The sequence below is a fragment of the Flagellimonas sp. 389 genome (genome assembly GCF_018449435.1).
In the GTDB taxonomy this organism is placed as follows: Bacteria; Bacteroidota; Bacteroidia; order Flavobacteriales; family Flavobacteriaceae; genus Flagellimonas.
On sequence record NZ_JAHCMU010000004.1, the window covers coordinates 1 to 115343 of the forward strand.

General features: G+C 38.2%; 115 protein-coding genes and 2 tRNA genes (1 of these 117 running past the window's edge). 76 read left to right on the forward strand and 41 right to left on the reverse strand.

Annotation, left to right across the window (positions count from 1 at the left end; all coding sequences use genetic code 11):
• Window positions 1-274 precede the first annotated feature (274 nt).
• The gene (locus tag KIM67_RS04485) at window positions 275-2008 is read left to right on the forward strand and encodes a T9SS type A sorting domain-containing protein (protein ID WP_213830171.1); all 1734 of its coding nucleotides are present in this window, start codon (window positions 275-277) and stop codon (window positions 2006-2008) included.
• Between the two features lie 62 nt (window positions 2009-2070).
• Here KIM67_RS04485 and KIM67_RS04490 read toward each other — a convergent pair whose 3' ends face one another.
• From KIM67_RS04490 to KIM67_RS04500, 3 genes are all read right to left on the reverse strand, one after another.
• Complete coding sequence (locus KIM67_RS04490; RefSeq protein WP_213830172.1) at window positions 2071-3537, reverse strand: glutamate synthase subunit beta; 1467 nt, start codon at window positions 3535-3537, stop codon at window positions 2071-2073.
• A gap of 8 nt (window positions 3538-3545) precedes the next feature.
• Window positions 3546-8051 carry a glutamate synthase large subunit gene (gene gltB / locus KIM67_RS04495; protein ID WP_213830173.1) on the reverse strand — a complete coding sequence of 1502 codons (4506 nt, stop codon included), beginning with the start codon at window positions 8049-8051 and terminating at the stop codon, window positions 3546-3548.
• Between the two features lie 323 nt (window positions 8052-8374).
• The gene (locus KIM67_RS04500; RefSeq protein WP_213830174.1) at window positions 8375-9517 is read right to left on the reverse strand and encodes an acyl-CoA dehydrogenase family protein; all 1143 of its coding nucleotides are present in this window, start codon (window positions 9515-9517) and stop codon (window positions 8375-8377) included.
• 247 nt (window positions 9518-9764) lie between these two features.
• Between KIM67_RS04500 and nhaD the strand changes: the two genes are divergently transcribed.
• The 7 genes from nhaD to KIM67_RS04535 all read left to right on the forward strand — a co-directional run bounded on the left by nhaD (window position 9765) and on the right by KIM67_RS04535 (window position 15153).
• Complete coding sequence (nhaD, locus tag KIM67_RS04505) at window positions 9765-11153, forward strand: sodium:proton antiporter NhaD (RefSeq protein ID WP_213830175.1); 1389 nt, start codon at window positions 9765-9767, stop codon at window positions 11151-11153.
• 57 nt (window positions 11154-11210) lie between these two features.
• A complete protein-coding gene (locus KIM67_RS04510; RefSeq protein WP_213830176.1) occupies window positions 11211-11903 on the forward strand; it encodes a MotA/TolQ/ExbB proton channel family protein in 693 nt (230 codons plus the stop codon).
• Between the two features lie 9 nt (window positions 11904-11912).
• Complete coding sequence (locus tag KIM67_RS04515; RefSeq protein ID WP_112377411.1) at window positions 11913-12299, forward strand: biopolymer transporter ExbD; 387 nt, start codon at window positions 11913-11915, stop codon at window positions 12297-12299.
• Entirely contained in the window at window positions 12299-13177 is an 879-nt protein-coding gene (locus KIM67_RS04520; RefSeq protein WP_213830177.1) for an energy transducer TonB, read from the forward strand. Before KIM67_RS04515 ends, KIM67_RS04520 begins: the two co-directional genes overlap by 1 nt.
• Before the next feature lie 4 nt (window positions 13178-13181).
• The gene (locus tag KIM67_RS04525) at window positions 13182-14393 is read left to right on the forward strand and encodes a folylpolyglutamate synthase/dihydrofolate synthase family protein (RefSeq protein WP_213830178.1); all 1212 of its coding nucleotides are present in this window, start codon (window positions 13182-13184) and stop codon (window positions 14391-14393) included.
• Window positions 14394-14468: 75 nt separating this feature from the next.
• A tRNA-Val gene (locus KIM67_RS04530) sits at window positions 14469-14543 on the forward strand.
• A gap of 70 nt (window positions 14544-14613) precedes the next feature.
• Complete coding sequence (locus KIM67_RS04535; RefSeq protein WP_213830179.1) at window positions 14614-15153, forward strand: DinB family protein; 540 nt, start codon at window positions 14614-14616, stop codon at window positions 15151-15153.
• Window positions 15154-15247: 94 nt separating this feature from the next.
• On the opposite strand, the gene KIM67_RS04540 is transcribed toward KIM67_RS04535, so the two are convergent.
• Genes KIM67_RS04540 through modA form a run of 4 tightly spaced genes read right to left on the reverse strand, consistent with a single transcriptional unit; the run spans window position 15248 to window position 17961 of the window.
• The gene (locus KIM67_RS04540) at window positions 15248-16126 is read right to left on the reverse strand and encodes an ABC transporter ATP-binding protein (protein WP_213830180.1); all 879 of its coding nucleotides are present in this window, start codon (window positions 16124-16126) and stop codon (window positions 15248-15250) included.
• Window positions 16123-16794 (reverse strand): molybdate ABC transporter permease subunit, encoded by a 672-nt coding sequence (gene modB / locus KIM67_RS04545; protein ID WP_213830353.1) that lies wholly within the window; start codon window positions 16792-16794, stop codon window positions 16123-16125. Before modB ends, KIM67_RS04540 begins: the two co-directional genes overlap by 4 nt.
• A complete protein-coding gene (locus tag KIM67_RS04550; protein WP_213830181.1) occupies window positions 16794-17195 on the reverse strand; it encodes a molybdopterin-binding protein in 402 nt (133 codons plus the stop codon). The genes modB and KIM67_RS04550 overlap by 1 nt, the downstream gene beginning before the upstream one ends.
• Window positions 17188-17961, reverse strand: a complete 774-nt coding sequence (gene modA / locus KIM67_RS04555; protein WP_250149156.1) for a molybdate ABC transporter substrate-binding protein — start codon at window positions 17959-17961, stop codon at window positions 17188-17190. Before modA ends, KIM67_RS04550 begins: the two co-directional genes overlap by 8 nt.
• A 374-nt stretch (window positions 17962-18335) precedes the next feature.
• Between modA and KIM67_RS04560 the strand changes: the two genes are divergently transcribed.
• The 5 genes from KIM67_RS04560 (at window position 18336) to KIM67_RS04580 (ending at window position 24168) form a co-directional block, all read left to right on the forward strand.
• On the forward strand, window positions 18336-21356 hold the full coding sequence (locus KIM67_RS04560; protein WP_213830182.1) for a TonB-dependent receptor: 3021 nt from the start codon (window positions 18336-18338) through the stop codon (window positions 21354-21356).
• A gap of 11 nt (window positions 21357-21367) precedes the next feature.
• On the forward strand, window positions 21368-22783 hold the full coding sequence (locus KIM67_RS04565; protein ID WP_213830183.1) for a RagB/SusD family nutrient uptake outer membrane protein: 1416 nt from the start codon (window positions 21368-21370) through the stop codon (window positions 22781-22783).
• A 78-nt stretch (window positions 22784-22861) separates the two neighbouring features.
• A complete protein-coding gene (locus tag KIM67_RS04570) occupies window positions 22862-23572 on the forward strand; it encodes a hypothetical protein (protein ID WP_213830184.1) in 711 nt (236 codons plus the stop codon).
• A gap of 78 nt (window positions 23573-23650) precedes the next feature.
• Window positions 23651-24061, forward strand: a complete 411-nt coding sequence (locus KIM67_RS04575) for a 6-carboxytetrahydropterin synthase (RefSeq protein WP_213830185.1) — start codon at window positions 23651-23653, stop codon at window positions 24059-24061.
• A gap of 32 nt (window positions 24062-24093) precedes the next feature.
• Window positions 24094-24168: transfer RNA gene (locus KIM67_RS04580), tRNA-Val, on the forward strand.
• Window positions 24169-24179: 11 nt separating this feature from the next.
• Here KIM67_RS04580 and KIM67_RS04585 read toward each other — a convergent pair.
• The 3 genes from KIM67_RS04585 to gldJ form a co-directional block, all read right to left on the reverse strand.
• Window positions 24180-24551 (reverse strand): thiol-disulfide oxidoreductase DCC family protein, encoded by a 372-nt coding sequence (locus KIM67_RS04585; protein WP_213830186.1) that lies wholly within the window; start codon window positions 24549-24551, stop codon window positions 24180-24182.
• A 79-nt stretch (window positions 24552-24630) separates the two neighbouring features.
• A complete protein-coding gene (murF, locus tag KIM67_RS04590) occupies window positions 24631-25905 on the reverse strand; it encodes a UDP-N-acetylmuramoyl-tripeptide--D-alanyl-D-alanine ligase (protein ID WP_213830187.1) in 1275 nt (424 codons plus the stop codon).
• 63 nt (window positions 25906-25968) lie between these two features.
• On the reverse strand, window positions 25969-27624 hold the full coding sequence (gene gldJ / locus KIM67_RS04595; RefSeq protein WP_213830188.1) for a gliding motility lipoprotein GldJ: 1656 nt from the start codon (window positions 27622-27624) through the stop codon (window positions 25969-25971).
• Between the two features lie 403 nt (window positions 27625-28027).
• On the opposite strand from gldJ, the gene porV reads away from it, so the two are divergent.
• From porV to KIM67_RS04640, 9 genes are all read left to right on the forward strand, one after another.
• Window positions 28028-29173 (forward strand): type IX secretion system outer membrane channel protein PorV, encoded by a 1146-nt coding sequence (gene porV, locus KIM67_RS04600; protein ID WP_213830189.1) that lies wholly within the window; start codon window positions 28028-28030, stop codon window positions 29171-29173.
• A gap of 76 nt (window positions 29174-29249) precedes the next feature.
• Window positions 29250-29741 (forward strand): cytidine deaminase, encoded by a 492-nt coding sequence (gene cdd, locus KIM67_RS04605; RefSeq protein ID WP_213830190.1) that lies wholly within the window; start codon window positions 29250-29252, stop codon window positions 29739-29741.
• An 81-nt stretch (window positions 29742-29822) separates the two neighbouring features.
• Window positions 29823-30821: a pyruvate dehydrogenase (acetyl-transferring) E1 component subunit alpha gene (gene pdhA / locus KIM67_RS04610; RefSeq protein ID WP_213830191.1), complete on the forward strand. Its 999-nt coding sequence runs from the start codon at window positions 29823-29825 to the stop codon at window positions 30819-30821.
• 4 nt (window positions 30822-30825) lie between these two features.
• Complete coding sequence (locus KIM67_RS04615; protein ID WP_213830192.1) at window positions 30826-32475, forward strand: pyruvate dehydrogenase complex dihydrolipoamide acetyltransferase; 1650 nt, start codon at window positions 30826-30828, stop codon at window positions 32473-32475.
• A gap of 120 nt (window positions 32476-32595) precedes the next feature.
• Window positions 32596-33636: a M20/M25/M40 family metallo-hydrolase gene (locus KIM67_RS04620; protein ID WP_213830193.1), complete on the forward strand. Its 1041-nt coding sequence runs from the start codon at window positions 32596-32598 to the stop codon at window positions 33634-33636.
• A 48-nt stretch (window positions 33637-33684) separates the two neighbouring features.
• Window positions 33685-34362 (forward strand): SDR family oxidoreductase, encoded by a 678-nt coding sequence (locus tag KIM67_RS04625; protein WP_213830194.1) that lies wholly within the window; start codon window positions 33685-33687, stop codon window positions 34360-34362.
• Window positions 34363-34383: 21 nt separating this feature from the next.
• Complete coding sequence (locus KIM67_RS04630) at window positions 34384-34989, forward strand: SprT-like domain-containing protein (protein WP_213830195.1); 606 nt, start codon at window positions 34384-34386, stop codon at window positions 34987-34989.
• A 5-nt stretch (window positions 34990-34994) separates the two neighbouring features.
• Window positions 34995-36074, forward strand: coding sequence for a mannose-1-phosphate guanylyltransferase (locus KIM67_RS04635; RefSeq protein ID WP_213830196.1), 1080 nt, complete (start codon window positions 34995-34997; stop codon window positions 36072-36074).
• A gap of 3 nt (window positions 36075-36077) precedes the next feature.
• Window positions 36078-37529, forward strand: a complete 1452-nt coding sequence (locus KIM67_RS04640; protein WP_213830197.1) for a DUF389 domain-containing protein — start codon at window positions 36078-36080, stop codon at window positions 37527-37529.
• 50 nt (window positions 37530-37579) lie between these two features.
• On the opposite strand, the gene KIM67_RS04645 is transcribed toward KIM67_RS04640, so the two are convergent.
• Complete coding sequence (locus tag KIM67_RS04645) at window positions 37580-38347, reverse strand: ABC transporter ATP-binding protein (protein WP_213830198.1); 768 nt, start codon at window positions 38345-38347, stop codon at window positions 37580-37582.
• Window positions 38347-39084 (reverse strand): ABC transporter permease, encoded by a 738-nt coding sequence (locus tag KIM67_RS04650; protein ID WP_213830199.1) that lies wholly within the window; start codon window positions 39082-39084, stop codon window positions 38347-38349. Before KIM67_RS04650 ends, KIM67_RS04645 begins: the two co-directional genes overlap by 1 nt.
• Window positions 39085-39203: 119 nt before the next feature.
• Between KIM67_RS04650 and pafA the strand changes: the two genes are divergently transcribed.
• Window positions 39204-40877: an alkaline phosphatase PafA gene (pafA, locus tag KIM67_RS04655; RefSeq protein ID WP_213830200.1), complete on the forward strand. Its 1674-nt coding sequence runs from the start codon at window positions 39204-39206 to the stop codon at window positions 40875-40877.
• A 438-nt stretch (window positions 40878-41315) separates the two neighbouring features.
• Here pafA and KIM67_RS04660 read toward each other — a convergent pair whose 3' ends face one another.
• The 4 genes from KIM67_RS04660 to gcvP all read right to left on the reverse strand — a co-directional run bounded on the left by KIM67_RS04660 (window position 41316) and on the right by gcvP (window position 46818).
• Window positions 41316-42161 carry a glycosyltransferase family 2 protein gene (locus tag KIM67_RS04660; protein WP_213830201.1) on the reverse strand — a complete coding sequence of 282 codons (846 nt, stop codon included), beginning with the start codon at window positions 42159-42161 and terminating at the stop codon, window positions 41316-41318.
• Window positions 42162-42226: 65 nt separating this feature from the next.
• Window positions 42227-42748: a methyltransferase gene (locus KIM67_RS04665; protein ID WP_213830202.1), complete on the reverse strand. Its 522-nt coding sequence runs from the start codon at window positions 42746-42748 to the stop codon at window positions 42227-42229.
• A complete protein-coding gene (locus tag KIM67_RS04670) occupies window positions 42749-43807 on the reverse strand; it encodes a 3-oxoacyl-ACP synthase III family protein (protein ID WP_213830203.1) in 1059 nt (352 codons plus the stop codon).
• A 161-nt stretch (window positions 43808-43968) separates the two neighbouring features.
• Window positions 43969-46818: an aminomethyl-transferring glycine dehydrogenase gene (gene gcvP, locus KIM67_RS04675; protein ID WP_213830204.1), complete on the reverse strand. Its 2850-nt coding sequence runs from the start codon at window positions 46816-46818 to the stop codon at window positions 43969-43971.
• A 125-nt stretch (window positions 46819-46943) separates the two neighbouring features.
• On the opposite strand from gcvP, the gene KIM67_RS04680 reads away from it, so the two are divergent.
• On the forward strand, window positions 46944-47768 hold the full coding sequence (locus KIM67_RS04680) for a hypothetical protein (protein ID WP_213830205.1): 825 nt from the start codon (window positions 46944-46946) through the stop codon (window positions 47766-47768).
• Here KIM67_RS04680 and KIM67_RS04685 read toward each other — a convergent pair.
• From KIM67_RS04685 to KIM67_RS04725, 9 genes are all read right to left on the reverse strand, one after another.
• The gene (locus tag KIM67_RS04685) at window positions 47765-47995 is read right to left on the reverse strand and encodes a hypothetical protein (RefSeq protein ID WP_213830206.1); all 231 of its coding nucleotides are present in this window, start codon (window positions 47993-47995) and stop codon (window positions 47765-47767) included. The two genes, KIM67_RS04680 and KIM67_RS04685, sit on opposite strands and share 4 nt — an antisense overlap.
• Before the next feature lie 2 nt (window positions 47996-47997).
• Window positions 47998-48552, reverse strand: a complete 555-nt coding sequence (locus KIM67_RS04690) for a sigma-70 family RNA polymerase sigma factor (RefSeq protein ID WP_163417976.1) — start codon at window positions 48550-48552, stop codon at window positions 47998-48000.
• 179 nt (window positions 48553-48731) lie between these two features.
• The gene (locus tag KIM67_RS04695) at window positions 48732-49619 is read right to left on the reverse strand and encodes a cyclopropane-fatty-acyl-phospholipid synthase family protein (protein ID WP_213830207.1); all 888 of its coding nucleotides are present in this window, start codon (window positions 49617-49619) and stop codon (window positions 48732-48734) included.
• Window positions 49620-49629: 10 nt separating this feature from the next.
• Window positions 49630-50070, reverse strand: a complete 441-nt coding sequence (locus KIM67_RS04700; RefSeq protein WP_213830208.1) for a hypothetical protein — start codon at window positions 50068-50070, stop codon at window positions 49630-49632.
• A gap of 52 nt (window positions 50071-50122) precedes the next feature.
• The gene (locus KIM67_RS04705; protein ID WP_213830209.1) at window positions 50123-50626 is read right to left on the reverse strand and encodes a GbsR/MarR family transcriptional regulator; all 504 of its coding nucleotides are present in this window, start codon (window positions 50624-50626) and stop codon (window positions 50123-50125) included.
• A gap of 54 nt (window positions 50627-50680) precedes the next feature.
• Window positions 50681-52711 (reverse strand): M3 family metallopeptidase, encoded by a 2031-nt coding sequence (locus KIM67_RS04710; protein ID WP_213830210.1) that lies wholly within the window; start codon window positions 52709-52711, stop codon window positions 50681-50683.
• Window positions 52712-52863: 152 nt separating this feature from the next.
• Window positions 52864-53355 carry a 5-(carboxyamino)imidazole ribonucleotide mutase gene (gene purE / locus KIM67_RS04715; protein ID WP_213830211.1) on the reverse strand — a complete coding sequence of 164 codons (492 nt, stop codon included), beginning with the start codon at window positions 53353-53355 and terminating at the stop codon, window positions 52864-52866.
• Window position 53356: 1 nt separating this feature from the next.
• A complete protein-coding gene (locus KIM67_RS04720) occupies window positions 53357-54751 on the reverse strand; it encodes a hypothetical protein (protein WP_213830212.1) in 1395 nt (464 codons plus the stop codon).
• 9 nt (window positions 54752-54760) lie between these two features.
• Window positions 54761-55915 (reverse strand): 5-(carboxyamino)imidazole ribonucleotide synthase, encoded by a 1155-nt coding sequence (locus tag KIM67_RS04725; RefSeq protein WP_213830213.1) that lies wholly within the window; start codon window positions 55913-55915, stop codon window positions 54761-54763.
• Window positions 55916-56031: 116 nt separating this feature from the next.
• Between KIM67_RS04725 and KIM67_RS04730 the strand changes: the two genes are divergently transcribed.
• The 8 genes from KIM67_RS04730 (at window position 56032) to KIM67_RS04765 (ending at window position 64941) form a co-directional block, all read left to right on the forward strand.
• Window positions 56032-57138 carry an adenylate kinase gene (locus KIM67_RS04730; protein WP_213830214.1) on the forward strand — a complete coding sequence of 369 codons (1107 nt, stop codon included), beginning with the start codon at window positions 56032-56034 and terminating at the stop codon, window positions 57136-57138.
• 84 nt (window positions 57139-57222) lie between these two features.
• Window positions 57223-58224, forward strand: a complete 1002-nt coding sequence (obgE, locus tag KIM67_RS04735; protein WP_213830215.1) for a GTPase ObgE — start codon at window positions 57223-57225, stop codon at window positions 58222-58224.
• Window positions 58225-58419: 195 nt separating this feature from the next.
• The gene (locus KIM67_RS04740; RefSeq protein ID WP_213830216.1) at window positions 58420-58962 is read left to right on the forward strand and encodes a DUF4136 domain-containing protein; all 543 of its coding nucleotides are present in this window, start codon (window positions 58420-58422) and stop codon (window positions 58960-58962) included.
• A gap of 160 nt (window positions 58963-59122) precedes the next feature.
• Window positions 59123-61432 (forward strand): S9 family peptidase, encoded by a 2310-nt coding sequence (locus tag KIM67_RS04745; protein WP_213830217.1) that lies wholly within the window; start codon window positions 59123-59125, stop codon window positions 61430-61432.
• Window positions 61433-61809: 377 nt separating this feature from the next.
• Window positions 61810-62031, forward strand: coding sequence for a hypothetical protein (locus tag KIM67_RS04750; RefSeq protein ID WP_213830218.1), 222 nt, complete (start codon window positions 61810-61812; stop codon window positions 62029-62031).
• A 161-nt stretch (window positions 62032-62192) separates the two neighbouring features.
• Window positions 62193-63164, forward strand: coding sequence for a sensor histidine kinase (locus KIM67_RS04755; RefSeq protein WP_250149157.1), 972 nt, complete (start codon window positions 62193-62195; stop codon window positions 63162-63164).
• Complete coding sequence (locus tag KIM67_RS04760; protein WP_213830220.1) at window positions 63161-63886, forward strand: LytTR family DNA-binding domain-containing protein; 726 nt, start codon at window positions 63161-63163, stop codon at window positions 63884-63886. Before KIM67_RS04755 ends, KIM67_RS04760 begins: the two co-directional genes overlap by 4 nt.
• 35 nt (window positions 63887-63921) lie before the next feature.
• Entirely contained in the window at window positions 63922-64941 is a 1020-nt protein-coding gene (locus KIM67_RS04765; protein WP_213830221.1) for a hypothetical protein, read from the forward strand.
• Window positions 64942-64961: 20 nt separating this feature from the next.
• Here KIM67_RS04765 and KIM67_RS04770 read toward each other — a convergent pair whose 3' ends face one another.
• From KIM67_RS04770 to KIM67_RS04790, 5 genes are all read right to left on the reverse strand, one after another.
• A complete protein-coding gene (locus KIM67_RS04770) occupies window positions 64962-65747 on the reverse strand; it encodes an SDR family oxidoreductase (protein ID WP_213830222.1) in 786 nt (261 codons plus the stop codon).
• A 1-nt stretch (window position 65748) separates the two neighbouring features.
• Entirely contained in the window at window positions 65749-66060 is a 312-nt protein-coding gene (locus tag KIM67_RS04775; protein WP_213830223.1) for a cupin domain-containing protein, read from the reverse strand.
• Window positions 66061-66130: 70 nt separating this feature from the next.
• Complete coding sequence (locus KIM67_RS04780) at window positions 66131-68197, reverse strand: OmpA family protein (RefSeq protein ID WP_213830224.1); 2067 nt, start codon at window positions 68195-68197, stop codon at window positions 66131-66133.
• Between the two features lie 3 nt (window positions 68198-68200).
• Entirely contained in the window at window positions 68201-69136 is a 936-nt protein-coding gene (locus tag KIM67_RS04785; RefSeq protein ID WP_213830225.1) for a type IX secretion system membrane protein PorP/SprF, read from the reverse strand.
• Between the two features lie 8 nt (window positions 69137-69144).
• Window positions 69145-72012, reverse strand: coding sequence for a gliding motility-associated C-terminal domain-containing protein (locus KIM67_RS04790; protein WP_213830226.1), 2868 nt, complete (start codon window positions 72010-72012; stop codon window positions 69145-69147).
• Window positions 72013-72409: 397 nt separating this feature from the next.
• Here KIM67_RS04790 and murC point away from each other — a divergent pair, with 397 nt between their 5' ends.
• A complete protein-coding gene (murC, locus tag KIM67_RS04795) occupies window positions 72410-73765 on the forward strand; it encodes a UDP-N-acetylmuramate--L-alanine ligase (RefSeq protein WP_213830227.1) in 1356 nt (451 codons plus the stop codon).
• 65 nt (window positions 73766-73830) lie between these two features.
• On the opposite strand, the gene KIM67_RS04800 is transcribed toward murC, so the two are convergent.
• The 6 genes from KIM67_RS04800 to KIM67_RS04825 all read right to left on the reverse strand — a co-directional run bounded on the left by KIM67_RS04800 (window position 73831) and on the right by KIM67_RS04825 (window position 77917).
• On the reverse strand, window positions 73831-74904 hold the full coding sequence (locus tag KIM67_RS04800) for a toxin-antitoxin system YwqK family antitoxin (protein ID WP_213830228.1): 1074 nt from the start codon (window positions 74902-74904) through the stop codon (window positions 73831-73833).
• 126 nt (window positions 74905-75030) lie between these two features.
• On the reverse strand, window positions 75031-75435 hold the full coding sequence (locus KIM67_RS04805) for a hypothetical protein (protein WP_213830229.1): 405 nt from the start codon (window positions 75433-75435) through the stop codon (window positions 75031-75033).
• 3 nt (window positions 75436-75438) lie between these two features.
• Entirely contained in the window at window positions 75439-75792 is a 354-nt protein-coding gene (locus KIM67_RS04810) for a hypothetical protein (protein ID WP_213830230.1), read from the reverse strand.
• A 344-nt stretch (window positions 75793-76136) separates the two neighbouring features.
• Window positions 76137-76343: a hypothetical protein gene (locus KIM67_RS04815; protein WP_213830231.1), complete on the reverse strand. Its 207-nt coding sequence runs from the start codon at window positions 76341-76343 to the stop codon at window positions 76137-76139.
• Between the two features lie 5 nt (window positions 76344-76348).
• Window positions 76349-77170 carry a bifunctional 2-polyprenyl-6-hydroxyphenol methylase/3-demethylubiquinol 3-O-methyltransferase UbiG gene (locus KIM67_RS04820; RefSeq protein WP_213830232.1) on the reverse strand — a complete coding sequence of 274 codons (822 nt, stop codon included), beginning with the start codon at window positions 77168-77170 and terminating at the stop codon, window positions 76349-76351.
• A 297-nt stretch (window positions 77171-77467) separates the two neighbouring features.
• On the reverse strand, window positions 77468-77917 hold the full coding sequence (locus tag KIM67_RS04825) for a DUF1569 domain-containing protein (protein ID WP_213830233.1): 450 nt from the start codon (window positions 77915-77917) through the stop codon (window positions 77468-77470).
• A 135-nt stretch (window positions 77918-78052) separates the two neighbouring features.
• On the opposite strand from KIM67_RS04825, the gene radC reads away from it, so the two are divergent.
• Genes radC through KIM67_RS04855 form a run of 6 tightly spaced genes read left to right on the forward strand, consistent with a single transcriptional unit; the run spans window position 78053 to window position 83662 of the window.
• Complete coding sequence (gene radC, locus KIM67_RS04830; RefSeq protein ID WP_163418002.1) at window positions 78053-78751, forward strand: DNA repair protein RadC; 699 nt, start codon at window positions 78053-78055, stop codon at window positions 78749-78751.
• 13 nt (window positions 78752-78764) lie between these two features.
• The gene (locus tag KIM67_RS04835) at window positions 78765-80060 is read left to right on the forward strand and encodes a polysaccharide deacetylase family protein (RefSeq protein ID WP_213830234.1); all 1296 of its coding nucleotides are present in this window, start codon (window positions 78765-78767) and stop codon (window positions 80058-80060) included.
• A complete protein-coding gene (locus KIM67_RS04840) occupies window positions 80053-80742 on the forward strand; it encodes a YjjG family noncanonical pyrimidine nucleotidase (RefSeq protein WP_213830235.1) in 690 nt (229 codons plus the stop codon). Before KIM67_RS04835 ends, KIM67_RS04840 begins: the two co-directional genes overlap by 8 nt.
• Before the next feature lie 52 nt (window positions 80743-80794).
• On the forward strand, window positions 80795-81346 hold the full coding sequence (locus tag KIM67_RS04845; protein WP_213830236.1) for a hypothetical protein: 552 nt from the start codon (window positions 80795-80797) through the stop codon (window positions 81344-81346).
• Window positions 81343-82809 (forward strand): DUF5723 family protein, encoded by a 1467-nt coding sequence (locus KIM67_RS04850; protein WP_213830237.1) that lies wholly within the window; start codon window positions 81343-81345, stop codon window positions 82807-82809. Before KIM67_RS04845 ends, KIM67_RS04850 begins: the two co-directional genes overlap by 4 nt.
• A 13-nt stretch (window positions 82810-82822) precedes the next feature.
• Window positions 82823-83662 carry a hypothetical protein gene (locus KIM67_RS04855; RefSeq protein WP_213830238.1) on the forward strand — a complete coding sequence of 280 codons (840 nt, stop codon included), beginning with the start codon at window positions 82823-82825 and terminating at the stop codon, window positions 83660-83662.
• Here KIM67_RS04855 and KIM67_RS04860 read toward each other — a convergent pair.
• Entirely contained in the window at window positions 83659-84936 is a 1278-nt protein-coding gene (locus KIM67_RS04860; RefSeq protein ID WP_213830239.1) for a replication-associated recombination protein A, read from the reverse strand. The two genes, KIM67_RS04855 and KIM67_RS04860, sit on opposite strands and share 4 nt — an antisense overlap.
• 283 nt (window positions 84937-85219) lie before the next feature.
• Here KIM67_RS04860 and KIM67_RS04865 point away from each other — a divergent pair, with 283 nt between their 5' ends.
• The gene (locus KIM67_RS04865) at window positions 85220-85798 is read left to right on the forward strand and encodes a rhomboid family intramembrane serine protease (RefSeq protein ID WP_313788424.1); all 579 of its coding nucleotides are present in this window, start codon (window positions 85220-85222) and stop codon (window positions 85796-85798) included.
• Between the two features lie 3 nt (window positions 85799-85801).
• On the opposite strand, the gene rlmB is transcribed toward KIM67_RS04865, so the two are convergent.
• Window positions 85802-86539 (reverse strand): 23S rRNA (guanosine(2251)-2'-O)-methyltransferase RlmB, encoded by a 738-nt coding sequence (gene rlmB, locus KIM67_RS04870; protein ID WP_213830241.1) that lies wholly within the window; start codon window positions 86537-86539, stop codon window positions 85802-85804.
• Between the two features lie 227 nt (window positions 86540-86766).
• Between rlmB and KIM67_RS04875 the strand changes: the two genes are divergently transcribed.
• Window positions 86767-87507, forward strand: coding sequence for a hypothetical protein (locus tag KIM67_RS04875; protein ID WP_163418011.1), 741 nt, complete (start codon window positions 86767-86769; stop codon window positions 87505-87507).
• A 73-nt stretch (window positions 87508-87580) separates the two neighbouring features.
• Here KIM67_RS04875 and KIM67_RS04880 read toward each other — a convergent pair whose 3' ends face one another.
• From KIM67_RS04880 to KIM67_RS04890, 3 genes are read right to left on the reverse strand one after another with little or no spacing between them, the layout of a single operon-like run.
• The gene (locus KIM67_RS04880) at window positions 87581-88657 is read right to left on the reverse strand and encodes a hypothetical protein (RefSeq protein WP_213830242.1); all 1077 of its coding nucleotides are present in this window, start codon (window positions 88655-88657) and stop codon (window positions 87581-87583) included.
• 20 nt (window positions 88658-88677) lie between these two features.
• Complete coding sequence (locus KIM67_RS04885) at window positions 88678-90396, reverse strand: SusD/RagB family nutrient-binding outer membrane lipoprotein (protein WP_213830243.1); 1719 nt, start codon at window positions 90394-90396, stop codon at window positions 88678-88680.
• A gap of 27 nt (window positions 90397-90423) precedes the next feature.
• Window positions 90424-93696: a SusC/RagA family TonB-linked outer membrane protein gene (locus KIM67_RS04890; RefSeq protein WP_213830244.1), complete on the reverse strand. Its 3273-nt coding sequence runs from the start codon at window positions 93694-93696 to the stop codon at window positions 90424-90426.
• Window positions 93697-94234: 538 nt separating this feature from the next.
• Here KIM67_RS04890 and rpsL point away from each other — a divergent pair.
• The 35 genes from rpsL to KIM67_RS05065 all read left to right on the forward strand — a co-directional run.
• Complete coding sequence (gene rpsL, locus KIM67_RS04895; RefSeq protein WP_031445118.1) at window positions 94235-94609, forward strand: 30S ribosomal protein S12; 375 nt, start codon at window positions 94235-94237, stop codon at window positions 94607-94609.
• Between the two features lie 6 nt (window positions 94610-94615).
• A complete protein-coding gene (rpsG, locus tag KIM67_RS04900; protein ID WP_097047024.1) occupies window positions 94616-95092 on the forward strand; it encodes a 30S ribosomal protein S7 in 477 nt (158 codons plus the stop codon).
• An 8-nt stretch (window positions 95093-95100) separates the two neighbouring features.
• Window positions 95101-97227 (forward strand): elongation factor G, encoded by a 2127-nt coding sequence (fusA, locus tag KIM67_RS04905; RefSeq protein ID WP_213830245.1) that lies wholly within the window; start codon window positions 95101-95103, stop codon window positions 97225-97227.
• A 12-nt stretch (window positions 97228-97239) separates the two neighbouring features.
• Window positions 97240-97545 (forward strand): 30S ribosomal protein S10, encoded by a 306-nt coding sequence (rpsJ, locus tag KIM67_RS04910; RefSeq protein WP_007094989.1) that lies wholly within the window; start codon window positions 97240-97242, stop codon window positions 97543-97545.
• Between the two features lie 161 nt (window positions 97546-97706).
• Complete coding sequence (gene rplC, locus KIM67_RS04915) at window positions 97707-98324, forward strand: 50S ribosomal protein L3 (protein WP_213830246.1); 618 nt, start codon at window positions 97707-97709, stop codon at window positions 98322-98324.
• Complete coding sequence (gene rplD / locus KIM67_RS04920; protein ID WP_213830247.1) at window positions 98324-98953, forward strand: 50S ribosomal protein L4; 630 nt, start codon at window positions 98324-98326, stop codon at window positions 98951-98953. The genes rplC and rplD overlap by 1 nt, the downstream gene beginning before the upstream one ends.
• A gap of 7 nt (window positions 98954-98960) precedes the next feature.
• On the forward strand, window positions 98961-99251 hold the full coding sequence (gene rplW / locus KIM67_RS04925; protein WP_213830248.1) for a 50S ribosomal protein L23: 291 nt from the start codon (window positions 98961-98963) through the stop codon (window positions 99249-99251).
• 9 nt (window positions 99252-99260) lie between these two features.
• Window positions 99261-100085 carry a 50S ribosomal protein L2 gene (gene rplB / locus KIM67_RS04930; RefSeq protein ID WP_213830249.1) on the forward strand — a complete coding sequence of 275 codons (825 nt, stop codon included), beginning with the start codon at window positions 99261-99263 and terminating at the stop codon, window positions 100083-100085.
• Window positions 100086-100097: 12 nt separating this feature from the next.
• The gene (rpsS, locus tag KIM67_RS04935; protein ID WP_055397047.1) at window positions 100098-100376 is read left to right on the forward strand and encodes a 30S ribosomal protein S19; all 279 of its coding nucleotides are present in this window, start codon (window positions 100098-100100) and stop codon (window positions 100374-100376) included.
• A 7-nt stretch (window positions 100377-100383) separates the two neighbouring features.
• Window positions 100384-100791, forward strand: coding sequence for a 50S ribosomal protein L22 (gene rplV / locus KIM67_RS04940; protein WP_147743539.1), 408 nt, complete (start codon window positions 100384-100386; stop codon window positions 100789-100791).
• 8 nt (window positions 100792-100799) lie between these two features.
• Window positions 100800-101516 (forward strand): 30S ribosomal protein S3, encoded by a 717-nt coding sequence (gene rpsC / locus KIM67_RS04945; RefSeq protein WP_073181012.1) that lies wholly within the window; start codon window positions 100800-100802, stop codon window positions 101514-101516.
• A 20-nt stretch (window positions 101517-101536) separates the two neighbouring features.
• On the forward strand, window positions 101537-101956 hold the full coding sequence (gene rplP, locus KIM67_RS04950) for a 50S ribosomal protein L16 (protein WP_055397052.1): 420 nt from the start codon (window positions 101537-101539) through the stop codon (window positions 101954-101956).
• An 18-nt stretch (window positions 101957-101974) separates the two neighbouring features.
• Complete coding sequence (gene rpmC / locus KIM67_RS04955) at window positions 101975-102166, forward strand: 50S ribosomal protein L29 (RefSeq protein ID WP_147743541.1); 192 nt, start codon at window positions 101975-101977, stop codon at window positions 102164-102166.
• Window positions 102167-102179: 13 nt separating this feature from the next.
• Window positions 102180-102440, forward strand: a complete 261-nt coding sequence (gene rpsQ / locus KIM67_RS04960; protein ID WP_121850002.1) for a 30S ribosomal protein S17 — start codon at window positions 102180-102182, stop codon at window positions 102438-102440.
• A gap of 2 nt (window positions 102441-102442) precedes the next feature.
• A complete protein-coding gene (gene rplN / locus KIM67_RS04965; RefSeq protein WP_213830250.1) occupies window positions 102443-102811 on the forward strand; it encodes a 50S ribosomal protein L14 in 369 nt (122 codons plus the stop codon).
• Between the two features lie 13 nt (window positions 102812-102824).
• Window positions 102825-103136: a 50S ribosomal protein L24 gene (gene rplX, locus KIM67_RS04970; protein ID WP_213830251.1), complete on the forward strand. Its 312-nt coding sequence runs from the start codon at window positions 102825-102827 to the stop codon at window positions 103134-103136.
• A gap of 2 nt (window positions 103137-103138) precedes the next feature.
• Complete coding sequence (rplE, locus tag KIM67_RS04975) at window positions 103139-103690, forward strand: 50S ribosomal protein L5 (RefSeq protein ID WP_213830252.1); 552 nt, start codon at window positions 103139-103141, stop codon at window positions 103688-103690.
• Window position 103691: 1 nt separating this feature from the next.
• Window positions 103692-103961 carry a 30S ribosomal protein S14 gene (rpsN, locus tag KIM67_RS04980; RefSeq protein ID WP_055397065.1) on the forward strand — a complete coding sequence of 90 codons (270 nt, stop codon included), beginning with the start codon at window positions 103692-103694 and terminating at the stop codon, window positions 103959-103961.
• Between the two features lie 17 nt (window positions 103962-103978).
• Window positions 103979-104377 (forward strand): 30S ribosomal protein S8, encoded by a 399-nt coding sequence (rpsH, locus tag KIM67_RS04985; RefSeq protein ID WP_147743544.1) that lies wholly within the window; start codon window positions 103979-103981, stop codon window positions 104375-104377.
• A gap of 19 nt (window positions 104378-104396) precedes the next feature.
• Window positions 104397-104939, forward strand: coding sequence for a 50S ribosomal protein L6 (gene rplF / locus KIM67_RS04990; protein ID WP_213830253.1), 543 nt, complete (start codon window positions 104397-104399; stop codon window positions 104937-104939).
• Window positions 104940-104950: 11 nt separating this feature from the next.
• Entirely contained in the window at window positions 104951-105304 is a 354-nt protein-coding gene (gene rplR / locus KIM67_RS04995; protein ID WP_213830254.1) for a 50S ribosomal protein L18, read from the forward strand.
• Window positions 105305-105310: 6 nt separating this feature from the next.
• Complete coding sequence (gene rpsE / locus KIM67_RS05000; protein WP_163418027.1) at window positions 105311-105835, forward strand: 30S ribosomal protein S5; 525 nt, start codon at window positions 105311-105313, stop codon at window positions 105833-105835.
• A 13-nt stretch (window positions 105836-105848) separates the two neighbouring features.
• Window positions 105849-106028, forward strand: coding sequence for a 50S ribosomal protein L30 (rpmD, locus tag KIM67_RS05005; RefSeq protein WP_055397075.1), 180 nt, complete (start codon window positions 105849-105851; stop codon window positions 106026-106028).
• A gap of 13 nt (window positions 106029-106041) precedes the next feature.
• Window positions 106042-106494, forward strand: a complete 453-nt coding sequence (gene rplO, locus KIM67_RS05010; RefSeq protein ID WP_213830255.1) for a 50S ribosomal protein L15 — start codon at window positions 106042-106044, stop codon at window positions 106492-106494.
• A 9-nt stretch (window positions 106495-106503) separates the two neighbouring features.
• Window positions 106504-107847 (forward strand): preprotein translocase subunit SecY, encoded by a 1344-nt coding sequence (secY, locus tag KIM67_RS05015; protein WP_213830256.1) that lies wholly within the window; start codon window positions 106504-106506, stop codon window positions 107845-107847.
• A 67-nt stretch (window positions 107848-107914) separates the two neighbouring features.
• Window positions 107915-108130, forward strand: a complete 216-nt coding sequence (infA, locus tag KIM67_RS05020; protein WP_014031991.1) for a translation initiation factor IF-1 — start codon at window positions 107915-107917, stop codon at window positions 108128-108130.
• Window positions 108131-108135: 5 nt separating this feature from the next.
• Window positions 108136-108252 carry a type B 50S ribosomal protein L36 gene (ykgO, locus tag KIM67_RS05025; protein ID WP_013621733.1) on the forward strand — a complete coding sequence of 39 codons (117 nt, stop codon included), beginning with the start codon at window positions 108136-108138 and terminating at the stop codon, window positions 108250-108252.
• Window positions 108253-108254: 2 nt separating this feature from the next.
• Complete coding sequence (rpsM, locus tag KIM67_RS05030) at window positions 108255-108629, forward strand: 30S ribosomal protein S13 (RefSeq protein ID WP_112377326.1); 375 nt, start codon at window positions 108255-108257, stop codon at window positions 108627-108629.
• A 106-nt stretch (window positions 108630-108735) separates the two neighbouring features.
• Entirely contained in the window at window positions 108736-109128 is a 393-nt protein-coding gene (gene rpsK / locus KIM67_RS05035; protein ID WP_163418030.1) for a 30S ribosomal protein S11, read from the forward strand.
• A 105-nt stretch (window positions 109129-109233) separates the two neighbouring features.
• Entirely contained in the window at window positions 109234-109839 is a 606-nt protein-coding gene (rpsD, locus tag KIM67_RS05040) for a 30S ribosomal protein S4 (protein ID WP_213830257.1), read from the forward strand.
• 18 nt (window positions 109840-109857) lie between these two features.
• Complete coding sequence (locus KIM67_RS05045) at window positions 109858-110850, forward strand: DNA-directed RNA polymerase subunit alpha (protein ID WP_213830258.1); 993 nt, start codon at window positions 109858-109860, stop codon at window positions 110848-110850.
• Between the two features lie 63 nt (window positions 110851-110913).
• A complete protein-coding gene (gene rplQ, locus KIM67_RS05050; RefSeq protein ID WP_213830259.1) occupies window positions 110914-111417 on the forward strand; it encodes a 50S ribosomal protein L17 in 504 nt (167 codons plus the stop codon).
• A gap of 93 nt (window positions 111418-111510) precedes the next feature.
• Window positions 111511-112623 (forward strand): glutamine-hydrolyzing carbamoyl-phosphate synthase small subunit, encoded by a 1113-nt coding sequence (gene carA / locus KIM67_RS05055; RefSeq protein ID WP_213830260.1) that lies wholly within the window; start codon window positions 111511-111513, stop codon window positions 112621-112623.
• Window positions 112624-112741: 118 nt separating this feature from the next.
• Complete coding sequence (gene eno, locus KIM67_RS05060; RefSeq protein WP_163418035.1) at window positions 112742-114034, forward strand: phosphopyruvate hydratase; 1293 nt, start codon at window positions 112742-112744, stop codon at window positions 114032-114034.
• A 125-nt stretch (window positions 114035-114159) separates the two neighbouring features.
• Window positions 114160-115343: the 5' portion of a glycogen synthase gene (locus tag KIM67_RS05065; RefSeq protein WP_213830261.1), read on the forward strand. Its footprint extends 361 nt past the window's final position; only the first 1184 of its 1545 coding nucleotides appear in the window; the start codon lies at window positions 114160-114162; its stop codon lies beyond the right edge, outside the window.

Consider the following 115343-nt stretch of genomic DNA (forward strand, 5'->3'; position numbering starts at 1 on the left):
ACTGCTATACCAAGTGGGAGAGTAGGTCGCCGCCTTCCTCGACGTCCCGTACAACTGTACGGGACGTTTTTTTTTAACTACTTCTTATATTATTGTTATTATCCTAATATATTAACAATTAAAATCTTATAAATGTAGGAATATTCTTAAATAGTTTTATCTTTATCTAGTCTCAGATACCAGTTTCTCCACTAACTTATTTTCTAATGATTTGATTTTTTTGAAATTCATTTGCTATGGTGTTTCGATTTGTAACTAATTAAACACTAATACCATGAAAAGACTATTACTATTAGGCGTGTGCTTTTTATCTATTCAGGCTGTAACATCGCAATCTTGTAACTGTGATGTTACATTGAGTGGACTCTCTTCAACAACATTAAATCTCGTTTGGGCTTCCAACGTGAATTATTCTCCAGGAGATACAATTTGTATACCGGGAGGCAACTATGCAGGCATACGCTTTTATGATTTTGAAGGGACGTTAAACAATCCTGTAACATTTAGAAATTGTGGCGGACAGGTAATTCTTAATGAAACGGCCTATTCTGCCTTGGAATTTAAGAATAGTAAATACATTCATTTAACTGGTACGGGAGATGCTGGGCACAATTATGGAATCAAAATAGAAGAGACTGGACCATGGTCAATGGGAATGGTTCTTAGTGCTTTTAGTACAGACGTTGAAATAGACCACATAGAGGTAGCCGATGCTGGTTTTGCAGGACTTATGGCTAAAACGGATCCTGATTGTAACAATCCCGACACGTGGAGAGCGAATGGTTTTGTAATGAAAAACCTTAATATTCATCACAATTATATTCATAATACTCATGGAGAAGGGATTTATATTGGTTTTACCTTAGGATATAAGTTGGATTCGGGTCGTAATTGTAGTGGTACGGATGTCTATGGACATTGGCTAGAAAATGTAGATATACATCATAATATAGTTGAAGATACGGGTTGGGATGCTATTCAGTTGAATTTGGCCAATGTTAATAGTAAAGTGAGGGATAATCTTATTTATAATTATGGTACCCAAGGTAATTGGGGGCAATCTTTTGCTATGAGTTTAGGTGGAGGCTCTTACGAAGTATATAATAATTATATTGAGAATGGTCCTTTGGAAAAAGGCTGGGGGATGCAAATAATCAATGGAGAAAGTGGAACTAAGGTTTATAACAATGTTTTTATTAAACCGAAAATGCATGGTATTTTTCTTCATAACAGGCATGAGTTTGAAAACCTGAATGAAGGTTATTATGTTGTGAATAATACCATAATAGAGCCAGAAAGAGCAGGCGTTCATTATAACACAACAATTTTACATCCTGTTGACCCAGTCAATCTATATAATAATCAAAGTGAAGTACCTTCTTATTTTATAAATAACTTGGTCGTAGATCCGGGATATGATTTTGAAGGAGGAAATACTTGGAAACAGAATCAGGAAAGTTATTTCGACTTTAATGAGAAGGTCACAAGAGATAGTTTGTTGACCAATATTTATTCCAATATCATGACGAGACAGATGGATACTTTAGGCTTAACGGATGTCTTGAACAATGATTTTAGTCCTGCTTCTATGAGCTCAGCCATTGTTGATGCGGGTTCGACCATGACTTCGCAGGGAATTACTTTTGATATAGATAATGCAGCAAGACCCATGGGAAGCCAATTTGATATAGGAGCTTATGAGTTTCAATCCGTACCAATACCATTGAAAACAAGATTTCCTGAAGATGTCGAACTTTTTGATGTGCTGGATGAGAAGCAATATCAAACCCTTTTCTATCCAAACCCTACAAACTCAACTTTTCGTCTAGAGAATGAAAATTATCAAGAAGTACGTATTCAATTGATTACGACCGAAGGTAAAATTGTTCACACAGGAGATTATAAGATGGGTACTTTTTTTAATATAGAGGAGTATCCTGCAGGTCTGTATTTTTTAAAAGTGATAGCATTGGACAAGACGGAAACGCACCGATTAATAATAAGATAACCATTAATAAAAAAACTCCCGGAAGGTAACTTCCGGGAGTTTTTTTATTAAACCATTTGGTTCTAAACCCCTGGTAAATCGCCATCTCCTTTTAAGGGTAAGTTCGATTTACCCATTAAATAAGCATCTATATGATGTGCGGCCTGTCTTCCTTCTGATATTGCCCAAACTATCAATGATTGTCCTCGTCGTTGATCCCCAGCTACAAAAACCCCGGGAACATTTGTTTTATAGTCTCTCGCAGATGCATTTATATTAGTTCTGGAATCCATCTCCAACCCCAATTGATTTGCAATGGTAGTTTCAGAACCTGTGAATCCCAATGCCAATAATGCCAAATCGCATTCCCATTCTTTTTCCGAACCTTCAACCTCTTTTAGAATTGGTCTTTCTCCTACTTTTTTCTCCCAGTAAACTTCAGAAGTAAGCAAACCTTTGAGGTTTCCGTTTTCGTCACCAATGAATTTTTTCGTGGAAATACTAAAAATACGTTCTGCTCCTTCCTTATGTGAGGAACTGGTTCGCAAACGCATAGGCCAAAATGGCCATGGCTGATTTTCAGGTCTGTCCGTAGTGGCTTTGGGCATAATTTCGAAATTTGTAACAGAAACTGAGCCATGTCGAATGGAAGTGCCGATGCAATCAGAGCCGGTATCACCACCGCCAATGACGATTACTTTTTTTCCCTTTGCTATGAGCTCTTCTCCTTTAAATGGGATATTGTCTACTCTTCTATTGTTTTGAGGAAGAAAATCCATTGCCTGAACCACTCCTTTTAAATCGGAACCGGGTATAGGAAGCTTTCTTCTTATTGTTGCTCCACCACAAAGGACAATAGCATCAAAGTCATTTTTAAGATCTTCTGCATTGACATCAACACCAACATGAACACCGGTCTTAAAGATGATTCCTTCTTGTTTCATAACCTTGAGCCTTCGGTCAATTACGTTTTTTTCCATTTTAAAATCTGGGATGCCATAGCGTAATAATCCTCCAACTTTTTCATCACGCTCTAAAACGGTTACTAAATGTCCCGCTCTATTCAATTGTTGGGCAACTGCTAGCCCTGCAGGTCCAGAACCCACAACAACAATTTTTTTATCTGTTCTCTTAGATGGTAATTCCGGTTTTATCCAATCGTTCTTAAATGCGGTCTCAACAATATTCTTCTCTATATTTTCAATGGAAACGGGGTCTTCATTGATGCCCAATACACATGCTTCTTCACACGGAGCAGGGCAAAGTCTACCAGTAAACTCGGGGAAGTTATTGGTAGAATGGAGAATCTTTGTGGCCTTTTCCCATTTACCATGATAGATAGCATCATTAAAATCTGGAATTAGATTTCCTAAGGGGCAACCGCTATGGCAAAATGGTATGCCACAGTCCATACAGCGAGCACCTTGATTTTTTAATTCTTTTTCTTTTAAAGGAACAGTAAATTCCTTATAATTTTTAATTCTTTCTTTAACAGGAGCATATGCTTCGTCTTTCCTGTCAAACTCCATAAACCCAGTCGTCTTTCCCATATCTCAAATTATAAAGTTTGTAATTTTTCTTTTTCCAATCGTATTAGTGCTTGACGGTATTCTTCTGGGAATACTTTTATAAACTTGGGTAGATACTCTTCCCACCTTTCTAAAATGTCTTGTGCCAATGGACTCAATGTGGCGTTATAATGATTTTCAATAAGTGTCTTTAACTCGATAATATCCTGTTGTTCTTCTACGGCTAACAGATTTAATGTTTCTCCATTACAGCGTCTTTCGAACGATTTATCCTTATCCAATACATAGGCAATGCCACCGCTCATTCCCGCACCAAAGTTTCTTCCTACTTCTCCTAGTATAACTGCAACGCCTCCAGTCATGTATTCGCAACCATGATCACCAATACCTTCTACAACAGCTTTGGCACCAGAGTTCCTTACACAAAAACGCTCTCCCGCTTTACCGTTTATATAAGCTTCTCCAGAGGTTGCTCCGTACAATGTTACATTTCCGGTAATGATATTTTCTTCAGGTTTTAGAGTGGATTTATAGGGAACCTTGATAATTAACTTTGCTCCAGAAAGGCCTTTTCCCAAATAATCATTGGTATTCCCATTAACAACCATAGTAAGTCCTTTGGTGGCAAAAGCACCGAAACTTTGTCCTGCAGAACCTGTGAAATTCAGTTTTAACGTGTTATCCGGTAAACCATCCGCACCATAAATTTTTGAAATTTCGTTACTGATTATTGCTCCAACGGCCCTGTCCGTATTATAAATAGGGAAGTCCAGAGCGATTTTTTCTTTTCGGAATAATGCGGGATGTGCTTTTGCGATAATATCAAATTCAATCGAATTTTCAATATGGTGTGCTTGTTGTGTTGTGTTATGAAATGCAGTACCCTCTGGAACATCCACTTGATAAAGTATGGGACTTAAATCAATCCCAGAAGCTTTATAATGGTCTATGGCTTTTTTTCTATCGAGTTTCTGGACTTGGCCTACCATTTCGTTAATGGTCCTAAAGCCAAGTTTAGCCATGATTTCCCGTAATTCCTGAGCCACGAAATACATATAGTTGACAACGTGCTCTGGTTTGCCCTTGAATTTTTTACGGAGTTCTGGGTTTTGAGTGGCAATGCCTACGGGGCATGTATTTAGGTGGCAAACACGCATCATTACACATCCCGAAGCAACCAGAGGTGCTGTGGCAAATCCAAATTCCTCGGCGCCTAAAAGACATGCAATAGCTACATCTCTACCAGTTTTTAGCTGTCCATCACATTCAAGTACGATACGGTTTCTTAAATCGTTTAAGACAAGGGTCTGCTGTGCTTCTGCGATTCCCAGCTCCCATGGAAGTCCCGCATGCTTTAATGAGGTTAGTGGAGAAGCCCCGGTGCCTCCGTCAAAGCCAGAAATTAGAATGACATCTGCTTTCGCTTTGGAAACTCCGGCAGCAACAGTACCTACACCGACTTCGGAAACCAGTTTTACATTTACGCGCGCCTCCCTGTTAGCTGATTTTAAATCATAGATCAATTGCGATAAATCCTCAATGGAATAAATATCGTGATGAGGCGGTGGGGAAATTAAGCCTACATAAGGGGTAGAATTCCTGGTCTTAGCAATCTCTGGATTTACTTTTGGACCTGGCAACTGACCGCCCTCTCCCGGCTTTGCACCTTGTGCCATTTTAATTTGAATCTCTTTGGCATTGGTCAAGTAATTGGAGGTAACCCCAAATCTACCTGAAGCTACTTGTTTGATAGCACTGTTTTTCCAATCACCTGTCTGATTTTTATAAAAACGTACCGAATCTTCTCCTCCCTCTCCCGAGTTGCTTTTCCCGCCAATACGGTTCATGGCGATAGCAAGATTTTCATGGGCTTCCTTACTTATGCTTCCGTAGGACATGGCGCCCGTTTTAAACCGTTTAACAATCTCGGTCCACGGCTCCACTTCTTCAATTGGAATTGGATCATAATTGGAAAACTCGAATAACCCTCTTATGGTCATTAGGCTTTTAGATTGCTTATTTACCAGATTGGAGTATTCTTTATAGGTCTCTGGTTCGTTGTTCCTAACAGATTTTTGAAGTTTGGCTATACTTACAGGATTGAACATGTGTTTTTCGCCATCTCTTCGCCAACGGTACTCTCCTCCAATTTCTATATCAAGATTTGCTGCTAAATGTTGGGCATTAAATGCTTTTTTATGACGCTTGGTTATTTCTTTTTCAATTTCATATAGCCCTATTCCTTGAATACGTGTGGGTGTATTTGGAAAATATTTATCAACTACTTTGGTGCTAATGCCTATACATTCGAACAATTGAGAGCCTCTGTAGGAATTCAATGTTGAAATTCCAATTTTGTTCATCACCTTTAGGATACCTTTCCCAACGGCCTTGTTATAATTTTTTATGGCTTCATCAAAAGTATATTCAGTAATATCATTTTCTTGAATTTGTTGTCCTATGATTTCGTTGACCAAATAAGGATTAATGGCGCTAGCGCCAAAGCCAAACAATAATGCAAAGTGATGTACTTCTCGGGGCTCTGCAGATTCGATAATGATGCTAAGTTTAGAGCGTTTGCCCAACTTGCTCAATCCACTATTAACGAAAGAACAGGCCAAAAGTGCAGGAATCGCAGCCATTTCAGTACTCACCATTCTATCTGATAAGATGATAATGTTAGCTCCTTCGTCAATAGCTTTTGAAGCTTTGTCCAAAATTGATTCCAGAGCGTTCTCCAGACCATTATGACCTTTGGCTACTTCGTATAGTATTGAAATGGATATTACCTTATAATCTGGACTTACATCATAGTTCTTTATTTTATCAAGGTCCTCTTTTGAAATAACCGGGTTTTGAATTTTTAGTTTTCTACAGTTCAGTTCCGTGATATCAAAAATATTTTGGTCACTTCCCAGCGTAAGACTAATGTCAGTAATCAGTTCCTCCCTAATTCCATCTAGTGGCGGGTTGGTAACCTGAGCAAATAATTGCTTAAAATAATTGTAAAGCAATTGTGGTCGTTCCGATAAAACAGCGATTGGTGTATCTGATCCCATGGAACCAATAGGTTCCTTGGCATTCTTTGCCATGGGTAAAATAATGGTATTGATATCCTCTAACGTATATCCGAAAGCGGCACGTCTGGTTTCTAAAGGGAATTCCCCGTAAAAAACCGGGCAATCATTATACGGAATATCCTTTAAATGAACGAGATTATTTTTCAACCATTTCTTATACGGATGCTTCTTGGCAACGGACTCTTTGATTTCTTCATCATTTACGATACGGCCTTCTTCCATGTTGACCAAGAACATTTTTCCAGGTTCCAATCTTCCGTGGAATTCAATGTCTTCTGGCTCCAACTCGACTACTCCAGTTTCTGAAGACATGATCACGTACCCTTTTTTGGTCACAGAATATCTAGATGGGCGTAACCCGTTCCTGTCCAAAACGGCGCCAATGTAATTTCCATCCGTAAAAGGAATGGATGCTGGACCGTCCCAAGGTTCCATAAGACACGAATTATATTCGTAAAATGCTCGTTTGGATTCGGACATTTCTGTATTTTTTTCCCATGCTTCCGGTACTAGCATCATCATCACTTCTGGTAATGAACGTCCCGTCATAAGTAATAATTCTACGACCATGTCCATGCTAGCTGAATCTGACTTTCCTGGAAGTACTATTGGAAGGATTTTTTTTATGTCATCGCCGAACCAATCACTTTTTAGCAATTCTTCTCTGGAGCGCATTCGAGATACATTTCCCCTTAAGGTATTTATTTCCCCGTTATGGCACATGTACCGAAATGGTTGTGCCAAATCCCACGTTGGAAAAGTATTGGTGGAGAACCGTTGATGCACCAAAGCCAAACGAGTAACGACCCGTGGGTCCATGAGGTCTTCGTAATACCTACTGATATCGTGTGGTACCAACAATCCTTTGAAGATTATAATTTTTGTGGAAAGACTAGGCAGGTAAAAAAACTTACTTTGTGAAAGTTTACTTTTAATAATGGCATGCTCAGTGGTCTTTCTTGCGATGAAGAGCTTAAGGTTAAATTGGAAATCGTCCAGTGCTTCACCTTTGCCAATAAAAACCTGCTTTACAAAAGGTTCTGTTTCTGAGGCAATTCTTCCCGGTACGGACCGATTTACAGCGGCATCTCGCCAACCCAATAACTGTAACCCCTGTTTTTTTATATTTTCTTCTAGTTTTGCAATGCAAAAATTCCGTTGATTTTCCTTCTGTGGTAAAAAGACATTGCTTACTGCATATTCTCTGGCTTCAGGCAAGCTGAACTTACATACTTCCGTAAAGAAATCGTGGGGTATGTCTATTAGAATTCCCGCACCATCACCTGTCTTACCATCAGAGCTAACTGCCCCTCTATGTTCTAGCTTATCCAGGATTTCGAGTGCCTTATGTATAATGTCATTTGATTTTCTTCCTTTTAGACTACAAATAAAACCTGCGCCGCAATTATCATGTTCAAATTCAGGTAGGTACAAACCTTGTTTTTCTAACGTCATCTTTATGGTATTTTCTCAAAAATATCATTTTAGATGACAATGCATCAAGGTTTTTAATATTATTCAGATAAATAATCAGCTTTGATATAAAAGGGTTGAAATATGTTCAAAACAAAAATTTAAGCAATGTTAAATTAAGATTATATCAAAATCAATGTAAACGTATACTGTTGTAGAGAAAATAGAGGGTGTTGTTTTGGGTTTTAAGCCTTATAAGTTTTAATGCCATACAAAAAAAGGCATGTAGAGGTTAAAAAAATCATAATAAAAAGTAAACCCCCAATTTTAGTAGGGGGTTGTTTTAAAGTAATATTTGAATTTAGCTAGTCCTTTAAAATACTTCTGGAAATAACAATTTTTTGAATCTCGGAAGTTCCCTCATAAATCTGTGTGATTTTTGCATCTCGCATCATTCGTTCTACATGATAGTCTTTTACAAAACCATTGCCGCCATGAATCTGAACTGCTTCTACAGCAGTTTCCATAGCAACCTCCGAGGCATACAGTTTTGCCATGGCGCCAGAGAGGGTGTAATCATCGCCGTTATCTTTATCGCAAGCCGACTGATACACTAAATGACGAGCAGCTTGAATTTTAGTATGCATATCTGCAAGTTTAAAAGCAATAGCTTGGTGGTTCGCGATTTCAGTCCCGAATGCTTTACGCTCTTTTGCATATTTTTTGGAGAGTTCATAAGCGCCAGCTGCAATACCCAAGGCTTGCGCTGCGATTCCAATTCTACCGCCCGCCAATGTTTTCATGGCGAACTTAAACCCAAACCCATCTTCACCTATTCGGTTTTCTTTGGGTACTTTGACATCATTGAAAATCAAAGAATGGGTATCACTGCCTCGAATTCCCAACTTATTTTCTTTTGGGCCAATTTCAAAACCTTCCATTCCTTTTTCTACTATAAGTGCATTTATTCCTTTATGACCTTTTTCTACATCAGTTTGGGCAATAACTAAATATACTTCTGCAGTACTGCCATTGGTAATCCAGTTTTTTGTACCATTTAAGATGTAATGATCTCCTTTATCTATCGCGGTAGTTTTTTGAGAGGTGGCATCACTTCCAGCTTCCGGTTCGGATAAACAAAAAGCTCCAATGATTTCACCTGAGGCCAATTTGGTCAAATATTTTTGTTTCTGCTCTTCAGTTCCATAGGTTTCCAGCCCCCAGCATACCAAAGAATTATTAACAGATACAACTACTGAAGCAGAAGCATCTACTTTGGATAATTCTTCCATGACCAAAACATAAGAGAGCGTATCCAATCCGCTACCTCCATAATTCTCGTTCACCATCATGCCCATAAAACCGAGCTCTCCCATTTTTTTAATCTGTTGAGTCGGGAATTTTTGCGCATCATCCCGTTCTATTACTTCCGGTAATAGTTCATTTTGTGCAAAATCTTTTGCAGCTTGTTGTATCATTAACTGCTCTTCAGAAAGTTTAAATTCCATAAAACTGAGAAATAATTAAAAATAGACTGCAAATATAGCTTTAAGATGGTAATTTTCTGGCAAATACTTGTGAAAAATGAGAATGATTCAATGTCCTTGGTTTCTTGAATAATAAACCAGCACACTTTTTTTACAAGTAATTTATAAGATTTAGATTATGAGGGAAATTTCATTTTGAATATCTTTAGCGAAGTGGATTGTACCTAACAATAGAACTCAAGTTTCATATAAATAAACCAACTGAATAATGGAGACCATTCTGATTATCATATTTGTTCTCGGCTACCTTGCCATAACCTTAGAGCATACTTTAAAAATAGATAAGCTAATCCCTGCTTTGGCAATGATGGCTATTCTATGGGCAATGATGGCCTTTGGAATTGATGGTTTTACTTCGTGGTTCGATTCTGCAAAGCATGGACTCATTGAAGGGTTTGCGGCTCTAGGACATGAGGATAAAATGCATGTTCTAGAAGAGTCTTTATTACATCATTTAGGCAAGACCTCAGAAATTTTGGTCTTTCTTTTAGGAGCTATGACCATTGTGGAGATTATAGATTATTTTGATGGCTTTGCCACTATCAAATCATTTATAAAAACAAGAAGCAAGCGAAAAATTCTATGGATTTTTGCATTTTTAGCATTCATTCTTTCTGCCATTATCGATAACCTTACGGCAACCATTGTGCTGATATCCATTTTGCAAAAAATTGTTAGGGAGCGAAATGATAGGCTATGGTATGCAGGTTTAATTATTATTGCTGCAAATGCTGGTGGAGCTTGGTCTCCGATTGGTGATGTTACCACAACCATGCTATGGATAGGTGATAAAGTATCTACGGGCAAGTTAATAGGTTATTTATTGTTGCCTTCTTTATTGTGTATGTTGGTACCGACTTTTATAGCATCATTTCTACCAGCTTTCAAAGGAGAAATTGATTTTGATGAGGATAATGGTGGACCTAAATCCAGTTATGGTTCCAAAATGTTGTACTTAGGTCTTAGTGCCATTGTGTTTGTTCCAATTTTTAAAACAGTAACACATTTGCCTCCATATGTAGGTATGATGCTATCATTGGCAGTAGTAGCCACTTTTGCTGAAATTTATAGTAATTCGAAAATTACGATCTCATCTGTGGATATTGATAGCGATGCCGGTTCTCACAGTGGTCCTGTACACAGTGCATTGACTAAAATTGAGTTGCCCAGCATATTATTCTTTTTGGGGATTCTTATGGCTGTGGCCGCATTGGAATCCTTGGGATTGTTGTTCAATTTTGCAGAGAATTTAAAACAAGGTATGCCATTGATAGGTACCGAGATAGCGGGGACACAGATTTCTGATTTGGTGGTCATTCTACTTGGAGTAGGTTCTGCGGTAATAGATAATGTTCCTCTAGTAGCAGCAAGTTTAGGGATGTTCTCAGAACCTCAAGATAATCCTTTGTGGCATTTTATAGCGTATTCGGCTGGAACCGGTGGAAGTATGCTTATAATTGGTTCTGCAGCTGGTGTTGTGGCTATGGGTATGGAGAAAATAGACTTCTTTTGGTATCTAAAGAAAATAGCTTGGTTAGCTTTTATTGGATTCATCTCGGGAGCTATTTGCTTTATAGTAATGCGATATTTTTTCTAAAAAATACTTTAGGTCAAAAATCTCCGTTATTATTGCAACTTAAATTGGGGATTTTATATGGTTTTTTTTCAAGATTTAGAAGAAGGGGCTGATTTGGGTGCATCCATTTCAGAAGAAAAGACCCTTTCTGTAATTGATTTAATCGTTAATGGTGGAACAGGTAGCATTATAATTATAGCCGTACTTTTTGTTCTTCTCTTTACAGCACTTTATATTTATTTTGAACGCATTTTTGCCATAAAGGCTGCTTCAAAAATCGATAAAAATTTCATGAACCAGATTCGAGATCACGTGATGAGCGGTAAACTGGAAGCGGCAAAATTATTGTGCGCCCAAACCGATTCTCCAGTAGCGCGATTAACGGAAAAAGGTGTTTCCAGAATTGGTAAACCCCTGGATGATATCAATACTGCAATTGAAAATGCCGGAACCCTTGAAGTATACAAGCTGGAAAAAAACGTCAGTGTTTTGGCAACGGTAGCTGGCGCTGCTCCAATGATCGGTTTCTTGGGAACCGTAATTGGTATGATTTTGGCATTCCATGAAATGGCAAGTAGTGGCGGTCAGGCCGAAATGGGTTCATTAGCTTCTGGTATATACACAGCAATGACTACAACAGTTGCAGGTTTGGTCGTAGGGATTATAGCTTACATTGGTTACAATCATTTGGTCAACAGGACGGATAAAGTGGTTCACAAAATGGAGGCCAATGCTGTTGAGTTTTTGGATTTATTGAACGAACCTATCTAGGATTTCAAAATGAAATTAAAAGGAAGAAATAAGGTTAGTCCAGAGTTTAGCATGTCTTCAATGACGGATATAGTATTCTTGTTGTTGGTGTTTTTCATGCTTACTTCCAATGCGCCCAATGCCTTGGATCTGTTATTGCCAAAAGCAAAAGGTAAATCTACAAACACACAGAATGTATCGGTTACCATAAACAAGAACTTGGAATATTTTGTGAACAACGAGAGAATAAACGAGGAATACATAGAAATTGAACTAAAAAAGGCACTTGAAGGTCAAGAAAAGCCAACAATCATTTTAAGGGCAGAAGAAAGCGTAGCGATTAAAGAAGCTGTGAACGTGATGGACATTGCCAATAGAAATAGTTACAAGGTTATCTTGGCTGTGCGGCCAAAATAATGTCATTTTTAGATACGAGACACAAGAAAAAATCATTCACGCTTACAACTTTTCTTTTAAGCGTATTATTGCTATTGCTTTTTTATATAGGGTTAACGTATATGGATCCTCCTATTGAAAATGGTATTGCGATAAACTTTGGCACCATGGACTTTGGTAGTGGCGAAGTACAGCCCAAGGAAAAAGTCCGTTCAGAACCACAAGAGGAACAGATAAAACCAGCCGAAGAAATTCCAGAACAAGTTCCAGAACAGGAAACTGCCGAAAACAAGCCCGTGGAGGAAGTTTTGACCAATGAATCCGAGGAAACCATAAAAATCAATCAGCAGAAAGAGACGAAACGAAAGGCTAATGAAGCTGCCAAAAAGGCAAAAGCAGAAGCCGAACGCACAGCGCGAGAAAAAAAGCAAGCAGAAGAACAGAAAAGAAAAGAACAAGAGGCGAAGAAGAAAAGCCTTGATGCCTTAATAGGAGGTATTGGAAAATCTGATGGTACGGCCACAGGTAGCGAAGGCGATGACAATAGAGCAGGCGACAAAGGGCAGCCAGATGGTGACCCATATGCCACGAGTTATTATGGTAGTCCAGGCAGTGGAAGCGGAACAGGCGGTTATGGGCTGAATGGTCGTTCATTGGTCAGTCAGGGCAAAGTACAGCAACAATGTAATGAAGAAGGCCGTGTAGTCGTTAGGATTGTGGTCGACCGTAACGGAAAGGTCATAAAAGCTGACCCAGGTAAAAAAGGTACCACGAATAATGCCCCATGTTTATTAAAACCTGCTCGGGAAACTGCTCTAAAACATCGATGGAACTTGGATTCAAATGCCCCTTCGCAACAAATAGGTTTTGTGGTCGTCAATTTTAAGCTAGGTCAATAATCCCATGACTTATAAAGAAACCTTGAGTTGGATGTTCCAGCAACTCCCAATGTACCAACAAAAAGGAACCGTTGCCTATAAAGACAAGTTGGACAATATTCTTTTTTTTTCAGAACTTCTGGGGAATCCCGAAAAGAAATTTAAGAGTATACATGTGGCAGGAACCAATGGAAAAGGGTCCTGTAGTCATATGCTTGCCTCAGTTTTGCAGGAAGCGGGCTATAAAGTAGGGTTATATACTTCTCCGCATCTGAAGGATTTTAGGGAACGAATTAAAATCAATGGAAAAAAAGTAAGCGAGGAATACGTAAAGGGTTTTATAAAAAACCATGAATCCTTCTTGAAAGAAAACAAGCTTTCTTTTTTTGAAATGACCGTAGGTATGGCCTTTAGCTACTTTGCGGAGGAAAAGGTCGATATTGCCGTTGTTGAAGTTGGTTTGGGAGGAAGATTGGATTCTACGAACATCATAGTGCCTGAAGTTTCACTAATCACCAATATAGGGCTAGACCATGTACAGATTTTAGGTGATACTTTACAGAAAATAGCTTTGGAAAAAGCAGGAATCATAAAAAAAGGAATTCCGGTAATTATTAGTGAAAAGCAACCTGAAACCGAAGGTATTTTTAAGCTTATTGCATCCCAAAAGAATGCTGAGATAACGTTCGCAGAAGAAGTCAATACAAAAAACTACGAAACCGATTTGCTCGGAAGCTATCAGAAAAAGAATAGTAGGGGTGTGGTCGCTATATTAAAAGAATTACAGGAATTTAAAATTAAAGAAAAACATATAAAGAAAGGCCTCAATAATGTTGTCAAAAATACCGGGTTATTAGGTAGATGGCAGGTTTTGGGCGAACTTCCTAAAATTGTTTGTGATACTGCTCATAATAAAGAGGGGCTAGGGCTGGTTTTGAAACAAATCAATATGCTTGGATTTCAACGAGTACATTTTGTACTTGGGTTTGTGAATGATAAGAATTTAGATAGTGTACTCTCCCTTTTCCCTAAGAATGAAAACTATTATTTTGTACGGCCAAACATACCTAGGGGCTTAGAGGCAAAAGAATTAAAAGCTGAAGCCGCCAAATTTGATTTAGAAGGGGAAACCTTTAAATCAGTTAAGAAGGCGTTGCAGACAGCTATAAAGAATGCGAAACCAAGAGATTTAGTATACGTAGGTGGAAGCACGTTTGTGGTTGCAGAAGTAGTTTAGACATTTTATGTTTTTTTCTTTTTGGTAAACGAAAAATGATGCTATATTTGCACTCCCGTTTGGGAAAATGAAATAGGGCGCTTAGCTCAGTTGGTTCAGAGCACCTCGTTTACACCGAGGGGGTCGGGGGTTCGAATCCCTCAGCGCCCACTACGATTAAAGCCTTCGATATATCGAAGGCTTTTTTATTTTCCGTATTTTTCCTTTAAACTCGTTACTTATGTATGTTTCTCAATATGAAAAGATAAGACGCCTTACTACGATAATTGGACTTTGTTTGGTGATTTTAGGCTGCGCTAAAAAAGAGAACCATGTGGATATGAAGTCATTGCTCCTGGATCAACTAAATAATACTCATACGAACCAAGAATGGTTCGTGCCTACTAAAATTGCAATCGATGGACTTTCTGTTGAGCAATTAAATTGGAAGGATAGCACTGAAAATCATTCTATAGGAGAACTGATTTCTCATCTGATTTTTTGGAATGAAATGAACCTGAGAGCCTTCAAAGGGGAAGATATGTCCGATTTTGATGTTAATAATGAAATTACTTTCAAAAAATATACTGACATGGAATGGAAAATTGCCATAAAAAAGTTAGATAGTATTCAAACAGAATGGGAACATGGGACCCAAAAAGCTACTGATGATCAGATAAATGAATGGGCTATTGAAATTGCAAACATGACGGCTCACAATGCATATCATACAGGGCAAATTATTTATATACGCAAGCAGAATGGTTGGTGGAATAAGTAATGAAAATTTGTGGTATATGGCTGGTGTAATTTATTTGGGATTTACCAGACAGAGAATTTTGTTATCCGATTCTCATTTTTTATAGTAACAGACTTTACCCTTCAATCTTATAAAGAATAGGATTGAATGCCTTAGTGGCAACAACAACCTTATTTCCAACATGTAAATCTTGCACTTCCGAGTCTTGCACGATGACCTTTACAACGCTGTTTTGTATAAGCACGGTAGCAATGTAGACTATTTCTTGTTGCTCTATCTTGAGGATTTCACCAGTAAATTTAAATTTTCCACTTATGTTGCTATTTATAAATAGCTCATCTGGATTTCCCTGACGGATGATATTTCCCTTCTCCAAAAAGATAACATGGTCCGATAGTTTGATGATTTCACCAATATCATGGCTTATGAGAATGGTAGTAAGACCGAATTCGCGATGTGTCCTTTGAATATAGTCTTGTAGTTTTAAACGGATTTTTGCATCCAATGCAGCTAACGGTTCGTCCAGTAATAAAATATCTGGCCGTTCTGCCAAGGCCCTTGCCAAAGCAACCCTTTGTTTTTGACCTCCAGATAAGGTTTCTGGTTTTCTATGTTGTAACGTTCCAAGTTCAATGATTTCAATTAAATCCGATACATTCTTTTTATCCTGACCTTTTCCCAGGGCAAACTCAAGATTTTCGAGTACGGTCATATTTGGAAATAGGGCATAATCTTGAAAAACAAAGCCTATGTTTCTTTTCTGCGGTGGTAGATAGATTTTTTTATCGGAATCAAACCATGTCTTTCCGTTTACAATGATTTTACCATGATCGGGTCTCATCAATCCCGATAACAATCGCAGTGTAGAGGTTTTTCCTGCGCCTGATTCTCCATACAAAGTAATTAGCTGACCTTTTTCAAGTGTCAAGTTGAGTCCAAGGTTCATTTCTCCATCAGCGGCCAGTAGTTTTTTGTCAATATTGAGTACAATCATCTTCCCAGCTTTTTTAGGTGTTTTCCGTTTACTAGGTATACCGCAAGTAGAATACAGAAGGTTATCGCAAACAAAATCATGGAATACACATTTGCAGTCCCATAATTCAATGCCTCTACTTCGTCATAAATTGCAATGGAAGCAACTTTTGTCTTCCCTGGAATATTCCCCCCGATCATGAGCACAACACCAAATTCTCCTACGGTATGTGCAAAAGAGAGCACGATGCCCGTTAACAACGCAGGTTTGATATTGGGAAGTTGCACTCTGAACAGCGTTGTTAATTTTGATTTTCCCATTACATAGGCAGCTTCTTTAATGGAGATGGGAAGACCAGAAAGACCACATTGAATAGGGTGGACCATAAAAGGCAGACTGTACAGTACTGATGCAACAACAAGCCCCGGAAATGAAAACACCAATTTAATTCCCAACCACTCATTGATCCACTCACCAAAAGCATTATTTGGGCTAAAGGCCATTAAAAAATAAAATCCCAAAACAGTGGGTGGCAACACAAGCGGCATACTTACTAAAGTTTCTATAACTGGTTTTAACCGTGATTTAGAGTTGGCAAGCCAAGCCGACAACGGAATGGATATCACCAGCAAAATTATTGTGGTCACCGCTGCCAGCTCAAAGGTCAATAGTAATGGGCTCCAATCAATCATTCTGAAAGCATGATTTCGTTCAACTTGACCATGGCGATAACTTCGTCTTCTTTTTTTAAACCTAATTGGTTACTGGAATCCGTGCCGATTATAGCTGTTAGCTTTCCAGCAAGGGAATTGATGGTGACTTTCGTCAATAGCTCCCCTTTTTCAACTTCTTCAATGATACCCTGTATTCTGTTCTGAAGGCTAATGGAATGGTTTTCATTGCTTCCTATAACAACTTCGGTTTCTTTGAAAAGAACTTTTATGGGTTTGCCCATTTGAAGGTAAGAAGCAGTTTCCGGAGTTTCTATAACAATGCTTTGTATTGTAACTTTTTTGGGCAAACCTATTGTAACCAACGACAGGCTTCCGTGCACTTTTATATCGGTTATATGTCCAGCTAAACTATTCATCTACCGAATATCCGAAGTTTTTCAAAATTTCCTTTGCTTTCTTGCTGAATAAGAAATCATAAAACTTTTTGGACGAATTTGCATTGACCTTTTCATGGGCTATTTGAACCACGCTCTGTGCTATTGGTTTGTAAAGGTGATTTTCCAGCTCTATCCAAGTACCCTTCTCCTTTAGTTCTGGCGCTAAAACTACGGAAAGGGACGTAAATCCCAATTCCGCCGAAGCCGATAATATAAACTGGTTTGTTTGGGATATGCTTTCTCCGTAAACTAATTTACCTTCAATTTTATCTAAAAGCTTATAATGGTTCAATACTGATATGGCTGCTTTGCCATAAGGTGCAATTTTAGGGTTTGCTATAGCAATGTGATCGATACTGTCATCATTTAAAATCGATATGGAGGGTACGATATTTTCTGTCATTGTCCATAGTACTAATTTTCCGTAGGCATATATTTTGGGAGGATTTTTAGCTAGTCCGCTTTTAAAAATATCATTTGGATATTTTGTATCAGCAGAAATAAATACATCATACGGTGCTCCTTCTTTTATTTGTGCCGTCAAGGTCCCAGAGGAACTAATTACCAAATCACATTGAATACCTGTTTCTTTCGTAAATGCCTTGACAAGATCTTCTATGGCATAACGCATATTTGCTGCGGTCGCAATGGTGATTTTTTCGCTTGTACCATGGTTGTTACAGCCCAATGGTATCCAGAGGAACAAACCTAGAACAAAACACAGTAAAAAGTTGGGAAACCTCATGTCTTTTGACTATATGTTTGGGTTTATGGTGTCAAGCTTATTTAAGAACTTCTAATTTACAGCTTTACGTGCTTATCTTTCTATGATAAGCTATATTATTGGATTTGTCGGTAAATAGGTAAAGCTACCCGATTATTCTTTCCGTAAACCCTTATCGGAAACAACCCCTATTGCATCCCAATACAATTTTTTTGTCGTTGCAATTGTAAAGGTAAGGCGGTGAGATGCCTTGCTACCATTATAAATAGAAACTTTTCATTAAGTTTTGTTTTCGTACTAGGGAGTATTATTTGAATTAGCTATCAAACTCGTTCTCCCGCCTTCCTTTCTCAGTTGCGCTAACTCATTTAATTACTAACAAAACTTTTAACTCTATGAAAGTAAAAAAGCTATTGGGGATGCTCGTGGTCATGTTGTTTTTTATGACATCCGCACAATCTCAAGAAAAAACAATTACAGGTACGATAACCGATCAGACGGGAGTACCACTGCCTGGTGTCAATATTGTTGTTCAGGGAACGTCAAACGGCACGCAGTCAGATTTTGATGGTTTTTACACCATTAATGCCGATGTAGGACAAATTTTGGTCTATACCTACTTGGGACAAAGAACAATTCAACGCACCATAGGCAGTCAAAATACGATTGATATCCAAATGGAAGAAGATGCCTCCCAGTTGGAAGAAGTAGTGGTAATCGGTTATGGTAATCAAGAAGAAAGAAAAATAATCCAGAATCTTGGTATTGTAAAAGAAGAGGCCATTGAAAATCTTCAAGTGGTTTCTGCAGACCAATTATTACAAGGACAAAGCGCAGGTACACAAATTGTAAATGCTTCCGGTGTTTTGGGATCTGCTGCTGTTATTCGAGTAAGAGGTGTCAACTCTATAAACTCAGGGAGTCAGCCTTTGATCGTTATTGATGGGGTTCCGGTTACGGACACCGAAGGCAATACCTTGAATAGGGGCGGTAATACGGATATCAACCCACTTTCCTTCGTAAATCCAAATGATATAGAATCCCTAACGGTATTAAAAGATGCTGGGGCGACCTCAATTTATGGATCTAGGGGTGCTAATGGGGTTATCTTGATTACAACAAAAAAAGGTAGACGTAATTCCAAGGCACAATTAACATTGGATGTGAGCACGCAATTCACAGAATCAACCGATGTGCCAGATATTCTAAGTGCAGATGAGTTCAGACAATGGAAATCCGAAATTGCTACTATCCAAAATGGCACTCCGACTTCCCCAGAAGATTTAGGACTAGGTGCTATTGGGTCTGGTGGAACGGATTGGTTGGCAGGTGTGCAACGTACAGGAGTATCACAAAATTATAATTTAGGTGTACGTGGTGGCGGAGAAAAGACGTCCTATTTCTTTGGATTGGATTTTCAAGATGCACAAGGTTTTGTCATAGGCAACGATCAACAACGTACAGGGGCCAGAATAAATATAGATTCTGATGTTACCAACTGGTTAAAAGCTGGAATGAACTTGGGAATTACGAATAACCGTCTCGCCCGGGTTTTTGTGGAAAATGAAATTGATGCTCCTTTTACAACTGCCTTTTTACAAAGTCCGGTAGTACGTGCATTTGATGATGAAGGCAACTTTTTACAATCTGGATCTTTTATCCCTAACATATTTGCTAGGGTTGCTTTGGATGATAGGGAACTTAAGACCTTTAGGGTCATTGGTAATGCATTTACCGAAATCACTCCTTTTGAAGGACTTACTTGGCGTTCAGAATTTGGTATGGATTGGCTAAGTGTTGAAGAAACTACAAGGGAAGCCGAATTTAATACCCCCGGTGGCCTAGGACAAGTAGTGAGTGTTAGGGAAGAAAGATGGTTGACCAACCAAACCCTTAACTATACGCCAACGCTAGGTGAAGATCACAGTCTAAACGTATTATTGGGACTGAACTACGAAGAAACCCTAAGAACAAGGTTGAATGTAACATCCACAGGATTTCTAACGGATGGACTTAGAAATTTAGGTTCAGGTTCAACACCTGCCGTGTTGAACGGAGACCGTTTCCCGTCGCGATTGTTTGGGCTTTTCTCAAGAGCTTCCTATGACTACAAAGGAAGGTACTTGGTAGAAGGTTCCCTTAGGCGAGATGGTTCATCTAGATTCGGAGTCAATAACCGTTTTGGATACTTCTGGTCGGTTGCTGCAGGGTGGATTGTTTCTGATGAGGCTTTTATGGATTCCGTGTCTTTTATAGATTATCTGTCCCTACGTGCTAGTATTGGAACAGTTGGAAATGACAGATTGGGTACTTTTCCTTCATTGGGCTTATTTAATGCTGGAGGATTTGGTGATTACAATGGTGAATCTGGTGTAGTTCCAAATCAACCACCAAATCCAGATTTAAAATGGGAGGAAAGTGAAACCTTGGACATCGGTTTAAAATCTACGTTTTTAGCGGGGCGATTAAATTTCAATGTGTCTTACTTTAAAAAGACCACTAGCGACTTGCTGTTGAACCAAGTGCTTCCTCCACAAACCGGACTTCGATTCATCAGTAGGAATATTGGAGAATTGGAAAATAAAGGCTGGGAGTTTGATGTAAGCAGCATCAATGTGTTGACCGAAAACTTTGAGTGGAGGACTAGTTTCAATATCACAACAATAGAGAATACAATAACTCAGCTGAATGAGGATGCCGCTACCGATGCACAGGGAAGAAGAATTATTGATGGTCCTATACAAAGGGCAATTGAAGGGGAGTCCTTGAATAATTTCTTCTTGATCAGGTATGTTGGGGTCAATTCACAAACCGGTGATGCCGAATGGTTGGATGCGGATGGAAATATTACAACAACACCCAATTCTGGAGATCGTGTTGTAACGGGAAGTCCTTTACCAGATTTTTCCGGAGGTATGACGAACACGTTCCGCTATAAGGATTTTGACTTATCAGTGCTGATGAACTATTCCTATGGAAACGATGTTGTGATTGATGGATTGCGATTTGCCGATGGTGCAGATGCAATAGGTGGGATAGTCAATGTTAGAAAACAGAACTTGAACATTTGGAGGCAACCCGGGGATAATGCTTTTCTGCCGAGTCCCAACAGTTCAACCTTCAATCCTTTTAACCAGCGTTCCACACAGCAGCAATTGGATGCATCGTATTTACGTATCAAAAATGTGACGTTAGGTTACAACATGCCCAGTGAAACTTTGGAGAAATTGGGAGGATTGTTTTCTGGTGTACGGTTCTACGCCACAGCCACGAATCTGTTTACGCTCAAAAAAGATGAAATGGATGGGATAGACCCAGAAGTTACGGATGATATCGACCCAAGGTTTCAGGGAGAATCTTTCTTTACCGCACCGCAGGCTAAATCATACTTAATAGGAGCAAGACTAACCTTTTAATTATAATAGAAATGAAAATATATAAAATAATCATATTTTTCTTGGGCATGGGTATTTTCCTTTCATGCGAAGACCGTTTGAACGTAGCACCCGAGGATAGTGTAGAAATAGCAACTGTTTTTGATACCCGAGGGTCTATAAACGGAGCAGTTGTTGGTATTTATAGTAAAAATCAAAGTGGTGACTTAAATGGTAATCCACAATTGATTTCAGATTTTATGGCCGATGATGTGAATTTTGTAGGGAGCTTTACGAGTTTGCAGGAAATAGACCAATATGAAACATTGGCTACCAATACGACCATAGATAATATTTGGCTGGATGGGTATGAACTTATTGGAGCGGCGAATAATATCATTGTAAATCTTCCAGATGTCGACTTATTGGATTTGTCCGAAGAAGAAAAAGCACAGTTTATTGGCGAGGCCAAATTTTTAAGAGCGTTGACTTATTTTCAATTGGTAAACCTTTTTGCACAACCGTTTCAGTTTAACGGAGGAAGTAATTTAGGGGTTCCATTGGTGCTTACGCCCTATGCCCCAGAAGTGGCTATTTCAGAATTTCAGTTGGAACGCTCTACGGTCAGTGAAGTACATGCTTTAATAGAACAAGATCTTTTGGATGCCGTTTCAAGTTTACCGGAAGATAATGGAGAACGTGCCGAAGTAGGTGCTGCAAGGGGGCTTCTAGCAAGATTTTACCTATATCGGGAAGATTGGGCAAATGCTGCCACTTTTGCTGACCAGGTAATCAGTTCTGGAGAATATGCTTTGGTACCCGATTTTGATTTTTATGATGATAACCCAACATCTCCCGAAAATATTTTCTCGGTAATCAATACCCCTACAGATGGACCACAGGATGAATCTGTGCCAGGATCTGATGAAGTATACGTAAACTTTTATAACGCCGCTCCCGGTGGAAGAGGCGATGCGCCGTTCAGTCAAGATTTATTGGACGCGTTTGCTGCAGAACCTGGAGATCGTAGGTTTGATGAATTGTCTGTATCGGCAACTGATGCTGGGGGAAACGATACTTTTTTTACATCAAAATATCCAGATATTGTTAACAACGCATCTGATGGTATGGTTCTGCGTATGGCCGATATGTACCTGATGCGGGCAGAAGCAAATTTAAGAGGAGGTACTGCTATAGGAGATACTCCTTTAAATGATGTGAATGCAGTGAGAACTAGAGCCGGCTTGGCTGACTTGGCAACTGTGGATTTGGATGCTATTCTTTTAGAAAGAAGGAAAGAGTTTTGTTTTGAAGGGTTGCGAAGAATGGATCTTCTAAGAAACGATAGGAACTTACGCCCAGATGGTGGAGCGGCGTCCGCTCCTGGAGCAGACAAGGTTATTTTTCCTATTGTGGATGATGAGCTCACCAATAATCCCAACATCACGCAAAATCCAGGAAATTTTTAAGATAAATAACTGACCGTGAAGATGAAACCATCATTTGTAAAATGCTTATGATGGTTTCTCTTGTTTAATTTACATAACATGATAAGAAAAACAGTTTTCTCAGCTTTGGCCATACTTTTTTTAATGGGGATGGTGAATGGTCAAGTAACCCAACCGGGAACTGCACAGTTGAACGAGCTCGAATTTTTTATACAGTTGAATAATCCAAAATATGATGGAGTAGAAGGGTCAAAATATCTTTTTGAAGAATTTGTGCCCGCTAAGATCAATACTATCCAGAAATCTTATTTGGTCCGTTTTGACATCTTGGAGAATACAATAGAAGTCAAAAAAGACAAGGACGAAATCATTGGGTTGTCTAAAAAAACAGACTATACCATCAAACTTCTAGATGGCTCGGAACGAATATTTGAGACTAAAACTTTTTCAGATAAAAATGGGTATTCGGTCAAAGGAATCTTTGAGCAGCTATATGCAGATGATTTTTTTATATTGTTTGGGAAATCAAGAATAAAGTTTCAAAAAGCAAAACCGATGAAAAGTAGTTATGAGCAAGCTGTCCCAGCAAAATTTGTTCCTTTAGCAGATGCTTTTTACGTGTTTTTCTTAAAAGGTGAAAAATCAGGTAAGATGGTTAGGATTCCTCAAAAAAAGAAGGAACTTAAATCTTTTTTTGGAACTGAGGCATCAAAAATGGAAAAGTTTATGAAGCAAGAAAAACTTACATTCGATTCAAGGGAAGATTTGATTCAGACACTTAAGTTTTATTCTAGTTTAATAAAGCTTTAAATTTCTCGCGTGTTGAATAAGCCTTAGATTTTATGCAATCCCTTTTTTTGAAGAATAGGCTTTTCCTATTTTTGTAGAATGATTGCTACCATTTGCAGAAAAGCCCATTTCAATGCAGCGCACAGGCTGCACAATCCTAATTGGAGCGATGCCAAAAACGTTGAGGTTTTTGGTAAGTGCAATAGTCCTCATTTTCACGGACATAATTTTGATTTAGAAGTTCGAATCAGAGGAGCGGTAAATCCGGATACAGGTTTTGTGATGGACTTGGCTGTTTTGGGAACACTTATCAAAGAAGAAGTAGAAAATCGATTCGATCATAAGAACCTGAACATTGATTGTCCAGAATTTGAAGGGGTCTTACCGACTACAGAATATTTTGTCAAAATAATTTATGACATCTTGAAGCCGAAGCTTCAAAAAGAGCAATTACTGCACATTACGCTACATGAAACACAAAAGAATTCGGCAGAATATGGAGATTGGTAACTTTTTTCCGATATTGCGGCACTTTTGGTATTGGGTCATTAGCTCAGTTGGTTTAGAGCGCTGCCTTGACAGGGCAGAGGTCACTGGTTCGAATCCAGTATGACCCACTTATTTCCCCCTAAAAACTTACAGTACAGGTTCTTGATTTTCCAAACCATTTAACGCGGTTTTTGGAGGCAAGGTTATAGATGGTATCCCTGATTATTCTGGGAACAAACGCTAGTAAAGCGGCCACCAATTTCCACTTGGGTATTTTTGCGATAATTTTTAGAAAACCATCAGAATGGGTATGTTTCCCGTTTTCATCAAAAAGGATTACAGTTTCCAACTGATCTGTTGAAAAGCCATGTTTTTGTAATAATTCCTGACCTGCGGGGGATTGAAAAGGAACAAAATGGAAGATGTCTTCAGGAGCAAACTTGAGTAACCAACCTACTACTCCATTGCAAAGGTTGCACTCCCCATCAAAAACGATAATACTTTTTTCCATGACCTAATGTACTGTTCAGGTGTTTGGTCGAGAAAAAACCGCGGTCATTTCAACAATGATTAGAAAAATCTATAAAATGTTACAGGAAGCCTAAAATACGCTCTAAGGCCATTCCTCGTGATCCTTTAATTAACAATGCTCCTTTGGTCAATGGTTTTTCTTTTAAGGACGCTTTAAAATCATCAAAAGATTTATACTTTTTATATGTGGTAGTCGTTTTGAAGAAGTTTTCGCCTACTAACATGACATTGTCAAATCCAATATTTTCTGCTAAATCAACTATTGCTTGATGCTCCTCTTCGGCTACGTCCCCAAGTTCGAACATATCACCAAGAACCAAAGTTTTCTGTCCAGCTTTAATGATTTCGAAGTTTTCCAATGCCACTTTCATACTGGATGGATTTGCATTATAGGCATCCAAAACAATTTTATAACCGTTCTTCTCAATAATTTGAGAGCGATTATTTTGTGGTTGATACGATTCAATGGCTTTTTTTATATCCTTTAAGGGAACATTGAAATATTTTCCCATAAGTATTGCAACACAACAATTTGAAAAATTGTATTTGCCCACAAGCTGTGTTTCTATTCTGATATCCTCCACTTCAATAATCACGAAAGGATTGGAATCGATAAACTTTATGTTATAGTACTGGTGGTTCTCCTTACTAAAACCTATTTTTTTCGGGTATGTCTTGAGCTTTTCCTGCTGTATGGGGTCGTCAGCGTTTAAAAAGACATGTTTGCCTTTGGATGTAAGGTAATCAAACAGCTCGCTTTTCCCTTTTATAACACCTTCCACACCTCCAAAACCTTCAAGATGCGCTTTGCCAAAGTTCGTGATATATCCAAAGTCCGGTTGTGCTATGTTACTCAAAAAGGCAATCTCTTTTTGGTGGTTGGCCCCCATTTCAACTATAGCTATTTCTGTGTCTTTCTCAATGGATAACAAGGTCAATGGTACACCTATATGATTGTTTAGATTTCCTTGAGTGGCAATGGTCTTGTATTTTTTTGAAAGGACTATGTTAATCAATTCTTTCGTTGTTGTTTTTCCATTGCTTCCGGTTAGGGAAATCACTTTTGTAGTGCTAAAATTTCTATGGAAAGTAGCAAGTTTTTGTAACGTTTCCAATGCATCATCGAACAGTAAACATCTTTCTGAGGTTTGGTAGTCCGCCTCATCAATTATGGTATAAGAAGCTCCATTTTTAATTGCTTCTGTAGCAAAGGTGTTTCCATTAAAATTTGGGCCCTTTAAGGCAAAGAACAAACAATTCTTGGTGATTTTTCTAGTATCTGTACAAACATTTGGGTAATCCAAAAAAAGGGAGTGCAGTTGTTCTAAGGTCATAAATCGAAGATAAAAAAAAGCCCTGATTTTTAGTCAGGGCTTTTAATAAATTATAATGAAATATTATTTTGCTTTTTTATGTCTAACCGTTTTGTTCTTAGTTTTAGATTTAGAACCAACCCTAGACATTGCACATCTGAATCCAATATCGTCTGTTGCCATATACTGTGGTAAGTACCTACGCTGGGCAGGATCTAACCAAAATGCCCTATCTCTCCAAGAACCACCTTTATAAACTCGTACTTCGTCATTGATAAGAGAAGTTCTGTAGTTAGAGGTATCATACTGACGAAGGATTTTGCCAGTGGAATCACGCTCTACTTTATGCTTGGGGGAATCATACATTTTTCTACCTTCAGATTCATCACTAAACCTTTCAAAGAACCTAGAGGAACCTGGGTCACCGTCTCTATATCCTCTATTATCGCTAGTGGAGAAGTTTGTGCGCAAATACGTTTCTTCTTCAGTTACAGGAACCATTTCGATTTCACCGGGTAAGTTCATGGCCACTATTTTTCCATTAGGTAGTGTATCATAAACAATATCATCACGTAAAACCTTTACCTTACCATCTTCGCCAATGGCTTTCTTCATGAAAACGTTTCCTCTGTAGTAATTAAAGTCACTTATCTCGTCATCAACGATTGGGCGATAGACATCAGCTACCCACTCAGATACGTTACCGGCCATTTCATAAAGACCAAAATCATTGGGCTTGTACGATTTTACCTGTGCGGTAATGTCCGCGCCGTCATCTGACCATCCTGCAATTCCGCCGTAATCACCTTTGGCCTGTTTAAAGTTTGCCAGTTGGTCTCCTCGACCTACACGCTGTCCATTTCTGGTGTAATCACCTTCCCATGGATATTTTTTTCTACCTCTGTAGTTGTTGTATTCTCTTGATCCAATCAAAGCCTGTGCTGCGTATTCCCACTCAGTTTCTGTTGGTAGTCTATACTCTGGCATAATAACACCGCTACTTCTTTTGGCAAACGTGCTGATAGAATCTTTCTTTTGCTTTCCTTGTAACGAGTCTATTTGACCTGCATAAACAGATTCAGGGTTGTTTAGATAAGCTTCGGTGCTGAATGTACCTTCAATTTCACCATTTAAGGCTTTGTATTTTGCATCTTCAGCTAAATACCCTTCTCTTTCCAACATGGCCTCGTTCACCCTATCAGTTCTCCACTCGGCGTACTGAGAAGCTTGGACCCAATTAACACCAACAACAGGATATTCTGCATATGCTGGATGCCTTAGATAGTTATTGGTCATGGTTTCATTAAAACCTAATCTGTTTCTCCAAACAAGTGTGTCCGGTAATGCACCATTATAAATGTTTTTATAATTTGGGTTTTCTGGAGGGTAAACTGCCTTCAGATAATCCAAATATTCCAAGTACATAACGTTGGTAACTTCGGTTTCATCCATATAGAATGACTGTACGTGCTGCTGTGTGGGCGTGTTGTTCCAGTCATGCATGATATCATCTTGAACCTTACCTTTGGTGAACGTTCCACCTTCAATAAATACAGTTCCAGGAGGAGTTTCTTGCTCTTTAAAGTCAGAGTTATATTGAAACCCACCTTCTTTGGCATTTATTTTCCATCCTGTGGCTCTCGAAACATTTTTCGAAGAAGAAGAGGAATTTTTACAACTAGAAAAACTTCCCACAATAATAGCGCAAGAAAGTACGACTTTAACAAAGTGTTTTTTCATAATTTGGGCTTGAGTACTTTAAAAATTAAGGGTTTAACCCTTAGTAACTTTAACTTGATTTTGATTTTTTAAAATCCTTCAATGGCATTAAAACGGTGTTTTGGCCATTATATTTTATGTGAATAAAAAGAATTGTTAAAAACCTTTTATGCACACAGCTTACAATCTAAACGTGACAGGATGTAAAATAGTATTCTTATTGATTAGTTTTAACGATAACAAATGGCATGGACTGCTTTGCTCTTTTATTATGGGCAAGCGTTTGTCTTAAAGGTTTGTGAAAAAAAAGCACTTCAATTACAAGAATTCTCTGAAATGTTCGTTTACATGTAATACGTTTAAGGATATTTTATAGTTTTAGGATATCGACGACCTCAATTTTACTAAACGATAAACGCTTAAAATGAAAAACTTACTAGTATTGGCTATATGTTTTACAATCGCCTCTCAAATAAGCGCACAACAAGAAAGAGTTATTACTACAGCAGTTCCCTTTTTGACCATTGCGGCAGACGCCAGGTCTTCGGGTATGGGTGATATGGGTGTAGCCACCTCTGCTGATGTATTCTCACAACAATGGAACCCGGCCAAGTTCGCTTTTGCAACCCAAAAGGCAGGAGTTGGTGTTAGTTATACGCCATATTTGGAAAGTATTGTTAACGATGTTTCCCTTTTAAATGCAAACTTCTACAACAAACTCAACGACCGTAGTGCCTTCGCTTTTAGTCTTCGTTATTTTGGTCTTGGCGAAATAGAGCTTCGCCAGACCATCGAGGAAGATGCTACTTTGGTCAAGCCTAATGAGTTTGCTTTTGATGGTTCCTACTCGCTAAAACTTAGTCAAACATTTTCTATGGCCGTAGGCGGGAGGTTTATCAGCTCAAATCTAAGATTTCAAGATGGTGTCCAAGATTCTCAGGCAGCCAACGCATTTGCTGTGGATATTGCAGGGTTTTATCGCTCAAGGGAAATTGCATATGAAAGTTTTAGTGGCCGTTGGAGAGCAGGTTTTAATATCTCTAACCTAGGAGGGTCTTTGCAATACGATGCCGGGGGTCAAGAAAACTTTTTGCCAACAAACCTGAAAATGGGTGTTGGCTTCGATTTTATTTTAGATCAGGACAATATTTTGGGACTGCATACAGAATTCAATAAGCTTTTGGTGCCAACGCCAAGAGATTTTAATGGTGATGGTGAAATAACAGCAGCGGATAATGATGAATACCAACAAATTCCCTTTTTTGATGGTGTATTTGAATCTTTTGGAGATGCTCCGGATGGATTCAGCGAGGAATTAAGGGAAATTACATGGGCACTTGGCGCCGAATATAAATACCGAGAGGCTTTTATGTTGCGTACAGGATACTTTAATGAAAATCAGGAAAAGGGAGCTAGACAGTTCTTTACTTTAGGTGCGGGATTCAAATTCAAGTCCGCTCAAATAGACCTTTCCTATTTATTCTCAACATCCCAAGTTCGTAATCCTTTGGAAAATACATTACGCTTTTCCCTTACCTTTAATTTTGGGGAAGAATTCTTGAATGACTAGATAAAACAATATAATTATAAAGAAAACCTGCTCATCAGCAGGTTTTCTTATTTTTGGTCAATACCTAAATAGCAGTATGAAGAAACAACATATTGGTTTTGAACTTACCATATTTAAAGATGTGGATGAACTGGCTTCGAAAGAGCAGCGACTCCTTCAAGTGGCCAAGGAAGCTAGGGAAAGTGCTTATGCCCCATATTCAAATTTTAAAGTAGGGGCCGCAGTTTTATTGGAAAATGGAGAAATTGTTATTGGAAACAATCAGGAAAATGCATCTTATCCTTCCGGTCTTTGTGCTGAACGTGTTGCTGTTTTTCAGGCAGGGGCAAGATACCCAGGGGTTGCTATTGTTTCAGTGGCAATAACCGCAACATCCAATGATTATGAAGTAACTGTCCCTGCTGGACCATGCGGTAGTTGTAGGCAAGCTATTATAGAGTATGAACAGCGGCAGAAAACATCTATTTCCTTGTTGCTGCGTGGTGAATCTGGACCAATATATAAATGCGAATCAGTGGCGGATATTTTGCCTTTGGCATTCAATAGTTCATTTTTAAGCGATTCTTAAACCAATTCTTTTTCCAAAACAGATATATATGTATTTTTGTTTTTCTTCAACACTGAAGAATTTCATATAATACAACCGTTAATGAAAAAAATCACCAAAGAAGTTTACCTAAAATGGTATGAGGACATGTTGTTCTGGAGAAAGTTCGAGGACAAACTTGCAGCAGTTTATATTCAACAAAAAGTTAGAGGTTTTCTTCACTTATACAATGGCCAAGAAGCTGTTTTGGCAGGTTCATTGCACGCAATGGATTTGACGAAGGATAGAATGATAACAGCTTACAGAAATCATGTTCAGCCCATTGGTATGGGTGTTGACCCAAAACGTGTGATGGCGGAGCTTTTTGGAAAGGTGACGGGCACCTCCAAAGGTATGGGGGGCTCCATGCACATTTTTTCCAAAGAACATCGATTCTATGGTGGCCATGGTATTGTGGGCGGACAAATCCCTTTAGGTGCCGGATTGGCGTTTGCCGACAAATATTTTAAAAGAGATGCGGTAACGCTCTGCTACATGGGAGATGGTGCCGTTCGACAAGGTTCTTTGCACGAGGCTTTTAATTTGGCTATGTTGTGGCAATTACCTGTGGTCTTTATTTGTGAGAATAATGGGTATGCTATGGGAACATCAGTGGCCAGAACATCATATTCAACAGATATTTGGAAACTAGGCTTGGGATACGAAATGCCTTGTGGTCCAGTAGATGGTATGGATCCTGCAATAGTGGCAAAAGAAGTGGATAAGGCAGTTGAACGAGCCCGTACAGGTGGCGGTCCAACTTTCTTGGAGATGAAGACCTATCGTTACAGAGGGCATTCAATGTCCGATGCACAACACTATCGTACCAAAGAAGAAGTTGAAGAATACAAAAAAATAGACCCAATAACCCAAATTAAAGAAGTCCTTCTTGAAAAAGGATATGCCTCTGAAGAGGAAATTAAAGAGATGGACAAAAGGGTAAAGGCATTGGTGTCCGAATGTGAGAAATTTGCGGAAGAGTCAGATTTTCCACCAATACAACAGATGTACGATACCGTATACGAACAAGAAGACTATCCATTTTTACAACATAAACTTTAAGTAAATGGCAGAAGTAATCAATATGCCCAGATTGAGTGATACCATGGAAGAGGGAACCGTGGCAAAGTGGCTCAAAAATGTAGGAGATAAAATAGAGGAAGGTGATATCTTGGCCGAAATAGAAACGGACAAGGCCACTATGGAGTTTGAATCCTTTCATGAGGGCACACTACTCCATATAGGTATACAGGAAGGAGACGGAGCACCGGTTGATTCACTTTTAGCAATTATTGGAGAAGATGGGGAAGACATTTCTGGATTGTTAAATGGAAGTGCTACGGAAGCGGAAAAAGCTTCCGAAGAACCACAAGCCACAAGCCAAGAACCAGAAGCAGCTGTTGCTACAGCTCCTACAGGGGGAGTTGTTCCCGAAGGTGTGGAAATTATAACAATGCCGCGCTTGAGTGATACTATGGAAGAAGGTACGGTAGCGTCTTGGTTAAAAAAAGTTGGAGATACTGTTGAAGAAGGAGATATTTTGGCTGAAATCGAAACGGATAAGGCCACAATGGAATTTGAGTCCTTTTATTCGGGAACGTTACTTTATATAGGTATTCAAGAAGGAGAATCCGCACCAGTGGATGAAGTCTTGGCAGTAATAGGACCAGAAGGTACAGATGTTGATGCTGTTCTTGGTGCATCTTCATCTGGGGCAAGTAATACAGAGAGTTCTTCCGAAACAGTGGAAGGCACAAAAGAAATAAATGCCTCAAAAGGCGAAGAACCTAAAGAGCCAGTTGCTTCAAAGAATGGGCAACGTATATTGGCATCGCCGTTAGCAAAGAAAATTGCCAGTGAAAAAGGTATAGATTTAACAGCCGTAAAAGGTTCTGGAGATTATGGAAGAATTGTAAAGCGTGATATTGAAAATTATCAACCTTCACAAGTTCCCGCTGCGGCTCCTTCTCCCAAAGAAGATAGTGCTGCTCCAACCGCTGTACCTCAACCTACAATGTACGTACCTGCAGGAGAGGAGTATACAGAAGAAGTTAAGAATTCTTCTATGCGAAAAGCAATTGCAAAGCATCTTGGTGCTTCTAAATTTTCCGCTCCGCATTTTTACCTGACTATAGAGGTCGATATGGAAAATGCGAAAGCTTCTCGCTCGCAAATCAATAATTTGCCCGACACAAAAGTTTCTTTTAACGATATGGTGTTAAAGGCTTGTGCAATGGCATTGAAAAAGCATCCACAAGTAAATACATCATGGACCGATGAAGCAACTATTTACAAAAAGCATATCCACATGGGAGTTGCAGTAGCAGTTGATGAAGGACTTGTAGTGCCTGTGGTAAAATTTGCTGACCAGCTTAGTTTAACCCAGTTGGGAACTGCTGTCAAAGATTTGGCAGGAAGGGCAAGGACCAAGAAGATAAAACCAGACGAAATGGAAGGTAGTACCTTTACGGTTTCTAATTTGGGAATGTTCGGAATATTGGAATTTACCTCTATCATCAACAAACCAAACTCTTCAATTCTTTCTGTTGGGGCCATTGTGGAAAAACCAGTGGTCAAAAATGGAGAAATTGTCGTAGGCAGTACGATGAAAGTCACTTTGGCCTGTGACCACAGAACCGTTGACGGTGCTGTTGGCGCGCAGTTCCTACAGACGTTAAGGGCATATTTGGAAAATCCGGTTACTATGCTGGCTTAGTTAATGTAAACTGGCTTTTTATGCCGAGTTTATCGAAGCAGAGTATATAAACAATATCATACGGAAGCATCCTTTTAAAGGATGCTTTTTTTATCTTTAAAAATCAAAATAAGCATCAAAATGAGTAAAATTCTTAGTTTTTTTGGAATACTGGTATTAATGAATTGTGGTTCTACACAAATGGTCGAGACTAAAAATGTTCCTGACCAAGCAAACCCAGGTGGCCCAGAAGGTGTTAAAGGAAGTGTAGTTGAAGAAGTTCCAAAAGGGGTAAACGCTGTTGGTACAGAACTAGGTTTTACTGATGCCGAACGAGTAGGTGATATTATGAAGTATTTGGCATCTGATGATCTTAAAGGAAGAGATTCAGGTAGCGAAGGAATTGAAATAGCTGCAAAATATATAGAGAACTATTTAAAATCTTATCAAGTAGCTCCCTATTTTGATACGTATCGAGATACACTTTCCAATTACAAAAAAACTTCCTATAACATTGTTGGCATAGTTGAAGGAAGTGACCCGGTTCTTAAGGATGAGTATATTCTGGTTGGGGCACATTATGATCATATAGGAATCATAAAAATTGAAAACGGAGACGCTATTGCCAATGGAGCAAATGATAATGCATCGGGAACAACTGCAGTTATGGAACTTGCTCGTTACTTTGGAAAGAACAGAACCAATAAAAGAAGTCTGATTTTCGTCTTGTTCAGTGCCGAAGAAAAGGGACTTCTAGGTTCAAAACATTTAGCAAAAAAGCTCAAGGAACAAGAACTTAACCTTTACACTATGTTGAATTTTGAGATGATCGGTGTTCCACTTCTTGGGAAAGATTATTTAGTGTATGCTACAGGATATAAGAAGTCCAATTTTGCTGATGTGAATAATAAATATGCAGGTGAAAATCTTGTAGGTTACCTTCAAAGGGCCAGGGAATATGGTTTATTTCAACGTTCCGATAATTATCCTTTCTATCAAGAATTCGGAGTGCCATGCCATACCTATTGTACTTTTGATTTCACCAATTTTGAATATTATCATAAGGTAGGTGATGAAGTAGAAGAAATGGATTTTGATCATATGGCCACATTGATAAACAAAATGCTTCCTGTTGTAGAGAAGATTGCCAATGCTCCTATGAAAGAAATTAAGATGAATTAAATCTTATTGCCCTTATCTTAAATACTAAATCTAAAGCTGAAAACCGTTATGGCGAACATCATAATAACTGGAACAAGTAGGGGGATAGGTTATGAACTGGTACAATTGTTTGCCCAAGATGGCCATCAAGTTCTTGCCCTTTCGCGTAACGAAAGGCCTATTACAGCACTGAATATGCCTGGTGTAAGTAGTATGCCCTTTGATTTGTCCAATCCAGCGGATTTTAAGAAAATAACTGCCTTCCTTCAAGACTGGGATACTGTGGATGTGCTTATCAACAATGCGGGCAGTTTGTTGAACAAACCCTTTTTAGAAACTACCCAAGAAGAATTTGAAGCTGTATATAAAGTGAATGTATTTGGTGTAGCTGAGATAACCAAAACAGTACTGCCCAAAATGGGCAAAACAGGTCATGTGGTCACCGTTAGTTCCATGGGGGGCGTGCAAGGGAGTATGAAGTTTCCTGGACTTTCGGCATATAGTTCCAGTAAGGGCGCAGTGATTACGCTAACGGAACTTTGGGCTGAAGAATTTAAAGAAACTGGACCTAGTTTTAATGTTCTTGCTTTAGGGGCGGTGCAAACCGAAATGTTGGAAGAAGCTTTTCCAGGTTATAAGGCCCCAGTAACAGCAAAAGAAATGGCCACTTACATTAAGGACTTTTCATTGACTGGTCAAAAATTGTATAATGGAAAGTTGTTGCAAATAAGTAATAGTACTCCGTAGATTAATCTTAAATTTAGTCCTGTGAGTACCACGTTACAAAAATATTTGCCAGAACGTGCGGTTGGACCATGTTTTAGTTTGATAGAACAGCATGGGGTGCATTTAAAAATTGTAAATCACAGGGTAACACGTCATGGTGATTACAGGAAAATGCCTAATGGATTACATCAAATTACTGTAAATGCCTCCCTGAATAAATATCGATTTTTAATTACATTGATTCATGAAATCGCACACCTAGTGGCATTCGAGAAACATGGTCGTTATATAAAACCCCATGGATTGGAATGGAAACGAACATTTCAACATTTGATGATTCCCTTCATTCGTCCAGAAATTTTTCCTTCTAAACTTTTACCAATATTGGCCAATCATTTTAAAAATCCCAAGGCCAGTAGTAGTACCGATGCTAAATTGTCCATTGCTTTAAAGGCATTCGATGAAACAGATAATAAGGGGAACACTTATGTTTTTGAACTACCTTTTGGGAGTACATTTCGCTTGTACAATGGAAAGCTATTTAAAAAAGGTGAAAAAAGAATAAAACGATACGAATGTGTGGAATTGGGTACTGGAAAAGTATATTTGTTCCAGCCCAACGCAGAAGTTGAACTGATCAAAGACTAAAACAAATGAACCAAAATTATTACGCAGTGCTAATGGCAGGAGGAGTAGGTTCCCGCTTTTGGCCAGTAAGCACTTCTTCCAACCCCAAACAGTTTCATGACATGTTGGGAACAGGAAAAACCTTGATTCAAAAAACTTTTGATAGACTGAATAAATTCATTCCTACGGAGAATATTCTAATTCTTACCAATGAACGTTACAACGGATTGGTTCTGGAACAATTGCCCCAAGTAAAGCAAGAACAAGTGGTTTTAGAACCTGCCATGCGAAATACGGCACCCTGTATTCTTTATGCTTCCTTAAAAATTAAAAAAATGAATCCAAATGCCGTAATGATTGTTGCGCCGAGTGATCATTGGATTGAGGATGAAGATGCTTTTGAAAGGGATGTAACTGCATGCTTTGACAAATGCGGGCAAGAAGATGTACTATGTACACTTGGTATTCAGCCTACATTTCCCAATACAGGTTTCGGATATATCGAGTTTGAAAAGGAAGATAAAAACCCAATTAAAAAAGTGTCTCAATTCAGGGAAAAACCTGATTATGAGACGGCCAAAGAATTTCTGGAACAAGGTAATTTTCTATGGAATGCAGGTATATTTATGTGGAGCGTCAATACAATCGTGAATGCTTTTAAACGATACCAAAAAAATCAATATGAATTATTTGAGTCGGGATATGGGGTGTACAACACCGCTAGTGAACAGATGTATATCAATGAAAATTACCCAAAAGCAGAAAACATATCGATAGATTACGCTATATTGGAGCGTTCAGAATCTATATTTACACTCCCCGCTACTTTCGATTGGAATGATTTGGGTACATGGGGAGCATTATACGATAAACTGGATAAAGACGATGAAAGGAACGCCACAGTCAATAGTAAGACATTGCTTCAAGATGCCAAAGGCAATATGATAAGGTCCGAAAAAGGCAAGGTAGTCGTAATAGATGGATTGGAAGATTATATCATTGTGGATAAAGAAGAGGTACTGCTTATTTATCCTAAATCCAAGGAACAGGACATCAAAAAAGTTCTTGGTCAAGTAAAAGATAAATATGGTGATCAGTTTGCATAAGTTATGAGTGAACATTTATTTGGTAGTGAAACGCCCAATCAAGATAGTGGAGATGAGGTAAAAAAAGACCTAAAGGGTCTTCTTGCCAGTGTAAGAAAGTTTCTCTCTGAACTTTTAGAGATACGTTCCAATACAGATGCGGCGGCAACCAAAGAATCCATAATCGCAGATATTCCTTTTAAAGGCCATACGTCTTGGATTTTAATTTGTTCCATATTTATAGCTTCCATAGGATTGAATGCCAATTCTACGGCCGTTGTTATCGGAGCCATGTTAATTTCTCCTTTGATGGGACCAATTTTAGGTATGGGCCTATCCTTGGCAATTAATGATATAGATACGTTGCGTAGATCCCTCAAGAACTTTACCGTAATGGTAGTCTTGAGTGTATTCACTGCTTTTTTGTTTTTCTATCTATTTCCACTCCGTGATGAATCATCAGAGCTTTTGGCAAGAACCAAACCGGATATTCGAGATGTTTTGATTGCCTTTTTTGGAGGACTGGCCTTGGTCATAGCCAGAGCAAAAAAAGGAACCATTGCCAGTGTTATCTTTGGGGTTGCCATTGCTACGGCACTTATGCCACCGCTTTGTACCGTAGGTTTTGGCTTGGCCATAGGAAAATTAGAATATGCGTGGGGGGCAATGTATTTGTTCATCATTAATACTATGTTTATTGGTTTGGCGACATTTTTGGTCATCAAGTTCTTACGATTTCCGATGGTGCGATATGCCAATTCCCAAAAACGTCGCTTTATTGCTCGAATGGCATCTATAACTGGAATTGCGGTTATGATTCCAGCAGGTTTCACCTTTTATCAGGTCTTTCAAGAATCACTTTTTAAAAAGCAGGCACAGGAATTTTTAAAAGATACTATTGAAGTATATCAGTTTAATTCCTCTGGACGTTATGTGGATAATCTAACAAAAATCCAGTATGTAGATGATGGGACCTCTTTGATAGAACTTGTTTGTATGGGCGATGAATTGATTCCCGATAACGTTATCAATACATGGCGAGCCCAAAAAAATGAGTTTTCTAGACTGAAAGATGCCGAATTTAGGGTTTTACAAGGTGGAAGGGATGACTCGGAAGAGAAATTCAACTATGTAAGCGAACTTTATGAACGAAATAAGGCTGATTTGCTCACTAAGGATGAACAAATACGCCTATTGGAGGCTGAGCTGGCCCATTTAACCAAAAATGCTGAAAAACAAATTCCGTTCAAAAATGTGAGCGCAGAGGCTAAAGCGAATTATAATAACATAGCCGGTTTGGGGTTCTCCTATCAGATACAAACCGATTTTAATAAATTGGATACTGTTCCCATTTTTGAAATTAAATGGAAAGATGGGATAAAACGAAACCAGAAAGAAGCTGACTCTAAGAAAATAGAAACTTGGTTAAAACTTCGACTTCAAGACTCTACGATTGTGGTTAAAGAAGTAAACTAGTTGTTTGGTTGTGCCGGAATCCTATCAATCTGAAATGTGGCGGATTGCTATCAGTTTCTTTCCTCAATATACATTTGACGTACTTTTTTGAAAAGCTCCGATGAGTATACAAAATCAGTAACAGCAGTATTATCAGTTTTAAAGATTTCTTTGTTGGTGCCCTCCCATTCTTTAAGTCCGTCCTTCAGAAAAATGATTTTCTCGCCAATTTCCATAACCGAGTTCATGTCATGGGTGTTAATTACAGTAGTAATGTTATATTCCTTGGTAATTTCTTGAATAAGAGTGTCTATTAAAATTGCCGTTTTTGGGTCTAGGCCGGAATTAGGTTCATCACAGAACAAATAACTAGGATTCATGACTATTGCTCTCGCAATAGCAACTCTTTTTTGCATTCCACCAGAAATTTCTGAAGGATATTTTTTATGGGCGTCCACAAGATTGACACGGTGAAGTACAAAATCCACCCGTTCTTGCTTTTCCGCTCTTGATTGCTTTGTGAACATGTTCAAGGGAAACATCACATTGTCCTCGACCGTCATAGAATCAAAAAGGGCACTTCCTTGAAAAACCATTCCCATTTCTTGACGTAAATCTCTTTTTTCTGCCGTTGACAGACTGGAGTACATACGTTCATTATAGTTGATGTTGCCTTGTTCGGGTTCAAAAAGCCCTAAAAGACACTTTAAAAAAACGGTTTTCCCCGATCCGCTTTGCCCTATGATCAAATTGGTCTTCCCGCTATCAAAAGTTGCGCTTATGCCCTTTAAAACGTGCGCGTCTCCAAACGATTTATGTATGTTTTCCACCTTTATCATTAGCCTAGCATTAATTGGGTAAGAATGTAGTTGAGGATAATGATAACAACACTGGTCCATACAAAAGAAGTAGTACTGGCCTTGCCAACTTCTAAGGCACCACCTTTCATATAAAATCCATGATAGGAGGGTACGGTAGCAATCACATAAGCAAATACCAAGGTTTTTATGAACGCATAGGTTACATGGAATGATTCAAAATCCATTTGTAAACCTTTTATAAATTCACCGCTTGGCGCATAGCCACCAAAAACTGCGGCAATCCAACCTCCTAGAACCCCTATGAACATGGCAATCGCAACCGCAAAAGGATACATGAACATGGCTATGATTTTTGGGAATACTAAATAATTCAAAGAGTTTATCCCCATGACCTCCAGAGCGTCTATCTGCTCGGTAACCCTCATGGTCCCAATACTGGACGTAATATAAGAACCAACTTTTCCTGCCATGATTATTGAGGTAAATGTAGGTGCAAATTCTAGTATGACTGATTGTCTGGCAGCAAAACCAATCAAGCTTTTAGGTAGAAATGGATTATTGAGATTCAAAGCAGTTTGTATGGTAACGACTCCCCCTATAAAAAATGCTATGAAGATAATAATGCCCAAAGAGCCAAAAATTAACTCATCGATTTCTTTTAAAATAAGGGACCTCATAATTGACCACTTGGTAGGCTTTTTAAAAACCTCCCATGCCATAATGAAGTATTTTCCAATCGCTTCAAGATAATTCATGTGCTAAAAGTAGACTTGCGGGCATAAAAATAAGAATATTGCCGTGCATTTAACCTTGATTTAAAATTTAAAAGGTTTTATTGAATAGTTTTGTACCCATTTATAAACAAATCTTTTCCATGAAGAAATATACATTTTTACTTGTTTTGGTTACTCTTTCCGTATCTGTTTGTACTATGGCCCAACGCAAAAGAAGGAATACAATTGTTGAGGAAGAACCTGTTCAAATTGCACAATCACCAAAACTAGTGGTGGGTATCGTTGTGGACCAAATGCGATATGATTATTTAACGCGTTTTTGGAATCATTATGGTGAAGGTGGCTTTAAGCGTTTGGTAAATGATGGATTTAACTGTAAAAACCATCATTTTAACTATGCCCCAACGAGTACGGGTCCTGGGCATGCATCTGTTTACACTGGAACAACGCCAGCCGTTCATGGAATCATTGGCAACAATTGGTATGATAAGGTAGGGGACAGGTCTTTATATTGCGCAGGCGATGATAATTACAATTCTATAGGAACAACCTCAAATGCTGGGAAAATGTCACCAAACAATATGCTAACCACTACAATTACAGATCAGTTGCGCTTACATACGCAGAAGAAGGGTAAGGTAATAGCTATAGCGCTCAAAGATAGAGGGGCGGTTCTGCCCGGTGGTCATATGGCCAACGCAGCCTATTGGTTCGAAGGTGAAAATGAAGGCAAATGGATCAGTAGTTCCTATTATATGCCAGCACTTCCTAAATGGGTTATGGATTTTAATGCATCTGGTAAAGTAAAGGAATACAAAAAGGCATGGACAACATTAAAGGATATCGCTACTTACAAAGAAAGCGGCAGTGATAAAAATAACTATGAAGGTTTATTTGAGGATGAAGAGACACCTACTTTTCCGCATAGCACCCCAAATTTATTGGATAAGAACAAGGATTTTGAAATTTTGAAATATACTCCCTATGGAAATAGTATAACTGCAGATTTTGCATTGGAAGCTTTAGAGAAAGAGAACTTAGGTATAGATGCTGTTACGGATTTTCTAGCAATTAGTTTTTCAAGCACGGACTACATTGGGCATAAATTTGGGGTCAATTCTAAAGAAATCCAAGATACTTACTTGCGATTGGATTTGGATCTAGAACGAATCCTTGTCGCTTTGGACGAGAAAGTCGGCAAGGGTGAGTATACTGTATTTTTAACTGCAGATCACGGAGCCGTAAATGTCCCAACTTATTTAAAAGATCAAAAAATCCCTGCAGGATATCTGGACCTTGATGATAACAAAAAAAAGTTTGATGAGTTTTTGAAGTATAAATATGGAACTACGGACATTGTCAAAGGGATAAGTAACTCTCAAGTTTTTCTGGACAAAAAAGTAATAGCAAACCTTGATATGGACTTAGATGATGTAGAGGAGGAAATTGCTGGTGAAATGCTTGCTTATGACAACATAGAGAAAGTATTTACAGGTTATCAAATGTGGAATAATGCGTATACTTCTGGTTTGCCCTATATTTTGCAAAATGGATGGAACCAAAAAAGGTCTGGTGACGTATTATTTGTGCTGCCACCAGGATTCGCATCTTATGGAAGAACTGGTTCTTCCCATGGTACTCCAATGATTTACGACACACATGTGCCTTTGCTGCTCTATGGCAACGGAATAAAGAAAGGAAGCACTGCCAACAGGACCGAGATTCCGGATATTGCACCAACAATTGCAACTTTATTGGGTATTGCTTTCCCAAATGGAACAACCGGTACACCAATAGCGGAGGTATTGGATTGATTTGAATGAAATCATCTCTTATGTTTTGATTGCATTCAACTTGGAAGGCGTCGATTTTATCACTGTTTCCTGCTATGATTCTGTATTGTCAAAATAACTTTCACCAGGAATCTACACTTGTAATTGGCTTACAATAATCAAAAAGACAAAAACCTGAGAGTGATTTTTTTAAATCCTATTTAAAAAAATGTTTATGATATCCCGTAATTCATTCATCACAAAAGCATATAGTTTTGCTTTAAAATAGTCTGCAAATGTGATGTGTTATAGTTTGAATTGATGAATGTCTGTTTTGAGTTAAACAATTGATAATCAATTATATAAAAATGTAAAAATGTATCAATTAAGAGATAAAAATAAGGCGAAACCTCAAATTCCCATAAGATAAAATAACTGGAAAATAAAACGTTTATCTTAAAGTTGTTTCTCAAAAATGTTTTAAGATAGTTTTGACCAAATACCTTTCCATCTATATTTTCTAATAAAGATACCTTCTTCTTTAGTAACATACCTAGGCAATTGACGGATGACCGCTTTGAAGTAACCTATAAGCATTTGCAAGAAAAGATTTGGGTTTTTTGCCTGCCAGGCCATTTTAAGCGCAGCTATTTTCGTGAGCAGGATTCCGTAGCGCATTTTGTATAAAGCCCGACCTTTGATTTTATAATTTTTGGAACTATAACCATGTCCCGTAGGACGAAGGTGCTTCACTTTTAGCCCAGGGTCAGTTTTTGTTTCAAAATCATGGTACTTTGCCAAGAGCACATCTACGGTATCCCAACCAACTCCGGGACGCAATCCACTGATCTTATTGAAGCAAGCTTTATGATAGAGTTTAATTGGACCGCGAATATGGTTTCTATCCGCGATATTTTCATAAACCCATTCTTCTCCCTTTTTTATGTAAAGTAATCCGGAACACATTCCTAACTTCCAGTTGCTTTGGAAATGATTTAACATGGCCTCAAAATAATTGGACGGAAGGATAATATCGGCATCAAACTTTCCTACTAAATCATAATTTGAAGCATGTCGCAAACCAAAGTTGAAGGTGTCCACTACTTTTTTTCCAGGTACATGCTCATCTATGGATTTACGTTGCAAAACTTTGATGAAATCATATTTTTTGGCATAATCTAAAGCAATAGAAAAGGTTTTATCACTGGAATTGTCATCCACAATGATAATCTCATCTGGCAAATGGGTTTGTATGACAAACGAATTTAGACATTCTTTAAGATAGGCCTCTTCGTTATGGGCAGGAATGATAATGCTTATTCGCATACGCTAAAATTCCAAAAAACTATAGAGATATGCTAATGATTTAATGCTTTCAAACAATTCATGAGTTATTCACGCTCTGCATAGACAATGTAGTATCTTGGAGTAAAAAGTCGTAACAAGGGACGAAAACCTAATTTTTTTGTGGGATTTGTCCATTTGGCCGTATCTTTTATAGTCCATCCTGCTTTTTCCAAAAGCCAATCAAACTGCCAATCCTCAAATTCGTGGTAATGTCGGTCCCAGGGGTCTGTCTTACTTCGGTATGCAGATGAAAACCATAGTCGCATGGGTATGCTCGCCACCAATTTTTTTGCCTTTGTTTCTTTTAAAACGTTGAAGGGCGCAACTAAATGCTCAAAAATCTCAAAAGCGGTAACCACCTCTGCATCAGAATCGACAACGGTTTCATAATTTACATCCAAATCTTCTCCACCAGTATTTTGCACATGGTATCCTTTGGATTTCATGATTTCTGAAAATGGATTTTCAACTCCCAAATCCAAAATAGATTCCGAAGTATCAATATGCTTTTGTAAAAAGGCTAATGTATGCTTATAACGTTTGTTGGGAAAGTTGTTTTCGTACATCTAATATCTGTAAACAATGGCGTTGATGTTCATACCAGCGCCAACGCTTGCAAAGATAACAACATCTCCCTTTTTTACTTCATGTTGGTCCAGTTCTCCTTTTCGCACCAAATCAAAGAGTGTGGGGATTGTTGCGACAGAGCTGTTGCCCAGTTTATGGATGCTCATGGGCATAATATCTTCTGGAGCTTTCTTACCGTAAATTTTATAAAACCTTTTTATAATGGCTTCGTCCATTTTTTCATTGGCTTGGTGGATAAAGACTTTTTTGACCTTATCAATGGATACTCCGCTTTCATCCAAGCAAGTTGCCATAGCTTTTGGGACATGGGTACAGGCGAACTCATAAATTTTTCGCCCGTGCATTTTTATATATCTCGTATCTGAACACCCTTTACTGGCATATGTTTTATCGAAAAACAGATAATATGCTTCCTCATTGGCGTATGTAGCCGAGGTATGGCCCAAAATTTCACCGGCCGTCGAATCACCTTCTATAACAGTAGCGCCAGCGCCATCTGAAAAAATCATGCTATCACGGTCGTATTCATCTATTACTCTGGAAAGTGTTTCGCCACCGATAACAAGGCATTTTTTTGCCAAACCACTTTTGATAAATGCGTTGGCTTGTATGACTCCTTCGATCCAGCCAGGACACCCAAAAATCATATCGTAAGCAACACATTTAGGATTTTTAATTTTTAGTAGGTGCTTTACTCTAGTGGCCAAGCTTGGCAGTGTATCCCCTTGAATTTTTCCCGGTGTCAAATCACCAAAATTGTGGGCAAAGATGATATAGTCCAGCGATTCTTTCTCTATTCCCGCATCTTCAATAGCTTTTTCTGCTGCCAAATACCCTAAATCCGAAGTTTTTAGCTCAGCTTGCGCATAACGCCGTTCTGCAATTCCTGTGATGGATTTAAATTTTTCAATGATGACAGGGTTGTTATCTCCAAAAGTTGCTCCATCACTTCCTAGAAATTCATGGTCTAAAAAGTCTTCATTTTTTGTGATAACAGATGGAATATAACTTCCGGTGCCGGTGATGCCAATTTTCATGTTGAGGTTTTAAACGTAAAGTTAATCACAGTATATGAGTTTATTATGCATGCATAATAATGCTTACGATGTTCAAGCGTAATTCTTTTAAATGGTAAAATATAAAAGCTCTCAATTTACCAAGAAAATCAAGAGCTTTTATAGGTTTTATAGTGGTTGGGCTATGCTTCGGCATATGCTTCAATAGGTGTGCAAGTACAGATTAAATTACGATCCCCAAACGCTTCATCGGTCCTTCTGATTGTTGGCCAAAACTTATTTTCGTGAACATAAGCCAATGGAAAAGCCGCTTTTTGCCTACTATAAGGATAATCCCAATTATCGTTAGTTACCATTTCTAAGGTATGCGGTGCATTTTTAAGCACGTTGTTATAATCTTCCGTGCTTACCTCATCAATCTCTTCTCGAATTGCTATCATTGCATCGCAAAACCTATCCAATTCAGAAAGACTCTCACTTTCCGTAGGTTCTATCATCATGGTTCCTGCAACGGGGAAGGATACAGTAGGAGCATGAAAACCGTAGTCCATAAGACGCTTAGCGATATCTGTTACTTCTACACCGTTTACTTTAAAGGGTCTACAATCTATAATCATCTCATGGGCAGCTCTTCCTTTTTCCCCTGCATATAAAACATCAAATTTCCCTTTGAGCTTTTCTTTAATATAGTTGGCGTTCAGAATCGCAATTTCTGTGGACTTTGTCAGTCCTGTTGTCCCAAGCATTATAATGTACCCGTAAGATATTAAACAGGCAAGGGCGCTTCCCCATGGTGCTGCGGATATTGCGGTTATTGCTTGATCTCCTCCTGTTTCAATCACAGGGTTTGTGGGAAGAAAAGGTTTTAATTGTTCGGCTACGCATATTGGTCCTACACCGGGCCCGCCTCCGCCATGCGGTATGGCAAAGGTTTTATGTAGGTTTAAATGGCATACATCGGCACCGATAACGGCTGGATTGGTAAGGCCGACCTGTGCGTTCATATTGGCACCGTCCATATACACTTGACCGCCGTTTTGATGGATTAGGTTGGTTATATGAATGATTGAAGATTCAAATACACCATGTGTGGACGGATATGTCACCATCAAAGCAGCAAGATTTTCAGCATGCGATTGTACTTTTTCTTCTAAATCGGCAACATCTATATTTCCTTTTTCATCTGTTTTTGTAACGACCACTTTCATTCCCGCCATTACGGCCGATGCAGGGTTGGTTCCATGAGCAGAGGCAGGAATGATACAAATGTTTCGGTGTCCTTCTCCACGGGATTCATGATACGCCCTAATCGTCATCAATCCAGCGTATTCGCCCTGGGCTCCCGAGTTTGGTTGTAATGATGTAGCTGCAAATCCTGTGATAATATTCAATTGCTTTTCAAGTTCATTTAGAACTACTTGATATCCTTCCGCCTGATCAAGCGGTACAAAAGGATGGATATTACCCCAATTTGCCCAGCTCAACGGAAGCATTTCCGATGCTGCATTGAGTTTCATGGTACAGCTGCCCAAAGAAATCATGGAATGGTTCAATGCCAAATCTTTTCGTTCCAATTTTTTGATGTAACGCATCAATTCTGTTTCGGAATGATAGGAGTTGAAGACTTCGTGCTCCAAAAATGGAGCTTTTCTTTGCAAAGAACTTGGAATTACGTCTGAACTATCAGCAGAAGAATTTTCCTGTTCCGTATTTTCAGATTCGGCAAAACAAGAAATTAAAAGCTGAAGGTCATTTTGGGAAACAGCTTCGTTCAGCGAAATGGAAACTGTTTCAGCATCGATATAGTTGAGATTTATACTATTCTCTTCAGTAATAGTCTTCAGTTTTTTTGAATCCGAAACTTTTATTTTGATCGTATCAAAAAAAGCAGTGTTCGTTTGCTGTAATCCTAGTGCTTCGAGTTCTTTGGAAAGAAGCTTTGTTGTATTGTGCACTTTGTTGGCGATGAATTTTAGTCCATCCGGTCCATGGTAAACTGAGTACATTCCCGCCATCACGGCCAATAAGACCTGAGCGGTGCAAATATTGGAAGTCGCTTTATCTCTTTTAATGTGCTGCTCCCTGGTCTGCAATGCCATTCGCAGGGCACGGTTTCCATCGGTATCTTTTGTAACGCCTATAATTCTTCCAGGGATACTTCTTTTGTAGGCTTCTTTAGTGGCGAAGAACGCTGCATGTGGTCCACCATATCCTAAAGGAATTCCAAAGCGTTGCGTAGTGCCTACCACAACGTCCACACCCCACTCACCAGGAGGTGTCAATAAAACCAAGCTGAGAATATCTGCGGCAACGGCAACTTTAATATCATTTACTTTTGCCTTTTGCACAAAGTCTGCATAATCATGTACTTGTCCGTGTTTACCCGGATATTGTAGCAAAGCACCATAAAATCCTTCGGAAAAATCAAATTCTTCATGGTTGCCTATTATCAATTCGATTCCAAGTGGAGTAGATCGTGTTTGAAGCAAACTTAAGGTTTGAGGCATCACTTCTTCGGAAACAAAGAATTTAAGTGCACGATCTTTCTTTTGTTGCCTTGAACGAACATCGAAGAGCATGGTCATGGCTTCCGCTGCAGCAGTACTTTCATCTAAGAGCGAAGCATTTGCCAATGCCATTCCCGTTAAATCGCATACCATGGTCTGAAAGTTTAATAAGGCTTCCAATCGGCCTTGGGCAATCTCGGCCTGATACGGAGTATAAGCGGTATACCAACCTGGGTTTTCCAGAATGTTTCTTTTGATAACAGATGGCGTTAGACTCTCATGATATCCCAATCCGATATAGGTTTTGAAAACCTTATTTTTTTCTGATAGCTGTTGAATATGGGAAAGGAATTCATGTTCACTTATCCCTTCTGGGAGTTTCAGTGGTTCTTTTAGTCTAATATCATCTGGAATAGTTTCAGAAATCAATTGCTCCATGTTTTCGACCCCAATGGTCTTAAATATGTGCTGAAGGTCTTTTTCTGAAATGCCAATGTGCCTATGGGCAAATACTTCTGTATTCATTGCTAGTTTAATAAAGTCCACAAAATTAGGGATTAATTCAATGAAAATGGGCATTTTTGATAACAGTGGATTCAAAGTTGTCAACCAGAAATCAACCTTTTTTCCAAGAGTAATAATTATGTTTAATGAAATTGTTAAAGAACTTATTTGATTTTTATTTGGACGCCAGTATCCATGTGGCATTAGCTGTGGTTTCTTTAGCAGGTGTAACGAACCAAATGTTAAACATTTCATCAAATCTTTACTTAAGCGGGTTTGTTTTCTGCGGTACTATAGTGTGCTATAATTTTGTTAAATATGGGGTGGAGGCGGAAAAATACTTGATCGTATCCAATAGCTATCAAAGAAATATCCAGATTCTCAGCTTCATAAGCTTTCCATTGGCAGTTTATTTTTTGTTGCATTTAAAAAAAGAGATATGGATAGCAACCGCTATTTTAGGTTTGATTTCTACACTTTATGCTGTCCCGCTTTTGCCCAAGGCAAAAAATCTACGGAGCCTCGGTGGCTTTAAAATTTATATTGTGGCTTTGGTATGGGCTGGGTTCACTGTTTTGTTACCCGCTTTGGATGCCAAACTGACCCTAACGGATGATATTTGGCTGTATTTGGTTCAAAGGTTTGTTCTTGTACTTATACTTATTCTGCCTTTTGAGATACGGGATATGAACTGGGATGATAAAAGTTTGAGGACACTGCCCCAAGTACTAGGTGTAGTAAAAACAAAAGTATTAGGGCTTCTATTGATTTTCGTTTTTTTTGCAATAGGTTTTTTAAAAGACGATTTAACCAAAAAAGAAGTTTTATCCAGTCTTTTGGTAGCTGTTATTTTAATTGGAATTTTTACTGTAAAAGATAAAACGAAGCATAAATACTTTGCTTCATTTTGGGTAGAGGGTATACCAGTCATTTGGTTTTGCTCAAATCTAATTTTGAACAGGATTTTCTAAAGATGTTCTTTCAGTTTTTTGCGCATTTCCTCTTTATCATTTTCTGAAAGCACATTAAGGCCCGCTTTATCGCAAAGCGAAGTCAATGCAGTATTGTTTTTGGTAAATTTTGCGCATGTCTTGCACATTAAAATATGAAGCTTCAGTTTTTGTATTTCCCAAAAACTAGCTTCTTTATATTGTGACTTATTACATATGTTCGAGGCCTGCTCGCACGAAATCTTCATAACTAAAACCAATTTTGATTCAGGCAGCCCATAAGTGCTGTACGTGCTCTATGGATCATCACCCACAAGTTGGACGGATTAATTCCCAATTCATTACAAATATCTTCGGTGCTCATTCCCTGAATAGTTTTCATGCTAAAAACCAAAGACTGTTTTTTGGGTAATTTTGAAATACATTCCTGAATGGCAACACCCAGCTCTTCGTTTTCCATTGCACTGTCACCTTCCTTGCTAAATGGGTCTGCAACCTGTTCTTCCAGCCAATCTCCTTCAGAATCTGTACTGGCATTATAATTTACACGAACTTCTGCCTTTCCTTTTTTAGAATTTATTTTTCTGTAATGGTCAATAACTTTTCTTTTTAAAATTGCGATTAACCATGTTCGTTCGGCTGCGTCACCTTTATAGTTTTTTGCCGAATTGAGTCCTGCGAAAAATGTTTCTTGAACTAAATCCTTCGCAATTTCCGCATCGCTAACTCTTGCTACTGCATAGTTGAAGAGATAATCTGCATAAAGGTCAATCCAAGTATCTGGTTTAAGTTCGTTTGCTGCCATATCTTTTAAGAAGTACCAAAAGTACTAGATTTTAATTAATGATTTCATGCTTTGTACACTGCAAACGACTTTAAAAAGTATCACAAAATGTTCATGAACTTGGAATTTGGCTTTTTGTTATGATTTTAAGGACCATAAACTGATACGTAATATGAAATCCCCAACTATTTTTAAATTATCTATTTAGTACAGGTAATCAAATAATACCCAAAACTTTTCATGTGCAAGCCAGATAGCAAAGCATAGAACGATCCCTTAAGATTATGCAAACTTTCTTTTTTTAACGTTCTGTTCCTCCAAAGTTTTTTGAACATAAAACCAACTATGGCAAAGGGAACATGAAGTACGGAAGGAGCAACTCTAAATGAGATATCTTCTACTGCTACGTTTTTAAACCCTACCTTCTTTAAATCGTTGACTACGTTTTTAATAGCTCCCAATTTTTCAAGACTCCAATGATCGCAGAGTTTGTTGTATGCCATGGAACTGCCATAACAAAGTTGTTCTGCATCTTTTTTCAGAAATGCATCGGCAATTACTAGTTTCGAATTGGGTTTTAAAATTCGATAGGCTTCGGCAAATGAAGCTTTATCATGTCCTGAATGACAGAAGCTTTCTATAGCGATGGCACCATCACAAGAGTTAGAGACCAAAGAAGTCCTATTGTAGTTTTCCTTTAAAATAACTGCGTTCAAATCCTTTAAAAGTTTATTGCCTTCATTTACTTGGAATTCGGATAAGGTAATGCCAATTGCGGAAAGGTTTTTATTCCTTTTCAATGCGTATCTCATACTGCCGCCCATCCCACAACCTAAATCTGCCAATAGGCTTTTGCTTTTACCTATATTCAATCGACCTAGAACTTGTTTGTTCATCTCATTCAGCATTTCATCCCGTTTTAATGGGTTGGTTTTAAAAAGATTGAAATACCCAAAATGCATATTGAAATCCTTGCTCCAGAATTCATAATCTTCCGTTGCTTCGTTATAGAAGTCGATAATATCCACTTCTATTTTTGGATTGTTTTCAGTAGCGTAGTATTGTTTTTCTAGGGTGAGATCTTTCATAACGGAATTTTTAACTGTTGAAATATTGTAAGCAATTGTTGACGAACAACCAGGCAAAGACCACTGCGAATAGCGTGAACAGGGTGTTCATAAAGTAACTGCCAAACTTGAATATAGGTTGTTGTGGAATGGTGTACATGGGGTAATACGCTATTTGGGTGGCAACTTTCCCTATCCAATAAGCTCCAATCAATCCAGTTAGGGCCATTGCCAATCGGGTTCCGTTTTGTAGATCGGTGGTCAAAAGAATGGCAATACAGCCAAAAGAAAAGTTGAGACCTTGAATGTATCGGCCATAGGTTTTTGCAATTTCCTGATTTAAGGGTTTTAGCTGTTTTACATCATTGTACCAATCAAAAACTTTGTGCCTTATATAGGGATAGATCAGCGCGGTAAAGATTTGACCAATCCCACCTAAAATGATAAGCCAATTTGGAACATTATATTTCATAATCAGTATTTTAAAAGTTTCAGAAAATATTGAAATTAAAATTCAAAAAAAATTATTTTAATAATTTGAGTAACGTATTGCTCATCCAATTTTGTTTATGATTCACTGCCTTATCCAAAAGGTTGTCAGCAGTTTTGGCTAAATCGTGTAAAGCTTTTGTTTGTTTAATCAACTCTTTTGTTTTTTCGGTGCCATCGTCGGTTATTGAACTTATTTCCTCCAAAGTCTTGATTACGGGTTTTATTTCTCGTCTGCTACGTTCTTTGGCGATTACCCTAGCCAATTCTTGTACATCTTTTTCGGTGGAAAAATATTCTTTACGTTCTCCTGCCTTTAACTCTTTGGTCACAATGCCCCAATCGATTAATTGGCGAACGTTCATGCTAGTATTCCCTCTTGAAATTTGAAGTTCCTCCATAATTTCTTCAGTAGTCAATGGTTTGGTGGAAATAAAAAGTAAGGCTTGTATCTGGGCCATGGCTTTATTTATGCCCCAAAGCGTACCCAAGCTTCCCCAGGTACTTATAAACTTATCTTTTGCCTCTTGATATTCCATATAGCAAAGATAAGAATATTTTTGTAATTTCAAAAATTATTGAAAGTATAAAAATCAACTCACTTTTTGAATAAGTCCTGCTCGTTCCAATAAAGATTCTATTTTGGGCTCTGCCCCTCTAAAACGTTTGTAGAGCGTCATAGGGTTTTCGGTGCCACCTTTGGAAAGAACATGTTCCTTGAATTTGGTTGCAATTTTCTTGTTGAAAATTCCATTTTCCTTAAAATAAGCAAATGCATCGGCATCTAAAACCTCTGCCCATTTATAACTATAGTAGCCAGAGGAATAACCGCCTTGGAAAATATGGGAAAATGATGTGCTCATACAGGTTTCTGGCGTATTGGGGAAGAGGTCGGTACCTTCAAAAGCTTTGGACTCGTAAGCTTTCACATTCGTAATGTTTGATGGGTCGGTTCCATGCCATGCCATATCCAAAAGGCCAAAACTTAATTGACGGAGCGTTGCCATCCCTTCCTGAAACGTTGCGGATTCCTTTATCTTTTCGACCAAATCCATGGGAATCAGTTCCCCTGTTTCGTAATGGAATGCAAATAGTTCCAAAGCTTCCTTTTCATAGCACCAGTTTTCCAGCACTTGACTTGGGAGTTCTACAAAGTCCCAATAAACTGATGTCCCCGAAAGACTTGGATAAGTGGTATTTGCCAACATTCCATGCAACGCATGCCCGAACTCATGGAAAAGCGTAGTCACCTCGTTAAACGTTAGTAGCGATGGTTTTGAGGTAGTGGGCTTGGTGAAATTACAGACGTTGGAAATATGGGGTCTACTATTTTTACCATCTAAGGTATATTGCGGCTTGTACGAAGTCATCCAAGCTCCGCCCCGTTTTCCGGGTCTTGGGTGAAAATCGGCATAAAACAGTGAAACCAGATTTTTAGAACTATCGTAAACTTCATATGTTTTTACATCCTCGTGGTATTTTTCAATACCTGAAACTTCTTTGAAGTTGAGGTCAAACAGTTTTTCGGCAACTTTGAAAACCCCATCGATTACATTTTCTAACTTAAAATAGGGCTTTAGTTTTTCATCATTCAAATTGAACAGTTTTTGTTTCAATTTTTCTGAATAATAGGCGCTGTCCCATTTTTCCAATTGTGAAATGCCATCAAGTTCTATTGCAAAACCCTCTAATGCTGCAAATTCTTTTTCGGCGGCTGGTTTTGCTTTCTCCAAAAGCTCTGTTAAAAATTCATGTACCTTTTCTGGTGTTTCCGCCATGCGTTCTTCGAGAACAAAATGTGCGTGGGTTTGGTACCCTAGGAGGTTGGCTCTCTCGTGCCTTAGTGTGGCAATTTTTAATGTGTTCTCTTGGTTATCTAGCTCATCATTGTGAAATCCTTTACTACCGAAAGCGAGCGAAAGTTTCTTGCGCAGTTCCCTGTTGTCAGCGTATTTCATAAAAGGAATATAGCTAGGGTAGTCCAATGTTATGAGCCAACCCTCTTTATTCTTGGATTTTGCAAGTTGCGCCGCTGCTTCTTTGGCTCCGTTAGGGAGGCCACTTAAATCTTTCTCATCTGTAAGGAGCAATTCGAATTTATTGGTTTCTGCGAGAACGTTTTCTCCAAACTTTAATTTCAGTTTTGATAATTCGGCATCGATTTTCCGAAGCCTTTTTTTAGCATCATCACCAAGGTTCGCGCCATTACGACTGAAGCTTTTATACCTTTTCTCCAACAAGGTTTGCTGTTCTATGGAAAGATTCAAGGAATTTTTTTGTTCGTAGACTGATTTAATTCGTTCGAAAAGTTCCTCATTCAGCGTGATATCATTACCGAACTCAGATAATAGTGGAGAGACTTCTTGCGCAATCTTTTGAATTTCATCATTGGTTTCAGCAGAATTCAGATTGAAGAAAACGCTGGAAATTCTATCCAGCTGCTTGCCTGAAAAATCCAAAGCTTCCAAGGTGTTTTTAAAAGTGGGCGGTTCTGGGTTCTTTGCAATTTCATCAATTTCTTTTTTTGCATCTCCGATTGCCTGTAAGAAAGCGGGTTTAAAATGTTCGTTCTTTAGCTGCTCAAAAGGAGCTTGATCAAACGGTTGAAGAAGGGGATTATCCATGAATTAGATGTGAGATATTAGAATTTAGTATTGAGAAAATTTGTAAACTGGATTAATGGATTTTCAGATTTTTTGTTCGATTTTATTCATTGGATTATGTAATAATTAAAAGATATACTTTTACTGACTCCTGACTCCTGACTCCTGACCACTTACTTCGTACCTCGTACTTCCTCAGCTCCTTTGATTACTTTTTCTTTTAGACCTTGTTTGTAGAGTTCAATTTTGTCCAACACACATTTGTCCGAAGCTCCGATGATCTGTGCTGCAAGAATACCCGCATTTTTGCCTCCGTTAAGAGCCACTGTGGCAACAGGGACTCCGCCTGGCATTTGAAGAATGGAAAGTATCGAATCCCAACCATCAATGGAATTACTGCTTTTTACGGGTACACCTATTACGGGCAAAGGCGATAAAGAAGCTACCATGCCAGGTAGATGCGCTGCACCACCTGCACCAGCTATAATAACCGAATATCCATTTTTATGAGCATTTTTGCCAAAATCGAATAGTTTTTCCGGGGTACGGTGCGCAGAAACAATGTCGACATCCACTTCAATGTCAAAACCCTTTAAAATTTCAATGGCATCTTGCATTACGGGAAGGTCGCTTGTGCTTCCCATGATTACGGCTACTTTGCTCATATTAATTAAATTTTCTTATGGTATAAAGATTCGTCTTTTTGTCAAAATAAGCATAGAAATATTTATTCTGAAATTTAAATTGGATTTCCCCTTTTGGTAGGTCTTTATTTGGATCACTAAATTTTTTTCCAAGAATTCGACTTTGATTGAAAAAAGATTTTTTTCGAAAAGCTTCAATTTTTTCAAAAGGATGGTATTCCATTTCACTGTCTTTCACAGAAAAATTTATGTCTAAAACAAGCCTTATGGATTTCGCTATTTCGTAGGAATAGATTGAATTTAAAGCACTGCCCATAGAACCTCCTATACTATTTCTAAAACCACTGCTTTCTTCGTAACCTCCTAAAGTTAAATAATACACGCTATTCAACTTATTAATTTTCAACCCAACCCTACTTAACTTGAGGATTGAATTTATTTTTTTTTGTGATACTTTTTTGTCGTTTACAGCGTCGTTTACAAACCATTCTTTAAGAATGCTCTTTTTTGCATCGGTATCAATAATCGACAATAAAAAATTGTCTTTAAATCCTACTATGGCAAATAACGTATTGTCTTGCAAATAAGAACAAGATTTTTTAAAAGATTTAAATCTATCATCAGATTTGGGTAAATCAATTTTATAATTATCCGATATGTATTTAAATTCTTTTAAATCTATCTTTAATACACTGAAATTCAAATGATTTTCATCTTTCTTTGGATTTAATGTAACTATCAACTTGTTGTCAAGAATGTAAAATTTGTTTTTACGAGAAATTTCCTTGACTGTATTGACTTGTTGATAGCTGATTTCATCAAATTTCTCATTGAGAAAAATCTTTTTAATGGAAGATCTAGTTTTTATGTCAAAATTTTTAAACAAAAGCGCAAGGCTAAATTTTCTTGTCGTTATGTTTAAATTAGTATCTACCATATTCAAAATCAATTCATTTTCTTTTTTATTGTAACCTAATTGATAAAATATACTAGAATTGATGAATGCACCGATAAACCTGCTTTTATCAAATTTGATAATTTTCTCCTGTTGTTTGTCACTACTATTACTGAAGAGAAATTTATTATCATCAAATCCCTTATAAACCAACCAATGATTTTCTTTTGCTCCGAAGCTCTCTATGAAATGTCTAAATTCTTCATTTCTATTTTTTTTAAATTGAACTTTTAAAGTGTTAAAGTTCTCATCAATTATGAAGCTGTGGCTGTAATTATTCCTTGTATAGTCAATGATCAAATAATTTTTTAAATCTGATACTTTGACATTAGTACTTAAAAAACTATTAGGACTGTTGAAAACATTATTTGGATTATGCTCAAGTTCAGAAGAAAAAATAATTTCTTGTCCGTAAGCTTTATTAAATAGAATTAGTAGGTATAGTATTAAATATTTGGGCATATAACAGTTTTATTTACTTATAACTTTAATTGATTCTTTCACTTTTTGAGCGGTGGCTCTTGCTTTATCCATATCCTCGTCCACAATGGTTACATGTCCCATTTTCCGAAATGGCCGTGTTTGTTTTTTTCCGTACACATGGGGAGTGACCCCGTCCATTTTGAGAATGGAGTCTATATTTTCATAGACGACATCTCCAGTATGTCCTTCTGCACCTACAAGATTTACCATGACCCCAGCTACTTTACTTTCCGTTTTACCTAAAGGTAATCCCAAGATGGCTCTAATGTGTTGCTCAAATTGATTGGTGTAGCTCCCTTCAATACTATAATGCCCACTGTTATGGGGTCTTGGCGCAACTTCGTTTACTAAAATTTCATCGTCTTTGGTTTGGAACAATTCTACGGCAAGCAATCCAACATGTTCTAATTTTTCAGATACCCTTAAAGCAACTTCTATAGCTTTTTTAGCAACCGATGCCTCAATCCTGGCAGGACAAATTACATATTCTACCTGATTGGCCTCAGGATGAAATTCCATTTCAACTACAGGATAGGTTTTTACGATTCCTTTACTATTTCGTGCAACAATAACGGCCAACTCGTTTTTAAAATCGACCATTTCTTCGGCAATGCATTCCACGTTGGGCAATCCTTCCAAATCATTTGCCGAACGCACTACTTTAACACCTTGTCCATCATATCCGAATTGAGCGCTTTTCCATACAAAGGGAAACTGAAGCCCGCCATTGGAAATACTGTCCTCGATTTCTGAAGTGTATGCAAATCGAGTAAACGGAGAAGTTGGGATGCTGTTATCCGTGTAGAATAATTTTTGTGTCGCTTTATTTTGAATAGTTCGTAAAGTTTTTGTGGGGGGATATACTTTTACGCCTTCATGCTCCAGTTTTTCCAATGCAGCCACATTAACATTTTCGATTTCGATGGTCAATAGGTCAACAGTTTTCCCAAAATGATAAACAGCATCAAAATCCATTAGGCTTCCCTGTACAAATTCATCACATGCTATTCGGCAAGGTGCATCTAGGGAAGCATCCATTACTTTGGTCTGAATGTCCCATTTTCGGGTTTCGTACAACAACATTTTGCCCAATTGACCACCGCCTAAAATACCGAGTTTAAAATTGGAAGAGAAAAAGTCCATTGATTTGTAATTGTAATGAAAACAAAAATACGTGAATTCCTTGAAGCGATGCAAGTCCAAAGGACAAAGCGCTCTTAAAAGTGTTATCTTTGCCAACCTGATAAATTAATGACGATTTGATCAAACTTCATGATAAGGTTTTCAAGCCCTATTTAGGGGAGGAGCAAATTTTAGCTGCCGTAGAAAAAGTAGCAGCGGAAATAGCTGAGGATTACAAGGATGAGACCCCTATTTTTGTGGGTGTGCTCAATGGGGCTTTCATGTTTGTTTCCGATTTTCTAAAGGCATATCAATTTCCGTGTCAGGTTTCATTTGTACGATTAAGCTCTTATCAGGGTTTGACTTCGACCGGAATTGTGGAAACTTTATTGGATGTACCGGAAGATATTGAAGGGCGTAGTATAATTATTCTGGAAGATGTAATAGATACGGGCAGAACGTTGAAAAAATTGGTGCATCTATTTTCCCAAACCAACGCAAAAGAATTTAAAATTGCTTCATTGTTTTACAAGCCAGATATCTACAATGGCGAGTATACCATTGATTATGTGGGCATGGAAATTCCAGATACTTTTATTGTGGGATATGGATTGGATTATAACGAATTAGGAAGAAATTTAAGAGCAGTATATCAATTAAATCAAACAACTATGATCAACCTAGTGCTTTTTGGAAAGCCGGGAGCTGGAAAAGGAACCCAAGCTGATGTTTTAAAGGAAAAATACAATCTAAAACATATTTCTACAGGGGATGTTTTTAGGTATAATATTAAAAACGGAACTGAACTTGGTACACTTGCAAAATCTTACATGGATAATGGGGATTTGGTGCCAGATGAAGTGACCATTGATATGTTGAAACAAGAAGTTGAGAAAAATCCAGATGCTGCTGGGTTTATATTTGATGGCTTTCCCAGGACAACGGCACAAGCCGAGGCATTGGACAACTTTTTAGACTCAAAGGATATGCAAATCAACGCGACTATCGCCCTGGAGGCCGAAGATGATATTCTGGTAACCCGTTTGTTGGAACGTGGCAAACAAAGCGGACGTACCGATGATCAAGACGAAAGCAAAATACGTAACCGATTTGATGAATACAATCAAAAAACAGCTCCCTTAAAGGATTATTATGAAAAGCAGGATAAGTTTCATTCTGTGAATGGGATAGGGGAGGTTTCTGAGATTTCGGAACGTTTAAGTCAAGTAATCGACAAGCTTTAGCTTGTTGGTATTGCCGAATCAAGAATCCAATTGACATTAAAAAACTCCCATATTTACGGCGGAGTGAAAGAAGGGTAGTTAGCTATGACCGAAGGTAATTTTGTTGATTATGTAAAAGTGTATGTGGCTTCCGGTAACGGAGGTAAAGGCTCCGTGCACCTACATCGCGAGAAATACATTACCAAAGGCGGCCCAGATGGTGGTGATGGTGGTCGTGGAGGTCATGTCATTGTGCGTGGCAACAGCAATCTTTGGACGTTGGTCACATTCAAATTTAAAAAACACTTCAAAGCAGGTCATGGGGAACATGGAAGTAAAAACCGCAGTACTGGGGCAGACGGTAAAGATGTGTATATGGAGGTGCCCTTGGGTACGGTGGTCAGAGATACCGAAACGAATGAAATTCTCTTTGAAATTACCGAGAACGGTGAGGAAAAAATAGCGGCGAAAGGTGGCATGGGAGGTCGCGGTAATTGGCATTTTAAAAGTTCTACCAATCAGACGCCACGATATGCGCAGCCAGGGATCCCCGGAGAAGAAGCTCAGATTACCTTAGAATTAAAGGTTTTGGCCGATGTAGGGCTCGTAGGTTTTCCAAATGCTGGCAAATCAACGTTACTTTCCGTAATGACCTCTGCAAAGCCAAAAATTGCAGATTACGAATTCACAACCCTAAAACCAAATTTAGGAATTGTGGAATACCGTGATTTTAGAAGTTTTGTTATGGCCGATATTCCAGGAATCATTGAAGGGGCTGCCGAGGGAAAGGGATTGGGACATTACTTTTTGCGTCATATTGAACGTAATGCAACTTTACTTTTTTTGATTCCGGCGGATAGTAACGATATCTCCAAAGAATATGAAATTTTACTTGATGAGTTAAGGCGCTATAATCCCGAGCTTCTAGATAAGGAAAGGATAGTGGCCATTTCTAAAAGCGATATGCTGGACGACGAACTCATGCAAGAAATGAAAGTAGCGCTTGACAAAGACCTTAAGAATGTTAATTATCGATTTATTTCATCAGTAGCGCAACAGGGTATTCAAGAGCTGAAAGATGACCTTTGGAAATTATTGAACGAATAAGGCCTTTCCCATTTCATCCGAACCTAATTATTGATTAAATTTATATCAAACAGTCTATGTTTTTGTAATGGCTGCTCTTACGTCATGCTGAACTCGTTTCAGCATCTCATACATTAGTAAGCCGATAATTTTGATGTAACCCTGAAATAAAATCAGGGTGAAGATTGATAATAAGGAATTGTTGATATTGATTTTATGAAGACTCTTGAATGTATAAAGCCTTTTTTCATTTTATTGTTTTGCTCAGTATTTTTGGCATGCAGTAGTGTTCGGGTCAATTACGATTACGATAAATCCACAAATTTCTCTAACTATACCAGTTATAATTATTTTTCTGACATGGATTCTGGATTAAGTGGTTTGGATGAAAAGCGGTTATTACGGGTATTGGACTCCACGTTGCATTCAAAAGGATACATTCTTGCCGAAGAGCCAGACTTTTATGTGAACATACTTAGTAACCAGTTTAGAAATGCACCAAATAATAATGTAGGCTTGGGTGTTGGAGGAACTGGACGAAATGTTGGTGGTGGTCTTTCCATTGGCATACCCGTTGGGAATTCTGGAATTCAGCGGGCAATACAGTTTGATTTTGTAGATGCCGAAAAGGATGCGTTGTTCTGGCAGGCTTCGAGCGAAAGCGGATTTCGGGAAAATGCATCTCCAAGTGTGCGCGAAAAGAAACTTAGAGCGGTAGTGGATAAGGTATTTTCAAAATTTCCGCCGGAAAAAAAGTAAATTCCGTTGGCCAAAGCTAATTTACCGTTTGTCATATTATACTTCATCTAATTATTTATCCCTTGTACATTTATCGCTTCAAGAATGTAACATGGATGTTAAAAAATAGTCCTATTAACGCATTTGGCAATCACTACTCATATTAATTTATTTGAACAACATGGAAACAAAACTAGATTTTAAACTTGGAGGGGTTATCCTCTTTTTACTAATGGGAATAACAACATCTGCACAGGATATCTCAGGTTCTTGGCAAGGAACCTTGGAAGTACAAGGAAACAAAATGCCTCTGGTTTTTGATGTAACCGAGGAAAATGGGGCTTTAACATCGACCATGGATAGTCCATCGCAAGGTGCAACGGGTATTCCAATGGATGAAACTTCGTTTGAGGATAATCAATTAACCATTGTCTTTAAGCAAGCAGGAATCAAATATGTAGGTGCTCTCGAAGGTACTACTATGAAAGGAACATTCTATCAAGGCGGTATGGAGCTTCCCTTGAACCTAGAGAAAAAGGATAAAGTTATTCCGGGAAATCCTTTATTGGTAAGTTCCGATGAAGAATTATTGGCATTGGCATCATTGGATAAGGGCGATTACAGATATACCGTAGAAGACTATTTTGCGAGGCCTAAGGCTTCAACCTTCCGTTTTTCCCCTGATGGTACGTACATGTCCTATCGCGAAAAAGATGAAAACGGAAAAAGGCATGTGATGGTCAAAAATATCTCAACAGGTGAAGTAAAAAAGGCCATTGAGGAGAAAGAAGAACTGGTGAGGGGTTATGCTTGGCTTAACAATGAGCGTTTGGCTTATATTATGGACAAGGGCGGAGACGAAAACTACCACGTTTACGCTGTAGATTTAGACGGGTCGGATTTAAAGGATTTAACTCCGTTCGATGGGATTCAAGCCCAGTTTACTGAGCTTCTTAAAGAGGATAAAGATCATATCATCGTGTCCATGAACAAAAACAATCCGCAAGTTTTTGAACCTTATAAGGTCAATGTGGTAACAGGAGAGCTAAAACAGCTATTTAGTAATGATGATCCTGAAAATCCCATAGCAGGCTATGATTTTGATAAAGATGGCAATCTAAAGGCATATACCAAAATAAGGGATGGTGTGGAACAGGACCTTTACTATGAAGATGGTAATGGAGGGTATAAGATCGTTAAAAGCCTTAATTGGAAGGATACATTTGGGATACTGGAATTTAATTATACCACTGAAAATCCCAACGATGCTTATATGATTTCCAATTTGGATAACGATAAGGCCGAAGTGGTTCTTTACGATTTAAAAGAGGGCAAAATACTCAAAAAGGTTTTTTCCAACGATCAATATGACGTTCAGGATATGCATATGTCCAAAAAACGAGGTTATGAATTGGATTACTTCGTATTTGAAGGTGAAAAAACGGAGATTGTGCCCGTTAGTGACTCCTACACCAAGCTCCATAATAAGATTACCAAAAAATTTCCCGGGAAACAGTATAGTATCGCAGATGCTACAGATGATGAGAACAATCTTTTGGTTTTCATCCAAAGTGATAAATTATATGGCGAATACCATTCTTACGATGTGAAGAAAGATGAGTTTAAGTTTCTCTATAATTTAATGCCTCAGCTCAAGGAAGAAGATATGTCCGAGATGCGCCCCATCACTTTTAAGAGTAGGGATGGCATTCCTTTACACGGGTATATTACATTGCCCAAAGCAGCTTTGGCAGGTCAAAAGGTACCGGTAATCGTTAATCCCCATGGTGGTCCTCAAGGAATACGTGACTCCTGGGGCTTTAACCCAGAAGCGCAGTTATTTGCAAGTAGGGGATATGCTACCCTTCAAGTTAATTTTAGGATTTCCGGTGGCTATGGCAAAGAATTTTTGGAATCTGGGTTTAAGCAAATCGGTAGAAAGGCTATGGACGATGTGGAAGATGGGCTACAGTACGTAATTGACCAAGGTTGGGTAGATGCTGGTAAAGCGGCTATATATGGCGGAAGCCACGGAGGTTATGCAGTACTGCGCGGTTTGACCAAGACACCAGATTTATATGCCTGTGGGGTAGACTACGTTGGCGTCTCCAACATATTTACATTTATGAAAACCATACCTCCATATTGGAAACCCTATTTGAAAATCATCAAGGAAATTTGGTATGATGAAGATATTCCCGAAGAAAAGAAAATAATGGAAGAAGTATCGCCGGTGTATCAAATCAATAAAATCAAGAAGCCCTTGTTTGTGGTTCAGGGAGCTAACGATCCTAGGGTGAACATTGATGAATCTGACCAAATTGTGAGTGCATTAAGGGGTAAAGGTTTTGATGTACCCTATATGGTAAAGTATGATGAAGGCCACGGATTTGGTAAAGAAGAGAACAGGATAGAACTTTACAAGACGATGATGGGCTTTTATGCCAAGCATTTGGGAGATAAGGAGATTCCAACGCCATTGAAAGATTAGGTGAAACTAACAAAATGGATTGCCTCTAGGTAGAGTTATAGAGGTATCGGAGACAAGACCGTTTTGCTAAAAGAGCCAAGAATCAAGATGGGAAATCTTGTTTCTTGGCTCTAAAAGTTTTTAGCACTTCGCGTGATACGCAATACTCAGTCTGAGGGAGTTTAAAGAAATAACCTTGAACGCTAAGTGCCGTTGCCGTTCGCAGTTTCATTTTTGCCACTGGTCATAAACCTCTTTAAACTTGAGTGTGGTAGGCGTATTTTTACCCCGTAATCAAAAAACGAACAGCATGATAACCTTAGCCAAATTAATTATCTCTTTTCTTATATCGGTTCTCGTTTAAAGGGTTCTATTTTCAAAAATTAAAGACCATCAAAATGAAAAAACTAAGTACAGGTCAAAAAATTATATTGATCGCAGGAATATTGTTGACGCTGATTGGCATTTTTGCAAGGTATATGGGTTGGGAAAACAATGATTGTTTGGTACTTTTTTACACAGGAGCCTCTTTCATGTGGATAGCGTTTTTAAATAATAAGGCGAGTAAATGTGAAAGACGTTTTATTAAAAAATTATTCAGAAGACAGCAAAATGGGTAGGAATAAATTAATGATAGGAGTTCTTCCAATTTCCCAATGCGTTATTTTTGAATTAAGATATTGACCAACTACATATGGAATTGAACAGTAGAACCAACAATCTTGTTTTCTGGACCTTACAATTTTTGGGGTGGGGTTTTCTAAGCTGTCTGTCTTTGATTATGCTGAAGAATAGTAGTACGGAATTCTTGGTGTTCAACGTATTTGGTGGTATGTTCATTGGTATCGTATCCACATCGCTATTAAGATATTATTTGAAGCATAACCTTGCTTTTGATGATTTTGGAACCAAAGAGATTATCAAGATTTTGTTGGCCACACTGGTTGCATCCGGTATCTATGCACTGTTGAATCTCTCCCTTGGATACCTATATCATGAATATGGCCCAAAGATATCTGACGATGAGCTACAGATGTTGAAAATGTATGATACAACTGGGCTATTAATTTTCAGTTCCTTATTAATGGTATTTTCATGGGTCATTTGCTATTTGGTCATCAAACTTTTGCTAAAACTCAACAAGGACAGAATTGAGCGGCTAGAACTGAATACCAATTTAAAACAGGCACAGCTCAATACTTTAAAAGGTCAGATCAACCCCCATTTTATGTTCAACAGCCTTAACAATATTCGAGGCCTAATGCTTGAGGATGTTGAACGATCAAGAGAGATGTTGACCAAACTCTCCGAAATCCTTCGGTATTCGCTTACCAAAAATAATAGTAATGCCATTTCGGTAGAAGAAGAGCTGGAAATGGTGGACAACTATATTGACCTCTCCAAAATTCAATTTGAGGACCGGCTGGAGTTTGTCAAGGATGTTGATGAAGATACTTTGTCACTTCATATCCCGCCAATGATTATCCAGCTTCTTATAGAAAATGCGGCAAAGCATGGTATCTCCAATCTCAAAAGAGGAGGCAGAATCGTCTTGAGCCTAAAAAAGGAAGAGGATCAATTGATCATTGAAGTTAAGAATACAGGGAAACTCCAAATAGGTAAAAATACCACACAGTTAGGACTGAAAAATATAAGACAGCGTTTAAAACTGCTGTATGCAGATAAAGCTTCTTTTAATTTGAACGAGGTTGCTGGTGAGGTCGTTGCCCATATAAAAATCCCTATGGTATGAAGATAAGAGCCGTAATAGTGGAAGACTCAAGATTGGCCCGTAATGAGCTAAAAGAACTCATAAAAAAACACAGTGAGATCGAGCTGGTAGGAGAAGCTGAAAATGTTGATTCAGGATTCGAATTGATTCAGAAAGAAACCCCGGATTTATTGTTTTTGGATATCAATATGCCAGAAAAAGATGGTTTTGAGCTTCTTGAAATGCTGGATGAGGTTCCCATCACCATATTTACCACTGCTTTTGATGAATACGCTATAAAATCCTTTGAGTACAATGCCTTGGATTACCTTCTTAAACCAATAAACGAAAAACGTTTTGCCATTGCTTTTGAGAAGGTAAAAGCAAAATTAACAAGCAATCAAGTGCATACAGGAAAGACGCAACAACTTTCGCATAACAGTCAGATTTTTATCAAGGACGGAGAATCTTGCTGGCTTGTTAAAATTGGAGATATTTCACATTTTGAAATCGTGGGGAACTATACCAGGGTGTTTTTTGAAGATAAGAAACCGCTGCTTTATAAATCACTTAACCAAGTTGAAGAAAAACTTCCTGAACAGTCTTTTTTTAGGGCAAACCGGCAACAAATCGTTAATACCAACTACATAGCCAATGTAGTGCCTTGGTTCAATGGTAAGTTGAAGCTGCAAATGTATAACGGAGAAGAAATTGAGGTGTCGCGAAGACAATCCTATATCTTTAAAGATAAAATGAGTTTGTAGTTAGGTTGTTACGATTAACAGTAAAACAAAAACCAATGGATAGAATAGAAATTTCCAAAATCGCAATGGTATTCGCGTTACCATTATTGATTGTTGGTACTTTGGTATTGCTAGTGAAATCAATCTGGTTCCAGCAAAACCCAAATGTATTGGCATTGGGAGTTACAATTGATTTGTTATTGACCACACCCATAGTGTATTTTTTACTAGTTAGAAAAACAAGGATTCCAACAACCACAATTGTCCCTTTTCTAATCTTTGTAACCGTAGTTTGTTCGGTCATTCTTCCCAAAGAAAATCAATTGTATTTAGGACTGTTCAAAACTTGGTTGCTTCCAGTCATAGAATTGTCCATTCTGTCTTTTGTGCTTTATAAACTATATGGGGCAGTAAAACGGTATAATACTGAAAAACAATATTCTCTTGATTTCTTTTCGACACTCAAAAAAGTATGTACTGAAATCCTCCCTAAAGCTATGGTCACGCCCGTTGTTATGGAAATCTCAGTTTTCTATTATGGCTTTTTATATTGGAAGAAAAAGGATTTTAAGGAAAATGAATTTTCGTACCATAAAAACTCTGGTACAATAACCTTATTGGTCGCAATACTTTTTATTGTTGCCATAGAAACTTTTGTTCTTCATATCCTCATTGCCAAGTGGAGTATTATCGTAGCTTGGATTTTCACTTTTTTAAGTATTTATTCTGGAATTCAAATCTTTGGATTTTTAAAATCAATGTTGAAAAGACCCATATCCATTGAAGGTCATAAGCTCTACTTACGATATGGAATTATGAGTGAATCTAGTATTGATTTAAGTGATATAGATGCTGTTGAATTGTCATCCAAGGAAATTGAATTGGACAATGAAACAAGAAAACTATCTTTTCTGGGAGAGTTAGAGTCTCATAACATAGTAATCCGATTAAAAAAAGAAAACGTCTTAACCGGTATTTATGGAATTAAAAAGTCCTACAAGAATCTAGTTCTGTTTATAGATGACCCGATGACTTTTAAGAATAGCATTGAAACTGCCCTAAAAAATAACCTGTAAAAACTAAAAAGGTAATCCCATTAAAGCGATTTCAGTAGACCTCCATCAATTGGAATATTGGTGCCAGTAATGTAAGCGGACTTTTCCGAAGCTAAAAATGTCACCAAAAAGCCGTATTCCTCAGGATCGCCTATGCGTTTTGAAGGAACCTGATTTTCCATGTTCGACCGGACTTCTAATTCCGAAATCCCTAGCTTTTCTGACTTTTTTGCGTTAAGTTGGGTGATACGGTCGGTATCAAAATAACCAGTAAGCACGTTGTTTACGGTTATTCCATCTTTTGCAACATCAATAGAAAGACTTTTTGCCCAAGTCACTACGGCAGCCCTTATCGAATTTGAAAGCGCTAAATAATTTAGAGGTTCCCTAACGGATATGGACGCCACATTGATGATTCTTCCCCATTGCTTTTGTTGCATGTGCGTTAAGGCAAGCTCCGTAGTAAAAACAACTGACTTGAACAATAGGTCAAAAGCCTGTTGGTAATCCTCAACATTTTTTTCCAAAGCTCCTCCTGCTTCCGGACCTTGCGTATTGTTCACTAATATGTCGATTGTATTTTCTTGGAAAAATTTGAAAATTGTTGGTTTGAAGGTTTCAAAACTGGAAAAATCGACAACTACATAGTTGTGTTCTTGTCCTTGGTCGACATCAAATTCTGCAATAAGCTCCTTCATTTTGGCTTCATTTCGTGCCATTAAGGTTACATTGGCCCCACTTGCGGCCAATTGCCTTGCGATAGCTTCACCAATACCTTTGCTGCTCCCGCCAACAAGAGCATTTTTTCCTACTAAAGAAATTTTCATATTACTTGTATTCTTCTCTTGCTGGACTAAATATATCCATCAATTTACATGTGGTCAGTGCTTTTCCGCTGTGCGGTACATTTGATGGGACAATGACTATATCACCAGATTGATAAATAGCCTTGTTCCCTCCCAGCGTAAATTCAAAACTACCCTCCAGAACATGCATTATTTGTTCGTGTACATGGTAATGCTCAGGTACTTCGGCATCTTTTTCAACGTCCCAAAAGGCCCAGGTCATAGATTCTCCGTGTACCATTTTTCCATGGTAACCAGGCATGAATTCCTTAGATTTTACTTCTGATAGATTCATTGCTATTTATTTACTAGAAAAATAGCAATAAGTAGTGAATAGAAGGCTAGAAATAGTCTTTTTTAAGACATTATTCCCAATTTACGATCACAAATTCACACCTTCTGTTCCATTCGTGGTCTTCCTCAGTACAAGCGTCTACGGTCTTGCATTCTACTATGGGTTCTGATTCTCCGTAACCTTTGGCGATTACCCTATTTTCATCAATTCCCTTGCTGACCAGGTATTCTTTTACAGAATCTGCCCGTTTTTGCGAAAGTTGTTTATTGTAGCTTGCTCTTCCGCGAATATCGGTATGGCTACCGATCTCTATGATCATATTGGGGTTTTTTCTCATGACGTCGAGTACTACCTCTAAGCGTTCTCTGGACTCTCTTCTTAGGTACCAAAGGCTATAATCAAAATGGATTTCCTTGGTTTTGATTATCGTTCTGTTTTTCTCTTTTACAACAGCATCCTCTTTTTTGATTGCCTCCGCTATCTTTTTCTTCTTTCTTTTTTCTGCTTCTTCTTTTGCCCTTTTTTCCTGTAACAGCTGTTTTTCTTTTTCTTTTTCCGCTTCTGCTTGTTGTTGCTTTTCAATTTCTTTTAAGGAGAGCAGTTGCAGTGACCCATCAAAAGTTTTTTTACGTTCCTTGCTGCTTCGTATAGTTTTGTTGTTGTCTTTGTATCCGTTTTGACTTCCGTGTACTGTAAAAAAGGAAGCGCAGGAAATATCAAACTTAAATACTGCATTTTGATCGGTCAATACTTCTTTTATCATTTTGCCATCACCGTCCAATAATCGTATTGTCCCGTTTGGGATAGGTTCGTTAGTTGTTATATCGGTAAGTGTACCAGCAATGAACTGACCGCAATCTTCGATTAAAAGAGGTTTAGTTTCAACAAAGGAATAAATGTCATCGCTACCTTTTCCCGAGGGTCGGTTGGATGAGAAAAAACCTTCCTTATCGGAATGAAATGAAATGGAAAAATCATCATAACCACTATTGACGGGCAAGCCTAAATTGTCTGGTTGACCGTAAGTTCCAGCGTCATATTTTGAAATGAAGATATCCAAAAGACCAAAGCCCGGATGCCCATTTGAAGCAAAGTAGAGATTGTTCTCCGTGTCCAAATGCGGAAACTGCTCCTTTTTATCCGTGTTTATTGTTGCTCCCAAATTTATTGGGTTCCCAAAAAGGCCATCTGAAAGTATGGATACTTTATAAAGATCAAATGAACCGTAGCCACCAGGGCGGTCCGAAGCAAAATAAAGCTGTGTTTCATCCTTGTTCAAGGCTGGGTGTTCCGTAGAAAAGCCATCGTCATTAAATGGTAATTCGGTAATATTTATCCATTCCGTACCCGACCATTCTGCGCTATAAATCTTTAAGTTGGTGACTTTTTTGGAATCTGTTTTTTTCTTGCCCTTGTTGAAATTGTTACGTGTAAAATAGATTGTCTTTCTATCCTTTGTTATTGTAAAGGAACCCTCGTGCATTTTGGTGTTAATGTTGGGGGAAAGGCTTTCACTAAAATCGTCTTTCTGGTCTATTTTGTCCAGTGGATGTGAGTAAATATCCAGATAGTTTTGATTGTTCCATCGGTATAATTTTTTAGCCTTATCGCTGTTTTTTCTTGAAGCGGTGTAAAGAAGGTTGGAATCTATTTTGGCTGCCCCAAATTCGGATGTCGTAGTGTTTAAGGCAAGGTTCTCTATCGTAAAACGGTTACCAATCGCACTTATGTTTTCTAAATATTGAATGCCCCTGTTTAGCTTTTCGATTGCTAATGAGTCGTTTGATCGTATGTAATATTCCTTTAACGCATTTTCTGCTTCATCATACTTGCCAATAGCTTTTAAGGACTGGTTAAGTTTGAAATAATAGGAACCATCAATGGCATTACCAGACCTGGAAGTTACAGTTTTGTACCATCTTGCAGCCGAGTGCATATCAAAAGTATTATAGTAAGAATCAGCAAGGTTCTTCAACACCTGTTGACTTCTATTGCTGGACAATACTTTTTCATACAACGGAATGGCATCGCTGTAAAACGCTCTTTCAAAATAAGTGTTTGCACGCTCTAATTCTTGTTGTGCAATCATTGGGTGCATGCCCAAACCGATAACGAGGAGGAAGATCAGTTTTCTCATATCTTAATAAAATCTAGGAGATTTATCATATCCTTTTTTCAGACCTAGAAGGTCAAGGTCAAAGAGTGCAAAAATTTCATGGGACCCTGCGTTAAAACTCCCTAAGTTGGATAGGGTATAATCGTAAGCATATCCAATACGTATTGCAGGTACAACAGATATGTTGAACATGGCGCTCACTGCATCTTCCAATCTATAGGACAGTCCACCTTCGAATCTGTTATTGAACAAAACATTCAACGAAGTATCCAGTGAAATAGGAGAGCCTGCGACCATTTTTGTCATGATGGATGGCTTTATTTTCAAATTTGGATTCAATTCGTAGATATAACCAGAGGTGAAGAAAAGGTGTATTTCTTCTGAACCTATCCTATTTATTCCATCCCGATTTTCAAGATGTTTTGAAGTCAACAAATTAGGTGCGGATACTCCAGCGTAGAAATTGGGTCTTGTATAAAAAGCACCAACGCCAACATTGGGGAAAATACTATTGACATTCTCGTTGAATGCTGCATCATCTTGAAATTCGGGCAGTCTAAAACCAGTGAAATTGGTTTCAAAATTTGTAATCCCTCCCTTAAGTCCCAAGGATAGGTTACTGTCAGCATTCAACTTTAAGATATAGGCAAAATCAACATAAACATTGTTCTCTTTTAAAACACCATCACCAATATTGTCACTTATAAGGGATATGCCTGTTTCTACTTTATCGCTCAAAGGTGCATGGGCAAAAAATGTAAGTGTTTCGGGAGCACCCTCTGCATTTTGCCATTGTGAACGGTAAAGGGTTCCAAAATTTATCATTCCCGTTTCATTGGTCGTATATGCTGGGTTAATAATGCTCATATTATACATATACTGGGTATATTGAGGGTCTTGCTGTGATTTTACTCCCAGCGCATACAATAAAAATAAGAGTGCTATATATAGTTTTTTCATGTCTTTATTTATTGGCTGAGATATAATCTACCTTGTTTTGGCTCGAAACCTTCACGGTTAAATTCTATGACATAGAAGTATACACCATTGGGAGCCGTGTTTCTTCCACCTTCCGAACCGTCCCATGCCGGATTGTCCGCATCTCCTTTAAAAAGGGAATTTCCGTAGCGGTTAAAGATTTCCAATGTAAAGTCAGGGAAAATGGTTTCTATATTAGGTATAAAGAAGGTGTCGTTTCTACCGTCACTATTCGGTGAAAATCCATCGGGAATAAAGAAATCGTATGCATCTGGGTCACAATTGTTCAAGTCTACTGTAACTGGAATTCTATTTGGATTGATACAGCCTGTTTCGGGATCATAGCTTTGGGCATAGTACGTAGTATCATCAATCAGAAGTTCTGAGCTGGATAGGACTTCACCACCTTCTCCGGTTATGAACCATTCAACTTCGGCATCTATTGCATTTTCCAAATCAATAAGTTCGTTGACCGTTGGATTGTCCAATCCACAAAGAGATAATTCAGTTGTACTTAAATCTGGTGATTGAGGGTTTATTACTGTAGGAATCACTTCCAATCGCATATCACTTTCACAGAATCCGTTTAACTGTTCTACAGCAAAATAAGATTGTCCGTCCACCAAAGTTTGATTGGAATCTATCAAAGTTCCGCCAGAAGCCGAGGAATACCATATAATACTTCCACCGTTTGTTGAATTGACATCCAAATCAGCTAAGGTCAGATTATCAGAACCACACAGAATTGGCATTGCGTTGTTGATAGTTGGAACATCAGCTGTTACGAAAGCAACCTGAACTCGTATTCTGGAAGAGCTTACACAATTATTGTCTGGATTGGTGCTTAAAATAAAATAATCTTCCCCATCTACCAGAGGTGTGGTCAAAGGTAGGGGCACGTCATCGGTATTGGTTTCAAAAAAGGAAAGTGTTCCAGAGGCACTGACTGAAATATTTTCCAAGGTCGGGTTTCCATCATTTAGACAGAAAAATTGCTCAGGTGCGGCTTCGATAACTTCAGGTGTTCCTCCAATGGAGAAGTTTTCTTGGAGTTCAAAATCGAACACCGTACGGCAAGGCGTAGTGTCATCTTGAGTGCTTGTTAGGTTAACGGCATAGTTTCCATCAGCCAAGGTAGAGATGTCTATTTCATATTCAGCGAACCCTCCTGTAAAGTTTATCGTATTGTCTGTTAATACAGCCATCGAGTTTTGTTCAATAACCTCATAGTCTATGGTGTAACTGCCATCGGATAGTGCTGGTGCGTTTACCAATACATCAATAGCGGTGGCATCACAATTGTTGTCCACCACGATGTCCAGGTCTATGGCTTCTGGGATAGGGAGTACTTCAATAGTTGTGCTTAACATGCAATCGATGAGAAAACTACCGGTTACTTCGAAAGCGATATTGTAATTACCATCAGTATCAAAGTTGATCGAAGGGATATTGAAAGTTGCGGATCCATTGGAAAAATCAATGTTCTGTACAATAAGGTCGGTGGTGGAATTATCGGGATTTGTTATGGTATAATCAATATCGTAAGTTTCATTGGAGAGATTTCCAGCGATGTCCAGAATATTGTCGAGCTGAATGGTAGCTTCTGTATCAGGGCAAATGGTTGTTGAAGTGGCCATTGGGTCGGAGACCAAAAAAAGTGCTTGTGGAACGTTGATAGTGGGACATACAAATTCTTCAGGGTCAGGGTCTGTAATCCCTACGATATCCAATTCCACAAACTCATTGATGGGAACTGCATCTGGTGAAATGGTAAAAGTTCCCGTACCATTATTCAATTCAACTGTTGTAGTGGCATTGTTAATGCCATTGCTGCTGTTAATGGTATATGCAATTTCGTACTCGTCATCTGGTAAAATAGATTGGTCATAAGTAATGGTGACGTCATAGGGCTCCCCCAAACAGTAGTTCGGAGCCGTCAAGTTTCCTTCAAGCACAGGCAGTATAATAATTTCTATTTCGGTAAACTGTATGGAACATACGGGATGGGATGGAAAAACCGAATAGGTAAAGGTATAAGTACCATAACCAAAATTGGTATTGATTTCCTCTACGTTTATAACGCTATCTGTTAAATTATCTATTTGGTTGGTACCACCTTCGGACCAAGTACCATTGGGGTCCTCGTCAACTAACAAAGTGGTCAGGTCAAGATTGGTAAAACTGGAAAGGTCTTCATTTGTACATACAACCAAGTCTATGGGCTGTCCTGAATCTGCTGCAGGATGAATCTCTAGAATAACAGTGGATTGTTCGCCCGCACAGATATCCACATCTGGCACGGTGTAGGTAAAAGTATATTCACCTGGTCCGGCCAAAAGTGCATTGAATAAGTTATTGGTCAGAAAGCCAGTTGGCACGACCTCTGCCCAAACACCATTGAAATCGGGTATTTTTCCGTCAATTGCACTACCTAGGAAACCAAAAAGGTTTACCGCTAAGTTTTCACTACAGGCATTGGCACTACCGTCTATATTATCCTCTCCTGCATAACCACCTAGATTTATAGTGACAGTCGCAGATTCGCCACAATCATTGTTCGTGTAGGTAAACTCATGAACGCCATAATTATTGATCCGCCATAAATCTACTATACCTGTGTTAGTATCTAAAGCAAAAAAATTGGCTGCATCTGTTGTGGACCAAACACCACCTACGGCAGGCAGTCCATTTAAATTTGCGAACAGATCGAAAGTTCTATTGGCTATATCGTCGTGTTTATCACAAACAGTAACGGTATTGTCCGAACCTGCACATTGAGAATATGCAACGGAAATAGTGAATAAAAAGCCAATGGAAAATGCAAATAGATGTTTTATAAAAGTAATTCTAAACCCCATAGAAATTTTCTATTAATTCAAATTTATAGGCTGTACTATGCTCTTTTAAATCGTGAGAACACGTAAGGAATGATAGTACAATACAAAAAAACAGATAGTTTAGTGCGAATAACACCCAAATATCTGCTGAGGTTTAGATGCGCAAAACTACTGAATTTTCTTATCATCTGAATGATTTTATCATAAATACAAAGCGTATTTTCTGATGTTGCCCAATAATTCATTTCACTTATAAGTAGTCCTGTCAAGTATCAATAACTACAAAAGCTACTTTTTAGTCTTTTGGTGTTATGATTTTTGCAGATTATGTTGTGTAAATGGTAAAAAGCGTCCTTTGTATTTTGTTTCCAATTAGTTTAATGGCTATGGTTATCTTTATCCTGAAAATAGATTTTTGATGCAAGTACATTTTATAGCCATTGGAGGGAGTGCCATGCACAATTTGGCATTGGCTTTGGAACATAAGGGATATATAATAACGGGAAGTGATGATGTAATCTTTGAACCTTCCAAAAGTCGCTTGGAACAAAAAGGTTTATTGCCTGAAGCATTTGGTTGGTTTCCTGAAAAAATACATGATAAATTGAACGCGGTGATTTTGGGAATGCACGCCAAACCAGATAATCCTGAATTGCATAAAGCAAAAGAGTTGGGCTTAAGGATATATTCGTATCCCGAATTTCTTTACGAGCAGTCCAAATACAAGACTAGAGTAGTTATAGGAGGTAGTCATGGTAAAACCACTATCACTTCGATGATCCTACATGTATTAAATTATCATGATATCGAGGTGGATTATATGGTCGGGGCCCAACTAGAAGGCTTTGACAGAATGGTACACCTAACAGAGGAAAACGATTTTATTGTTTTAGAAGGCGACGAATATTTATCATCTCCTATTGATAGAAGACCAAAATTTCATTTATACCAGCCCAATATTGCACTTTTGAGTGGTATCGCTTGGGACCATATCAATGTTTTTCCCACTTTCGAAAACTACGTGGAACAGTTTCAAATTTTTGTGGATGGTATCGTACGTGGAGGAAGCATTACCTATAACGAAGAAGATTTAGAGGTAAAAAAAGTAGTTGAGAAAACAGAGAACTCAATTCGCAAGTTTGCCTACGGTACGCCAAATTATAGGGTTGAAGATGGAGAAACTCTTTTGGATACTCCCGAGGGTGAGATGCCCATTGAGGTTTTTGGCAAACATAATCTGAACAATCTTGCTGGAGCGAAATGGATATGTCAAAACATGGGTGTGGATGAAGATGATTTCTACGAGGCCATCACATCTTTTAAAGGGGCATCCAAACGATTGGAAAAGATTGCGGAAAGCTCAGGAAAAGTAGCCTATAAAGATTTTGCACATTCACCAAGTAAAGTTAGGGCAACAACCATGGCGGTAAGGGAGCAATATCCAAATCGAAAACTGATTGCCTGTTTGGAGCTACATACCTATAGTAGTTTAAATGCCAATTTTTTAAAGGAATATGACGGAGCTTTGAACGCCGCAGACGAAGCCTTGGTCTTTTATTCTCCAGAAGCTGTTAAAATAAAACAGTTGGAAGAAGTTACTTCTGCACAAATTGAAAATGCATTGAATCGGCAAGATGTCAAAATCTTTACTGATGCGGACGCTTTTAAGACGTATCTATTTGATAAAGAATTTGATGATTCGGTTTTGTTGCTAATGAGTTCAGGCAATTATGGCGGATTGGATTTTGAGAAAATAGAATCAGTATTCGGGTAAAGAGTAAATCAATAAGCGGGATTCGATTTTCTGTAAAAATCTAAATCCAAGTAATAGCCAATAGTTCAGTTTCCATATTCTATCTTGGATATTACTTTGCCTTTTCGGTATAAGATTTCTTTAATGGGTTTTCCTGCCAGATTATAGAATTCCCATTTGCCATCCTTTGTGCCATTCAGATAATTGCCTTTGTGGGAAGGCTTTTCGGCTTCATTGTACTTGATATATAATCCGTTCTTAACGTTATTTTTAAAAGTAGTTTTTTCTACAATTGTTCCGTTGTCTAAGTCAAAATTCTTCCAGGCACCATTCTTATAACCGTCCATATAGTTGCCAGATAAAATTTTTGTTCCGTTTTCGTGGTATAGCTCATAAAGACCGTTCTTTTTACCATGCTCGTAATGTTGAATCTCTTTCTTGGCTTCATTTTCATAAAACAATTCGCTGAGTAGTAATTGATCTTTCACAAACTTCATCCTTCTCAATAATACCCCATTCTGATTATATTCCAATTTATCCCCTTCAAGTTTTCCATCTTTTAGCTGCTTAAGAAAACGAACTTTTCCGTTTGGGAAATAATCTTTTTGGATATAACTGTTGTTTGTGGTATAGTCTCTTTCCCAATTTAGTGTACCGTCTTCATATTTTTCTTCCCAATGGCCAGTAGGTTCATTGTTTTTATAGTGCTCTGTTCTTACTCCCCTAACATTTTGATTGCTATAGTGTAATTTCTTTGTCCATTTACCGTTTTTCAGTCCATTCTTGTAATTTTCAAGAGTTATTAATTCACCCGTATCATTGAACGTTTTCCATTCTCCTTCTTCCTCACCTTTTAAAAAAAGCCCCTGCCTTTGTACTTTTCCATTTTGGTGATAGGTAGTGAACGTACCGTTTGCAATTCCATCCGCATAGGTCATTGTTTTTAAAATACGGTCGTTATAATCGTATTCTGTAGATTTTCCGTGCTTTTTTCCTTTTTTGAAGTTCAAATCAGAATAATTCCCTCGTTCGTCAGAAATCTTATAGTGACCTTCAAGTAAATTGTTGGTATTGTCTTTAAAGAAAATTTCTCTTCCAAATTGTTGCTTTTCCACCTCGTACCAAGTAAGATACTTTTGGGCAACGATTGAATTTCCCATCAAAAGCAATATTATTTGGGTAAGAATTAATCTATATGATTTGAACATGGGTTTGAATTTTTAATTTTATAAAAGAAAGACCCATATAAGCGGGCCATTGCTTCTTTTGAGATTGGAACTTTATTTTTAAGAATTCAGCCCAGAACTGGTGTTCATTGTCTTTTTCCTACCAAGTAAGGTTTTGGCGGATAGTAAAACACCCAAAAAGATTAGAACATACATTCCATAGGTAGAAAGAAGACTGCCAAACTGCGTTTCTACAAGAACAGGATTACTTTTCCTATATTTTATGGAAATAGCATCTCCTTCAGATTTCATGCTTCCTATGAAAGGAACTCTAAAAAGTTCGGTGATCCCTATTTGTTCACTGCCATCTTCCAGTTTAAATTTTATAGTTGCCGTTTCTCTCGTTTTTTTGCCCCTATGTAAAGTGATCTCGGTAATTTTTCCTTCGGTTTCGACCCAATCATCATTTTGGCCATGACCAATAAGAGAGGAAAACAAGATTATAGTTAAGTATATATATTTCATAGTTTAGGCGATCTTTTTGAGGATTTCAATATTTTCGTTCATAAGGGTTTCTTGTTTGGACGATAATAAGGAACGAACTAGCATAGGAGCAATCCCTCTTGACTTGGAATAGTAGCCATTTACAATGTGATTGGTTACAACAGGCATCATTTTTAAGGTACTTGTATTTAAAAACCTCAAAATAATGGCATAGATTCCGCTTTTCTTTACAAGTATGCATTTTTCCATTTTATTCCCAGATGGAACTTCCCAATTGTTCCAGGTCTTGGTACATTGGTATTCACTTTCTGTTTTTAAAAAATCCAACACCTTATCCAAGGAATCATAAGATTCATTGATTTTGACCTGTTTTTCCATACATGTTAGTTTAAAGATTGATTGTTTTGATTTATAAGTTTCACCTAATCTAGGTTGTTGTCAGATAAGAGAAAAGAAGTCTTGATTTACTAAGCCAGTAAAAGTTTTTGAGATGATTTTTTACAAAACACTTGGCAACTCAGTTTATATTTTTTTAGAAACATCATCGTTAAAATGTTAGTTTATTACAGATGTCTAATCAAAAATATAACGCCTACTAAGCTTATACATGTCAAAAAGTCAATTTTATTAAATTGTAAGGAAGGGTCTAAATGAAATCTCACTTTCTACAGGAACATTTAGAAATTTGTTTTTATTGTCAATTATGGCAATGGTGATAATGATTAATAATGTTGTCTTTTTCCAGTTTTCACAACCCTATAATTACAAGCTTCATTTTCAACATATTTAATTTTATGTTCAGATAGCAATAAAGAAATTATGTGCCTGGTTTCGGTATCGTTAAAGCCCAACTGTTCCCCTAAATCCAATTCGTTCAATATTCCATTATTCTTTTTTAAAGCGCTGAAATAGTACTCTTTATCTTCCATAAACTTTATTTTTTTACAGTTATCATCATATGCGGGCTAAACGGGAGAAGATACGCATCGTTTTCTGTAATTTGGATGAGTTGCATTAGTGTATCTTTTTTTCTTTCATTGTTCATACTTGCAAAATAGTCTTTATCCAGCCAAGCCATTCCTTCAACAGCATACGTATTAATATAAGTAAGGCCTTGTTGTAAAAATTCTGTTTTCAGTTCTTCCGGTTTGTGGTAAAAAGCTTCGGCCAAAAGCCATGGAAAATCATCGGGTGGATTGTGGATTCCCGTTGAAAGTTCTTCTTTGCACATCTTAAAAAATGGAGTTTTGTGTATAAGTCCGTTCAATAGGCCAACCAAAGTGGAAGCGGTACAGTTAATGGCAAAACCTAATATGACCCCATTCTTTTTTACAACACGTTTGGCTTCACTTATGGCTTTCGCACGTTCTTTGCTTTCCTGAAGATGGTAAAGTGGTCCGTGCAGGATTACAATATCCGCAAAGTTATTGGGGAAGCTTAGTTCCTGCGCTTTGCCGAAACTTACTGAAAACTTGTTCTTTAATTTACTTGCTCTATTTTGAGCTATTTGGATGTGTTTTGGCACAGGTTCTATCAAGTGAACTTCATGGCCCTTTTTTGAAAGCCATTCTGAATATTTTCCAGTACCACCTCCCACATCGATTATTTTACAATTAGGGTATGGGATGTATTTTTCAATCAGTGACTTAATTCTTTCAAATTCAAAGACGCCCATGCCTTTGTCCAATCTGGTTTCTTCGGATGCTTTATGATAAAAAAACTCTATATTTCTACTTATTAACTGCTTACTGTTCATGTTTACTTTTTTGAACTTTATCGGATAATAAAGCATAGCCGCTCTCTAAACGATAAAGAAATCGATTTCGATTTTTTTGATAAATAACTTGGATTGTAAAGCGTACGTATCCTATACATCTAGAAGTTGAAATCAACGATGCAAGAAGTGACACTTATAAAATTAAGTGTCCGTCTTTGTAGAAAGACTTGGATACTATGTTTGAACTAGTATATCAGACTGTAAAGATAGAGTTTACTTAATAATTGGCAATATACTTTTCCGTTTAGTGTAAGTAAAAACAAAACAGCGAATCGTTTAAACACCAAATTGCCTTAGGTGGTGATCCAGATGTTTGTATTGCATCTGTCCCCATTGTTTTGGAGTGAAAACACCAAAGGCAGGATGTGGCTCCCATGATTCTTTATCCTTTTCTTGATGAAACTCGTTCACCAAGGAAATTAATTTTTCTTTTTCTGGACCAAACTCTTTTTCATTTTCTACTTTGAACGGTTTTGGTGTTGGCAATCCTTGTTTCCAGAGCTTGTCATTGTACATACTCTTTTTAAAACTCTGGTACAATAACTTCATAATAGGGTTTGGTTTTTTCATCTTATAATTCCCAAGTGCTAAATTTAGAGGAAACTGACAGTGGCAAAGCATTTGAGCCACTTGCATTTTGCCCCATTCTGCATTTGTGGATTCGTTTAACTTTTCAATACGTTCAATGACTTCCGTAAACGTATCAATTTCAAGAAGAGATTTCATATACCTTGGTTTGATGACTTTCAAAGTACCAAATTTATGTTTTCGTGTCAAGTCAGGATAAACATATAGATATAAAACCTCGGACATTCAAAAAATCGGAGAACACAACAATGTAAATTCCATTATATTTAGACCATGCAAGAAAAGACTGTTTCCTTTTCCATTAAAAATTGGGCGGATGACGATAAACCAAGAGAGAAATTGGTTCAAAAAGGGCGCTCGGCACTTTCAGATGCTGAACTTATTGCAATTTTGATAGGGTCTGGAAATAAGGAAGAGAGCGCAGTACAGCTTTCAAAGCGTATTCTTGCTTCCGTAAACCACAACTTGAACGAGCTGGGCAAGCTCTCAGTAAATCAGCTCATGCATTTTAAAGGTATTGGAGAGGCAAAAGCAGTGACCATCGCTGCAGCTTTGGAAATGGGACGACGTAGAAGGGGAGAGGAAGGTGAGAAGGTTTCCAAAGTTTGTAGTAGTAAAGATGTTTTTGAGCTTTTACATCCTTTGGTTGGAGATTTGGAACATGAAGAGTTCTGGGTAGTCTATCTTAATAACTCTAACAAGGTGATTCATAAATCCCAACTGAGCAAAGGTGGTATTACGGGAACTTTGGTTGATGTAAGATTAGTAATGAAGCGGGCATTGGAGCTTGGTGCGGTTGGGATAATACTTGCGCACAATCATCCATCCGGTACAGTGAGGCCAAGTTCGGCAGATAAACAGATTACCCAAAAACTTAAGATGGCTTCTGAAGCTCTGGATATAAAAATATTAGACCACCTCATTTTGGCGGAACAGGACTATTTTAGTTTTGCAGACCAAGGAATACTTTAGTTGAAAAGTAACTATGTTATTGATATATACACATAAGATCACAAATCGGTTAACCTATACGGCGAAGCAGATTTTCGAAAAGATTTTAGGTGTAGAAATAACATTTACAACCAAAGTTGAAGATTTTATAAAGCATTCGGGCCCTAAAATTACATATTCCAAACAACCCTTGCAGAACGAGTTTTTTGTTCGCAGCAACGACCTCTTGTTTGAACAGGGCATAAACGATTTAGAGATCAAAATGTCTGATTGGGAAGGCATTCCATGTTTTTTTGCTACAGGTGAGAAAAGTTCCATTCCCTATGATATTTTCTCGGCAAGCTTTTTTCTGTTAAGTCGATATGAGGAATATCTTCCCCATGTTAAAGATAGCGTAGGGAGGTTTCCTGCAAAGGAAAGTTTGGCGTACCAGCATAAATTTCTTGAGCTGCCCGTTGTGGACCTTTGGGCTTACAAGTTAATTGGTGCATTAAAGCAACGGTTTCCTGATATCAGTCATTCTCAAAGAGCGTACAGGTTTACATCTATAATAAATGTAACTACTTCACATAGCTATGCACACCGTGGTTGGACCAGAAGTTTGGGAGGATTCTTTTTGGATTTAGGAAGTTTAAAGCTGAAAAGTTTGGTGTACAGGGTGTCTGTTCTTTTGGGTTTAAAAAAAGACCCATATGACAACTTTGACGAACTGATCAGGATTCATAAAATGTTCCCTGTAAAGACGATGTTTTTCTTTCAGTTTGCAAAATATTCTGCGCACGATAAAAATATTTCACCCAATAATAACAAGTTTGGGTACCTTATAAAGTCGGTTGCGGATTATAGTGTGGTTTCCTTGAGTACTTCCTTTCTATCATCTATGGACAAAGGAGTTTTGAAAGAAGAAAAAAGACAACTGAGCAATTTGATCAATAGACCTATAAACTATTCAAGACTACGATATAATAAAGTCAACGTTCCAACTACATATCGTAATCTTATAGAAGCGGAATTTACCGAGGACTTTTCCATGGGATACACCCATGAGATTGGTTTTAGAGCTGGCACCTGCACGCCTTTTGGTTTTTATGATATAAATATGGAAGCAAAGCAGCCCCTTAAAATCCATCCCTTTGCTGTACATGACTATGCGCTTGTCAATTACAGAAATGACTCAGAAGTTTTTGAGAAAATGGATAGAATTTATAGACAGGTCAAACAGGTAAATGGAGATTTCGTAACTGTTTTTTCCAATGAACTGTTAGGGGGCGACCATAAACTGAATTGGTTGAAACTCTATCAATCTTTTTTAAAGCGATACTATGTTTAAGGAGCAAATCACTGATATCTTCTTTGATTTAGACCACACACTCTGGGATTTTGAAAAGAACTCTGCTTTGACATTCGAGAAGATTCTATACAAAAACAAGGTTGACGTTTCTTTAAATAATTTTTTAGAAGTATACGTGCCCATAAATTTTGAATACTGGAAACTCTATCGTGAAAACAAAATAAGCAAATCAGAACTCCGTTATCAAAGATTGAAGAAGACTTTTGATGTTATTGGTAAAAACATTGACGATGATTCCATACATATTCTGGCTCATGAATATATTGAATACTTGTCCTCTTTTACCCATCTCTTCCCCGATACCATTGAGGTCTTAGAATACTTAAAACCACAGTATAGGCTACATATTATTACCAATGGATTTCAAGAAATTCAGGAGAAAAAGCTGAAAGGCTCAAAGATTCATCACTATTTTAACCAAATTATAGATTCAGAAAAAGCAGGGGTGAAAAAACCACATCCTTATATTTTCGAATTAGCATTGACAGAAGCCAATGTAAATGCTAAAAATGCCTTAATGATAGGAGATAGTCTTGAAGCAGATATCATGGGAGCCATATCCGTAGGAATACAAGCTGTGCATTTCAACTCACATAAAGAGCAACAGCACGATTTATGTAGAATCATCGACGATCTTATTGAAATAAAAAGCATTTTGTAGAGTTATACTATAGTATTAGAGCAGCTTATAATTCTTAGAAAACTTTATACTCATGCAACGATTGTTTTTCAATTGCTTCCTTGCATTTAATTGTTTTTTTGTTTTTTTCGGATGTTCCGAAGAGCAAAACTTTGATCAGTTCGATGATTTAAGCGTCACCCCCTTAGTTGCATCAAGTATTTTTTATCTGGAATCGGATGAACAGTTCATAAACACGGCCGCTGCATTTGGCAACTTTTATACTGAAACCTTCAATTTTGATGCTTTCAATGAACAGTTTGTAGCCGAACGCTTAATTGAAGGTACAATTACATACGAAATTGAAAATACTACAAGTAAGCGCTTGGATATCATTGTGGAGTTTCTGGATGAGATGGGGAACACTTTGGATTTTGAACTTTTCGAAATCGAACCAGCCCCATCAGAGATGCAAACTATTGAAGTTCCTTATGGCCCTGGAGGTAAAAGCTTGGAAATCTTGGCGGCAACATCGAATATTAGAGTAACCGGTAACAATTTAGGGGATAACACAAGCGTGTCATCAAACGAAGAACCTAAAATAATCATGCGATCTGCCGCAGAATTCTTATTCCGTTTAAAATGAGGCTATATAGCTTATTATTTTTAGCCACTTTTTTAGGTGTTTCTTTCATGCACTCCCAAAACAAGCAGTTGCTATATGATTTCTATGAGATTCCACAATCGTTAATGGTAAACCCTGGTGTCAAGGCCATGGAAAAGTGGCATGTGGGGGTTCCGGTTTTATCGGGATTATCCTTTCAAGCTGGTACAAGCGGGGTTACCGTTAATGACCTCTTTGCCAACGATGGAATTGATTTTACAACAAAGGTTAGGGAACGTTTGTTGGATGTGATGAATCGAAAAGATGATTTTAGCACAACAAGTCAGATAGAAGGATTCAATGTAGGTTTTAGGGGGAGGAACAGGCCAGATGATTACTATTCCTTTGGAATGTATGGAGAGACCGATATTATTGTATACTGGCCCAAAGATTTGGCCATATTGGCTTTTGAGGGTAATGGTGGAGCAAACATTGGAAGAAGTTTTGACCTTGGTGATTTAAGCCTTAGGGGCGAAATGGTCAGCGTATTCCATTTTGGCATCAATCGAAAGATAAGCAATACATTGACCGTTGGGGCAAGGGCAAAAATCTATTCCAGTATCTTTCACTTTAGGTCTACGAAGAATTCCGGTTCGTTTAGTACAACAGAAGGACAGAACAATATCTATGCGAATTCCATCACTTCAGATATGCAATTACAAACATCTGGCATCGATGGTTTTTTGGATATCATAGATGACGATACTTCGGGAAACAGAAGAGAACGGCTAGAGCGTTTGTTTACCAAAAAAGTATTGTTTGGGGGTAATCTAGGTTTGGGATTTGATTTGGGCTTCACTCATAATTTGAATCCGCAAACTACAATTACAGGTAGTTTGTTGGATGTAGGATTTATTTATAATTCAAAAGATATAAGAAACTTTACGCTCAACGGAAGTGCAACTAATGAAGGTGTTTCTATTGTTTTGCCTGATGACATCTCAAATACTGGAACTGATATATGGCAAGACCTCGTAGATGAAATTGAAGAGTCCGTTCCATTTAATGAAAATGAATCCGGTTACATTTCTTTTCGACCTGTGAAGGCTTATGGTTCAATACGCTATGACTTTGGTGAGGGTAAAACCAAAACAACAAGGAGGAACTGCGGTGGGTGTCTGGTTAACAATGTGTCCAGGCCCAACGAGGATTTCTACAGAAACAGTGTTGGCGGTCAATTGTTCTTAATGAAAAGACCAAGGGGAATACAAGGGGCACTTACAGGTTTTTACCAGAGAAGACTGGGCAGGTCACTTGCTTTAAAAACCACATATACGGTAGATAAATATTCATTTTCCAATGTTGGGTTGGGCCTTAACCTTCAAGCAGGTCCCGTAAATTTTTATGTTTTGGCAGATAATCTTTTGGCCTATAGAAATATAGCGGACAGTCATTATGCTTCTTTACAGTTCGGATTTAATATTATATCTTGGAACGGTAATTGATTATCTTTTCAATATGAAATCTAGACTTTTATTTTTAGTAATGTTTGCAGCAGTTTTGGGCGGTTCTTTGTACGGTCAACTTAATGATTATAAATATATTATAGTCCCCAAGAAATTTGATTCGTATAAAGAAGAAAACAAATATCAGACGAGTACGACCATAAAACACTTGTTCGCGCAGCGAGGTTTTAATGTAGTGTACGATGATGCTTTGCCAACAGAGTTGAGTAAAGACAGGTGTATGGGACTGTTGGTCAATCTAGAAGATATTTCCTCTATGTTTAGCACAAAGACTATTGTGGTATTAAAAGATTGTCAGTCCAATGAGGTTTTTAGAACTGTTGAAGGGAGAAGCAAAGTAAAAGAATTTAAGGCTGCTTATTCTGATGCATTAAAGAAATCGTTTTCCTCATTTGATAGAATACAATACAAGTATACACCAAAAGAGAAACACAATATGACCGAAGAACCCATAACGGTCAGTTTCGAAAATGATGTGAAGTCTTTGGATGAAAAACCAAAAGCTAAGATAGTGGTCCAAGAAGCTACTCCGGAAAATCAAAGTTTTAAAAGTATGGAGCCGAAACCTTCGGACTTTCAAAAGGCGGTTATGCCCGCTGCTGAAGCACTAACTTCTGTTTTGTTGTATGCCCAGCCAATTGAAAATGGCTATCAGCTAGTGGACAGCTCTCCTAAAGTCAGATTAAAACTTATGGAGACAGCTCTTGAAAATGTGTTCTTGGTAAATTTTGAAGGTAGAAATGGTGTTGTTCTTAAAGACAACGATAAGTGGTTTCTTGAGTTCGTGGAAAATGGAAAAAAGAAGGTAGAGGAACTTACCATTAAATTTTAGTATTCATATTTGCCCTTCCAGCGTTTTTTTAGAAAATCCTTTATTGCCTTTTCTCGTGGATTCTCTCCTGGTCGGTAAAACGTAGTACCAGAAATTTCCTTTGGGAGAAATTCAAAGTCTACGAAGTTGTTCTTGTGGTCATGGGCATAATCATATCCCTTTCCGTAACCCAGGTCTTTCATTAATTTGGTAGGTGCATTTCTTATGGTTAAAGGGACAGATAAATCTCCAGTTTCTTTCACTTTTTGTTGTGCCTCTTTAATAGCAACGTAACTGGCATTACTTTTTGCGGAACTTGCAAGATACGTGGCACATTGGCTAAGAATTATCCGCGCCTCGGGATATCCAATAGTATTTACCGCCTGAAAAGCCGAGGTGGCCATAACAAGCGCTGTGGGGTTTGCATTGCCAATATCTTCAGAAGCTAAAATAACCAATCTTCGGGCAATGAACTTTACATCTTCGCCACCCTCTATCATTCTTGCCAACCAATATACTGCAGCGTTGGGGTCACTTCCTCTAATAGACTTTATAAAAGCGGAAACAATATCATAATGTTGCTCCCCTGTCTTATCATAAAGTACTGTGTTCTTTTGTATCTTATTTAAGACCAGTTCGTTCGTAATCGTTACTTCGTCACTTGGCTCAGAATTAATGATGAGCTCAAAAATGTTCAATAGTTTTCTTCCATCTCCCCCAGAAAGCCGCAGTAATGCCTCGGTTTCTTTAAGAATTATTTTCTTGGATTTAAGCGCAGCATCCGTATTCATCGCTCTGCTTATTAGCGCTTCCAAATCTTCTTTTTCAAAAGGATTCAATACATATACCTGACATCTTGATAGGAGGGCGGGGATAACCTCAAAACTGGGATTTTCTGTTGTTGCACCAATTAAAGTGACCCAGCCTTTTTCAACCGCACCCAGCAAAGAATCTTGTTGCGATTTACTAAAACGATGAATTTCATCAATGAACAAAATGGGATTTTTAGAAGTAAACAGACCTCCGCTTTGTTTTGCTTTGTCAATAACCTCCCGTACGTCTTTTACACCACTGCTCACTGCACTTAACGTATAAAAAGGTCTTTGGCTTTGGTTGGCGATAATATTTGCCAGCGTAGTTTTTCCGGTTCCAGGAGGCCCCCACAAAATCAAGGACGGAATGATGCCATTCTTTATTTGATTGGTCAAAGAACCATGTTCGCCCACCAAATGGTTTTGGCTAATATACTCATCAAGCGTTTTTGGACGTATGCGTTCCGCAAGAGGTTCGTTCATAACAATAAAAATAAGGTAAATTTATAGTATTATTTTGTAGTTGTTTTTCCATCTAACTTAAAATTACAATCCGCCTTATATGACAATTTGTGCGTATTTTATGTAATGGTCACATAATTGCTTTTATATTTTTATGCTAGAAAAGAATCATTTTAAATTTTCTTATTGGGTTTTATTTGCACCTCTTATAGCGGTTTTATCAATTTGGACCGTATTTTGGGTGGAAGTTCAATTTGATGTCAATTTGAACAAGTATGGTATTTATCCCCAAAGATTTTCGGGTTTGAAAGGCATTCTATTTAGCCCTTTCATACATGGTTCGGTAGCACATTTGTACAACAATACTATTCCACTTGCAGTTTTGACCGCCTTTCTGGTATATTTTTATAGGTACGCCTCGTTAAGAATACTTTTTTTTGGGATGCTTTTATCGGGTTCTCTTACATGGCTGATAGGTAGGCCATCATACCATATTGGAGCCAGTGGTATCATTTATGTACTGGCGAGTTTTATTTTTTTTAAAGGGGTTTTTGCCAAACATTTTAGGTTAGTAGCATTATCATTGGTAGTGGTTTTTGTGTATGGAAGTATGATTTGGTACATATTTCCGGTTAAAGATGGTATTTCTTGGGAGGGACATCTTTCCGGTTTTCTTACAGGATTGTTGTTGGCGATTTTTGTCAAAATCAGGATTCCGGTCGAAAAAAAGTTCGAATGGGAGAAAGAGGGTTACAACGAAGAAGAGGATGCCTTTTTAAAACATTTTGATGAAGACGGTAATTTTATTGAAAGCGATTTAGATGAAGAAACCTCCGAAAAAATAAAAATCAAATATCACTATAAAAAAAATCCCGGCGAGTAAGAATTACCCCATTCTTTGCCTTACCACTTCATATAAAAACACGCCACAAGCCACTGAAACGTTTAGTGAATCTATTTCACCTAAAAGAGGCAGCTTTGCTGTAGCGTCTACCAAATTCAAAATTGATGATGAGATGCCCTTATCTTCAGCCCCCATAAGTATGGTACAAGGCTGTTTAAAATCTGTAGTATAGACATTATTATCAGATTTTTCTGTAGCGGCAATCACATGGATGCCAGAAGATTGAAGATAAAATATTGCATCTTTCAGGTGGTCCACTTTAGTAATAGGGACTTTAAAAGCAGCTCCAGCAGAAGTTTTTACAGTATCGTCCGTAATAGGTGCAGCACCACTTTTTGGGATTATGATACCATCCACACCAGTACATTCAGCTGTTCTGATCATAGCTCCAAAATTTCTTACATCGGAAATTTGATCCAACATCAGAAAAAGAGGAATTTTCTTTTGTTCAAGAACTTGTTCCACCAAGCTCTCAAAACTCTGAAATTGAACGGGGGAAATATTTGCCACGGCCCCTTGATGATTGTTTCTGGTAAGTCGGTTTAGCTTTTCGACAGGAACATAAGATGCGCTGATACTGTTTTTACGAATCAAAACTTCCAATTCTTTAAACAGTTCACCGCTCAATCCTCTTTGAAGAAAAATTTTATTTATCGGCTGTTGGGAATCTATGGCTTCTATTATAGCTCGGATACCATAGATTTGATTGGATTTTTGCATAGCAGCAAAAGTAGGTAAAAAGACAGGTTTCCAAATATTGAAATACTAAAAGTTAGCGTAGGGTTTTATATACGACCATAAAAATGTGAAAAATTACCAAATGTTCTAAAACAAAACTTCATATCTTCAGTATTCGTAAAAATAAACCTACATTTAATTTTTATGTTCACTTATTTTTATCTTTAAGGATAAATATCATAATCAATTAAGTAATAAAACAATCAATCATGAAACGTAGTTTTTTTTACCCAGCGCTTGGGTTATTGCTTGGCCAGTCTATAATAGCACAAGCTCCTGCCAATTACAATGCCGATAATGAATCTTTTGGAAATCAACCTATGTTGCAGTATGCATTTCAGCAACTTAATAGTAAAACGGCCAAAAAATTTGATGAAACCAATATTAGGGGATCTCGTTTTTACCGAAGAGGTTTTTTAGAGGGCAGTATTTACAGTAAAGATGGCCTTGAAGGTAAAAATCTTATGCGTTATGATGGCTATAACGATGAAGTACAGATAAAAATCAGCCCATCCGATACAACAATTGTAATGCTAACACAGAACAAAGATATATATTGTGTTTTGGGAAGGGAGAAAATAGTTTATAGAGAATATTTTGATAAGGATGGCGAAGCCATATATGGTCATTTATTTAAATTGGCTGAGACCGATGATTTAGCTTTGTTTGAACGTAGAATAAAAAAATATAAAGAAGGGAAAGCGGCCACAACATCTTTTGAGGTTCCTGTGGCAAGCCGTTTTGTTTTACAAACAGAGTTATACTACTTGGATAAAAAAGATAATAAAATACAGTTTTTTAAGCCTTCTAAAAAGAATTTGGTGGCAATGTTCGAAACTGATGACAAAACCAAAAATGACAAACTAAAAAAGTTTATCTCTAGTTCTAGGTTGAATTATAAGGATACTAAAGATATTGTACAGGTTTTGTACTACTACAATAACTTATAAAAATCATCAATAATATTAATATAAAAAACCGCGCTATAAGCGCGGTTTTTTGTTTTAAACTTTGAATCTATTCTTATTCAGGATTGTTTCCTAAAAAGATAGCTGGCCAATCTTCACCACCTTCTCTTGTAAGAACGACAGTTCCCGTATCTCCGAGAGAGTTTGAAAAGCTAATGGTCATTTCTGCACCGGCAACACTTGTAATTGTATATCCATACGTGAAATCTGTGTCTTCATCGTCATCATTTGGAACCACTACGCTATTCTTCAGATAAACTTCACCATCAGGATTTAAGCTAATACAATCCCATATGATAGTTACATCTTCACCAGTTGCTGGGCCTCTACCAGGATAACAACTTTCAAACTGGCCAAAGCTCATATCTGAAGAAGTGTATTCACCAGATATTGGACTTCCATCACCACCAGCAACCTGTTCCCAAGTAACATCTCCTGCAACAACTGTTCCTGCAGTACAAGCAACAGGTACGTCCTCTCCTGGAGGTAATTGGCCAGGTGCAGATGTAAGAATAGTGGTTACGTAAGAGTGCGTGCCGGATAAATCATCTGTTATGGAACAAGCAATTACAGGAAAGTACTCGAACGGTGCTGAGAAATAAGCACCACCGCTTACAGGACCTCCAACATCAGCATTGGTATAGGTTTCACCATTTGTCAATGCCAATACCAAACGAAACTCAAAACGATCTTTACCTACAACCATTGATTCATCTATACCAGTGGCAGCAATCAATTCATCTGCAGTATAGGAGATAGTTGCTATTGGAAGTGAGCGTTCACCATCGGTAAAGTCACTGGCGGCTAATGTTTGAAGTAACACTTCTGTAGTTGACATGTCGTCGCCGTTATCAGAATTGTCATCAAAATTCACATAAACCTCAACACTTTCAAGAAGGTCTCCCCCCTCTTCGTCTTGTTCTTCCAAATCAATCGTATAAGATGAGCCACTTTCGAATAGGTTGGTATCAAAATTGTAGACCAAATTGTTAGTCTCATCTATGGTTCTTATAACTGCTCCGGTACCTACCTGTGCTAGAATCTCGTCAACGACTTTTTCGTCATCATCACAAGCAAATAGGGTAGCGAGTGCCAAACCTAAAATTGCAATTTTATTATTATATGTTTTCATATTTCTGTATATCAAGATTATTAGTTTGCAGGTGGAAATTCAGGAAAGTCTCCATTGGTATCCCAAAAAACTTTAACGGTTTGGTTGGGTTTTGGATCCTGGGAGGAATTGTTGTTTACAAAATCAGCTGGATAATTCAGTGACCTGATGAACGCTCCTGGGTCTGGCTCAAAGTTTGGCTGTAGAGTAGTTGGATAACCGGTTCTTCTATAGTAATTATATCCATCTATACCATTCCCAAACAGTGCTACAAAATATTGCTCCGCTACAAGATCCCATTTGTCATCATCGTCAGTTTTACTGTCAAATTCCGAGTCAATCTGATTTACAAAATTTGTAACGTCAGCGTCCGAAGCAGCAAATGAGTTATCTGCTCCGCTATCCAAAGAACCAAAAGCTCTTACTTTGGTCATCGATTTTTGAATACCATCTAACATAAAGGCCTTACCAGCATCTATATTTGAAAGCATTGCATCCTCTGCTTTCCAGAAATCTACCCAAGAGGCCAATAGGATAGGGGTAACACCAGCGCCACCGCCTCCTGAACCTACGGATAATCCATTAAAGCTACTGTCATCAAATTTACCTCCCGAGGGGTAAACACCATATACCGTTCTAAGAAAACCATCTGGCGGGATACCCGCATTTTGTCCGTGATCTCTGCCCCAATACCCATTAGGAAGAAAACAGAAAGGAAAACCACCATCTATGTAATGTGCTGGAACAGGTTCTAAGGAACAAGCCAAAGTTTCTTCATTTGGAGGAGCCTCTGCACCCGGGGTAGCTGAATTTTGACGATAGAAATAGTAGCGAATTCTTGGGTCATCACTTTGGTTCATATAGTCTAGTAGCCAGTTAGGTAGATAATCTGCACCTCCCGAAGGTGTGTAGTTGTCCGCATATCTTGGATGTCTTGCATCTGGCTGAACAGGATTTGTCCCCCATTGAAACTCAAAATCTTCCGAGCCATCTGCTGCATCTATATAGTCTCCCGAAGCAACAATTGCATCAAAACTTGCAATGGCCGTAGGATCTACCAATCGTCTTTGCAAATGAATTTTCATTTTCAACGTATTGGCCGCCTTGATCCAGTTGTCCCAATCACCGTTATAATAAAAATCATTGGCAGGCTCATTAGGAGCATCAAGACCAAAATTTACGATAGCATCATCTAAGAGTGCCAGGGCTGCATCATAAATGCTAGAACCTGGATCAACATTAGGATTAAGTATAGGTGTCTCAGCATTTCCTTGAAGCGCCTCTGAATAAGGAACGTCACCAAAAAAGTCTACCAGAGTTACAATGGTGTAAGCTTCAATAACCTCTCCTATGCCAATGTGATAGAAAAGATCGCCTTCGATAGCTGCAGGCGTCATTGCTCTTATATCTGCTAAAATACCGTTAAACTCAAGACCACTGTCCAAAGATGAATTCGCATCTGCCTGAAAGGCTATTTGCCACTCTGTATTAAGCTGATTTGGGTTGTAGTTGGTTACGTTTTGGTAGTTACGTCCGTTCATGTAACCGATTCGAATCAAATCCGCCCCATTTTGCCCCATTAATTCTGTAAATGTTGCAAAATCTACCTGAATGGAGTTCAAAAATAAATCTGGACTCGATTGATCTGGTCGCAGTTGATTTGGATTTTCCGTTAGATCTAGTTCTATAGTCTCGCAGGAAGTCATTAATAATACTCCTGAAAACAACACTAAACCTAGATATTTATATATGTTTTTCATCGTCATAATTTTTTACTGTTGTTTTACTTAAAAGGTAGCTTTTATACTTAAACCATATCTTCTACCACTTGGACCTGCCAAGTAATCAAAACCTCTACCATTACCAACACCCAAACCAGCTTGGTTAGGGTCAAAGTTAGTTCCATCGGGAACATTTAAGGCTTTGTAAAATAAATTTTGACCAGATACCGTAAAGCTCACCGCTCCAAATGGAGTTTTGTCCAATAATTTTGAAGGTATGGAATAGCCCAAGGAAATTTCTTGTAAGCGAATCACCGTACCATCATATATTCCCAATTCATCTGGCCCGAACAATACGTTGTTAAAATAAAATGTAGAATTGTTGATTTGCTTTGTATTCACGCTACCATCCGATTCTTGAACACCTGGCAAAATAAAGGTGTTGATACGGTCAACTGTATCTGTTGTTAAACCTCTACCCAATAATGTAGATACTGTTCTTGAATAGATGTCACCACCTTGCGTATAATTCAATAAGAAAGAAAAATTGAAGTTTTTATAGGAGAGGTTATTGTTGACGTTCAATATCCAATCTGGATTAGGATCTCCAATTACAAATTGTCCTTGTTCAATGACATAATCTCCACCACTATCCACTAAAAACTCACCTGCTTCATTCCTTGCAATTCTATTTCCAACAATGACACCCAACTGTTCTCCTTCAATGGCGGCGTTACCTAAGCTATTTAAGGTACTAGCTCCAGCATATACAATGATGTCTGTATCCTGTCCTAAATCATCTACAACTGCATTATTGGTTGTAAAGTTTCCGTTTACAGACCAGTTAACGCCGTCAGAGTCGTTTCTGAAGACATCCACGCCTAAATCTATCTCTAATCCATCTCCACTAATCTGTCCGACATTGGTTTGTTGAGCATAAAATCCTGTAGAAGGGTCAAGAGGTCGTTGGACAATCAAGTCCGTAGTAGTTCTATTGTAATATGAAGCCTCTAACGAAACTCTATTATTAAAGAAACGTGATTCTATACCTACTTCAAATTCGGTAAGTAATTCTGGCTGTAAATCAGGATTTCCTAGAAGATCTCCAACAGAGTTTGTTACAACGTCGTTTCCGCCATTTTGGAAGAACTGAGTGTTGATGTTCAAAACAGAAACTGTAGGATATCCCGTTGGGAAATTGGCAGAAGTACCATAACCAGCTCTAAATTTTAAATAGTTAAGTCCTTTCTCACTTTTAAGTCCATCTATAACTGTGGTCGGTATAAAAGATAAACTCGCACTAGGATAAAAAGCTGATCTGTTTTCGGTAATCAAATTTGAAACCCAGTCATTTCTTGCAGCTAGTGTTAAATAGACCCAACGATCGTAATCAATATCAGCTTGGGCAAAAACACCTGCAATATTTCGTTCTTGGAAAGACTGAATTTCATTTTGATTTGCAAAGTTTACATGTCTAAGTACGTTGAATACTTGTTGTCCATTACTGGCAACACCGGTTTGATCAAAAACCTCTCTTCTAGAAGTAAGACCGGCGTTAAAGGTCAATCCCATCTTATCAGAAAGGTCATAGTCACCATTCAAAATTAAATCATGGTTCTGTATGGTGTTGGTATTGTTCCAAGTTTGGTAAATACCACTAACCAAGGCAGCATCTTCTTGTCCACGACCACCTTTATTCTGAAAGTTGGTGTTGTTTTCACTATAAACGTCTAGACCAAAACGATACAGGATATTAAGGTTGTCATTAATGTTATAAGTAATCGATGACTGTCCAAACACTCTATTTACATTTTGTCGAAAACCTGAATTGGCTACCGTCCAAAGTGGATGCTGGATACTATTATTCTGTCTGTAGTAGGTACTAGAACCATCTATAGGGTTTTGAAAAGGTAAACCTTGGATGTCTACACTTCGTGGTGTAAAGAACAATTCGCCAAAAATTGATGAACCTGTTCCAGTTGCACCGTTACCTTCACTGGCCGCAACTGGAGGTGATCTAAAATTAGTGTTAGAGAAGTTAAGTGTGCCCGCTACTGTAAATTTATTCGATAGAATTGCTCTACCACCTACACCTAAAGTATACCTCTTAAGATTATTGCCAGGAGTAAATCCTGTATCGTCCAAATGTCCAAAGTTGGCATTGTAAGAAACTTTTCCATCTTCAGAAGAACCTCGTACGTTGACAGAATTACTTGTAACTGCACCTGTTCTAAAGAAATTTTTCACACTATCGTAAGGTCTCCAATCATAACGAGCCCCGGCAAATTCCGGAAACGCTGCTGGAATACCTGTTGCACTTGCAGCTGTGGAATAAGGGTGTGCTAAGGTTCCATTTTCATCAAAACCTACATTTGGTCTAGAATCTATACCATTGCCCCAACCTGCTACACCATCTCTTTCGAAACCTGGTCCCCAGTTACTGAAGAACCAGCCAAAAGCTTGGTCAAAACCGTTACCAAATTCATCTTGGTAATCTGGTAAGGAAGCAATTTCGTTAAAGAATAGAGAAGAATTGACTGTTATCTCCGTTTTCTTTGCAGCTCCGGTAGAAGCACCATTTTTGGTAGTAATTAAGATTACACCATTACGACCTTGTGTACCGTATAGGGTAGCAGCGGCTAATCCTTTAAGGATATTTACACTTTCGATGTTGTTTGGATCTAAATCCAAAAATCTACTTGAGCCCGAGTTACCATTCAGGAAATCATCGCCAGCTGCACCTGTAGCAGCTCCTGAAGAATTCGTCTCACTTGAAAAAGGAACCCCATCTACAATAAATAATGGTTGATTACTTCCACTAAAAGAACTAAAACCTCTAATAACGATATTTGTTCCTGATCCAGAAAGACCACTTTGCTGAGTGATATTAAGACCAGATGCTTTACCTGTCAAAACCCTACCTACATCACCTTCTGGACGTTGTTCAAGTTCTTCACTGGCAACTTCAGAAACTGCATATCCCAATGCTTGCTTCTCACGTTTGATACCTTGGGCGGTTACAATAACCTCCTCAAGCGCTTGGGCATCCTCGGACATTTGTACGCTAATCGTACTGCCTGCACCAATCGTTCGTCTTGCTTCTTTTTGCCCTATATAAGTAAAAAGAAGTGTTTGACCTGTACTGGCCATGATAGAATAATTTCCATCAAAATCTGTTTGGGTACCATTGGTGGTGCCTTCAACGACAATGTTAACCCCAGGTAACGGTAAGCCATCGGCATCTGTAACCGTACCTGAAATCGTCTTGTCTTGTGCAAAGGTTACCTGCACAACAAACGCCAACAATAGCGTTAACAATCCATTAAGTTTTGTTCTCATTTTTAAATTATTTGAATTAGCTGGGTCTAAAATCACAATTTCATGTTAATAATCCAAACTAATGTCATTAATTTTTTAAGAAATTTTTAGTAAATGCATTTTAATCAAAATCAGATTTCATTTTTGAAGACTATTTGGTCAAGACTATAAATATTTAAGGATATGGCAAAAAGCTTGTTATTTTGCTAAATGTTGAGATATGGATTTCACATAATATTTAGGAATGTTTTTATGTATCTTTTTCTTAAAAATTTAACAACTTTCGCTTTTTTGGTGTTTTATTAAAAACAATGTCATTTTATACCTTAATAGTAGAGGTTTGTTTTGAATGAAGTTTATCTTTTTTAGGGTTCGAATGCTTGCAAAAGTTTTAAATCAACTATTCCATAACAATTATTATCGTCTAAAAATCTAGGCGATTTTCACTTTTTTTTAAATGAAGATAAAATTAATCTTAAGAGATTTGAATTATTCCGAAATATCACTACATTTGCAGCCCTCAAAAAGAGGGTTGTTTACATTTTTAATAGAAATTTTAATGCCAACAATTTCACAATTAGTACGAAAAGGAAGAGTCACAATTACCAAGAAGAGTAAATCGGCTGCTTTGGATTCGTGTCCTCAAAGACGAGGGGTATGTACGCGTGTTTATACGACTACACCAAAAAAACCAAACTCTGCAATGCGTAAAGTTGCAAGGGTAAGGTTAACAAATGGTAAGGAAGTCAACGCATATATCCCTGGTGAAGGTCACAACCTCCAAGAGCACTCGATAGTATTGGTTAGAGGTGGTAGAGTAAAGGATTTGCCAGGAGTTAGATATCATATCGTCCGTGGCGCATTGGATACCGCAGGTGTTGCAGGTAGAACACAGCGTAGATCTAAATACGGTGCAAAACGTCCTAAAAAATAAGAAGAGATGAGAAAAAGACAGGCGAAGAAAAGACCATTGTTGCCAGATCCAAGATTTAACGATCAGTTGGTAACGCGTTTCGTGAACATGATGATGTGGGATGGTAAGAAATCAGTTGCTTTCAAAGTTTTTTATGATGCAATTGATATCGTTGAAGAAAAAAATACCGACGAGGAAAAAACCGCTTTGGAGTTGTGGAAAGATGCACTTTCCAATGTAATGCCACATGTTGAAGTAAGAAGTAGAAGAGTTGGTGGTGCTACATTTCAAATCCCAATGCAAATCCGTCCAGATAGAAAGATATCTACAGCAATGAAATGGTTGATTAGCTATGCTAGAAAGCGTAACGAAAAATCCATGGCGCAAAAATTGGCCGCAGAAGTTTTGGCTGCTGCAAAAGAAGAAGGTGCGGCGGTTAAGAAAAGAGTAGATACTCACAAGATGGCGGAAGCCAATAAAGCATTCTCTCACTTTAGATTCTAGTTGGTAAAATGTCAAGAGATTTAAAATTTACAAGGAATATAGGTATTGCAGCGCATATTGATGCTGGAAAAACCACGACTACAGAGCGTATTCTTTTTTATACCGGTGTAAGTCACAAAATAGGTGAAGTACATGATGGCGCTGCCACTATGGACTGGATGGAGCAGGAGCAGGAGCGTGGTATTACCATTACCTCTGCCGCAACTACTTGTACATGGGAATTTCCTATAGAAAATGGAAAGCCGACAGAAGATACAAAAGGATACCACTTTAATATAATAGATACTCCCGGACACGTTGATTTTACCGTAGAGGTGAATCGTTCACTACGTGTATTGGATGGATTGGTCTTCTTGTTCAGTGCTGTTGATGGTGTTGAACCACAATCAGAAACAAACTGGAGGCTGGCTGATAACTATAAAGTTCCACGTATTGGTTTCGTGAATAAAATGGACCGTCAAGGATCTAATTTCTTAATGGTTTGTAATCAGGTGAAAACAATGCTTGGTTCTAATGCAGTTCCAATTGTATTGCCGATAGGGGACGAGGCCGATTTTAGAGGAATTGTTGACTTGGCAAAAAACAGAGCTATTGTATGGCATGATGAGAATTTCGGTTCTACATTCGATGTTATCGATATCCCTGAAGAAATGAAGGCTGAAGTTAAGGAGTATAGAGCTGCCTTGATTGAAGCTGTTGCAGAATATGATGAGGAGTTGATGGAAAAATTCTTCGAAGATGAAGATTCTATCACCGAAGAAGAAGTACATGCTGCACTTAGGGCTGCTGTTATGGATAGGGCTATCATTCCTATGGTATGTGGTTCTTCATTCAAAAACAAAGGAGTTCAATTCTTATTGGATGCTGTTTGTCGTTACTTGCCATCTCCCGTAGATAAGGATGATATTGTAGGTACCGATCCAAATACTGGTAATGAGGTTACTAGAAAACCAGATCCAAAAGAGCCATTTTCAGCTTTGGCGTTTAAAATTGCTACGGATCCTTTTGTGGGCCGTTTGGCATTCTTTAGAGCATATTCTGGCCGTTTGGATGCAGGTTCTTATATATTGAATAACCGTTCAGGTAAAAAAGAACGTATTTCCCGTATTTACCAAATGCATTCCAATAAGCAAAATGCTATTGATTACATTGAGGCTGGTGATATTGGTGCTGCTGTAGGATTTAAGGATATCAAAACTGGTGATACCATGTCTGCGGAAAAACATCCAATTGTATTGGAAAGTATGGATTTCCCTGACCCTGTAATCGGTATTGCAGTTGAGCCCAAAACAAAAGCGGATGTGGATAAATTGGGGATGTCTTTGGCAAAATTGGCTGAAGAAGATCCTACATTCCAAGTAAAAACAGATGAAGCTTCCGGTCAGACTATTATTTCTGGTATGGGTGAGCTTCACTTAGATATTATTGTTGACCGTTTACGTCGCGAATTTAAAGTTGAAGTAAATCAAGGTCAACCTCAAGTGGAATACAAGGAAGCGATTACGCAATCGGCCGATCATAGAGAAGTCTACAAGAAGCAGTCCGGTGGTCGTGGTAAGTTTGCGGATATCGTATTTACTATGGAGCCTGCAGGCGACGATGTAGTAGGATTGGAATTTGTGAACGTGATTAAAGGTGGTAATATTCCTAAAGAATATATCCCATCTGTAGAAAAAGGATTCAAGGAGGCTATGAAGAATGGTCCTTTGGCCGGATTTGAGATGGATAGTATGAAGGTTACTTTGAAGGATGGTTCTTTCCACCCAGTGGATTCGGATTCATTGTCCTTTGAGCTGGCTGCAAAAATGGGATACAAAGTTGCTGCAAAAGCTGCAAGATCTGTGTTGATGGAGCCTATCATGAAGATTGAGGTGTTAACACCTGAAGAAAACATGGGTGATATTGTTGGTGACCTTAACAGACGTAGAGGTACTATTAGCGATATGAGCGATAGAGCTGGTTCTAAAGTGGTTAAGGGTGAAGTGCCATTATCTGAAATGTTCGGTTATGTTACATCATTAAGAACATTATCTTCCGGTAGGGCAACCTCAACCATGGAATTTTCACATTACGCGGAAACTCCAGCCAATATTGCAGAGGAAGTTATTAAATCAGTAAAAGGAGTAACCGCTTAATTTTTCAGCAAGATGAGTCAAAAAATTAGAATAAAACTTAAATCTTACGATCACAATTTGGTGGATAAGTCTGCTGAGAAGATTGTAAAGACTGTTAAGACAACAGGTGCTGTGGTTACGGGTCCAATTCCACTGCCAACGCACAAGAAGATATTTACGGTTTTGCGTTCACCACACGTGAACAAAAAATCAAGAGAGCAATTTCAATTGAGCTCCTACAAGAGATTATTGGATATTTATAGCTCTTCATCAAAAACCATTGATGCCCTTATGAAGCTAGAGCTTCCCAGTGGTGTTGAGGTTGAGATAAAAGTGTAAGTACATTACGTAAGTCCATCTGAAAAGATGGGGACATGTCCAAGGTGACGGCCTTGGAAAAACGGTGAAAGAAAAAATCTGGGTCAACCAATTTTCTTGACCCAATTTTTTTGCCAGTAAATTGGCGCACTAGAAAGTAAACAATTAATAATTAAATATTTATGTCTGGGTTAATAGGAAGAAAAATCGGTATGACCAGCATCTTCGACGAGAATGGAAAGAATATTCCATGTACCGTTCTTGAAGCTGGACCATGCGTGGTTACCCAAGTCAGAACCGAAGAGGTCGACGGGTACAGTGCCCTTCAGCTTGGTTTCGATGACAAGGCAGAAAAACGTGCAAACAAGGCCGAATTAGGCCATGCTAAAAAAGCAGGTGCTTCTCCTAAAAAGAAAGTCGTTGAGTTCCGAGATTTTGAAGGTGAATTTAAACTAGGAGATACTTTAAATGTAGAGCTTTTCACAGAAGGAGAGTTTGTTGATGTTATTGGTACATCAAAAGGTAAAGGTTTCCAGGGTGTTGTGAAAAGACACGGCTTTGCCGGTGTTGGTCAAGCAACCCACGGTCAGCACAACAGATTAAGAGCCCCTGGTTCTATTGGTGCTGCTTCGTATCCTGCTAGAGTTTTCAAAGGAATGAAAATGGCCGGTAGAATGGGTGGTGAGAGAGTAACAGTTCAAAACTTGAGAGTATTGAAAGTGGTTCCTGAGAAAAACCTTATCGTAGTAAAAGGTGCGGTTCCAGGCCATAAGAATGCTTACGTAACAATTGAGAAGTAATGAAGGTTGCAGTTTTAGATATTAAAGGAAAAGAAACAGGAAGAAAGGTTGACCTTTCTAAAGATGTTTTCGCTATAGAACCTAATGAGCATGCCATCTATTTAGATGTTAAGCAATATTTAGCGCACCAAAGACAAGGTACTCACAAGGCAAAGGAGAGAGCTGAGATTGCAGGTAGTACAAGGAAAATTAAGAAACAAAAAGGAACTGGTACTGCAAGAGCAGGTAGTATTAAATCTCCTATTTTTAGAGGTGGTGGTAGAATTTTTGGCCCAAGACCAAAAGATTACACCCAAAAATTGAACAAAAATGTTAAGCGTTTGGCTCGTAAATCAGCCTTAACATTGAAGTCAAAAGACAAAGCTTTGCTTGTTGTTGAGGATTTCAATTTTGAAGCTCCAAAAACAAAGGATTTTAAAGCATTTTTAGCCTCTCTTGGAATAGAAAATAAAAAGTCTCTCATAGTGTTGGGCGATTCAAATAATAATGTATATTTGTCGTCGCGTAATTTGAAACGTTCCAAAGTCATAACTAGCTCAGAATTAAGTACTTACAAGATAGTTAACGCTGGAAATGTAGTATTGACCGAAAGTGCTTTGGAGGGAATAGAATCGAACCTAAAGAAATAAGAAAATCATGAGTGTGTTGATAAAACCAATCATTACGGAAAAAATGACCGCTGATAGCGAGCTTTTCAATCGTTATGGTTTCTACGTTGACCCAACGGCCAACAAGCTTCAAATTAAGGAAGCTGTTGAGACTGCTTATGGAGTTTCTGTGGAAAAGGTGAGAACCATGAATTATGGTCCAAATCGTAAGAGTCGTTATACAAAAACAGGAATCCAACACGGAAAGACAAATTCTTTGAAGAAAGCAATTGTTGACGTAGCGGAAGGTGATATTATTGATTTTTACAGTAATCTATAAAGACGAGAAATGTCAGTTAGAAAATTAAAACCGATAACCCCTGGACAGCGTTTTAGAGTAGTGAACGGATTTGACGCCATCACTACTGATAAGCCGGAGAAAAGCTTGCTTGCTCCGTTAAAAAAGTCAGGTGGTAGGAACAGTCAAGGAAAAATGACCATTCGCCATAGAGGTGGTGGGCATAAAAGAAGGTATCGTGTTATCGATTTCAAAAGAGATAAACAAGGAGTAGATGCTACTATTGTATCAATCCAGTACGATCCCAACAGAACTGCATTTATCGCTTTGGTTGAATACAAAGATGGTGAAAAGAGATATGTGGTTGCCCAGAACGGAATGCAAGTAGGTCAGAGGATATCTTCTGGTTCCAAAGCGGCTCCGGAAATTGGAAATGCACTTCCTTTAAGTGAGATTCCATTGGGTACTATTATTTCATGTATCGAATTAAGACCTGGTCAAGGAGCTGTAATGGCGAGAAGTGCAGGTACGTTTGCGCAGTTAATGGCGAAGGACGGAAAGTTTGTTACCATTAAATTGCCTTCTGGAGAAACTCGTATGATTTTAGCCAATTGTTTGGCTACTATTGGAGCTGTTTCCAATTCTGATCACCAATTGTTGGTATCTGGTAAAGCAGGTAGAAGCAGATGGTTGGGTAGAAGACCAAGAACTAGACCAGTTGCTATGAACCCTGTTGATCACCCAATGGGTGGTGGTGAAGGAAGGGCTTCCGGAGGTCATCCAAGATCTAAGAACGGTATTCCTGCTAAAGGATTTAGAACACGTTCCAAGACTAAAGACACCAATAGATATATCATAGAACGTAGAAAGAAATAAAAGAAAAAGTAAATGGCACGTTCATTAAAAAAAGGACCTTACGTTCATCATAGTCTGGAAAAGAAAGTCCAGAACAACATAGATTCAGGTAAGAAATCAGTTATCAAAACATGGTCTAGGGCCTCAATGATAACACCAGATTTCGTAGGGCAAACCATAGCGGTGCACAACGGGAGACAATTTGTTCCTGTATATGTAACAGAAAACATGGTAGGTCACAAACTTGGAGAATTTTCACCTACACGATCTTTTAGAGGTCACGCAGGAGCTAAAAACAAAGGTAAAAAGTAAGTAAGCTATGGGAGTTCGTAAAAGACAAATGGCCGAAAGGTTGAAAGAAGAGAAAAAACAGCTTGCTATTGCAAAGTTGAACAACTGCCCAACGTCACCAAGAAAAATGCGTTTGGTCGCTGACTTGGTAAGGGGAAAGCAGGTAGAAATGGCACTTGCAATTTTAAGGTTCAACCCTAAGGAAGCCTCAAGAAAGTTAGAGAAATTATTACTTTCTGCAATTGCTAACTGGGAAGCTAAAAATGAAGAAGCTAGCATTGAAGATGCTGACCTTATCATTAAAGAAATCCGAGTGGACGGAGGAACCATGTTGAAAAGACTACGTCCTGCACCACAAGGAAGAGCACATAGAATTAGAAAACGTTCCAACCATGTTACCATGATCTTGGAAGCTAATAACAACGTTCAAAGCTAGAGTATAATATGGGACAAAAGACCAATCCGATAGGAAATCGCTTAGGAATCATCAGAGGATGGGAATCTAACTGGTACGGCGGTAACGATTACGGCGATAAGCTGGCTGAGGATGATAAAATAAGAAAATATATCCATGCACGTTTGGCAAAAGCCAGTGTGTCTAGGGTAATTATTGAGAGAACCTTAAAATTGATCACCATTACCATTACTACGGCTAGACCTGGTATTATTATTGGTAAAGGGGGACAAGAGGTTGATAAACTTAAGGAAGAGCTTAAGAAAATCACCAATAAAGAGGTTCAAATCAATATTCATGAAATAAAGAGACCTGAGCTTGATGCCAATTTGGTTGCTGCAAGCGTTGCAAGACAAATTGAAAGCAGAATTTCATACAGAAGAGCTATTAAGATGGCCATTGCAGCTGCAATACGTATGAATGCTGAGGGAATAAAAATTCAGATTTCTGGACGTTTGAACGGTGCTGAAATGGCACGTTCCGAGTCTTACAAAGAAGGAAGGATTCCATTATCAACGTTCCGAGCGGATGTAGATTATGCTTTGCATGAAGCGCATACTACATATGGAAGGCTGGGAATCAAGGTTTGGATCATGAAGGGCGAGGTTTATGGTAAGAGAGAGCTTTCCCCATTAGTAGGATTGTCCAAAGGTCAAGGAAAAGGCGACAAACGAGATGGTAAGAAGCCACAACGTCGTAGAAAGTAATAAGATAAAGTAAAGGTAAAATGTTACAGCCAAAAAGAACAAAATTTCGTAAAGCCCAGAAGGGGCGTATGAAAGGGAATTCCCAAAGAGGACACCAACTTTCCAATGGAATGTTCGGCATCAAGTCCTTGGATTCACATTTCATTACTTCCCGTCAGATAGAGGCTGCACGTATTGCTGCGACAAGGTATATGAAAAGGCAAGGTCAGTTGTGGATCAAGATATTCCCGGACAAGCCTATCACTAAAAAACCTTTGGAAGTACGTATGGGTAAAGGTAAAGGTGCTCCTGAATATTGGGTAGCTGTAGTTAAGCCAGGGAGAATCATGTTTGAGGTAGCAGGTGTCCCTATGGACATTGCAAAGGAAGCCTTAAGGCTTGCTGCGCAGAAGTTACCAGTGAAAACTAAGTTTATTGTAGCTAGGGATTATTCCGCTTAATTTTTAATTGAAAAGAAGATGAAACAAGCAGAAATAAAAGAACTTTCAATTGAAGAGCTAAAGGAAAGGTTAACTGAGTTTAAAAAGCAGCATGCAGATTTAAAAATTGCACACTCGGTTACGCCATTGGAAAATCCTTTACAGATAAGAAAGACAAGAAAGACGGTGGCAAGACTTGCAACAGAATTAACAAAAAGGGAATTACAATAATTGGTTCTGCCTTATGGAAGAAAAAAGAAATTTAAGAAAAGAAAGAATTGGCGTTGTTACCAGCAACAAAATGGAGAAATCTATAGTGGTTTCTGAGGTAAAGCGTGTAAAACACCCAATGTACGGGAAGTTCGTTCTTAAGACCAAGAAATATGTTGCCCATGATGAAAAGAATGATTGCAACGAAGGTGATACCGTTAAAATAATGGAAACCAGGCCATTGAGTAAGACTAAATGTTGGAGACTGGTTGAAATCCTTGAAAGAGCTAAATAATTATGTTACAGCAAGAATCTAGATTAAAGGTAGCGGACAATACAGGGGCAAAGGAAGTTTTGACTATCCGTGTTCTTGGGGGAACAAAAAGAAGATATGCTTCGTTGGGTGATAAAATTGTTGTCACCGTTAAGGAGGCTTCACCAAATGGAACGGTCAAAAAAGGTTCTGTTTCAACAGCTGTTGTAGTACGCACGAAAAAAGAAGTAAGGAGACCTGATGGTTCCTATATTCGTTTTGACGATAATGCATGTGTGTTATTGAATCCTACAGGTGAAATGAGGGGAACTAGGGTTTTTGGGCCTGTGGCAAGAGAACTTAGGGATAAGCAGTTTATGAAGATAGTTTCATTAGCTCCAGAGGTACTTTAAAAGAAATATCAAGATGAAGTTGAAAATTAAAACAGGAGATACCGTAAAGATAACTGCAGGTGACCATAAAGGAACCGAAGGTAAAGTACTTAAGGTTGACCGTGAAAAAAACAAAGCTATCGTAGAAGGAGTCAATATGGTTTCCAAACACGAAAAGCCAAGTGCAAATAATCCTCAGGGAGGAATTGTAAAAAAGGAAGCTTTTATTCATATTTCCAATCTTTCTTTGATCGATTCTAAATCAGGAGAGACTACAAGAGTAGGTTTTGAAGTGAGAGATGGAAAAAAAGTTAGGTTTTCTAAAAAATCCAATGAAGTAATTTAGTTATGAGTTACATTCCAAGATTAAAATCAGAATATAAGGAGCGTGTTATTAAAGCGCTATCGGAAGAATTCGGTTACAAAAATGTAATGCAGGTTCCTAAATTGGAAAAAATTGTAGTTAGCCGTGGAGTCGGTGCCGCAGTTTCTGACAAAAAGCTTATCGACCATGCGGTCGATGAGTTGACTAATATAACCGGACAGAAAGCAGTTGCTACCATTTCTAAAAAGGATGTTGCTACCTTCAAATTAAGAAAGGGTATGCCTATTGGTGCCAAAGTCACGCTAAGAGGAGAACGCATGTATGAGTTTCTTGATAGATTGATTACTTCTGCACTTCCAAGGGTACGTGATTTTCAAGGTATAAGAGCTACTGGTTTTGATGGTAGAGGTAATTACAATCTTGGAGTTACCGAACAGATTATCTTCCCAGAGATAAATATTGACAAAATCAACAGGATTAACGGAATGGATATCACATTTGTTACTTCTGCTGACACAGATAAAGAAGCAAAATCATTATTAACCCAATTGGGACTACCCTTTAAAAAGAACTAATATGGCTAAAGAATCAATGAAGGCCCGTGAGGTGAAAAGGGCTAAAACGGTTGCTAAGTATGCTGAAAAGAGGAAAGCTTTAAAAGAAGCTGGCGATTATGAAGCTTTGCAAAAACTTCCTAAAAATGCATCTCCGGTACGTATGCGCAATCGTTGCAAACTGACCGGTAGACCAAGAGGATATATGAGAACATTTGGTATATCCAGGGTTACTTTTAGGGAAATGGCCAACCAAGGCTTGATTCCAGGTGTTAAAAAAGCGAGTTGGTAAACAGATAAAGAAAAGAAATGCTTACAGATCCAATTTCAGATTATTTGACCAGAATTAGAAACGCTAGTAGCGCCGGTCATAGGGTGGTAGATATTCCTGCTTCCAATCTTAAAAGACAGATTACCAAAATATTGTTCGATCAAGGATATATTTTGAGCTACAAGTTCGAGGATAACAAAGTCCAAGGAAACATTAAGATTGCCTTGAAATACGACAAGTTTACCAAGGAACCTGTAATAAAGAAATTACAAAGGGTAAGTAAACCTGGACTGCGTAAGTATGCAGGTTCAGATGAATTGCCACGAGTGCTTAACGGATTGGGTGTTGCTATTGTTTCAACATCACATGGTGTTATGACAAGCAAACAAGCAAAGCAAGATAACGTAGGTGGCGAAGTATTGTGCTACGTTTATTAATTGAGTAAAGAGAAAAGAAATGTCTAGAATAGGTAACAATCCAGTTGCAATACCAGAAGGTGTCACTGTAGATGTGAACGAAAATGTGGTTACCGTAAAAGGTAAACTGGGAGAGCTTTCCCAAGAATTCTCAGGAGTTGCTATAAAAGTTGAGGAAGGAAACGTTCATATAGCTCGCCCTTCGGATTCAAAGGAACACAAAGCAATGCATGGGCTATATCGTTCTTTAGTAAACAATATGGTAGATGGTGTGTCTAAAGGATGGACGAAAGAATTGGAATTGGTTGGGGTCGGATACAGAGCCAGTAACCAAGGACAAAAATTGGATTTGGCTTTAGGTTTTTCACACAATATTGTTTTGAATGTTGCACCTGAGGTGAAAATTGAGACAATTTCTGAAAAAGGGAAGAACCCTATTGTAAAATTGACTTCACATGACAAGCAGTTGGTTGGTCAAGTTGCCGCCAAAATCAGAGCTTTCCGTAAGCCTGAACCTTACAAAGGAAAAGGAATCAAGTTTGTTGGTGAGCAATTAAGAAGAAAAGCAGGTAAATCAGCATAATTAACAGTACGATGGGATTATCTAAAACGGAAAGAAAATTACGAATCAGAAGAAGAATACGAAAAGTTTCTGCTGGTACTGAAGCAAGACCAAGACTGTCTGTTTTCAGAAGTAATAAAGAGATATATGCTCAATTGATCAATGACGAGAATGGGGTTACATTAGCCGCAGCATCATCACGTGACAAAGGGGTCGAAACAAAAGGAACAAAGACTGAGGTTGCTGCCCAAGTGGGTAAAGCAATAGCTGAAAAAGCACAAAAGCTAGGTATTGAAGTTGTAGCTTTTGATAGAGGTGGAAACCTTTACCACGGTAGAGTAAAATCATTGGCTGAAGGAGCAAGGGAAGCCGGACTTAAATTCTAATATACTATGTACCAGAAATACAAAAACGTAGAAACAGTTAAGCCAGGTGGACTGGAGTTGAAAGATCGTTTGGTAGGAGTCCAAAGGGTTACTAAAGTTACAAAAGGTGGTAGAGCATTCGGGTTTTCAGCAATTGTAGTTGTTGGTGATGAGAATGGAGTAGTAGGTCATGGTTTAGGAAAATCAAAAGAAGTTGCAACCGCAATTGCCAAGGCTATTGAGGATGCAAAAAAGAATTTGATTAGAATTCCGCTTAATAAAGCAACGCTTCCCCACGAACAAAAAGGTAAGTACGGTGGTGCCCGCGTTTATATTCAGCCGGCATCAACTGGTACAGGGGTTATCGCAGGTGGAGCGGTTAGAGCCGTATTGGAAGCAGTTGGTGTACATGATGTTTTATCAAAATCCCAAGGTTCTTCTAATCCACATAACGTTGTTAAAGCAACTTTCGATGCCCTTTTACAATTAAGAGGTGCTCAAACCGTAGCAAATCAAAGAGGTATTTCTTTGGAAAAAGTCTTTAAGGGATAAATAAGAGGATATTATGTCGAAAATTAAAGTTAAACAAGTAAAGAGCGCTATCAAAAGAACCCAAAATCAGAAAAGAACTTTGGAAGCTTTGGGTCTGCGTAAAATTGGGCATGTTGTTGAGCATGATGCAACGCCTAATATCCTTGGAATGATAAATAAGGTAAAACACTTGGTTTCCACTGAGGAAGCTTAAAATATAACGGTAAATGGATTTACATAATCTTAAACCAGCAGAAGGCGCTGTAAACAGAGACGGAAAACGATTGGGTAGAGGAGAAGGTTCTGGAAAAGGGGGCACTTCTGCAAGAGGACATAAAGGTGCCAAGTCTAGATCTGGATACTCAAAAAAGATTGGTTTCGAAGGGGGGCAAATGCCTTTACAACGAAGAGTTCCCAAATTTGGTTTTAAAAATATCAATAGGAAAGAATATCAGGGTATCAATCTTAATAAACTGCAGGAGTTGGTGGACAACGGTGTAGTAAAAAAAGAAATTACCTTGGAAACACTTGTTGAAAATAGATTGGCAGGTAAGAATGATTTAGTGAAAATTTTGGGTAATGGTGAGTTAAAAGCATCCCTAAAAGTTTCAGCACATAAATTTACAGCTTCTGCTAAAGCAGCTATTGAAGCCGCAGGAGGAGAAGCAATAAGTTTATAAGAATATAGCATGAAGAAAGTAGTCGAGACCATATCAAACATTTGGAAGATAGAAGAGCTAAGGCAGCGTATCCTTATAACATTAGGCTTGTTATTGGTATATCGCTTTGGTGCACAAGTTGTACTTCCAGGTATTGATACTTCCCAATTGGCGCAATTGACCTCAAATACAGAGCAAGGTATTTTAGGTATTCTTAATGCGTTTACAGGAGGTGCTTTTGCTAATGCTTCTGTATTTGCTTTAGGTATTATGCCTTACATTTCAGCTTCGATTGTAGTACAGTTAATGGGTATTGCTATTCCTTATCTTCAAAAACTACAGAAAGAGGGAGAAAGTGGTAGAAAGACTATTAATCAAATTACGCGTTGGTTGACAATAGCCATATGTATTGTTCAGGCTCCGGCATATTTGTTTGGTTTAGGAGCACTGGGTGTTCCCGACAGTGCTTTCGTTTTAGGTAAAGGACTTGACTTTATTGTACCGGCAGTAATTATTTTGGTGACAGGATGTGTTTTTGCCATGTGGTTAGGTGAAAAGATTACGGATAAAGGTATCGGAAACGGTATCTCTTTATTGATCATGATAGGTATCATTGCTACCATGCCGCAATCATTTGTTCAGGAATTTATTTCAAGAACTACCAATAATACAGGAGGTATCATGTTTATACTTATCGAAGTAATCATTTGGTTCTTGGTTATTTTAGCTAGTGTACTTTTGGTAATGGCAGTAAGACAGATTCCAGTTCAATATGCGAGAAGAACAGCTTCTGGTGGCTATGAGAAAAATATCATGGGGTCTAGACAATATATCCCTTTAAAATTGAATGCATCGGGTGTAATGCCTATTATTTTTGCACAAGCTATAATGTTTGCACCAAGTTTACTTGGAAAGACATTTAATAATACTGCCGTTGGCCAATGGATGGAAGTACAATTTGCTGATATTTTTGGGTTAGCGTACAACATTCTCTTCGCTGTGTTGATTATCATTTTTACATATTTCTACACGGCGATTACAGTTCCTACGAATAAAATGGCAGACGATTTAAAGCGAAGTGGTGGTTTTATTCCGGGAATACGACCTGGAAAAGAAACAGGGGATTATTTGGATAAAATCATGTCTTTGATAACTCTACCTGGTTCTGTTTTTCTTGCACTGTTGGCAGTTTTACCTGCGGTAGTTGTAAAATTAATGGATGTGCAAGCAGGTTGGGCGCTTTTTTACGGAGGTACATCACTGTTGATTATGGTCGGTGTTGCAATCGATACGGTACAACAAGTAAATTCTTATTTGTTGAATAGACATTATGACGGTTTAATGAAAACCGGAAAAAACAGAAAAGTAGCGTAGTTAGTTAATGGTTGATAGTTGCTAGTGAAATCAGCAACGAAAAACGAACAACAAACAACTAAATAATATGGCAAAGCAGCCAGCAATAGAACAAGACGGAACAATTATAGAAGCATTATCAAATGCTATGTTTCGAGTGGAATTAGAAAATGGGCATGTGGTTACCGCACATATCTCTGGAAAAATGCGTATGCACTATATAAAATTGCTTCCAGGAGATAAGGTCAAGCTAGAAATGAGCCCATACGATTTAACAAAAGCAAGAATTACTTACAGATACTAATACGGATGAAAGTAAGAGCATCAATAAAAAAGAGAAGTGCCGAATGCAAGATAGTTCGCAGAAAAGGCAGATTATACGTAATCAACAAAAAGAATCCTAGATTTAAACAAAGACAAGGGTAATTATGGCAAGAATCGCAGGTGTAGATATACCTAAACAAAAGCGTGGAGTTATTTCACTTACCTACATTTACGGAATTGGTAAAAGTAGGGCAGAAGAAATTTTGGAAAAAGCCCAAGTAAGTGTGGATACCAAAGTTTCTGATTGGAATGATGACGAAATAGGAAGAATAAGGGAAGCAGTTTCATCTTATACCATAGAAGGTGAACTTCGTTCGGAAACGCAATTGAACATCAAACGATTGATGGATATTGGTTGCTACCGTGGAATTCGTCATAGATCAGGCTTGCCGCTTAGAGGTCAGCGTACCAAGAACAACTCTAGGACAAGAAAAGGAAAAAGAAAAACGGTTGCTAACAAGAAAAAAGCAACTAAATAATAAATAAGATAGTAGTCATTAGTATTTAGAAGTTAGAAGAATCTGTTTGAAATGTAAAAGTCTAGGATTCCAATAACTAAAAACTAACAGCTAGAAACTAAAAGATATGGCAAAAGCAAATACTAAAACAGCCAAAAAACGCAAAGTAGTTGTAGAATCTACTGGTGAGGCTCACGTAGTGGCATCCTTTAATAACATTATCATTTCTTTGACCAATAAAAAGGGAGATGTTATTTCTTGGTCGTCTGCAGGAAAGATGGGCTTTAGAGGCTCTAAAAAGAACACTCCTTACGCAGCTCAGGTAGCTGCAGAGGATTGTGCAAAAGTTGCACATGAAGCGGGTCTAAGAAAAGTAAAAGTTTACGTAAAGGGACCGGGGAATGGTAGAGAGTCTGCTATTCGTTCTATTCACAATGCTGGAATAGAAGTAACGGAAATAGTTGATGTTACCCCACTTCCACACAACGGTTGTAGACCACCAAAAAGAAGAAGAGTTTAATAATCATTTATAAATCGGCCCATTATAGGGTCTTCACGAAAGTGCAGTATAGATTATCGAAGGATAAGCCTTAATTCATAGTCGCACTTTTCAACTTAAAGGAAGATGGCAAGATACACAGGACCAAAATCAAAAATCGCTAGAAAATTTGGAGAAGCGATTTTCGGGGACGATAAGGCCTTCGAAAAGAAAAGTTACCCTCCAGGACAACACGGTAACAACAGACGCCGTGGCAAGAAATCTGAATATGCAATCCAGTTAATGGAGAAGCAAAAAGCCAAGTATACCTACGGTATTTTGGAAAAACAATTCAGAAATCTATTTAAGAAAGCTAACCGTAGTAAAGGAGTAACAGGTGAAGTTTTACTTCAGTTGTGCGAGTCACGTCTGGACAATGTTGTTTACAGAATGGGACTTTCTCCTTCACGAAGTGGTGCTAGACAATTGGTTTCTCACAGACACATCACTGTTAATGGCGAGATTGTAAATATCCCGTCTTACTCATTAAAGCCAGGTGATGTTGTTGGAGTAAGAGAAAAATCCAAGTCCGTTCAAGCAATACAGGATTCCTTGGATAATAATAGCAGTGTTTACGAATGGATTACCTGGAATTCTGAAAAGAAGGAAGGTGCTTTCGTAGCTATTCCAGAAAGAATGCAGATTCCTGAAAATATCAAGGAACAATTAATCGTCGAGTTATACTCTAAATAAAATCAACATTAATCCAATATGGCATTACTAAATTTTCAGAAGCCCGATAAAGTTATAATGATTGATTCTACAGATTTCGAAGGGAAATTTGAATTTCGCCCTTTGGAACCTGGTTATGGATTAACAGTTGGAAATGCGCTAAGAAGAGTTTTACTTTCCTCTTTGGAAGGTTTTGCAATTACTTCTGTGCGTATCGATGGAGTTGAACATGAATTCTCTGTCATTCCTGGCGTTGTAGAAGACGTTACAGAAATGATTTTGAACCTTAAACAAGTTCGCTTCAAAAGACAGATAGATGATGTTGAGAGCGAAACAGTTTCTGTTTCAGTAAGCGGGAAAGAACAATTGACCGCTGGTGATTTCCAAAAATTCATCTCTGGTTATCAAGTACTCAATCCAGATTTGGTTATCTGTAACATGAATTCCAAAGTAAATATCAACCTAGAGGTTATTATTGAAAAAGGAAGAGGTTACGTTCCTGCCGAGGAGAATAAGAAATCCAATGCGCCTATAGGTAGCATTGCCGTAGATTCTGTTTACACTCCCGTTAAGAATGTAAAATATAGTATAGAAAACTTTAGGGTCGAACAAAAGACGGATTACGAAAAATTGGTTTTCGAAATCGTAACGGATGGTTCTATTCACCCTAAAGATGCATTGACCGAAGCTGCTAAGGTTTTGATTCACCACTTTATGTTGTTCTCTGATGAGCGTATTACATTGGAAGCCGATGAAATTGCGCAAACAGAAACTTACGATGAGGAATCATTGCATATGCGTCAATTGTTGAAGACCAAATTGGTAGATATGGATTTGTCCGTAAGGGCATTGAACTGTCTTAAAGCTGCCGAAGTGGATACTTTGGGAGATTTGGTTTCCTTCAATAAGAATGACTTAATGAAGTTTAGAAACTTTGGAAAGAAATCATTGACCGAATTAGAAGAGTTGGTTATCAACAAAGGCCTTCAATTTGGAATGGACTTATCTAAATATAAATTGGACAAAGATTAAATAATCATATTTTGCTCTCCCGATAATTATCGGGATTTGGAAGCAAGATGATAAAACAAAAACATGAGACACGGGAAAAAGTTTAATCATTTAGGGAGAACGGCAGCGCACAGAAAAGCAATGTTGGCCAATATGGCATGTTCCCTAATAGAGCATAAAAGAATCAACACAACAATTGCCAAAGCAAAAGCGTTGAAGCAATTTGTAGAACCGTTGATTACCAAGTCTAAAATCGATAACAATCAAACCACGGAAAAAGGTACGCACAACAGAAGGGTTGTATTTAGCAACCTTAGAAGCAAAGAAGCGGTTACCGAACTTTTTGGAACAGTTGCAGAGAAAGTTGGCGATAGGCCGGGAGGATATACAAGAATTATAAAACTTGGTAACCGTCTTGGGGATAATGCCGACATGGCAATGATTGAGTTGGTAGACTTTAATGAAATCTATAACGCTGGAAAACCTGCCAAGAAAACTACAAGAAGAAGTAGAAGGGGCGGAGGTAAGAAAGTTGAAGCTGTTGCTCCAGTAGCGGATACAAAAACTACTGATGATTCAGAAGAATAAAAGATGTTATTAACTATTGTATTAGTAAAAAAAGGATAAGTGAAAACTTATCCTTTTTTTATGTTTTTTTGTCAAATCGAAATACAAAACCAAATGAAGTATCACTCAAAGAAAAGAGCACTAATATTATTGGCAGATGGTACTATTTTTTATGGTAAGGCCATAGGAAACAAAGAAGGTACCGCCGTAGGGGAAGTATGTTTCAATACTGGAATGACAGGATATCAAGAAATCTTCACCGACCCATCCTATTTTGGACAATTAATGGTGACCACCAATGCACATATTGGAAATTATGGAACCAATGCAGATGAAGTGGAATCCGATTCCGTTAAAATAGCCGGACTTATCTGTAAAAACTTTAGCTACGAGTATTCAAGGCCTAATGCCAACATGAGCTTATTGGAATTCTTGGACCAGAACAATCTTTTTGCAATTTCAGATGTGGATACAAGGGCTTTGGTAAGCTACATTCGTGATAATGGCGCCATGAACGCTTTGATCTCCACTCGTGTTGACGAAATCGATGAGTTGAAAAAGGAGTTGACAGAAGTGCCCAGCATGGAAGGGCTGGAACTCTCCTCTAAAGTATCCACTACTGAACCATACTACTTTGGTGATGAAAACTCCGAGTACAAGATATCAGCATTGGATATTGGAATCAAAAAGAACATATTAAGGAATTTGGCCAAAAGAGGCGCTTACATAAAAGTATTTCCATACAACACACCATTTGAAGAAATGGAAAAATGGAATCCAGATGGTTATTTTATATCCAATGGACCAGGAGACCCTGAACCATTGACGGATGCTATTTCTACAACGAAGAAAATGATAGCATCCAATAAGCCATTGTTTGGAATATGTTTGGGGCATCAGGTACTGGCACTGGCCAATGGCGTTTCAACATACAAAATGCACAATGGGCATAGAGGTATCAACCATCCAATTCTTAACCTGGTTACGGGAAAAGGAGAGATAACCTCTCAAAATCATGGTTTTGCCGTAAATAGGGAAGAGACTGAGGCAAATTCGGCCTTAGAAATAACCCATCTGCACTTAAACGATGATACCGTTGCAGGAATAAAAATGAAAGATAAAGAGGTGTTTTCTGTTCAGTATCATCCAGAAGCAAGCCCGGGACCGCATGATGCCGACTATTTGTTCGACCAATTTTTTGATGCTATAAAAACTGGTCGTAACTAAAACGTTATAGTTTATTTTTAGGTTATTATATGCATTTTTATGACTCTTGTCATGAAGCATACAGCGTCTCCTTTTGTATCTTCGCTGAATTAATTTCAACCATAAACAACAAGTACACATGAGTATTATTATTAACATACACGCAAGACAGATTTTAGACTCTAGAGGTAACCCTACAGTAGAAGTGGACGTAGTTACCGAGAACGGTATTTTGGGAAGAGCTGCAGTGCCGTCCGGTGCATCTACTGGAGAGCACGAGGCCGTTGAGTTAAGGGATGGAGGAGATTCGTTTATGGGAAAAGGTGTTGGTAACGCCGTAAACAATGTCAATACAATTATTGCGGAAGAATTGGTGGGAACATCTGTTTTTGAGCAAAATTATATAGATGAGACCATGATTGCTTTGGACGGAACTCCAAATAAATCCAAGTTAGGTGCAAATGCAATTTTAGGGGTGTCTCTTGCAGCGGCAAAAGCAGCTGCGAACGAATTGGGAATGCCTTTATACAGATATGTAGGTGGCGTTAGTGCCAACACATTGCCGGTTCCTATGATGAATATCATTAATGGAGGTTCGCATTCTGATGCTCCCATCGCTTTTCAGGAATTTATGATCATGCCTGTTAAAGCAAATGACTTTAGCCATTCCATGCAAATGGGTACCGAAATTTTCCATAACCTAAAGAAGGTATTGCACGATAGAGGATTGAGCACTGCCGTAGGAGATGAAGGTGGATTTGCTCCAACCTTAGAAGGAGGAACAGAAGACGCTTTGGACACTATTGGAAAAGCTGTTGAAAAAGCTGGATACAAATTGGGTGATGATGTTATGATTGCTTTGGATTGTGCTTCTGCCGAATTTTATGTGGATGGCAAATATGATTATACCAAGTTTGAAGGCGATAAAGGGGTTATTAGAACGTCTGAAGAACAAGCACAATATCTTGCCGATTTATGTGACAAATACCCGATCATATCCATTGAGGACGGAATGGACGAAAACGATTGGGACGGTTGGAAAATGTTAACCGATAAAGTTGGTGACAAGGTACAATTGGTAGGAGATGATTTATTCGTTACAAACGTAGAAAGGTTATCTAGAGGAATTGAAAACGGAATAGCCAATTCAATCCTGATCAAGGTAAACCAAATAGGAACACTGAGTGAAACTATTGCGGCGGTAAATATGGCAAAAAATGCAGGATACACCTCTGTAATGTCACATCGTTCGGGAGAAACAGAAGACAATACCATTGCCGATTTGGCAGTTGCCTTGAATACGGGTCAGATTAAAACTGGTTCAGCTTCCAGAAGCGATAGAATGGCAAAATACAACCAATTGTTACGAATTGAAGAAGAGTTGGGAAGCACGGCATACTATCCTAAAGAGAAAGCTTTCAAGGTAAAGTAATTCATAAAGATTTTTTAGCATACAATTAAGCCTTTCTTATCCAAGAAAGGCTTTTTTTTGTCTTCGTAATAAACTTTGGTTAACTTAATAGAGTAAACTAAATGTAACTTATCAAAACTAACTTAATGAACAATTTTCTTTTTGTCGCGGCTGAGAATGATGCGTTGGCCAATTGTAAAGCAGGAGGAATGGGAGATGTGGTCAGAGATGTTCCAAGACAGATTTCCGAACGCGGCGATAAGGTGCATGTAATAGTCCCTTCTTATAGTAGACTTCATAAAGATGGTCTTTTTAAAACAGACCTAAAATTTAGTCTAAGAGGCCTTACCTATAATGCAGAACTTTATGAAGTAAAGCCCAAAAAAGAGTTTTCCAACATTGTCCATTACGTGCTTCACCATCCAGAGATTGAAGCCGGTGATATAGCACATATCTATCATAACGATCCAGAGGAACCTTTTTACACAGATGCCATAAAGTACTTCATTTTTTGTACTGCAGTGGCCGAAGCCGTTAAACAAGGGGCTTTTGGGCAACTGGATATTATTCATCTACATGATTGGCATTCAAGTTTGCTTTTATTTTTAAGGGAATACCATGAAAACTATAAAAACCTCAAGGATATCCGAACGGTATATAGCATCCATAATCTGGCTATTCAAGGAATTCGACCATTTGCGGATAATTACTCTTCTGTAAAAAATTGGTTTCCCCATGTGGATTTTGATTACATGTCCTTGATGGATTATCGATACCAAGATTGTATCAATTTAATGGCAGTGGGAATCCGTTTTGCGGATGCGGTGCACACGGTTTCCCCATCGTACAAAGAAGATGTGCTTTTGCCAAGTTCTCCACCAGAATTTATTGGAGGAGAAGGTCTTGAAAAAGATTTGCTCAAAGCGGATGAAGAAGGTAGGTTGTTTGGTATTTTAAATGGATGTAACTATAAAAACATCAACAAAGAAGAAAAGGGACTGATTTATAGAAACACCGTCAAAGCACTTTTTAGATGGCTGCAAGAGGAATCTAAAAAATACAAAGCGGATTTTTTGGCGCATACCGGTGAAAAGATAATGGAGTTTGTGGATGAGAGGCCCAAATTCATTGTATCCAGTGTGGCTAGGCTAACGGAGCAGAAGTTTTATTTTTTTAGACGTTCACCAGAAGCCTTTGTCTCCATTCTAAAAAAATTAAAAAAAGTAGATGGTATTTTTATGCTCTTGGGAACAGGTGCGCCCGAATATGAAGAGCTTTTTAGGAAACTAAGTTACGAGCATAAGAATTTTATTTTCACAAACGGCCAATC

What these genes read in the sequence shown, in the direction of transcription:
- KIM67_RS04785 (WP_213830225.1), bottom strand. Translation starts at nt 69,136, where the DNA reads ATGAAAAAACTATATATAGCACTCTTATTTTTATTGTATGCGCTGGGA.
- rplX (WP_213830251.1), top strand. Translation starts at nt 102,825, where the DNA reads ATGAAGTTGAAAATTAAAACAGGAGATACCGTAAAGATAACTGCAGGT.
- KIM67_RS04615 (WP_213830192.1), top strand. Translation starts at nt 30,826, where the DNA reads ATGGCAGAAGTAATCAATATGCCCAGATTGAGTGATACCATGGAAGAG.
- KIM67_RS04645 (WP_213830198.1), bottom strand. Translation starts at nt 38,347, where the DNA reads ATGATAAAGGTGGAAAACATACATAAATCGTTTGGAGACGCGCACGTT.
- pafA (WP_213830200.1), top strand. Translation starts at nt 39,204, where the DNA reads ATGAAGAAATATACATTTTTACTTGTTTTGGTTACTCTTTCCGTATCT.
- rpsG (WP_097047024.1), top strand. Translation starts at nt 94,616, where the DNA reads ATGAGAAAAAGACAGGCGAAGAAAAGACCATTGTTGCCAGATCCAAGA.
- purE (WP_213830211.1), bottom strand. Translation starts at nt 53,355, where the DNA reads ATGAGCAAAGTAGCCGTAATCATGGGAAGCACAAGCGACCTTCCCGTA.
- KIM67_RS04690 (WP_163417976.1), bottom strand. Translation starts at nt 48,552, where the DNA reads ATGGCAGCAAACGAACTTAAACCAGATACTTGGATTGACCTTTATGCA.
- KIM67_RS04725 (WP_213830213.1), bottom strand. Translation starts at nt 55,915, where the DNA reads ATGGACTTTTTCTCTTCCAATTTTAAACTCGGTATTTTAGGCGGTGGT.
- rpsH (WP_147743544.1), top strand. Translation starts at nt 103,979, where the DNA reads ATGCTTACAGATCCAATTTCAGATTATTTGACCAGAATTAGAAACGCT.
- rplD (WP_213830247.1), top strand. Translation starts at nt 98,324, where the DNA reads ATGAAGGTTGCAGTTTTAGATATTAAAGGAAAAGAAACAGGAAGAAAG.
- KIM67_RS04765 (WP_213830221.1), top strand. Translation starts at nt 63,922, where the DNA reads ATGGATAGAATAGAAATTTCCAAAATCGCAATGGTATTCGCGTTACCA.
- KIM67_RS04885 (WP_213830243.1), bottom strand. Translation starts at nt 90,396, where the DNA reads ATGAAAAACATATATAAATATCTAGGTTTAGTGTTGTTTTCAGGAGTA.
- KIM67_RS04750 (WP_213830218.1), top strand. Translation starts at nt 61,810, where the DNA reads ATGAAAAAACTAAGTACAGGTCAAAAAATTATATTGATCGCAGGAATA.
- KIM67_RS04775 (WP_213830223.1), bottom strand. Translation starts at nt 66,060, where the DNA reads ATGAATCTATCAGAAGTAAAATCTAAGGAATTCATGCCTGGTTACCAT.
- rpsS (WP_055397047.1), top strand. Translation starts at nt 100,098, where the DNA reads ATGGCACGTTCATTAAAAAAAGGACCTTACGTTCATCATAGTCTGGAA.
- KIM67_RS04640 (WP_213830197.1), top strand. Translation starts at nt 36,078, where the DNA reads ATGAGTGAACATTTATTTGGTAGTGAAACGCCCAATCAAGATAGTGGA.
- rpsE (WP_163418027.1), top strand. Translation starts at nt 105,311, where the DNA reads ATGTACCAGAAATACAAAAACGTAGAAACAGTTAAGCCAGGTGGACTG.
- ykgO (WP_013621733.1), top strand. Translation starts at nt 108,136, where the DNA reads ATGAAAGTAAGAGCATCAATAAAAAAGAGAAGTGCCGAATGCAAGATA.
- rpmC (WP_147743541.1), top strand. Translation starts at nt 101,975, where the DNA reads ATGAAACAAGCAGAAATAAAAGAACTTTCAATTGAAGAGCTAAAGGAA.
- gcvP (WP_213830204.1), bottom strand. Translation starts at nt 46,818, where the DNA reads ATGAATACAGAAGTATTTGCCCATAGGCACATTGGCATTTCAGAAAAA.
- rplC (WP_213830246.1), top strand. Translation starts at nt 97,707, where the DNA reads ATGTCTGGGTTAATAGGAAGAAAAATCGGTATGACCAGCATCTTCGAC.
- carA (WP_213830260.1), top strand. Translation starts at nt 111,511, where the DNA reads ATGAAGTATCACTCAAAGAAAAGAGCACTAATATTATTGGCAGATGGT.
- rplO (WP_213830255.1), top strand. Translation starts at nt 106,042, where the DNA reads ATGGATTTACATAATCTTAAACCAGCAGAAGGCGCTGTAAACAGAGAC.
- KIM67_RS04880 (WP_213830242.1), bottom strand. Translation starts at nt 88,657, where the DNA reads ATGAAAACATATAATAATAAAATTGCAATTTTAGGTTTGGCACTCGCT.
- rpsK (WP_163418030.1), top strand. Translation starts at nt 108,736, where the DNA reads ATGGCAAAAGCAAATACTAAAACAGCCAAAAAACGCAAAGTAGTTGTA.
- KIM67_RS04485 (WP_213830171.1), top strand. Translation starts at nt 275, where the DNA reads ATGAAAAGACTATTACTATTAGGCGTGTGCTTTTTATCTATTCAGGCT.
- KIM67_RS04660 (WP_213830201.1), bottom strand. Translation starts at nt 42,161, where the DNA reads ATGCGAATAAGCATTATCATTCCTGCCCATAACGAAGAGGCCTATCTT.
- rpsC (WP_073181012.1), top strand. Translation starts at nt 100,800, where the DNA reads ATGGGACAAAAGACCAATCCGATAGGAAATCGCTTAGGAATCATCAGA.
- KIM67_RS04695 (WP_213830207.1), bottom strand. Translation starts at nt 49,619, where the DNA reads ATGAAAGATCTCACCCTAGAAAAACAATACTACGCTACTGAAAACAAT.
- KIM67_RS04760 (WP_213830220.1), top strand. Translation starts at nt 63,161, where the DNA reads ATGAAGATAAGAGCCGTAATAGTGGAAGACTCAAGATTGGCCCGTAAT.
- rpsD (WP_213830257.1), top strand. Translation starts at nt 109,234, where the DNA reads ATGGCAAGATACACAGGACCAAAATCAAAAATCGCTAGAAAATTTGGA.
- KIM67_RS04565 (WP_213830183.1), top strand. Translation starts at nt 21,368, where the DNA reads ATGAAAATATATAAAATAATCATATTTTTCTTGGGCATGGGTATTTTC.
- KIM67_RS04825 (WP_213830233.1), bottom strand. Translation starts at nt 77,917, where the DNA reads ATGAAATCTCTTCTTGAAATTGATACGTTTACGGAAGTCATTGAACGT.
- KIM67_RS04710 (WP_213830210.1), bottom strand. Translation starts at nt 52,711, where the DNA reads ATGGATAATCCCCTTCTTCAACCGTTTGATCAAGCTCCTTTTGAGCAG.
- KIM67_RS04650 (WP_213830199.1), bottom strand. Translation starts at nt 39,084, where the DNA reads ATGAATTATCTTGAAGCGATTGGAAAATACTTCATTATGGCATGGGAG.
- rplR (WP_213830254.1), top strand. Translation starts at nt 104,951, where the DNA reads ATGGGATTATCTAAAACGGAAAGAAAATTACGAATCAGAAGAAGAATA.
- KIM67_RS04720 (WP_213830212.1), bottom strand. Translation starts at nt 54,751, where the DNA reads ATGCCCAAATATTTAATACTATACCTACTAATTCTATTTAATAAAGCT.
- rlmB (WP_213830241.1), bottom strand. Translation starts at nt 86,539, where the DNA reads ATGCAAAAATCCAATCAAATCTATGGTATCCGAGCTATAATAGAAGCC.
- KIM67_RS04840 (WP_213830235.1), top strand. Translation starts at nt 80,053, where the DNA reads ATGTTTAAGGAGCAAATCACTGATATCTTCTTTGATTTAGACCACACA.
- nhaD (WP_213830175.1), top strand. Translation starts at nt 9,765, where the DNA reads ATGGAGACCATTCTGATTATCATATTTGTTCTCGGCTACCTTGCCATA.
- secY (WP_213830256.1), top strand. Translation starts at nt 106,504, where the DNA reads ATGAAGAAAGTAGTCGAGACCATATCAAACATTTGGAAGATAGAAGAG.
- KIM67_RS04855 (WP_213830238.1), top strand. Translation starts at nt 82,823, where the DNA reads ATGAAATCTAGACTTTTATTTTTAGTAATGTTTGCAGCAGTTTTGGGC.
- rpsJ (WP_007094989.1), top strand. Translation starts at nt 97,240, where the DNA reads ATGAGTCAAAAAATTAGAATAAAACTTAAATCTTACGATCACAATTTG.
- rplN (WP_213830250.1), top strand. Translation starts at nt 102,443, where the DNA reads ATGTTACAGCAAGAATCTAGATTAAAGGTAGCGGACAATACAGGGGCA.
- rplE (WP_213830252.1), top strand. Translation starts at nt 103,139, where the DNA reads ATGAGTTACATTCCAAGATTAAAATCAGAATATAAGGAGCGTGTTATT.
- pdhA (WP_213830191.1), top strand. Translation starts at nt 29,823, where the DNA reads ATGAAAAAAATCACCAAAGAAGTTTACCTAAAATGGTATGAGGACATG.
- KIM67_RS04620 (WP_213830193.1), top strand. Translation starts at nt 32,596, where the DNA reads ATGAGTAAAATTCTTAGTTTTTTTGGAATACTGGTATTAATGAATTGT.
- porV (WP_213830189.1), top strand. Translation starts at nt 28,028, where the DNA reads ATGAAAAACTTACTAGTATTGGCTATATGTTTTACAATCGCCTCTCAA.
- rplV (WP_147743539.1), top strand. Translation starts at nt 100,384, where the DNA reads ATGGGAGTTCGTAAAAGACAAATGGCCGAAAGGTTGAAAGAAGAGAAA.
- rpsL (WP_031445118.1), top strand. Translation starts at nt 94,235, where the DNA reads ATGCCAACAATTTCACAATTAGTACGAAAAGGAAGAGTCACAATTACC.
- radC (WP_163418002.1), top strand. Translation starts at nt 78,053, where the DNA reads ATGCAAGAAAAGACTGTTTCCTTTTCCATTAAAAATTGGGCGGATGAC.
- KIM67_RS04860 (WP_213830239.1), bottom strand. Translation starts at nt 84,936, where the DNA reads ATGAACGAACCTCTTGCGGAACGCATACGTCCAAAAACGCTTGATGAG.
- KIM67_RS04850 (WP_213830237.1), top strand. Translation starts at nt 81,343, where the DNA reads ATGAGGCTATATAGCTTATTATTTTTAGCCACTTTTTTAGGTGTTTCT.
- gltB (WP_213830173.1), bottom strand. Translation starts at nt 8,051, where the DNA reads ATGACGTTAGAAAAACAAGGTTTGTACCTACCTGAATTTGAACATGAT.
- modA (WP_250149156.1), bottom strand. Translation starts at nt 17,961, where the DNA reads ATGAGGTTTCCCAACTTTTTACTGTGTTTTGTTCTAGGTTTGTTCCTC.
- fusA (WP_213830245.1), top strand. Translation starts at nt 95,101, where the DNA reads ATGTCAAGAGATTTAAAATTTACAAGGAATATAGGTATTGCAGCGCAT.
- KIM67_RS04535 (WP_213830179.1), top strand. Translation starts at nt 14,614, where the DNA reads ATGTATGTTTCTCAATATGAAAAGATAAGACGCCTTACTACGATAATT.
- rplW (WP_213830248.1), top strand. Translation starts at nt 98,961, where the DNA reads ATGAGTGTGTTGATAAAACCAATCATTACGGAAAAAATGACCGCTGAT.
- rpsM (WP_112377326.1), top strand. Translation starts at nt 108,255, where the DNA reads ATGGCAAGAATCGCAGGTGTAGATATACCTAAACAAAAGCGTGGAGTT.
- KIM67_RS04520 (WP_213830177.1), top strand. Translation starts at nt 12,299, where the DNA reads ATGTCATTTTTAGATACGAGACACAAGAAAAAATCATTCACGCTTACA.
- eno (WP_163418035.1), top strand. Translation starts at nt 112,742, where the DNA reads ATGAGTATTATTATTAACATACACGCAAGACAGATTTTAGACTCTAGA.
- KIM67_RS05045 (WP_213830258.1), top strand. Translation starts at nt 109,858, where the DNA reads ATGGCATTACTAAATTTTCAGAAGCCCGATAAAGTTATAATGATTGAT.
- gldJ (WP_213830188.1), bottom strand. Translation starts at nt 27,624, where the DNA reads ATGAAAAAACACTTTGTTAAAGTCGTACTTTCTTGCGCTATTATTGTG.
- rplF (WP_213830253.1), top strand. Translation starts at nt 104,397, where the DNA reads ATGTCTAGAATAGGTAACAATCCAGTTGCAATACCAGAAGGTGTCACT.
- KIM67_RS04575 (WP_213830185.1), top strand. Translation starts at nt 23,651, where the DNA reads ATGATTGCTACCATTTGCAGAAAAGCCCATTTCAATGCAGCGCACAGG.
- KIM67_RS04670 (WP_213830203.1), bottom strand. Translation starts at nt 43,807, where the DNA reads ATGAAAATTGGCATCACCGGCACCGGAAGTTATATTCCATCTGTTATC.
- KIM67_RS04625 (WP_213830194.1), top strand. Translation starts at nt 33,685, where the DNA reads ATGGCGAACATCATAATAACTGGAACAAGTAGGGGGATAGGTTATGAA.
- KIM67_RS04540 (WP_213830180.1), bottom strand. Translation starts at nt 16,126, where the DNA reads ATGATTGTACTCAATATTGACAAAAAACTACTGGCCGCTGATGGAGAA.
- infA (WP_014031991.1), top strand. Translation starts at nt 107,915, where the DNA reads ATGGCAAAGCAGCCAGCAATAGAACAAGACGGAACAATTATAGAAGCA.
- KIM67_RS04635 (WP_213830196.1), top strand. Translation starts at nt 34,995, where the DNA reads ATGAACCAAAATTATTACGCAGTGCTAATGGCAGGAGGAGTAGGTTCC.
- KIM67_RS04875 (WP_163418011.1), top strand. Translation starts at nt 86,767, where the DNA reads ATGAAACGTAGTTTTTTTTACCCAGCGCTTGGGTTATTGCTTGGCCAG.
- KIM67_RS04805 (WP_213830229.1), bottom strand. Translation starts at nt 75,435, where the DNA reads ATGAAATATATATACTTAACTATAATCTTGTTTTCCTCTCTTATTGGT.
- KIM67_RS04515 (WP_112377411.1), top strand. Translation starts at nt 11,913, where the DNA reads ATGAAATTAAAAGGAAGAAATAAGGTTAGTCCAGAGTTTAGCATGTCT.
- KIM67_RS04510 (WP_213830176.1), top strand. Translation starts at nt 11,211, where the DNA reads ATGGTTTTTTTTCAAGATTTAGAAGAAGGGGCTGATTTGGGTGCATCC.
- KIM67_RS04755 (WP_250149157.1), top strand. Translation starts at nt 62,193, where the DNA reads ATGCTGAAGAATAGTAGTACGGAATTCTTGGTGTTCAACGTATTTGGT.
- KIM67_RS04585 (WP_213830186.1), bottom strand. Translation starts at nt 24,551, where the DNA reads ATGGAAAAAAGTATTATCGTTTTTGATGGGGAGTGCAACCTTTGCAAT.
- KIM67_RS04740 (WP_213830216.1), top strand. Translation starts at nt 58,420, where the DNA reads ATGAAGACTCTTGAATGTATAAAGCCTTTTTTCATTTTATTGTTTTGC.
- KIM67_RS04500 (WP_213830174.1), bottom strand. Translation starts at nt 9,517, where the DNA reads ATGGAATTTAAACTTTCTGAAGAGCAGTTAATGATACAACAAGCTGCA.
- KIM67_RS04780 (WP_213830224.1), bottom strand. Translation starts at nt 68,197, where the DNA reads ATGAGAAAACTGATCTTCCTCCTCGTTATCGGTTTGGGCATGCACCCA.
- KIM67_RS04770 (WP_213830222.1), bottom strand. Translation starts at nt 65,747, where the DNA reads ATGAAAATTTCTTTAGTAGGAAAAAATGCTCTTGTTGGCGGGAGCAGC.
- KIM67_RS04685 (WP_213830206.1), bottom strand. Translation starts at nt 47,995, where the DNA reads ATGAAGATTTCGTGCGAGCAGGCCTCGAACATATGTAATAAGTCACAA.
- KIM67_RS04800 (WP_213830228.1), bottom strand. Translation starts at nt 74,904, where the DNA reads ATGGGAAATTCAATCGTTGCCCAAAAGTATCTTACTTGGTACGAGGTG.
- KIM67_RS04665 (WP_213830202.1), bottom strand. Translation starts at nt 42,748, where the DNA reads ATGTACGAAAACAACTTTCCCAACAAACGTTATAAGCATACATTAGCC.
- KIM67_RS04790 (WP_213830226.1), bottom strand. Translation starts at nt 72,012, where the DNA reads ATGGGGTTTAGAATTACTTTTATAAAACATCTATTTGCATTTTCCATT.
- rplQ (WP_213830259.1), top strand. Translation starts at nt 110,914, where the DNA reads ATGAGACACGGGAAAAAGTTTAATCATTTAGGGAGAACGGCAGCGCAC.
- KIM67_RS04810 (WP_213830230.1), bottom strand. Translation starts at nt 75,792, where the DNA reads ATGGAAAAACAGGTCAAAATCAATGAATCTTATGATTCCTTGGATAAG.
- KIM67_RS04820 (WP_213830232.1), bottom strand. Translation starts at nt 77,170, where the DNA reads ATGAACAGTAAGCAGTTAATAAGTAGAAATATAGAGTTTTTTTATCAT.
- KIM67_RS04550 (WP_213830181.1), bottom strand. Translation starts at nt 17,195, where the DNA reads ATGAATAGTTTAGCTGGACATATAACCGATATAAAAGTGCACGGAAGC.
- obgE (WP_213830215.1), top strand. Translation starts at nt 57,223, where the DNA reads ATGACCGAAGGTAATTTTGTTGATTATGTAAAAGTGTATGTGGCTTCC.
- KIM67_RS04845 (WP_213830236.1), top strand. Translation starts at nt 80,795, where the DNA reads ATGCAACGATTGTTTTTCAATTGCTTCCTTGCATTTAATTGTTTTTTT.
- rpsQ (WP_121850002.1), top strand. Translation starts at nt 102,180, where the DNA reads ATGGAAGAAAAAAGAAATTTAAGAAAAGAAAGAATTGGCGTTGTTACC.
- rpmD (WP_055397075.1), top strand. Translation starts at nt 105,849, where the DNA reads ATGTCGAAAATTAAAGTTAAACAAGTAAAGAGCGCTATCAAAAGAACC.
- murF (WP_213830187.1), bottom strand. Translation starts at nt 25,905, where the DNA reads ATGACCTTAGAACAACTGCACTCCCTTTTTTTGGATTACCCAAATGTT.
- rplP (WP_055397052.1), top strand. Translation starts at nt 101,537, where the DNA reads ATGTTACAGCCAAAAAGAACAAAATTTCGTAAAGCCCAGAAGGGGCGT.
- KIM67_RS04680 (WP_213830205.1), top strand. Translation starts at nt 46,944, where the DNA reads ATGAAATTGTTAAAGAACTTATTTGATTTTTATTTGGACGCCAGTATC.
- KIM67_RS04700 (WP_213830208.1), bottom strand. Translation starts at nt 50,070, where the DNA reads ATGAAATATAATGTTCCAAATTGGCTTATCATTTTAGGTGGGATTGGT.
- KIM67_RS04745 (WP_213830217.1), top strand. Translation starts at nt 59,123, where the DNA reads ATGGAAACAAAACTAGATTTTAAACTTGGAGGGGTTATCCTCTTTTTA.
- rplB (WP_213830249.1), top strand. Translation starts at nt 99,261, where the DNA reads ATGTCAGTTAGAAAATTAAAACCGATAACCCCTGGACAGCGTTTTAGA.
- KIM67_RS04570 (WP_213830184.1), top strand. Translation starts at nt 22,862, where the DNA reads ATGATAAGAAAAACAGTTTTCTCAGCTTTGGCCATACTTTTTTTAATG.
- KIM67_RS04525 (WP_213830178.1), top strand. Translation starts at nt 13,182, where the DNA reads ATGACTTATAAAGAAACCTTGAGTTGGATGTTCCAGCAACTCCCAATG.
- KIM67_RS04560 (WP_213830182.1), top strand. Translation starts at nt 18,336, where the DNA reads ATGAAAGTAAAAAAGCTATTGGGGATGCTCGTGGTCATGTTGTTTTTT.
- murC (WP_213830227.1), top strand. Translation starts at nt 72,410, where the DNA reads ATGCAAGTACATTTTATAGCCATTGGAGGGAGTGCCATGCACAATTTG.
- KIM67_RS04705 (WP_213830209.1), bottom strand. Translation starts at nt 50,626, where the DNA reads ATGGAATATCAAGAGGCAAAAGATAAGTTTATAAGTACCTGGGGAAGC.
- cdd (WP_213830190.1), top strand. Translation starts at nt 29,250, where the DNA reads ATGAAGAAACAACATATTGGTTTTGAACTTACCATATTTAAAGATGTG.
- rpsN (WP_055397065.1), top strand. Translation starts at nt 103,692, where the DNA reads ATGGCTAAAGAATCAATGAAGGCCCGTGAGGTGAAAAGGGCTAAAACG.
- KIM67_RS04490 (WP_213830172.1), bottom strand. Translation starts at nt 3,537, where the DNA reads ATGGGAAAGACGACTGGGTTTATGGAGTTTGACAGGAAAGACGAAGCA.
- KIM67_RS04835 (WP_213830234.1), top strand. Translation starts at nt 78,765, where the DNA reads ATGTTATTGATATATACACATAAGATCACAAATCGGTTAACCTATACG.
- KIM67_RS04890 (WP_213830244.1), bottom strand. Translation starts at nt 93,696, where the DNA reads ATGAGAACAAAACTTAATGGATTGTTAACGCTATTGTTGGCGTTTGTT.
- KIM67_RS04815 (WP_213830231.1), bottom strand. Translation starts at nt 76,343, where the DNA reads ATGGAAGATAAAGAGTACTATTTCAGCGCTTTAAAAAAGAATAATGGA.